105 protein-coding genes and 4 pseudogenes (1 of these 109 cut by a window edge) are annotated in these 113647 nt (G+C 66.2%); 61 read left to right on the top strand and 48 right to left on the bottom strand.

The window, feature by feature from the left end; all coding sequences use genetic code 11:
- The 4 genes in view from ACHQ4I_RS29150 to ACHQ4I_RS29135 are tightly spaced (at most 13 nt apart) and all read left to right on the top strand, a layout consistent with a single transcriptional unit that may run on beyond the window.
- A protein-coding gene (locus ACHQ4I_RS29150) for a respiratory chain complex I subunit 1 family protein (protein ID WP_420775195.1) crosses the window boundary here: on the top strand, positions 1-760 show its 3' portion. Its footprint begins 191 nt before the window's first position; only the last 760 of its 951 coding nucleotides appear in the window; its start codon lies beyond the left edge, outside the window; its stop codon occupies positions 758-760.
- A 13-nt stretch (positions 761-773) separates the two neighbouring features.
- Complete coding sequence (locus ACHQ4I_RS29145; protein WP_420775071.1) at positions 774-1436, top strand: hypothetical protein; 663 nt, start codon at positions 774-776, stop codon at positions 1434-1436.
- The gene (locus ACHQ4I_RS29140) at positions 1436-2902 is read left to right on the top strand and encodes a proton-conducting transporter transmembrane domain-containing protein (RefSeq protein WP_420775070.1); all 1467 of its coding nucleotides are present in this window, start codon (positions 1436-1438) and stop codon (positions 2900-2902) included. The genes ACHQ4I_RS29145 and ACHQ4I_RS29140 overlap by 1 nt, the downstream gene beginning before the upstream one ends.
- A complete protein-coding gene (locus tag ACHQ4I_RS29135; RefSeq protein WP_420775069.1) occupies positions 2899-4377 on the top strand; it encodes a hydrogenase large subunit in 1479 nt (492 codons plus the stop codon). Before ACHQ4I_RS29140 ends, ACHQ4I_RS29135 begins: the two co-directional genes overlap by 4 nt.
- A 60-nt stretch (positions 4378-4437) precedes the next feature.
- Here ACHQ4I_RS29135 and ACHQ4I_RS29130 read toward each other — a convergent pair whose 3' ends face one another.
- The 3 genes from ACHQ4I_RS29130 to ACHQ4I_RS29120 form a co-directional block, all read right to left on the bottom strand.
- A complete protein-coding gene (locus tag ACHQ4I_RS29130) occupies positions 4438-6048 on the bottom strand; it encodes an NTF2-like N-terminal transpeptidase domain-containing protein (RefSeq protein ID WP_420775068.1) in 1611 nt (536 codons plus the stop codon).
- 212 nt (positions 6049-6260) lie between these two features.
- Positions 6261-6641, bottom strand: a complete 381-nt coding sequence (locus ACHQ4I_RS29125) for a VOC family protein (protein WP_420775067.1) — start codon at positions 6639-6641, stop codon at positions 6261-6263.
- A gap of 92 nt (positions 6642-6733) precedes the next feature.
- A complete protein-coding gene (locus tag ACHQ4I_RS29120) occupies positions 6734-7438 on the bottom strand; it encodes a helix-turn-helix transcriptional regulator (protein ID WP_420775066.1) in 705 nt (234 codons plus the stop codon).
- 201 nt (positions 7439-7639) lie between these two features.
- Between ACHQ4I_RS29120 and ACHQ4I_RS29115 the strand changes: the two genes are divergently transcribed.
- The gene (locus ACHQ4I_RS29115; RefSeq protein WP_420775065.1) at positions 7640-8620 is read left to right on the top strand and encodes a CAP domain-containing protein; all 981 of its coding nucleotides are present in this window, start codon (positions 7640-7642) and stop codon (positions 8618-8620) included.
- Between the two features lie 93 nt (positions 8621-8713).
- Here ACHQ4I_RS29115 and ACHQ4I_RS29110 read toward each other — a convergent pair whose 3' ends face one another.
- Positions 8714-9322, bottom strand: a complete 609-nt coding sequence (locus ACHQ4I_RS29110) for a hypothetical protein (RefSeq protein WP_420775064.1) — start codon at positions 9320-9322, stop codon at positions 8714-8716.
- Between the two features lie 562 nt (positions 9323-9884).
- On the opposite strand from ACHQ4I_RS29110, the gene ACHQ4I_RS29105 reads away from it, so the two are divergent.
- Both ACHQ4I_RS29105 and ACHQ4I_RS29100 read left to right on the top strand, forming a co-directional pair.
- A complete protein-coding gene (locus ACHQ4I_RS29105; protein ID WP_420775063.1) occupies positions 9885-11129 on the top strand; it encodes a cytochrome P450 family protein in 1245 nt (414 codons plus the stop codon).
- A 156-nt stretch (positions 11130-11285) separates the two neighbouring features.
- Positions 11286-12350: an AraC family transcriptional regulator gene (locus ACHQ4I_RS29100; RefSeq protein WP_420775062.1), complete on the top strand. Its 1065-nt coding sequence runs from the start codon at positions 11286-11288 to the stop codon at positions 12348-12350.
- On the opposite strand, the gene ACHQ4I_RS29095 is transcribed toward ACHQ4I_RS29100, so the two are convergent.
- The gene (locus tag ACHQ4I_RS29095) at positions 12306-13781 is read right to left on the bottom strand and encodes a PucR family transcriptional regulator (RefSeq protein ID WP_420775061.1); all 1476 of its coding nucleotides are present in this window, start codon (positions 13779-13781) and stop codon (positions 12306-12308) included. The genes ACHQ4I_RS29100 and ACHQ4I_RS29095 overlap by 45 nt on opposite strands.
- A 193-nt stretch (positions 13782-13974) precedes the next feature.
- On the opposite strand from ACHQ4I_RS29095, the gene uraD reads away from it, so the two are divergent.
- The 17 genes and pseudogenes from uraD to ACHQ4I_RS29010 all read left to right on the top strand — a co-directional run bounded on the left by uraD (position 13975) and on the right by ACHQ4I_RS29010 (position 32057).
- Positions 13975-14487: a 2-oxo-4-hydroxy-4-carboxy-5-ureidoimidazoline decarboxylase gene (gene uraD / locus ACHQ4I_RS29090; RefSeq protein WP_420775060.1), complete on the top strand. Its 513-nt coding sequence runs from the start codon at positions 13975-13977 to the stop codon at positions 14485-14487.
- The gene (uraH, locus tag ACHQ4I_RS29085) at positions 14484-14783 is read left to right on the top strand and encodes a hydroxyisourate hydrolase (RefSeq protein ID WP_420775059.1); all 300 of its coding nucleotides are present in this window, start codon (positions 14484-14486) and stop codon (positions 14781-14783) included. The genes uraD and uraH overlap by 4 nt, the downstream gene beginning before the upstream one ends.
- A gap of 3 nt (positions 14784-14786) precedes the next feature.
- On the top strand, positions 14787-15662 hold the full coding sequence (pucL, locus tag ACHQ4I_RS29080; protein ID WP_420775058.1) for a factor-independent urate hydroxylase: 876 nt from the start codon (positions 14787-14789) through the stop codon (positions 15660-15662).
- A 2-nt stretch (positions 15663-15664) separates the two neighbouring features.
- Positions 15665-16540: an FAD binding domain-containing protein gene (locus tag ACHQ4I_RS29075; RefSeq protein ID WP_420775057.1), complete on the top strand. Its 876-nt coding sequence runs from the start codon at positions 15665-15667 to the stop codon at positions 16538-16540.
- Entirely contained in the window at positions 16540-17010 is a 471-nt protein-coding gene (locus ACHQ4I_RS29070) for a (2Fe-2S)-binding protein (protein ID WP_420775056.1), read from the top strand. The genes ACHQ4I_RS29075 and ACHQ4I_RS29070 overlap by 1 nt, the downstream gene beginning before the upstream one ends.
- Positions 17011-17105: 95 nt before the next feature.
- Positions 17106-18461, top strand: coding sequence for an 8-oxoguanine deaminase (locus tag ACHQ4I_RS29065; RefSeq protein WP_420775055.1), 1356 nt, complete (start codon positions 17106-17108; stop codon positions 18459-18461).
- Positions 18461-20794 carry a xanthine dehydrogenase family protein molybdopterin-binding subunit gene (locus ACHQ4I_RS29060; RefSeq protein WP_420775054.1) on the top strand — a complete coding sequence of 778 codons (2334 nt, stop codon included), beginning with the start codon at positions 18461-18463 and terminating at the stop codon, positions 20792-20794. Before ACHQ4I_RS29065 ends, ACHQ4I_RS29060 begins: the two co-directional genes overlap by 1 nt.
- 144 nt (positions 20795-20938) lie before the next feature.
- Complete coding sequence (locus tag ACHQ4I_RS29055) at positions 20939-22381, top strand: NCS2 family permease (RefSeq protein WP_420775053.1); 1443 nt, start codon at positions 20939-20941, stop codon at positions 22379-22381.
- Between the two features lie 4 nt (positions 22382-22385).
- Positions 22386-23453 carry an XdhC family protein gene (locus ACHQ4I_RS29050; protein WP_420775052.1) on the top strand — a complete coding sequence of 356 codons (1068 nt, stop codon included), beginning with the start codon at positions 22386-22388 and terminating at the stop codon, positions 23451-23453.
- A 126-nt stretch (positions 23454-23579) separates the two neighbouring features.
- The gene (locus ACHQ4I_RS29045) at positions 23580-23960 is read left to right on the top strand and encodes an allophanate hydrolase-related protein (protein WP_420775051.1); all 381 of its coding nucleotides are present in this window, start codon (positions 23580-23582) and stop codon (positions 23958-23960) included.
- On the top strand, positions 23957-24757 hold the full coding sequence (locus ACHQ4I_RS29040) for a hydroxypyruvate isomerase family protein (RefSeq protein WP_420775050.1): 801 nt from the start codon (positions 23957-23959) through the stop codon (positions 24755-24757). The genes ACHQ4I_RS29045 and ACHQ4I_RS29040 overlap by 4 nt, the downstream gene beginning before the upstream one ends.
- A complete protein-coding gene (locus ACHQ4I_RS29035) occupies positions 24754-25680 on the top strand; it encodes an NAD(P)-dependent oxidoreductase (RefSeq protein WP_420775049.1) in 927 nt (308 codons plus the stop codon). The genes ACHQ4I_RS29040 and ACHQ4I_RS29035 overlap by 4 nt, the downstream gene beginning before the upstream one ends.
- A 2-nt stretch (positions 25681-25682) precedes the next feature.
- Entirely contained in the window at positions 25683-27458 is a 1776-nt protein-coding gene (gcl, locus tag ACHQ4I_RS29030; RefSeq protein ID WP_420775048.1) for a glyoxylate carboligase, read from the top strand.
- Between the two features lie 7 nt (positions 27459-27465).
- On the top strand, positions 27466-28758 hold the full coding sequence (locus ACHQ4I_RS29025) for a glycerate kinase (RefSeq protein ID WP_420775047.1): 1293 nt from the start codon (positions 27466-27468) through the stop codon (positions 28756-28758).
- 16 nt (positions 28759-28774) lie between these two features.
- Positions 28775-30154: an allantoinase AllB gene (gene allB, locus ACHQ4I_RS29020; RefSeq protein ID WP_420775046.1), complete on the top strand. Its 1380-nt coding sequence runs from the start codon at positions 28775-28777 to the stop codon at positions 30152-30154.
- Positions 30151-31128 (top strand): annotated as a pseudogene (gene alc / locus ACHQ4I_RS29015) (allantoicase); the annotation flags it as partial. The gene allB and the pseudogene alc, both read left to right, overlap by 4 nt.
- 338 nt (positions 31129-31466) lie before the next feature.
- Positions 31467-32057 carry a TIGR03086 family metal-binding protein gene (locus tag ACHQ4I_RS29010; protein WP_420775045.1) on the top strand — a complete coding sequence of 197 codons (591 nt, stop codon included), beginning with the start codon at positions 31467-31469 and terminating at the stop codon, positions 32055-32057.
- A 219-nt stretch (positions 32058-32276) separates the two neighbouring features.
- Here the strand turns inward: ACHQ4I_RS29010 and ACHQ4I_RS29005 are convergent, their stop codons facing one another.
- Positions 32277-33449, bottom strand: a complete 1173-nt coding sequence (locus tag ACHQ4I_RS29005; protein WP_420775044.1) for a cytochrome P450 — start codon at positions 33447-33449, stop codon at positions 32277-32279.
- A 121-nt stretch (positions 33450-33570) separates the two neighbouring features.
- Here ACHQ4I_RS29005 and ACHQ4I_RS29000 point away from each other — a divergent pair, with 121 nt between their 5' ends.
- Positions 33571-35106 carry a DHA2 family efflux MFS transporter permease subunit gene (locus tag ACHQ4I_RS29000; protein WP_420775043.1) on the top strand — a complete coding sequence of 512 codons (1536 nt, stop codon included), beginning with the start codon at positions 33571-33573 and terminating at the stop codon, positions 35104-35106.
- 42 nt (positions 35107-35148) lie between these two features.
- Here the strand turns inward: ACHQ4I_RS29000 and ACHQ4I_RS28995 are convergent, their stop codons facing one another.
- Positions 35149-35934, bottom strand: a complete 786-nt coding sequence (locus ACHQ4I_RS28995) for an alpha/beta fold hydrolase (protein ID WP_420775042.1) — start codon at positions 35932-35934, stop codon at positions 35149-35151.
- Between the two features lie 14 nt (positions 35935-35948).
- Positions 35949-36380, bottom strand: a complete 432-nt coding sequence (locus ACHQ4I_RS28990; protein WP_420775041.1) for a type II toxin-antitoxin system Rv0910 family toxin — start codon at positions 36378-36380, stop codon at positions 35949-35951.
- A gap of 451 nt (positions 36381-36831) precedes the next feature.
- Here ACHQ4I_RS28990 and ACHQ4I_RS28985 point away from each other — a divergent pair, with 451 nt between their 5' ends.
- Genes ACHQ4I_RS28985 through ACHQ4I_RS28965 form a run of 5 tightly spaced genes read left to right on the top strand, consistent with a single transcriptional unit; the run spans position 36832 to position 40864 of the window.
- Positions 36832-38256, top strand: coding sequence for an ATP-binding protein (locus tag ACHQ4I_RS28985; protein WP_420775040.1), 1425 nt, complete (start codon positions 36832-36834; stop codon positions 38254-38256).
- A complete protein-coding gene (locus ACHQ4I_RS28980; protein ID WP_420775039.1) occupies positions 38256-38684 on the top strand; it encodes a roadblock/LC7 domain-containing protein in 429 nt (142 codons plus the stop codon). Before ACHQ4I_RS28985 ends, ACHQ4I_RS28980 begins: the two co-directional genes overlap by 1 nt.
- Positions 38681-39031, top strand: a complete 351-nt coding sequence (locus ACHQ4I_RS28975) for a DUF742 domain-containing protein (RefSeq protein WP_063037917.1) — start codon at positions 38681-38683, stop codon at positions 39029-39031. Before ACHQ4I_RS28980 ends, ACHQ4I_RS28975 begins: the two co-directional genes overlap by 4 nt.
- Entirely contained in the window at positions 39006-39611 is a 606-nt protein-coding gene (locus ACHQ4I_RS28970; protein ID WP_420775038.1) for a GTP-binding protein, read from the top strand. Before ACHQ4I_RS28975 ends, ACHQ4I_RS28970 begins: the two co-directional genes overlap by 26 nt.
- Positions 39608-40864, top strand: coding sequence for a cytochrome P450 family protein (locus ACHQ4I_RS28965; RefSeq protein ID WP_420775194.1), 1257 nt, complete (start codon positions 39608-39610; stop codon positions 40862-40864). Before ACHQ4I_RS28970 ends, ACHQ4I_RS28965 begins: the two co-directional genes overlap by 4 nt.
- Before the next feature lie 86 nt (positions 40865-40950).
- Here ACHQ4I_RS28965 and ACHQ4I_RS28960 read toward each other — a convergent pair whose 3' ends face one another.
- From ACHQ4I_RS28960 to ACHQ4I_RS28950, 3 genes are all read right to left on the bottom strand, one after another.
- The gene (locus ACHQ4I_RS28960) at positions 40951-41895 is read right to left on the bottom strand and encodes a pyridoxamine 5'-phosphate oxidase family protein (protein WP_420775037.1); all 945 of its coding nucleotides are present in this window, start codon (positions 41893-41895) and stop codon (positions 40951-40953) included.
- Positions 41896-41954: 59 nt separating this feature from the next.
- A complete protein-coding gene (locus tag ACHQ4I_RS28955) occupies positions 41955-42581 on the bottom strand; it encodes a LysE family translocator (RefSeq protein WP_420775036.1) in 627 nt (208 codons plus the stop codon).
- An 88-nt stretch (positions 42582-42669) separates the two neighbouring features.
- Entirely contained in the window at positions 42670-43416 is a 747-nt protein-coding gene (locus tag ACHQ4I_RS28950) for a TetR family transcriptional regulator (RefSeq protein ID WP_420775035.1), read from the bottom strand.
- 94 nt (positions 43417-43510) lie between these two features.
- Between ACHQ4I_RS28950 and ACHQ4I_RS28945 the strand changes: the two genes are divergently transcribed.
- Together ACHQ4I_RS28945 and ACHQ4I_RS28940 are read left to right on the top strand one after the other, a co-directional pair.
- Complete coding sequence (locus ACHQ4I_RS28945; RefSeq protein WP_420775034.1) at positions 43511-44737, top strand: FAD-dependent monooxygenase; 1227 nt, start codon at positions 43511-43513, stop codon at positions 44735-44737.
- A 24-nt stretch (positions 44738-44761) separates the two neighbouring features.
- Positions 44762-45178, top strand: coding sequence for a VOC family protein (locus tag ACHQ4I_RS28940; protein ID WP_420775033.1), 417 nt, complete (start codon positions 44762-44764; stop codon positions 45176-45178).
- Positions 45179-45180: 2 nt separating this feature from the next.
- Here the strand turns inward: ACHQ4I_RS28940 and ACHQ4I_RS28935 are convergent, their stop codons facing one another.
- A complete protein-coding gene (locus tag ACHQ4I_RS28935; protein WP_420775032.1) occupies positions 45181-46032 on the bottom strand; it encodes an alpha/beta fold hydrolase in 852 nt (283 codons plus the stop codon).
- A 287-nt stretch (positions 46033-46319) separates the two neighbouring features.
- On the opposite strand from ACHQ4I_RS28935, the gene ACHQ4I_RS28930 reads away from it, so the two are divergent.
- Complete coding sequence (locus tag ACHQ4I_RS28930) at positions 46320-46718, top strand: hypothetical protein (protein ID WP_420775031.1); 399 nt, start codon at positions 46320-46322, stop codon at positions 46716-46718.
- 128 nt (positions 46719-46846) lie between these two features.
- Here the strand turns inward: ACHQ4I_RS28930 and ACHQ4I_RS28925 are convergent, their stop codons facing one another.
- On the bottom strand, positions 46847-47038 hold the full coding sequence (locus ACHQ4I_RS28925; RefSeq protein WP_364472924.1) for a hypothetical protein: 192 nt from the start codon (positions 47036-47038) through the stop codon (positions 46847-46849).
- Positions 47039-47119: 81 nt separating this feature from the next.
- Positions 47120-47944, bottom strand: a complete 825-nt coding sequence (locus tag ACHQ4I_RS28920; RefSeq protein ID WP_420775030.1) for a class I SAM-dependent methyltransferase — start codon at positions 47942-47944, stop codon at positions 47120-47122.
- Between the two features lie 136 nt (positions 47945-48080).
- Here ACHQ4I_RS28920 and ACHQ4I_RS28915 point away from each other — a divergent pair, with 136 nt between their 5' ends.
- Both ACHQ4I_RS28915 and ACHQ4I_RS28910 read left to right on the top strand, forming a co-directional pair.
- On the top strand, positions 48081-48854 hold the full coding sequence (locus tag ACHQ4I_RS28915) for a PP2C family protein-serine/threonine phosphatase (RefSeq protein WP_420775029.1): 774 nt from the start codon (positions 48081-48083) through the stop codon (positions 48852-48854).
- Positions 48855-48907: 53 nt separating this feature from the next.
- The gene (locus tag ACHQ4I_RS28910; RefSeq protein WP_420775028.1) at positions 48908-49885 is read left to right on the top strand and encodes a quinone oxidoreductase family protein; all 978 of its coding nucleotides are present in this window, start codon (positions 48908-48910) and stop codon (positions 49883-49885) included.
- Here the strand turns inward: ACHQ4I_RS28910 and ACHQ4I_RS28905 are convergent.
- Positions 49875-50278: pseudogene (locus ACHQ4I_RS28905) on the bottom strand (carotenoid oxygenase family protein). The gene ACHQ4I_RS28910 and the pseudogene ACHQ4I_RS28905 overlap by 11 nt on opposite strands.
- Before the next feature lie 24 nt (positions 50279-50302).
- Positions 50303-50863 (bottom strand): DUF3159 domain-containing protein, encoded by a 561-nt coding sequence (locus tag ACHQ4I_RS28900; protein ID WP_420775027.1) that lies wholly within the window; start codon positions 50861-50863, stop codon positions 50303-50305.
- Between the two features lie 90 nt (positions 50864-50953).
- On the opposite strand from ACHQ4I_RS28900, the gene ACHQ4I_RS28895 reads away from it, so the two are divergent.
- Positions 50954-51472 carry a PadR family transcriptional regulator gene (locus ACHQ4I_RS28895; RefSeq protein ID WP_420775026.1) on the top strand — a complete coding sequence of 173 codons (519 nt, stop codon included), beginning with the start codon at positions 50954-50956 and terminating at the stop codon, positions 51470-51472.
- A 185-nt stretch (positions 51473-51657) separates the two neighbouring features.
- Positions 51658-52764, top strand: a complete 1107-nt coding sequence (gene ald / locus ACHQ4I_RS28890; protein WP_420775025.1) for an alanine dehydrogenase — start codon at positions 51658-51660, stop codon at positions 52762-52764.
- Here the strand turns inward: ald and ACHQ4I_RS28885 are convergent.
- A complete protein-coding gene (locus ACHQ4I_RS28885) occupies positions 52761-53306 on the bottom strand; it encodes an Lrp/AsnC family transcriptional regulator (RefSeq protein ID WP_420775024.1) in 546 nt (181 codons plus the stop codon). The genes ald and ACHQ4I_RS28885 overlap by 4 nt on opposite strands.
- Before the next feature lie 324 nt (positions 53307-53630).
- Here ACHQ4I_RS28885 and ACHQ4I_RS28880 point away from each other — a divergent pair, with 324 nt between their 5' ends.
- Positions 53631-54488 (top strand): EamA family transporter, encoded by an 858-nt coding sequence (locus ACHQ4I_RS28880; RefSeq protein ID WP_420775023.1) that lies wholly within the window; start codon positions 53631-53633, stop codon positions 54486-54488.
- Between the two features lie 20 nt (positions 54489-54508).
- Here ACHQ4I_RS28880 and ACHQ4I_RS28875 read toward each other — a convergent pair whose 3' ends face one another.
- The 8 genes from ACHQ4I_RS28875 to ACHQ4I_RS28840 all read right to left on the bottom strand — a co-directional run bounded on the left by ACHQ4I_RS28875 (position 54509) and on the right by ACHQ4I_RS28840 (position 61118).
- The gene (locus ACHQ4I_RS28875; RefSeq protein ID WP_420775022.1) at positions 54509-54685 is read right to left on the bottom strand and encodes a hypothetical protein; all 177 of its coding nucleotides are present in this window, start codon (positions 54683-54685) and stop codon (positions 54509-54511) included.
- A 60-nt stretch (positions 54686-54745) separates the two neighbouring features.
- A complete protein-coding gene (locus tag ACHQ4I_RS28870) occupies positions 54746-55309 on the bottom strand; it encodes a DJ-1/PfpI family protein (protein WP_420775021.1) in 564 nt (187 codons plus the stop codon).
- A gap of 61 nt (positions 55310-55370) precedes the next feature.
- Positions 55371-56765, bottom strand: a complete 1395-nt coding sequence (locus tag ACHQ4I_RS28865; protein WP_420775020.1) for an amidase — start codon at positions 56763-56765, stop codon at positions 55371-55373.
- 203 nt (positions 56766-56968) lie between these two features.
- Positions 56969-57358 (bottom strand): D-ribose pyranase, encoded by a 390-nt coding sequence (rbsD, locus tag ACHQ4I_RS28860; RefSeq protein ID WP_420775019.1) that lies wholly within the window; start codon positions 57356-57358, stop codon positions 56969-56971.
- 29 nt (positions 57359-57387) lie between these two features.
- Entirely contained in the window at positions 57388-58332 is a 945-nt protein-coding gene (locus ACHQ4I_RS28855; protein WP_420775018.1) for a ribokinase, read from the bottom strand.
- Positions 58329-59153, bottom strand: a complete 825-nt coding sequence (locus ACHQ4I_RS28850) for an ATP-binding cassette domain-containing protein (RefSeq protein ID WP_420775017.1) — start codon at positions 59151-59153, stop codon at positions 58329-58331. The genes ACHQ4I_RS28855 and ACHQ4I_RS28850 overlap by 4 nt, the downstream gene beginning before the upstream one ends.
- Positions 59154-59160: 7 nt before the next feature.
- Entirely contained in the window at positions 59161-60129 is a 969-nt protein-coding gene (locus ACHQ4I_RS28845) for an ABC transporter permease (protein ID WP_420775016.1), read from the bottom strand.
- Positions 60126-61118, bottom strand: coding sequence for a sugar ABC transporter substrate-binding protein (locus tag ACHQ4I_RS28840; RefSeq protein WP_420775015.1), 993 nt, complete (start codon positions 61116-61118; stop codon positions 60126-60128). The genes ACHQ4I_RS28845 and ACHQ4I_RS28840 overlap by 4 nt, the downstream gene beginning before the upstream one ends.
- Before the next feature lie 164 nt (positions 61119-61282).
- On the opposite strand from ACHQ4I_RS28840, the gene ACHQ4I_RS28835 reads away from it, so the two are divergent.
- Complete coding sequence (locus ACHQ4I_RS28835) at positions 61283-62287, top strand: LacI family DNA-binding transcriptional regulator (RefSeq protein WP_420775014.1); 1005 nt, start codon at positions 61283-61285, stop codon at positions 62285-62287.
- Positions 62288-62339: 52 nt separating this feature from the next.
- On the opposite strand, the gene ACHQ4I_RS28830 is transcribed toward ACHQ4I_RS28835, so the two are convergent.
- The 4 genes from ACHQ4I_RS28830 to ACHQ4I_RS28815 form a co-directional block, all read right to left on the bottom strand.
- Positions 62340-62615 carry a hypothetical protein gene (locus ACHQ4I_RS28830; protein ID WP_420775013.1) on the bottom strand — a complete coding sequence of 92 codons (276 nt, stop codon included), beginning with the start codon at positions 62613-62615 and terminating at the stop codon, positions 62340-62342.
- 256 nt (positions 62616-62871) lie between these two features.
- A complete protein-coding gene (locus ACHQ4I_RS28825; protein WP_420775012.1) occupies positions 62872-64467 on the bottom strand; it encodes a GMC oxidoreductase in 1596 nt (531 codons plus the stop codon).
- Positions 64468-64501: 34 nt separating this feature from the next.
- Positions 64502-65146 (bottom strand): DUF305 domain-containing protein, encoded by a 645-nt coding sequence (locus ACHQ4I_RS28820; protein ID WP_420775011.1) that lies wholly within the window; start codon positions 65144-65146, stop codon positions 64502-64504.
- Positions 65143-66708: an LVIVD repeat-containing protein gene (locus tag ACHQ4I_RS28815; protein ID WP_420775010.1), complete on the bottom strand. Its 1566-nt coding sequence runs from the start codon at positions 66706-66708 to the stop codon at positions 65143-65145. The genes ACHQ4I_RS28820 and ACHQ4I_RS28815 overlap by 4 nt, the downstream gene beginning before the upstream one ends.
- A 206-nt stretch (positions 66709-66914) precedes the next feature.
- On the opposite strand from ACHQ4I_RS28815, the gene ACHQ4I_RS28810 reads away from it, so the two are divergent.
- Both ACHQ4I_RS28810 and ACHQ4I_RS28805 read left to right on the top strand, forming a co-directional pair.
- Positions 66915-67472 (top strand): TetR family transcriptional regulator, encoded by a 558-nt coding sequence (locus ACHQ4I_RS28810; protein WP_420775009.1) that lies wholly within the window; start codon positions 66915-66917, stop codon positions 67470-67472.
- Between the two features lie 48 nt (positions 67473-67520).
- On the top strand, positions 67521-68189 hold the full coding sequence (locus tag ACHQ4I_RS28805) for a cyclase family protein (RefSeq protein ID WP_420775008.1): 669 nt from the start codon (positions 67521-67523) through the stop codon (positions 68187-68189).
- Positions 68190-68242: 53 nt separating this feature from the next.
- Here the strand turns inward: ACHQ4I_RS28805 and ACHQ4I_RS28800 are convergent, their stop codons facing one another.
- The 4 genes from ACHQ4I_RS28800 to pruA form a co-directional block, all read right to left on the bottom strand.
- Entirely contained in the window at positions 68243-69043 is an 801-nt protein-coding gene (locus ACHQ4I_RS28800; protein WP_420775007.1) for an NAD-dependent epimerase/dehydratase family protein, read from the bottom strand.
- Between the two features lie 98 nt (positions 69044-69141).
- On the bottom strand, positions 69142-70575 hold the full coding sequence (locus tag ACHQ4I_RS28795) for an amino acid permease (RefSeq protein WP_420775006.1): 1434 nt from the start codon (positions 70573-70575) through the stop codon (positions 69142-69144).
- Between the two features lie 165 nt (positions 70576-70740).
- Positions 70741-71697, bottom strand: coding sequence for a proline dehydrogenase family protein (locus ACHQ4I_RS28790; protein ID WP_420775005.1), 957 nt, complete (start codon positions 71695-71697; stop codon positions 70741-70743).
- A complete protein-coding gene (gene pruA, locus ACHQ4I_RS28785; protein ID WP_420775004.1) occupies positions 71697-73343 on the bottom strand; it encodes an L-glutamate gamma-semialdehyde dehydrogenase in 1647 nt (548 codons plus the stop codon). Before pruA ends, ACHQ4I_RS28790 begins: the two co-directional genes overlap by 1 nt.
- Before the next feature lie 140 nt (positions 73344-73483).
- Here pruA and ACHQ4I_RS28780 point away from each other — a divergent pair.
- Positions 73484-74698, top strand: a pseudogene (locus tag ACHQ4I_RS28780) (PucR family transcriptional regulator); the annotation flags it as partial.
- A gap of 53 nt (positions 74699-74751) precedes the next feature.
- Here the strand turns inward: ACHQ4I_RS28780 and ACHQ4I_RS28775 are convergent.
- Both ACHQ4I_RS28775 and ACHQ4I_RS28770 read right to left on the bottom strand, forming a co-directional pair.
- Positions 74752-75330: a hypothetical protein gene (locus ACHQ4I_RS28775; protein WP_420775003.1), complete on the bottom strand. Its 579-nt coding sequence runs from the start codon at positions 75328-75330 to the stop codon at positions 74752-74754.
- Positions 75331-75437: 107 nt separating this feature from the next.
- Entirely contained in the window at positions 75438-77486 is a 2049-nt protein-coding gene (locus ACHQ4I_RS28770; protein WP_420775002.1) for an alkyl/aryl-sulfatase, read from the bottom strand.
- Positions 77487-77612: 126 nt separating this feature from the next.
- On the opposite strand from ACHQ4I_RS28770, the gene ACHQ4I_RS28765 reads away from it, so the two are divergent.
- Positions 77613-78200, top strand: a complete 588-nt coding sequence (locus ACHQ4I_RS28765; RefSeq protein ID WP_420775001.1) for a TetR family transcriptional regulator — start codon at positions 77613-77615, stop codon at positions 78198-78200.
- Positions 78201-78296: 96 nt separating this feature from the next.
- Here the strand turns inward: ACHQ4I_RS28765 and ACHQ4I_RS28760 are convergent, their stop codons facing one another.
- Positions 78297-79862 carry an amino acid permease gene (locus ACHQ4I_RS28760; protein ID WP_420775000.1) on the bottom strand — a complete coding sequence of 522 codons (1566 nt, stop codon included), beginning with the start codon at positions 79860-79862 and terminating at the stop codon, positions 78297-78299.
- 171 nt (positions 79863-80033) lie between these two features.
- On the opposite strand from ACHQ4I_RS28760, the gene ACHQ4I_RS28755 reads away from it, so the two are divergent.
- Positions 80034-81563 (top strand): phytoene desaturase family protein, encoded by a 1530-nt coding sequence (locus ACHQ4I_RS28755; RefSeq protein WP_420775193.1) that lies wholly within the window; start codon positions 80034-80036, stop codon positions 81561-81563.
- Here ACHQ4I_RS28755 and ACHQ4I_RS28750 read toward each other — a convergent pair whose 3' ends face one another.
- A complete protein-coding gene (locus tag ACHQ4I_RS28750; RefSeq protein WP_420774999.1) occupies positions 81564-81815 on the bottom strand; it encodes a glutaredoxin family protein in 252 nt (83 codons plus the stop codon).
- Between the two features lie 121 nt (positions 81816-81936).
- Here ACHQ4I_RS28750 and ACHQ4I_RS28745 point away from each other — a divergent pair, with 121 nt between their 5' ends.
- Positions 81937-83160: a cytochrome P450 gene (locus ACHQ4I_RS28745; RefSeq protein ID WP_420774998.1), complete on the top strand. Its 1224-nt coding sequence runs from the start codon at positions 81937-81939 to the stop codon at positions 83158-83160.
- Positions 83161-83830: 670 nt separating this feature from the next.
- On the top strand, positions 83831-84535 hold the full coding sequence (locus ACHQ4I_RS28740) for a DUF8020 domain-containing protein (protein ID WP_420774997.1): 705 nt from the start codon (positions 83831-83833) through the stop codon (positions 84533-84535).
- 162 nt (positions 84536-84697) lie between these two features.
- Here the strand turns inward: ACHQ4I_RS28740 and ACHQ4I_RS28735 are convergent, their stop codons facing one another.
- A complete protein-coding gene (locus ACHQ4I_RS28735) occupies positions 84698-85516 on the bottom strand; it encodes an NAD(P)H-binding protein (RefSeq protein ID WP_420774996.1) in 819 nt (272 codons plus the stop codon).
- Positions 85517-85597: 81 nt separating this feature from the next.
- Between ACHQ4I_RS28735 and ACHQ4I_RS28730 the strand changes: the two genes are divergently transcribed.
- The 4 genes from ACHQ4I_RS28730 (at position 85598) to cynS (ending at position 87894) form a co-directional block, all read left to right on the top strand.
- On the top strand, positions 85598-85987 hold the full coding sequence (locus ACHQ4I_RS28730) for a winged helix-turn-helix transcriptional regulator (protein ID WP_420774995.1): 390 nt from the start codon (positions 85598-85600) through the stop codon (positions 85985-85987).
- A 157-nt stretch (positions 85988-86144) separates the two neighbouring features.
- Positions 86145-87050 carry a LysR family transcriptional regulator gene (locus tag ACHQ4I_RS28725; RefSeq protein WP_420774994.1) on the top strand — a complete coding sequence of 302 codons (906 nt, stop codon included), beginning with the start codon at positions 86145-86147 and terminating at the stop codon, positions 87048-87050.
- 148 nt (positions 87051-87198) lie between these two features.
- Positions 87199-87384, top strand: a complete 186-nt coding sequence (dmpI, locus tag ACHQ4I_RS28720) for a 4-oxalocrotonate tautomerase DmpI (RefSeq protein WP_420774993.1) — start codon at positions 87199-87201, stop codon at positions 87382-87384.
- A 63-nt stretch (positions 87385-87447) separates the two neighbouring features.
- Complete coding sequence (cynS, locus tag ACHQ4I_RS28715; protein ID WP_420774992.1) at positions 87448-87894, top strand: cyanase; 447 nt, start codon at positions 87448-87450, stop codon at positions 87892-87894.
- 1 nt (position 87895) lies between these two features.
- Here cynS and ACHQ4I_RS28710 read toward each other — a convergent pair whose 3' ends face one another.
- Both ACHQ4I_RS28710 and ACHQ4I_RS28705 read right to left on the bottom strand, forming a co-directional pair.
- Positions 87896-89221: a family 1 glycosylhydrolase gene (locus ACHQ4I_RS28710; protein WP_420774991.1), complete on the bottom strand. Its 1326-nt coding sequence runs from the start codon at positions 89219-89221 to the stop codon at positions 87896-87898.
- A gap of 195 nt (positions 89222-89416) precedes the next feature.
- Positions 89417-90199 carry an IclR family transcriptional regulator gene (locus ACHQ4I_RS28705; protein ID WP_420774990.1) on the bottom strand — a complete coding sequence of 261 codons (783 nt, stop codon included), beginning with the start codon at positions 90197-90199 and terminating at the stop codon, positions 89417-89419.
- Positions 90200-90285: 86 nt separating this feature from the next.
- Here ACHQ4I_RS28705 and hutH point away from each other — a divergent pair, with 86 nt between their 5' ends.
- The 5 genes from hutH (at position 90286) to hutI (ending at position 97286) form a co-directional block, all read left to right on the top strand.
- Positions 90286-91833 carry a histidine ammonia-lyase gene (gene hutH / locus ACHQ4I_RS28700; RefSeq protein ID WP_420774989.1) on the top strand — a complete coding sequence of 516 codons (1548 nt, stop codon included), beginning with the start codon at positions 90286-90288 and terminating at the stop codon, positions 91831-91833.
- A gap of 30 nt (positions 91834-91863) precedes the next feature.
- Entirely contained in the window at positions 91864-93516 is a 1653-nt protein-coding gene (hutU, locus tag ACHQ4I_RS28695) for a urocanate hydratase (protein ID WP_420774988.1), read from the top strand.
- The gene (locus ACHQ4I_RS28690; protein WP_420774987.1) at positions 93513-94727 is read left to right on the top strand and encodes an allantoate amidohydrolase; all 1215 of its coding nucleotides are present in this window, start codon (positions 93513-93515) and stop codon (positions 94725-94727) included. The genes hutU and ACHQ4I_RS28690 overlap by 4 nt, the downstream gene beginning before the upstream one ends.
- Positions 94724-96049 carry a formimidoylglutamate deiminase gene (locus ACHQ4I_RS28685; RefSeq protein WP_420774986.1) on the top strand — a complete coding sequence of 442 codons (1326 nt, stop codon included), beginning with the start codon at positions 94724-94726 and terminating at the stop codon, positions 96047-96049. Before ACHQ4I_RS28690 ends, ACHQ4I_RS28685 begins: the two co-directional genes overlap by 4 nt.
- Positions 96050-96110: 61 nt before the next feature.
- On the top strand, positions 96111-97286 hold the full coding sequence (hutI, locus tag ACHQ4I_RS28680; protein WP_420774985.1) for an imidazolonepropionase: 1176 nt from the start codon (positions 96111-96113) through the stop codon (positions 97284-97286).
- A 31-nt stretch (positions 97287-97317) separates the two neighbouring features.
- On the opposite strand, the gene ACHQ4I_RS28675 is transcribed toward hutI, so the two are convergent.
- Positions 97318-97986, bottom strand: coding sequence for a TetR/AcrR family transcriptional regulator (locus ACHQ4I_RS28675; protein ID WP_420774984.1), 669 nt, complete (start codon positions 97984-97986; stop codon positions 97318-97320).
- Between the two features lie 167 nt (positions 97987-98153).
- Here ACHQ4I_RS28675 and ACHQ4I_RS28670 point away from each other — a divergent pair, with 167 nt between their 5' ends.
- Positions 98154-98843: a hemerythrin domain-containing protein gene (locus tag ACHQ4I_RS28670; protein ID WP_420774983.1), complete on the top strand. Its 690-nt coding sequence runs from the start codon at positions 98154-98156 to the stop codon at positions 98841-98843.
- Positions 98844-98849: 6 nt separating this feature from the next.
- Here the strand turns inward: ACHQ4I_RS28670 and ACHQ4I_RS28665 are convergent.
- The 3 genes and pseudogenes from ACHQ4I_RS28665 to ACHQ4I_RS28655 form a co-directional block, all read right to left on the bottom strand.
- Positions 98850-99960, bottom strand: a pseudogene (locus ACHQ4I_RS28665) (PQQ-dependent sugar dehydrogenase).
- Between the two features lie 259 nt (positions 99961-100219).
- Entirely contained in the window at positions 100220-100414 is a 195-nt protein-coding gene (locus ACHQ4I_RS28660; RefSeq protein WP_420774982.1) for a DUF2510 domain-containing protein, read from the bottom strand.
- A 220-nt stretch (positions 100415-100634) separates the two neighbouring features.
- Positions 100635-101030: a hypothetical protein gene (locus ACHQ4I_RS28655; RefSeq protein ID WP_420774981.1), complete on the bottom strand. Its 396-nt coding sequence runs from the start codon at positions 101028-101030 to the stop codon at positions 100635-100637.
- Between the two features lie 239 nt (positions 101031-101269).
- On the opposite strand from ACHQ4I_RS28655, the gene ACHQ4I_RS28650 reads away from it, so the two are divergent.
- On the top strand, positions 101270-102025 hold the full coding sequence (locus ACHQ4I_RS28650) for a DJ-1/PfpI family protein (protein WP_420774980.1): 756 nt from the start codon (positions 101270-101272) through the stop codon (positions 102023-102025).
- On the opposite strand, the gene ACHQ4I_RS28645 is transcribed toward ACHQ4I_RS28650, so the two are convergent.
- The 3 genes from ACHQ4I_RS28645 to ACHQ4I_RS28635 all read right to left on the bottom strand — a co-directional run bounded on the left by ACHQ4I_RS28645 (position 102022) and on the right by ACHQ4I_RS28635 (position 105292).
- Positions 102022-102390 (bottom strand): DUF1304 domain-containing protein, encoded by a 369-nt coding sequence (locus tag ACHQ4I_RS28645; protein WP_420774979.1) that lies wholly within the window; start codon positions 102388-102390, stop codon positions 102022-102024. The genes ACHQ4I_RS28650 and ACHQ4I_RS28645 overlap by 4 nt on opposite strands.
- An 88-nt stretch (positions 102391-102478) precedes the next feature.
- A complete protein-coding gene (locus ACHQ4I_RS28640; RefSeq protein ID WP_420774978.1) occupies positions 102479-104272 on the bottom strand; it encodes a serine/threonine-protein kinase in 1794 nt (597 codons plus the stop codon).
- A 135-nt stretch (positions 104273-104407) separates the two neighbouring features.
- Positions 104408-105292 carry a bile acid:sodium symporter family protein gene (locus ACHQ4I_RS28635; RefSeq protein ID WP_420774977.1) on the bottom strand — a complete coding sequence of 295 codons (885 nt, stop codon included), beginning with the start codon at positions 105290-105292 and terminating at the stop codon, positions 104408-104410.
- A 167-nt stretch (positions 105293-105459) separates the two neighbouring features.
- Between ACHQ4I_RS28635 and ACHQ4I_RS28630 the strand changes: the two genes are divergently transcribed.
- The gene (locus tag ACHQ4I_RS28630) at positions 105460-106014 is read left to right on the top strand and encodes an LppP/LprE family lipoprotein (protein ID WP_420774976.1); all 555 of its coding nucleotides are present in this window, start codon (positions 105460-105462) and stop codon (positions 106012-106014) included.
- Between the two features lie 5 nt (positions 106015-106019).
- Here ACHQ4I_RS28630 and ACHQ4I_RS28625 read toward each other — a convergent pair whose 3' ends face one another.
- Complete coding sequence (locus tag ACHQ4I_RS28625) at positions 106020-107552, bottom strand: FAD-dependent monooxygenase (RefSeq protein ID WP_420774975.1); 1533 nt, start codon at positions 107550-107552, stop codon at positions 106020-106022.
- Between the two features lie 45 nt (positions 107553-107597).
- Between ACHQ4I_RS28625 and ACHQ4I_RS28620 the strand changes: the two genes are divergently transcribed.
- The 3 genes from ACHQ4I_RS28620 to rpoB all read left to right on the top strand — a co-directional run.
- Positions 107598-108326, top strand: coding sequence for a TetR/AcrR family transcriptional regulator (locus ACHQ4I_RS28620; protein ID WP_420774974.1), 729 nt, complete (start codon positions 107598-107600; stop codon positions 108324-108326).
- Positions 108327-108628: 302 nt separating this feature from the next.
- Positions 108629-110533, top strand: a complete 1905-nt coding sequence (locus ACHQ4I_RS28615) for a CocE/NonD family hydrolase (protein ID WP_420774973.1) — start codon at positions 108629-108631, stop codon at positions 110531-110533.
- Between the two features lie 367 nt (positions 110534-110900).
- On the top strand, positions 110901-113647 hold a 2747-nt coding region (rpoB, locus tag ACHQ4I_RS28610), incomplete at its 3' end, for a DNA-directed RNA polymerase subunit beta (RefSeq protein WP_420775192.1).

Genomic DNA, 113647 nt, shown 5'->3' with positions numbered 1-113647 from the left:
CGCCGCCGCGCCAGCGGTTCTCGCGGGCACGACACTGCTGATCGCCGCCATCGCACCGGTGGTCGCCACCGGCTCGCCGCTGGACGGTGCGGCCGATCTGTTCGCCGTCGTCGGTCTGCTGTTCCTCGGCACCGTGGCGCTGACATTGGCGGGTATCGATACCGGAACGTCGTTCGGCGGCATGGGCGCCAGCCGCGAGACCGTCATCGCGGCACTGGTCGAGCCGACCATCCTGCTGTCGGTGTTCGCGCTGTCGATTCCGGCGGGATCATCGAATCTCGGTGCGCTGGTGGCGAATACCCTCGATCATCCCGGACGGGTCGCCTCGCTGGGCGGGGTGCTCGCCGCGGCCGCGCTGGTGGTCGTGATCATCGCGGAGACCGGGCGCCTGCCGGTCGACAATCCGGCGACCCATCTGGAACTGACCATGGTGCACGAGGCGATGGTGCTCGAATACGCCGGTCCCCGGCTGGCATTGGTGGAATGGGCCGGCGGAATGCGGCTGACCGTGCTGTTGGCGCTGTTGGCGAATCTGTTCCTGCCGTGGGGGATTGCGGATGACCACCCGAGTGCGGCGGCGGTCGGCATCGGTGTCGTCGCGATCGCCGTGAAGGTCGCGGTGCTGGCCATCTTGCTCGCGAGCGCCGAGGTGTTCATCGCGAAACTGCGGTTGTTCCGGGTGCCCGAGCTGTTGGCGGGATCATTTCTCCTTGCCCTGCTCGCGGTGACCGCGGCGAACTTTTTCACCACGCGAACATGAGGAACGGAGTGCGATGACCGACGCGGGCTACGCGAGCGTGCTCGACTTCGCCGCGGGCGGTCTGGTGCTGGCCGCGGTCTTCGTGGTGTGGCGGCGCGACCTACGCGCGATCGTATGGCTGTTGGCCGGGCAGGGTCTGGCGCTGGCGGCCATTCCGATGGTGGCGGGCGTCCACCACCGGGACGCCGCACTGGTGCTGGTCGGTCTGGTGATCCTGGCATTGCGGGCCGGTGTGCTGCCCTGGTTGCTGGCCCGGGCCATCGGCGCGGAGCGGCGCGAATACCGGGAGGCCACACCGCTGGTCAATACGGCTTCCTCGCTGCTGGTCGCGGCCGGATTGACCGTGGTCGCGTTCGCGGTGACCCGGCCGCTGGTGAATCTGGAGTCGGGACCCGAGACCGCCGCGGTGCCCGCCGCCTTCGCGGTGGTGCTGATCGCGCTGTTCGTGATGGCCACGCGTCGACACGCGATTTCGCAGGCCGCCGGATTCCTGATGCTGGACAACGGCATCGCGGCCACCGCCTTCCTGCTCACCGCGGGCGTTCCGCTCATCGTCGAACTCGGCGTCTCGGTGGACGCGTTCTTCGCGGTGATGGTGATCGGCGTACTCACCGGGCGGCTGCGTCGCACCTTCGGCGGCGCCGACCTCGACCAACTGCGGGAGTTGCACGACTGATGACGATCTACGTCCTGCTCGCGATCCTCACCCCGGTCGGCGCGTCCATCGTCGGTGCGGTTGCCGGATGGCGGCGCAGCACCGCACTGGCCGCCGTGCTCAGCGCCATCATGGTGCTCGTCTGCGCGGCCGGGCTGGGTCTGCGACTGCACGGCGCAACGCATCTGCTGCTCGGCGGCTTCCTGCGGGCCGACGCGCTGTCGGTGACCATGCTGACCGTCATCGGTGTGGTCGGCACATTGGCGACGGTGGCCGGAATCGGTTATGTGAATGCCGAACTCGCGCACGACCACACCGACGATTTCGGTGCGCGCGCGTACGCGGCACTGGTGCCCGCATTCCTGGCCGCCATGGTTGTCGCGGTGTGCGCCAACAATATCGGAATCATCTGGGTGGCCGTGGAGGCCACCACCATCGCCACCGCGTTCCTGGTCGGGCATCGGCGCACCCGCGGCGCGTTGGAGGCCACCTGGAAGTATGTGGTGATCTGCTCGGTCGGGATCGTCATCGCCTTCCTGGGCACCGTGCTGTTGTACTTCGCCGCCCGGCATGCGGGCATCGCGGCCGCGCATGCGCTGAATCTCGATGTGCTGCTTGCCGATGCGGGCAACCTCGATCCGGCCGTCACGCGACTGGCGGGTGGGTTGCTGTTGATCGGCTACTGCGCCAAGGCCGGTCTGGTTCCGTTCCATACCTGGCTCGCCGACGCGCACAGTCAAGCGCCCGCACCGGTTTCGGCGCTGATGAGCGGTGTGCTGCTCTCGGTGGCATTCTCGGTGCTGTTGCGGGTCAAGTCGATTGTGGATGTCGCGATCGGAACCGGCTATCTGCGTATCGGTTTGCTGGTGATCGGATTGCTGACGCTGCTGGTCGCCGCGCTCATGCTCACCGTGACCCGGGATCTCAAACGGATGCTGGCGTATTCGTCGATGGAGAATATGGGCCTGATCGCGATCGCCGCGGCCGCGGGGACCCGGCTGGCCATCGCGGGCCTGCTGCTGCATGTGCTCGCGCACGGTGTCGGCAAGACGGTGCTGTTCCTGTCCACCGGGCCATTGCAGGCGGCCCACGAGTCCACGGCGCTGGCCGCGATCACCGGCGTTGCCGCCCGATCTCCGCTGATAGCAACCACTTTCGCGATCGGCATGGTGATATTGCTCGGACTGCCGCCGTTCGCCATGTTCGCCAGCGAACTCGCCATCGCCAGGTCATTGACCGACGCGCGGCTGGCTTGGGCGCTGGGTGTGGGTCTGCTCTTGATCGGGATCGCCTTCGCCGCGCTGGTGCGTAATTCGAGTCGCCTGCTGCTCGGGGCCGCGCCGGTCGATGCGCCGGTGATCGCGGTGCCGATGACCATGGCGGCCGCTTTGGTCGTCGGGGTGGTGGTCTCGGTCGCGCTGGGCATAACGGCCGGACCGTTCACCGATCTGTTCGGCACCGCCGCGAGCCAGGTGAGCGGACGATGACCGGATATGAACGGAGCTGCCGGATCGTCTCCGGTGACGAATTGGCGGATACCGCAGAGGAATTGCTCGATGCGGGCTTTCGGCTGGCGCTGACCGCCGCCCACGACGACGGACCGCTGCTGCGCGTTGTCTATCTGTTCCTCGCCGGTCGCCCGGATCGTCGCGTCGAATTGGAATGTCTACTGCCCGCCCGCGATCCGGCATTGCGGTCGCTGGCCTACCTGTCCTTCCCGGCCGGCCGCTTCGAGCGGGAGATGATGGACCTGTATGGGATTCGGCTGCTCGGGCATCCGCGGGCGCGGCGGTTGGTGCGGCATGCGCACTGGCCGGAGCAGTGGCATCCGATGCGCGCCGACGCGGGCGCGGTGCCCGAATTCGGCGGCTCCGGTGAGTTGCGGTTCCTGACCGTCGCGGGTGACGGGGTCTACGAGATCCCGGTCGGTCCGGTGCATGCCGGGCTGATCGAACCGGGACATTTCCGCTTCTCGGTGGTGGGGGAGACCGTCGTTCGGCTCAAGGCCCGCCTCTGGTACGTGCACCGGGGCATCGAACGTCAATTCCAGGGACGATCCGCGACCGATGCGGTGCAGTTCGCCGAGCGGATCAGCGGTGATACCTCGGCCGCCCACGCCCTGGCGCACAGCCTCGCCGTCGAAGAGGCCTGCGGCACCACCCTTCCCGATGCGGTGCACCGGCTGCGGGCGATGTTGGTCGAGCTGGAGCGGCTCTACAACCACGCCGCCGATCTCGGCGCGCTCGCCAACGACGTCGGGTTCGGTCTGGCCAACGCGCACGCCCAACGCATTCGCGAACAGCTGCTGCGCATGAACGAGGCCGTGACCGGAGCCAGGTTGCTGCGCGGCGCGATCCGTCCGGGAGGTGTTGTGCTGCGGGCACTTCCGGATATCACCGAGCTTGCCTCGATCGCCGCGGACCTCGCCGAAGTGGCCGAACTGACCTTGACCAACGCGGTGATCTACGACCGCTTCGCGGGCACCGGCCTGCTGGCCGCGGACGATGCTCGCGCGCTGGGATGTCTCGGCTATCCGGCCCGGGCCAGTGGTGTCGCGACCGATGCACGCATCGAGCACCCGGTCGTCGAATTGCCGGTGACCGAGATCGCCGCGGCCACCGGTGATGTGCTGGCCCGCTATACCGTTCGCCGCGACGAATTCGCGGCGTCGGTCGCCTTGATCACCGATCTGACCGAGAACCACAGCGGGCCGATCGAATTCACCGCCACAGTCGATACGGGCCGGGTCAGCAGCGGTGTCGGCATTGTGGAAGGCTGGCGCGGGACGATCGTGCACCGAGTCGAACTCGACGACGACGCCCGAATCACCCGCGCCAAAATCGTCGACCCCTCGTGGTTCAACTGGCCCGCACTGCCGGTCGCGATGAACGATACGATCGTCCCGGACTTCCCGCTGGTCAACAAGAGTTTCAATCTTTCCTACGCGGGCAACGACCTGTAGGGCGGCGACCGGGTAGGTGCGGGTCGCGATCGGTTCGGCCGCAGGAGCGTCGGCCGAGAGCTATTCATCTATGGGCGCGGGATGGAACATGCGTGCGGCTGTCCGGCTGAGCATATCGAGACCTTCCGGATTCTCGATATGGATCGCGAACACCAAATCACCCGCATTCGCGAGCAGCCAGCCCTGTCCTGACGCGGTGGTCATGAATCCGGGGCCACCGAGCATGGCGCGGAGTTGGTCGGCCGCCTCGGCGGGCAAGGGTGCCGAGGCGGCCGAAGCCGTTGCCGGTCGGCCTCTTTCGATCATCGGCGGGGTGATGTGCCCGCTGGCGATGGTGGCCGCGACGATCGCCATGCCGTAGGGGCTGGCCTGGATTTCGTTCGCTTGGCCGCGCCTGATCTGTTCGGCTCCGGCGGCCGGGATTCGCGAGCTCACCTTGTCCAGACCCGCCAGCTCGAAATCGACGCCGATGCCGAGCATGCGGGCGGCCCGGTCGATCTCATCGATGGATACGTCCTTCGGTGCTTTTCGCCCGATGGTCGCCGCCGCCGCGCGGAATAGTTCGGTAATGCCGCCGACCGGCGCGAGTCCGGCGAAGGCGACCGATCCGTTGGCGCTGGCCGAGTTGTTTTCCGCCGCGGCGACGATGGCACCGGTCGAGGGTTGGATCGCGACGATGGCCGCCGAATTCGCGACGTAGTTCACCGCGTCCTGAGCCGCGTGCTGCCAGCCCGGATCCAGCGTCGCGGCCACGTCAGGACCGGGTGTGCCCGGCTCTCCGGTGAGGTTGGCGACCGGGCGTCCGTCCTGGCCGGATACCTGAACCGCCCAACCGGCGCATCTGTCCCGATTCTGCTGCCACACCGTGCGCAGTGCGTCGAGCATCGGTGACTGCACCCGGCGGTCGGCGGCGATGAGCCGTGGCCGTGGCTGCGCCCGCACGCCGGGAATCGGTGTGATGTCCGGTTCCAGGATCGCGAAGTCGGCCTCTCGCAGATTGACCGCAACCACCGGCTTACCCCGCGCGGCATCGAGTTGTGCGCGCAGGGACGGTCCGGTGATCAGCGGGGCGACCGGCTCGATGGCCTTCGCCAGCGCATCGGTGGTGGCGACCGGATCGGTGATGCGGGCCGGATCGAGTTCGACCACATCGATGATCTGCTCGCTCATCAGTCTCTGCCCGAAGCTGTTGTTCACCACGGGCGGCGGCGGTGCGTAGGTGCGCACCAAGTGGACGGTGCGGGTGTTGTCCAGTTGTGGCACAACGATGGCGGGGTCCCACGATATGCGCCAGCCGGTCGCCAATTTCCGCACCGTGCCCTGGGAGTCAAAGGTCCAGTTCCGTCCGTTCCCGAACGTCCAGGCGCCCTGCAGGGTGAAGATTCCCTCCGCGCGATCCAACGCGATGAATTGCGCCAAGCGGTAGTCCGGTGCCCCGGTGCCGAGTCCCTCGAACACCTGCCGCAACGACGCGGTGGCGTTGCCGGGCTGGGAGCTGAGTTTGGCGGCGCTGTCCGCGTCCCGCTCGTTCAGCAATTCGGTGAACCGTTCGACCGCCGCCCGCGCATCGTCGAGGTTGTCGCCGAACGAACACGCACACCCCCCGATCCCCACCGCGAGTACCACCGCACCCACTGCTCCCGCCGCGCTTCGCCAGCGACGGCCCTTCACGGATCCTCCATCGCGAACCTCGATTCTCGAGATCAATCGTGCGATTGAATCGGCCAGATAATGGCCACCCGTATCCGATAACGCCGAGGGAGTCGACGATAACGGGGCGGTCGAGGACGTTTCACTCTTTCGATCCGATAGCTGCCAAATCGCTATTGAGCCGAGACAGAGGGGCGGACGAAAACGGTTCCGCCCCTGCGACTACCGCATGATCAGGACTGCGGCGGCGGGCTGAAGACGCCGAAGTCGTTGCCGGAGCTGTCGAGGATATGGGCGAAGATCAGGCCGTCCTTGCCGGTGATCGGTGGTACCGACACCTTTCCGCCCAGTCGTTCGGCCGCGGCGACCGTGGCCGCCACGTCTTGGACGAGCACGAAGAAGGTCGCGTGATTCGCCGAGGCGTCGGGGGTGTGCGAGATGCCGCCGCTCGGCTGCTCGCTCGCGGGGTAGCTGACCAGGTCGTAGCCGTCGGCGTTCGGGTCGGCGCCGAAGGTCCAGCCGAAGAGGTCGCCGTAGAACTTCTTGGCCTCTTCGGGCTTATCGCTGCCCACCTGGAACCAGGCGACCGTGTTGAAGGGGGGAGTGCTGCTCACTTCTCGTCTCCTCGGGATCGGTGTCGATGTCTTGCCCGACCACGATCACCCGGCCCAGCGACAACCCCCTGTCGGTGTTTCCCGCGTCTTTCTCACAAGGCGACGCTTCTGAGCCCGACATCGTGGGGGATGTTCGATTCGGTGGCGTCGAATTGGCGCTGCTGTACCGGTAGATCCGTCATCGTCACCGTGTGAATGCGGTCCAGCCGGAAGCAGCGGGACTCCTCGCGCAGCCGACACCAGGCGATGAGGTACCAGCCGCGCGAGCCGTTGAGAAATGCGGTTGGCTCGACCTCGCGTTCACTGTGTGCGCCGAGGCGGTCGGAATAGCTGATCCGCAGCACCCGTCCGGCTTCGATCGACTGTCCGATGACCGCCGGAATCGCCTGGGTGGGCGCAGCGTCCACCGGATCCATCAACCGGACCCGCGCGGCGAGGGCGCGAGCGGCGGCGGCATTGCGTTCCGGCATCACCGCGAGGATCTTGCGCAACGCGCTCTGCCCGGCCTGTTCGAACGGCATCGACTCGCTGCGCGCAAGGGCGACGGCCAGCGCGACGGCCTCCGTCGCGGTGAAGTTGAGCGGCGGCAGCGACATGCTCTTCTCCAGCGCGTAACCACCGCGCCTGCCGACATCCGCGTAGATCGGAATGCTCGCCTGCTGTAGTGCCGCGATATCGCGTTCGATCGTCCGAACGCTCACCTCATAACGTTGCGCCAACTCACGCGCGGTCCGCATCCGCGGTGCCACCGCCCGCAACTCCTCGACGATCGCGTAGAGCCGATCAGTACGGTTCACGCCGCCAAGATAGCGCCGACCACCGACATCGAATCGCCGCGCGCGAATCTTCCTGGCGGGACTTGTGGCGAGGCGTCGTATGGCTCGCCTTCAGCAGGTCGGCGGACCTTGTCGCGGTCCGTTGGTGCGTGGTTGGTCGCTTATTAGGCAGCGGCTCGACTCTTTGTGCAACCCCACCATCACTAGCACAAAGGGACTCCGATGAAATTCAAGACCACTGCCGCCGCCCTGGCCGTCCTCGCGGGCGCGGGCCTTTTCGCACTGCCCGTGGCCGCCGCCGCGCCGCTCACCAATTGCGACGTCGACACCGCCGCACTCGCTTTGCGCGGCGAGGAGAGCGTGGTCTTCGACCAGATCAACAAGATGCGGGCCGAGGCGGGCCTGAAGCCGGTCACGCACACCGACGTGATGGCTCGTCCGGCCGAATGGGCCAGCAACGACAGTGCCAAGCGTGGCTCATCGCCCGCCGACCACGTCGACACCCTGGGTCGCGATATCAAGACCCGCTTCGCACAGTGCGGCGTCCCCGCCAACGCGCCGAAGATCGCCGAAATCAATTTCTACGGCACCAATGTCGAACCGGCCGACGCCATGCGCTTCTGGTCGAATTCGCCCGGCCACCGTGCGATCATCCTCGACGGCCAACTGGACAACGTCGGTGTCGCGGTGATCTACCAGGGCGACCGTCGCCACTGGACCGTCACCTTCGCCAAGAGCGGCGGCACCGAGCAGCCCGCCACCGTCACCCGCGAAAACCTCACCGGCGCACAGCATCAGACCGAATTCGACAGCCTCGTCGCGCAGGGCTACCGCATCATCGATATTCGCGTCACCGGCGGCAACGACCCCCGCTACTCCAGCACGTGGGTCCGCAACGACGGTCGCGCCTGGCAGGCCCGCCACGGCCTCGATTCCGGCGCCTACCAGGCCGAATTCGATAAACTGCTCGGCCAGGGCTACCGCCTGACCCTGGTGCGCGGCTACGAGGTCAACGGCTCCTCTCGCTTCGTAGCGATCTGGGAGAAGAACGACGGACGCGCGTGGCAGGCCCGCCACGACATCTCGGTCGACACCTTCAACACCACCTCGACCCAGCTCTCCGCCCAGGGCTACAAGCTCGTCCATGAGCACCGGTACACGGTCAAGGGCCAGACGTACGTGGCCGCGATCTGGAACAAGTAAGCGTCACTGCCGATGCCGCGGTCTTCCTTGTGGGAGGCCGCGGCATCGGAGCGTTGCGTGTCACAGGTCGGGGTGCGTGCTGCTGAACATCGGCTACCGCTTGGGCGAGACCAGCATGGGTTCGTGCAGGTCGAAGTATTCGACGTCGCCCATGAGTCGGCTTTCCTCTTCGAACAGCTCGCGCAGATCGTCGGGGACCTCCAGCTTTTCGTGGGCGCGGGCTTCGGCTTCGGAGGTGAAGTACACAGCTTCGACGTACCCGTCCTTGCCGTAGGTCGCCAGGGTGCCGCCGATAATCTCCGGGCGCAATTCGTGGATGCGCTCGGTGCCCTGGGACAGCAGTTCGCGCATGCGGCCCTGATCCCGCGTATGGCCTTCCATGATCTGTACGAAACCGGCCTGGTCGGAGCCGCCGCCCAACCACTGCGTCACTTCGGGGCAGTCCATGAAGGTGACCGGACCGTCGAAGCATTGTTGGGTCTCGGCCCACCACGCGCCCTGTTCCGGTCGGTCGCTATTGCGCCGCGCCGCTTGCTCGGATTCGAACCTCGCCAAGGCGATGAACGTCCCGTCGTCGCACAACCCGCTGGTCATGCCGAGATAGCCGGTGGCTCCCGGCTGCAATTCCTCGGTCCACCGATCCATGCACCGACGGAGTCGGTCGGCGTCTGCGACCTTGCCTTGTATGACTTGGATGAACATCGAGTCCTCCTCCTGCGGAGGGATCACTCCGCTATGTCGCGGGGGCGACGCGTCGTGGTCCACCGAGGGCTCGAGACCGCACGGCCCGCGAACGCGGCCACCGCACAGCTAATAGTTCGCCGCCGCGAAGCTGTGCGCAAGACCGACAACTCGCCGAACTGTGGAACCGCAGCCCGGCGTGTCCCCACTCGCCGGGCTGCAGTGCGATGTCTCCGCGAACAGTCAGCGACTTCGCCGCACGCCCGCCCACTGGGTCTGCCAGCGACCCACACTCCCCCTCTCTGCGGAACCCCTCTATCTCCCACGACCGCGCCTTACAAAAAATGTCCGCAAACTTACAAGAAAACGGTAGAGACCGGCTAGTACCGGAACCTACTGTGCGAGAAAAGCTTTCGGCAGTCTGCGGACGAGAAGACGTCGACCTGGCCGGGCGTGGGGCGGCCGACGCGCCACCGGTGGACCCACGTTTGTGAGCGGCCCCGGGGCTGACGTGACGGCAACCCCGGCCCCCGGTTCACGATCCGGCAGTCGTCTTCAACCTCGATAACCCCATAGGAACATGATGATTCCCAACAGCGAAACCCGGCCGATAGCGTCGCTCAGCGACTTCGACGGTCCGCGAGCTCGTCTGTATTCCGAAGAATTCGCGGCCGATCCGCACGAGTTCTACCGGGAGATGCGGCGCCGTTTCGGCTCGCTGGCCCCGGTAGAGCTGGCGCCGGGTGTCCCGGCCACCCTGGTGATCGGATATCACGAAGCACTGCAAATCCTCCACGACCCGCAGCGTTTCCCCGCCGATCCGCGCATCTGGGAACGCGGCATTCCCGCCGACTGTCCGATCCGGCCCGTGATGGAGTGGCGGCCCAACCCCATTCGCAGCGCAGGCGGAGACCATACGCGGTACCGGTCGGCGGCAGCGGATGCGCTGGGCAAGATCGATCTGCACCGGCTGCACACGACCATCGAGCAGATCGCCATCTCGCAGATCAACTCGTTCTGCGAGAGCGGCTACTGCGATGTGGTAAGCCAGTACGCGCTGCCCGTCATCTTCGGGACACTCAATGCGCTGCTCGGCAGCCCTTCGGTGATAAGTCAACGCGCGGCGATCGGGATTGCGGCGATTTTCGACGCCGTCGATGCCGAGCGCGGCGATCAGATGCTGTCCGAGGCGTTGGTGGAACTGACTCGGTTCAAACGCATTTATCCAGGCGCGGATGTCACCAGCTGGCTGATCGAGCATCCGGTAGGGCTGGACGACGAGGAGATGCTGCACCAGCTGATGCTGTTGTACGCCGCCGGAATCGAACCGCCGCTGAACCTGATCGGGAACACCATGCTGCTGCTATTGACCGACGACCGGTTCGCGGGCCAAGCGGTCGACGGGAGTAGGCCGACGCGGGATGCGCTGGACGAGGTGTTGTTCAACGATCCGCCGATGTCGAATTACTGCATCACTTATCCGCGGGAGCCGGTTTTCATCAACAGCTCCTGGTTGCCGGCCCATCAGCCGGTACTGATCAGCATGGCCGCCTGCAACAACGACCCTGCCATCCGGATGGGCGATATCACTGACAACCGGTCGCATCTGGCGTTCAGTACGGGCCCGCATGCCTGCCCTGCACGCTCGGCCGCGGAGCTGATCGTGCAGGACGCGATCGACCAGCTGCTGGATGCCCTACCCGAGATGGAGTTGGCAGTGCCGAAAACCGAGTTGCGATGGCGACCGGCGCCGTTCCACCGGTCGTTGTCCTCGCTCCCGGTCAGATTCCCCAAGAGCCCGCCGATCCATCCGGGCGGCAATCCGTAGACCACCTCAGCGCGATTGGGAGTCACGGGCCTAGCACACCCCTAGTAATCGACCACATCACCGGATGCCCTGTCGCCGAGCCCGGTACCTCGACGATCTTCTTGTAAGTTTGTGGTCAGTTTGTAGCTTGCGGTGGTGCGCGAAAGGGGTTGCGGCATGGCCGATCCGGAATACCGGCAAGTCCCTTTCGAGATCCGCGATGCAGAGTCGCAGGCCGACCGGGCCGCGCGCTGGCACGACTGGCTCCATACCTGGCAGGGGACGGTCGGGCTCGCCTTCCACGACGACGACTTCAGCTCATCAGCGCTCGGCCAGAGCGTCGGTGAATTCCAGGTCGTCGGATTCGAGTCCGGCGCTCTCGACTACCAACGCTCGCAACGAGATGTGCGCGGCGACGGCGACTACGGCTACCGACTCCTCATCCCGCTGGAAGGGAGTTTCAAACTCGCACAAGGTGATTCCAAGGAAATATTCCACCCAGGAAGAATCGCCCTTTTCCACTGGGGCAGCCCTATGTACATGACGCACGACGAGACAATTCGTGCGTTGATCATGACTGTCCCCGAAAGATCGATCCGTATCGAACGCCCCGAAGACGCCCCGCTCGCACTGGATGAGACGCGGCCCGTCGTGCGCGCGTTGGATAAAGTGGTCCGTCAGCTCGCCGACGAGAAGGAACAGTGGAACACAGTAGATTTCACCTTCACATTTTCCAGTGCGCTGACGCTACTCGAGGGGGCACTCACTCCGAACCGAGCCGTCACGCTGAGCGGAACCAAGAAGGATATTGAACGCGCGAAGAACGCTCAACGCGCACGTATTCTCATAGCGCAGAAGGCGAGCGACCCCACGGTGACGCCGGAAGCCATCGCCGAAATGTGCGGGATGTCCCTGAAGACGCTGCACACCGTGTTGAAGTCGACCGACGACATCACACCGGGCGCGATGCTGCGCAAGATCCGCCTCGACCTCGCACGTCAGCGATTGTCTACTGCACAGCCCATCGACATAGATCGGATCGCCTCCGAGGTGGGCTTCACCACGACAAAGAGGTTCCGAGAGGCATTCCAACGGCAGTTCGGGCAAACCCCGGCCCAGCTGCGCGAAGAGCTGTTCGGTATCGGCACCAAGGCGGCAGTCGAGAGCACACTGACCGAGGCGGGGGCGCAGCGTCGTTCAGCGCAGGGCCAAGGCGAGGAAGAAGTCGACGCGGTCTTCTAGGCGGGATAAATCTCGGCCGGTTAGTTCTTCGATGCGTTGGATGCGGTAGCGCAGGGTGTTGACGTGGACGTGGAGTAGTTCGGCGCATTTGGTCCAGGAACCCGAGACCTGGAGGAAGGTTTCCAAGGTGTGGACCAGGTCGGCGCGGTTTTCTTGGTCATAGCTGCTCAATGGGTCGAGCAGGCGTAGGCGGAACATGCGGCGGACTTCGTCGGGGACGCTGGCCAGCAGGAGCATGTGGGTGGCCAGTTCGTCGTGGCCCACGACGCTGGTGGGGGTGGGGCGGTCGGCGGCTAGGCGGCGGGCGTAGCGGGCTTCTTCTACGGCGCCGCGCAGGCCTTCGCCGTCGACTATGCCGCTGACGCCGATCGATAGGTGGGCGCCCTGTAGGCCGGGCTCCAAAGCGGCTACGGCGCGGTGGATTTCGGCGAGGATGGCGCCGTTGGGGTCGGCGGGTATGAGGGCGATGGCTTCGCCGTCGACCACGCCTGCGGCCGGCCTTTTGCCGTAAAGGATTTCGCGGAGCAGGACGCGTAATTCGCCGGGGCGCAAGGCATCCGCGCCTGCGGCTACCGCGATATAGGTTTCGGCGGGGCCGAGGCCGGTCAGTTCGAGGCGGGAGATGATCTCGGCGGGTTTGGCATCGGAGACGATGAGTTCGATGAGTTCCTGGGCCAGGCGGCCTTCGGCGCTTTGGCGGTCATCGAGGCGCGCGCGTTCGAGGGAGACGACGGCGGCGAGTTCGCCGGTCAGCGCGCGGCGTTCTTCCGGCCAGTCCTTGCAGTCGCCCTCGAAGACCAGGAACCAGTCGGCCGCACGGGAGGTGCTGTGCTCGTCGACGGCGAACAGTGAGTAGCGCGCCTTGTCCTGAACCAGCACGTGGGGGAGGCGGCGGGCATTCAAGAAAGCGGCCGTGACCTCGACCGGCGGCAGCGAAACGGGTCCGGCGACCACTCGTCCGGTCGACGAGACGACCCAGCATCGCATATCCAGGTCGCGCTCGATCAACTCCAGCACAGACCCCAGACCGGTACCCGAAACGAGCTGCCGGTGGCGGTCGAGAATCGCGGTCAGGTCGGCAGCGCGCCCGGTCGACAAATTCCGGGTCAACGTCTCGGTGACCTGGGCGAACGCGACATCCTCAGGGACACGGAACAGCGGTATCCGGTGCCGCTGACAGGCCTCGACGACGTCGGGCGGCGCACCGCCGTAACGGGCGTCACCAGCGGCGAGTCCGGCGACTCCGGCCCGGGCCAGCGCGCGGACAAAGGTCTCGCTGTCCTCCGGGGAAATCCGCCATTGCAGCCCGGTCAGCACCAGCTCACCGCCGGAGAGATAGCGGCTCGGATCGAGCATGTCCGTGGTCACTACCCACCGCACGAACCGGTCGAGCTCGTCGTCGCCGGTGACGAGCTCGAGACCGAGGTTCATGGTGAGAAGTGATCTAAGTCGCACAGTTGCCGAGGCTAACAGCCAATCCTGAGGGCCCCGGAAACGCTTTGGATATTCACACAAATAGGCCCCTGTGAACTGGCCCACACTTCAGATTTCTGGTTCCTAGCAGCGCAGATGACCGGCAGGTGTACTTACTCCCGTCGCCGGAACAAGCTCGATGGGAGATCGGATGTCAGGTGAGATCGGATGGCTCAACTCGCTGCCACCGGACCAGGCCGAGGCGGAACTGTTGACCTGCTGTGCCTCATATGTCTGGGCGCAGAAGGTGGCGGCGCATCGGCCGTATGTGGACAGCGCGAGCCTGATGGCCGCCGCGGTCGCCGGGGTGCGGGAGCTGAGTTGGCCGGATATCGAGGAGGCGCTCTCGGCGCATCCGCGCATCGGCGACCGCGCGAAGGCGGGCACGCACGAGCGCGAGGCGAAGTGGTCCGCGGGTGAGCAGTCGGGGACCGCGAGCGCCGACCAGCAGGTCCTCGATGACATCGCCGCAGGCAACCTGGCCTACGAACAGCGGTTCGGACACGTCTTCCTGATCCGCGCCTCGGGCCGCAGCGCAGAGCAGATCCGCGCCGAACTGCGCAGGCGGCTGGCGAATACCGCCGAGGGTGAACGCATCACGACGCAACGCGAACTCGCCGATATCACCCGGTTGCGGATTCGAAAGCTGTTGGAGGACAGGTGAGTCTGTCCACCCACGTGCTCGACGCGGCCTCCGGTCGCCCGGCGTCAGGCCTGCCGGTGCGGCTGGAAAAAGCTGACGGCACCGTGCTCGCCGAGCGCCGCACCGACGAGGACGGGCGCGTCAAGGATCTGCCCGCACCCGAAATCGGTACGCACCGGCTGATTTTCGATACCGGTGACCTCAGCCCGTTCTACCCGTCGGTGACCATCGACTTCCGCGTCACCGACCCAGCCGAGCACTACCACGTGCCGCTGCTGCTCAGTCCCTATTCCTACTCGACCTACCGAGGTAGCTGAACAATGTCGATCAAGCTCGGGCCGAATAGATACGGCAAAGCGGAAAACCGGGTCGTCCGCGTGACGAAAACCGGTGGCGTCCACGAGATCCGAGATCTGAACGTCGGTGTGGCGTTATCCGGTGACATGGACGAGGTCCACCTGACCGGTGACAACGCGACGGTCCTGCCGACCGACACCCAGAAGAACACGGTGTTCGCCTTCGCCAAGGAGCACGGCATCACCTCCCCGGAGGCGTTCGGTCTGCTGCTGGCAAGGCATTTCGTCGATTCGCAGCCGCCCATCCACCACGCGCGGGTCTCCCTGGAGGAGTATGCCTGGGAGCGCATCGTGGTCGGACCCGGCGACGAGCAGCACTCGTTCGTGCGCTCGGGTCAGGAGACGCGCACCGCACGGGTGCACTACGACGGCGAAAACGCCTGGGTGGTATCGGGTTTGACGGGTCTGGTGGTGCTCAACTCCACCGGCTCGGAGTTCCACGGCTACATCAAGGACAAGTACACGACGCTGCAGGAGGCCTACGACCGCGTGCTGGCCACCGAGGTCAATGCGGAATGGCGCTTCGCGAGCGAACCGGGCGACTGGGACAAGGCCTACCGCGAGGTCCGCGGCGCGCTGCTCGAGGCATTCGCCGACACCTATAGCTATTCGCTGCAGCAGACCCTCTACGCCATGGGCGACCGGGTGATCAGTGCGGTCCCCGAGGTCTGCGAGGTCCGGCTGTCACTGCCGAATAAGCACCACTTCGTCGTCGATCTGTCCGGCTTCGGACTGGAGAACGACAACGAGGTGTTCTTCGCCGCCGACCGCCCCTACGGCCTCATCGAGGGCACCGTACTCACCGAGGACGCCCCCGTGCCCGGACCGGCTTGGGAGTGACGATGGATTTTCTACGACCCGATACCTGGGCGGAGGCGCTGGAGCTGAAGGCCGCCAACCCGGAGGCCAAACCCATCCAGGGCGGCACCGACGTCATGGTCGAGATGAACTTCGATCACGGCCGTCCGGCGGCATTGCTCGATCTGAACCGCTGTCGCGACCTGTTCGATTACTCGACAGAGCCCAACGGCCGCATCCGAATCGGCGCGGGCGTTCCCTACGTGCGCATCATCAACCGGCTCGGCCACCAGCTGCCCGGCCTGGCCCAGGCCTCGCGCACGGTCGGTTCGCCGCAGATCCGCAACCGCGGCACGGTCGGCGGCAATCTCGGCGGCGCGTCCCCAGCCGGTGACGCCCATCCGGCACTGCTGGCGAGCAATGCGGTGATCGAGGTGGAATCCGCCGCGCGCGGCACCCGCCTGATCCCGATCGACGACTTCTACGTGTGGGTGAAGAAGAACGCGCTCGCGCCCGACGAGCTGATCCGCGCCATCTGGATCGCGCCCGCGACGGGACCGCAGTACTTCTCGAAGGTCGGCACCCGCAATGCCATGGTGATCGCGGTCTGCGCGTTCTCGATCGCGCTGCACCCCGACTCCCGCACGGTCGGCACCGGCATCGGTTCCGCCGGCCCGACGCCGCTGCGCGCCGCGACGGCCGAGCAGTTCCTCGCCGAGACGCTGAACTGGGATGACCCGGCCCCCTTGCCTTTCGATGTCGTCCGCGAATTCGGCGAGCTGGCCTCGGCCGCCGCAAAGCCGATCGATGACGTCCGCGGCACCGCGGAATACCGCAAACATGCCCTGACGGTGCTGGCCCGCCGCACCCTGTCCTGGGCCTGGACGGACTACCTAGCAGAAAGAAGGAGGGCGGCCTGATGCGGGTGACCTTCGACGTCAACGGCTCGCAAGAGACCGTCGACGATGTGTGGGAGGGCGAGAGCCTCCTGTATATGCTCCGCGAGCGGATGGGCCTGCCCGGTTCCAAGAACGCCTGCGAGCAAGGCGAATGCGGTTCGTGCACAGTCTATTTGGATGGCACCCCGGTGTGCTCCTGTCTGGTGGCCGCTGGTCAGGTGCAGGATCGCTCGGTGCGCACGGTCGAGGGCCTGGCCAAGGGCGCGAAGCTCGATCCGATGCAGGAGGCGTTCGTCGAGGCCGGTGCGGTCCAGTGTGGTTTCTGCACACCGGGTCTCATCGTGCAGGCGCACGATCTCATCGAACGCAATCCCGATCCCTCCGATGTGGAGATCCGCGAGGCGCTCGCCGGAAACCTCTGCCGTTGTACGGGATACGAGAAGATCCTCGACGCGGTACGACTGGCCGCGGCACGTAAGGCGGGCAAATGAATACAGCATCGCGAAGCGATTCGGTGAGGGGCGGCGGTCGGGTGACGGGTAGGCATACAGCATCGCCAAGCGATTCGGTGAGGGGTGGCGGTCGGGTGACGGGTGGGCGCAAGACCGTTATCGAGAACGCGTACATCGCGCCGGTTGTCGGTGACGAGATCGCGTCCGGATACGTCGTCATCTCCGACGGCCGCATCGATGCCCTCGGCGCAGGACCGGCACCGATCGTGCCCGGTGCCGAAAAGATCGACGGCACCGGCTGTTTGGTGACCCCGGGCCTGGTCAACACCCACCACCATCTCTACCAGTGGGCCAGCCAGGGCCTGTTCCAGGATTCGACTCTGTTCGAATGGCTGACCGGCCTCTACCGCACCTGGGCGCGCATGGACGCCGATGTCGTCTACGGCGCCGCCTCCGCCGGCCTGGGCTGGCTGGCGCTGACCGGCTGCACCACCAGCAGCGACCACCACTACATCTTCCCGAAGGGGCGCGGCGACCTGTTCGCGGCCGAGGTGCGTGCGGCCAGCGAGATCGGCCTGCGCTTCCACCCGTGCCGCGGCTCGATGGACCGCGGGCAGAAGGACGGCGGTCTGCCGCCGGACGAGGTGGTGGAGAGCCGCGACGAAATCCTCGCCCACACAGCCGAAGTCATCGATACCTACCACGATCCGTCGTTCGATTCGATGCTGCGGGTCGCCGTCGCGCCCTGTTCGCCGTTCTCGGTGAGCGAGGGCCTGATGGTCGACTCCGCCACCCTGGCGCGTGCCAAAGGCGTCCGGCTGCATACCCATCTCGCCGAAACGCTCGACGAGGAAGAGCACTGCATCGAGCAGATGGGCTGCACCCCCGTCGAATATATGGAAAAGCTCGGCTGGCTCGGTGAGGATGTCTGGTTCGCCCACGCGGTGCATCTGCACGACGCCGATATCCGTCGCTTCGCCGAAACCGGCAGCGGCTCGGCGCATTGCCCGACCTCGAACGCCCGCCTTGGTGCGGGTATCGCCCGCGTCAGCGATCTGGTCGCCGCCGGTGCGCCGGTAGGCCTCGGCGTGGACGGTGCGGCATCGAGCGAACTGACGTCGATGGCCGGGGAAATGCGGCAGGCCATGCTGTTCCAGCGCGCGGTCAGCGGCCCGACCGCCTTCACCGCGCGCCAGGCGCTCGAGATCGGCACCCTCGGTGGTGCTCGTAATCTCGGCCGCCACAACGAGATCGGCAGTATCGAACCCGGCAAACTCGCCGACCTCGCCATCTGGCGGGTCGACGGATTTCGCTCGGCGATCGAGGATCCGGTCTGCTCCTTGGTCTTCGGACCGACACCGCCGCTGGCCCGGCTGCTCGTCGGCGGGCGCACCGTCGTGGAAAACGACGAATTGCGTACCGTCGCACAGGATGTCGTCGGTCAGGCCGGTCTCGTGGCCCGCAAACGGCTGATGCGACAGGAGGCATGATGACTGTCCCACGGACCACCCGCTTCCCCGAAGAGGTTGCCGCGCCGGGTAAGGGCGGCATCGGCGAGAGCCCGCTGCGCCCCGACGGCACCCTCAAGGTGAAGGGCGAATTCGCCTACGCGTCGGACCTGTGGATGGATGGCATGCTGTGGGGCGCGACCCTGCGCAGCCCGCATCCGCGCGCGATTATCCGCAGTATCGATATCGCGCCCGCACTGGCCATGACCGGTGTGCACGCCGTGCTGACCCATGAGGATGTGCCCGGCCGCAAGATGTACGGCCTCGACCACACCTGGGATCAGCCGGTCCTGGCCATCGGCGAGGTGCGCCACCACGGTGAGCCCATCGCCCTGGTCGCCGCCGACCACCCCGAGATCGCTCGGCGCGCCCTCGACGCCATCGAAATCGATTGGGAGGTATTGGAACCCATTACCGATCCGATGGCGGTGCTCTCGGCCCCGAAGCGGCTCGCGGTGCAGGAGCGCGGCGGTATCGCCCGGCATCAGCCGGTGCGCGTCGGCGATATCACCGTGGGCCGCGCGCTGGCCACCGTGGTGGTCACCGAGGAATACGAGGTCGGCATCCAAGACCAGGCATTCCTCGGCCCCGAATCCGGCCTGGTGATTCCGGCCGAGGACGGCGGGCTCGACTTCTACGTCGCCACCCAGTGGATGCACAATGATCTGTCCCAGATCGGGCCATGCCTCGGCCTGGCCGACGACCAGATCCGGATGACCATGGCCGGTGTCGGCGGAGCCTTCGGTGGTCGCGAGGACCTGTCCATGCAGATCCACGCGGGCATGCTGGCCATGCACACCGGCAAGCCCGTCAAGATGGTGTACAACCGCGAGGAGTCGTTCTTCGGACACGTGCACCGGCACCCCGCGAAGATGCTCTATGAATACGGTGCCAATGCTGCCGGAAAGCTCACCTACGCAAAGGTTCTCATTGTCCTCGACGGTGGCGCGTACACCTCGGCGACGCTGAATGTGACCGGTAACGCGTCCTCGCTCGCGGTGGGGCCGTACGAGATCCCGCATATCGAGATCGACGCCTACGGCGTCTACACCAATAACCCGCCGTGCGGTGCGATGCGCGGATTCGGCGCGGTACAGGCCTGTTTCGCGCACGAGTCGATGATGGACAAGGTCGCCGAGGCGCTGGATCTCGATCCGGTGCACGTGCGCCAGATCAATGCGGTGTCACAGGGTTCCAAGCTGGCGACCGGTCAGGTGCTGCACGCGCCGACGCCGATGGCCGAAATGCTCGGGCAGCTGCGCGATATGCCGATGCCTCCCGAGCTGGACGCCTCGGATATCCGGAATCTGCCCGGCGGCGCATCGCAGACCACTCACGGTGAGGGAGTGGTGCGTGGTGTCGGCTACGGCGTCGGCATCAAGAACATCTGCTTCTCCGAGGCCTTCGACGACTACTCCACCGCCCGAGTGCGGCTGGAAGTCATTGCGGGAGAACCGGTTGCGCTGGTGCACACCGCAGCCGCCGAGGTCGGCCAGGGGCTGGTGACGGTGGAGGCGCAGATCGCGCGGACCGAACTCGGAATCGAACGGGTCACCATTCACCCGGCCGATAACCAGGTCGGCGACGCCGGCTCCTCGTCCGCTTCCCGGCAGACCTATATGACCGGTGGCGCGGTGAAGGCGGCTTGTGAAGCCGTGCGCCAGCGCGTACTCGGCCTGGCCCAGGCCAAGTTCGGTGCCTCGTCTGGACTGAGACTGGTTGGCGGCAAGGTGGTTTCGCGCACGGGGGAGGTGCTCGCGGCGATCGTCGATGTCCTGGATGAGGGGGCTATCGAAGAGACTCGCGAGTACCACCACCGGCGGACCACCGGTATGGATCCCGTTACGGGACAAGGAAATAGCCACACTCAGCTGGCTCTCTGCGTACACCGCGCCGTGGTGGACGTGGACACAGACCTCGGCCTGGTCAAGGTCGTCTCCCTGGACGCGGTCCAGGACGTGGGCAAGATCATGAACCGCCTCTCGCTGGAGGGCCAGATCCACGGCGGCTCCGTCCAGGGGCTCGGCCTGGCGGTCATGGAGGAAATCCAGGTCAAAGACGGTAAGGTGCGCAACCCGTCCTTCACCGACTACCTGATCCCGACGATTCTCGATACGCCGTCACAGCGGCTGGAGATTCTCGAGAATGCCGATCCGCACGCCCCCTATGGGCTGCGCGGCGCCGGAGAGCCGCCCACGCTCTCCTCTACCCCCGCGATCGCCGCGGCGATCCGTGACGCCTGCCGATCGCGGGGTGGAAACGTGCACATCAACCGAGTGCCGGTGCGACCGGAAGACATCATCCGGAGCAGTTGATCAACAGGGGCAGCCAGTCCGAACCGAACAGTGGACTGGACAGACTCCACAACAGCAGTACCCGAACCGCGCGGTCCGGCCCCGAATCCATAACAGGACAGCCGCCGGACCGTAGGTCGGCTACGCCCCGAGGAGGGCACGCCAATGACCCAGATACAGACCAAGCCCAGCACACCAGAGCCGGTAGCAGGAAGGTCTGCGCTCGACCGGTTCTTCCGGCTGAGCGAACGCCGAACCACCGTTTCCCGCGAAATCCGTGGCGGTATCACCACTTTCGTCGCAATGGCCTACGTCATCCTATTGGTGCCGCTGATTCTCGGCGGCGTCGCGGATGTCAACGGTGACAAGCTGAGCATCGCTCAACTCACCACGGCCACCGCGTTTTCCGCGGGACTCAGCACCATCGTGATGGGTGTGGCCGGCAATGTGCCACTGGCACTCGCCGCTGGACTGGGTGTGGTTCCGGTGGTCGCCTTCCAGGCCGCACCACATATGACCTGGCCGCAGACCATGGGTTTGGTGGTCCTGATGGGCGTGATCATCGTGATCCTGGCCGCGACCGGCCTGCGAACCATGATCATCAACGCCATCCCGCTCGGTCTCAAGAACGCCATCGGCGTCGGGATCGGCATGTTCATCGCCATGATCGGCCTGGTCTCGGCCGGGGTGGTCGGACACGGCGCGCAGACCGGCCCGCCGGTCACCCTCGGGGCCGGTGGTCATCTATCCGGCTGGCCGGTAGTGGTTTTCGCGGTCGGCCTGCTGATAATGCTGGCGCTGTTCATCCGCAGGGTGCCCGGTGCGATTCTGATCAGCATCGCCATCTCCACGGTGCTCGCCATCATCGTCAACGCACTCGCCGAGATCGACCCGCAGACCTGGGGGCCGGTGGTGCCGGAGAAGCCGAAGGGCTTGTTCGCCGCCCCCGATTTCGGGCTGGCCCTGCACATCGACCTCTTCGGCGGATTCGCCGAGGCGGGCGGGCTGGTTGCCGGAGTTGTGCTGTTCACCCTGGTGCTGACCGGGTTCTTCGACGCCATGGGAACGGTTTTCGGCGTCTGCGACGAGGCCGGACTGCTCGATGAGAAGGGCACCATGCCGGGCATCGGCAAGGTCCTGACCATCGACGGTGTCGCCCAGATCATCGGCGGTGTCAGCGGCGGCGCGGGGAACACCGTGTACGTCGAGTCCGCGACGGGTGTCGGTGAGGGCGCCCGCACCGGCCTGACCAGCCTGGTGACCGGCGGGTTGTTCTGTCTCGCAGTGTTTTTCACCCCGCTCGCCGCCGTCGTGCCGATCCAGGCCGCTGCTCCGGCGCTGGTGATCGTCGGTGCGCTGATGATGACCCAGGCCCGCAAGATCGACTGGAACGACCTGGAAGTGGCGGTACCCGCCTTCCTGACGATCGTGCTGATGCCGTTCACCTACTCGATCACCAACGGTGTCGGCGCTGGCCTCATCGCGTACGTGGTGATCAAGCTGGCGCGCGGCAAGTTCCGTGAAATCCATTGGCTGATCGGGGTGGTGAGCCTCGTCTTCGCCGGCTACTTCGGCATCTCGGCCATCGAACTACTCCTGGGCGGATAGCACCATGCGCGACCTCACGGCAGAACTTCGCAAATGGCATGCGGCGGACAAGGATTACGCCGTTGCGACCGTTATCGGCGTCACCGGCAGTGCCCCGCGGCCGCCCGGTGCGGCGCTGGCGGTCGACGCCGACGGCATTGTCATCGGAAGCATCTCCGGTGGCTGTGTCGAAGGCGCGGTCTACGAGCTCTGCCGTGAGGTCCTGCGCACCGGCCAGCCGGTGCGCGAAACCTTCGGATACAGCGATGACGACGCCTTCGCGGTCGGGCTGACCTGCGGTGGCAAACTCGAGGTCTTCGTCCAGCCGATCACCGCGGTCGAGCGGATCGCCATCGAGGCGATCCTGCGCACCGACGAGGCGGTGGCGCTGGTGCGGGACCTGAAAACCGGTGCGGTCATGGCGATCGGCTCGTGGTGGACCGTCGGCGCCGCCTTCGACGAGGTGGTGGTGGCCGAGGCCAGGGCGATGCTCGATACCGGCGTCACCGGTGTGCGCGAGATCGGCTGTGGTGCAGGCGAAGTCACGGTCTTCGTGGAATCCTACGTACCGCCGCCCCGCATGATCGTGTTCGGCGCCATCGATTTCGCGGCCGCCGTCACCAGGATCGGCCGGTTCCTCGGATATCACGTCACGGTGTGTGATGCCCGCCCGGTATTCGCCACGCGTGCGCGTTTTCCGGATGCCGACGAGGTCGTCGTGCAATGGCCGGACCGCTATCTCGCACGCACACAGGTCGATTCGCGCACCGTGCTGTGTGTGCTGACCCATGACGCCAAGTTCGACATCCCACTGCTCGAGGTGGCGCTGCGACTGCCGGTGGCCTATGTGGGCGCGATGGGTTCCCGCCGCACCCACGAAGACCGCATGGCTGGACTGCGCGCCGCCGGAGTAACGGAATCGGAACTGGCCCAACTGCATTCGCCGATCGGTCTGGATCTCGGCGCGCGTACCGCGGAGGAGACGGCGGTATCCATCGCCGCGGAGATCGTCGCGATCCGCCGTGGCGGTTCGACGCGGCCGCTCACCACCAGCGAGGGGCCGATCCATCGGGATCTGGTCCCCACCTGGTAGCCGGGGGCTGGAGCATCCTACGAAATCGACTTCGGGATATCCGATCGGCTTCGTGCTGATCACCGCTATTCCGACAGTGCGGTCGGTCCACATAATTGACGAAATTGCGAACAAAGGAACCACTGAATGCCGTTGATTTTTCTGAACGGCTCCGCCATGCGTGGCGGGCCGCTCAATCATCTGCTGGACGGTGCGCCTTTCGCGGGGGAAGCGAAAACCGCACCGCGTTATCGTTTCTATTCGGTCGGCAACCGATTCCCGGGTCTGGATCCCGCCGCCGACGGCGGCGACTCGATCTCCGGCGAACTCTTCGACGTGCCCATGGAGGTGCTGCGCCAGCGGCTGCTGCCAGCCGAACCGCCCGAACTCGAACTCGGTGCGATCGAACTCGAGGACGGCCGCTCGGTCCTGTCGATGCTGTTGCGCCGTCCACCGACCTCATATCCGGAGCTGATCGACATCACCGCCATCGGCAGCTGGAAGAAATACCGTGAAGGAGCTGAATGAGTAATCAGGCCGGGGGTCTTGCCTTCCCGAAATTCGACGTCAATTGCTCGATCCTGTTCACCGAACTCCCGCTGCTCGAACGGCCCGCCGCGGCAAAGCAGGCCGGATTCGACGCGGTCGAATTCTGGTGGCCGTTCGGGGAGGATCCGACGCCGGGCGATAAGGAGATCGATGCGTTCGTCCGCGCGATCCACGATGCCGGTGTGGAGTTGGTCGGGCTGAACTTCATCGATCTGATTCCGGCGGGCCGCGGCCTGGTCTCCATTCCGAGCGAGGTTACCCGGTTCCGCGACAATATCGATGTGGCCGTCGGCATCGCCGAGGAGACCGGCTGCCGGGCGCTGAATGCCCTGTACGGCAACCGCATCGAGGGCGAGAGCCCGCAGAAGCAGGACGAACTCGCGCTGGAGAACCTGCGCCTGGCCGCACAGGCGGCGCGCGGCATCGGCGCCACCGTACTGCTAGAGGCGCTGAATTCCTTTGAATCGCCGGATTATCCGATCGTGAGCGCCGCGCACGCCGTGCAGATCATCGAGCAGATCGGTGCACCGAATGTGCGGTTCCTGTGCGACCTCTACCACCTGGCGCGGATGGGCGAGGGGTTGCACTCGGTAATCCGCACGCACGCGGCACATATCGGCCACGTGCAGATCGCCGACAACCCCGGCCGCGGTCGTCCCGGCACCGGCGAACTCGACTTCGCCGCGCTGTTCGAAACCCTTTCGGACAGCGGCTACGACGGCTGGATCGGCCTCGAATACAAAGACCCCGAGCTGAATTGGAAGTGGATGAAATGACTGCAGCATCGCGTAGCGATTCCGTGAGGGGTGGCGGCCGGGCGACGGGTGGGCTGAAGATCGGCTTTATCGGCCTGGGGATCATGGGCAGCCCGATGGCGGGCCACTTGGTCGCGGCCGGGCACGAGGTGACCGGCTATGACATCGGCCCCACCGGTCTCGAGAAGCTGAAGGCGGCGGGCGGCTCCACCGCCTCCGGTGTCGCGGAGGCGGTTCGAGACAAGGACATCGTCATCACCATGCTGCCCCAGGACGAGCACGTGGAGGCGGTCTTCGCCGATATCCTGGTGCATGCCGTCCCGGGCACGCTCTACATCGACTTCTCCACCATTACGCCGAAGACCGCGCGCTGGACCGCCGAGCAGGGCGCCGAGAAGGACCTGCGCGTGCTCGACGCCCCCGTCTCCGGCGGTGAACCGGGCGCGATCAATGCCGCGCTGTCGATCATGGTCGGCGGCGCCGAGGCCGACTTCGCGGCCGCCACCCCGATTTTCGAGGCGGTCGGCAAGACCTTCGCACTGGTCGGCCCGAACGGCGCAGGTCAGGTCGTCAAGGCAGCCAACCAGCTCGTTGTCGGCGGCACCTACGCGCTGGTGGCCGAGGCGATCCTGCTGATGGAGAACCTGGGCGCGGACGCAGGCAAGGGTCTCGACGTGCTGGCGGGCGGGCTCGCGGGCAGCAAGATCCTCGAGCTCAAGCGCGCGTCCATGCTGCAGCGGGACTTCAAGCCCGGCTTCCGAATCGACCTGCACCACAAGGATATGGGCATCATCCTGCAGGCCGCCCGCGACGCCGAGGTGTCGATCCCGATGGGCGCGTTGACCGCACAGTTGATCGCCGCCGCCCGCGCCATGGGCCACGGCTCGCTGGACCACTCGGGGCTGCTGAAGGTCACCGAGGCGCTGTCGGGCCGGGAGAACTGACCATGGCACGCATGCGCACCGTGGACGCCGCGGTTCTGATCCTCGAAAAGGAAGGCGCGACACAGGCATTCGGTTTGCCGGGTGCCGCTATCAACCCCTTCTACAGCGCGATGCGCGCGCACGGCGGCATCAAGCATGTGCTGGCCCGCCACGTCGAGGCCGCCTCGCATATGGCCGAGGGCTACACCCGTGCCACGCCCGGCAATATCGGCGTCTGCATCGGTACCTCGGGGCCTGCGGGCACCGATATGATCACCGGCCTGTATTCCGCCAGCGCGGACTCGATTCCGATCCTGTGCATCACCGGTCAGGCGCCGGTGGCGAAGCTGCACAAGGAGGATTTCCAGGCCGTCGATATCGCCTCGATCGCCGCGCCGGTCAGCAAGTGGGCGGTGACGGTGCTGGAGCCCGCGCAGGTGCCCGGCACCTTCCAGAAGGCCTTCCGGCTGATGCGTGAGGGCCGTCCTGGGCCGGTACTGATCGATCTGCCGATCGATGTGCAGCTAGCCGAAATCGAGTTCGACATCGAGACCTACGAGCCGCTGCAGGTGCACCGACCGGCCGCGACGCGGGCCCAGGCGGTCAAGGCCATCGAGATGTTGAACGCGGCGCAGCGCCCGCTGATCGTCGCTGGCGGAGGCATCGTGAATGCCGACGCCGCGGCGCTGCTGGTCGAATTCGCCGAATTGACCGGTGTTCCGGTGGTGCCGACCCTGATGGGCTGGGGCACGATTCCCGACGACCACGCACTGCACGCGGGCATGGTCGGGCTGCAGACCTCGCATCGGTACGGCAATGCCACCCTGCTCGAATCCGATTTCGTGCTCGGCATCGGAAACCGTTGGGCCAACCGGCATACCGGCGGTGTGGACACCTACACCAAGGACCGCACCTTCGTACACGTCGATATCGAGCCGACCCAGATCGGGCGCGTCTTCGCACCGGATTTCGGCATCACCTCCGACGCGGGCGCCGCGCTGCGGATCTTCGTGGAGGTCGCGCGAGAGCTCGCCGCGGCGGGGCGGCTGCCCGATCGCAGTGTGTGGGCCGAGCAGTGCCGCAACCGGAAACAGGTGGGGCTGCGCAAGACGCACTTCGACGATATGCCGATCAAACCGCAGCGCGTGTACGAGGAGATGAACAAGGCGTTCGGGCCCGACGTGCGCTACGTCAGCACCATCGGCCTATCCCAGATCCAGGCGGCGCAGCTGCTGCACGTCTACCGGCCGCGGCACTGGATCAATGCGGGTCAGGCCGGACCACTCGGCTGGACCGTGCCCGCGGCCATCGGTGTCGCCACCGCCGATCCCGAATCCACCGTGGTGGCGCTGTCGGGTGACTACGACTTCCAGTTCCTCATCGAGGAATTGGCCGTCGGCGCGCAGTTCAACATCCCGTACATCCATGTCGTGGTGAACAACTCGTACCTGGGCCTGATCCGTCAGGCGCAGCGGGCCTTCGATATGGACTACTACGTGCAGCTGGCCTTCGACAACATCAACAGCCCGGAGCTGGCCGGCTATGGCGTCGACCACGTCAAGGTCGCAGAAGGCTTGGGCTGCAAGGCGATTCGGGTATTCGATCCGGCATGGATCGGTCCGGCCCTCGATGAGGCGAAGAAGCTGGTGGCCGAATTCCGGGTGCCGGTGATCGTCGAGGTCATCCTCGAACGCGTGACGAATGTGTCGATGGGACTCGAGATCGACAATATCGTCGAATTCGAGGAGCTGGCGCAGTCGGCCGCCGACGTCCCGACCGCGACCGCGCAGCTGGACTGAGCGGCCCATGACACGAGTCCTGATCGCGTCCGACAAGTTCAAGGGGTCCTTGACCGCCGCGCAGGTCGGTGCCGCTGTCCGCGCTGGCATCCACCGCGCTCGGCCGGGTGCCGAGGTGTCGGTGGTGCCGATCGCGGACGGCGGGGACGGCACCGTCGCCGCCGCCTTGGCCGCCGGGTTCGAAGCGGTGCTGGTCACCGCGTCCGGACCCACCGGCGAACCGGCGTGCACGGCGTATGCCCGCCGCGACGATATCGCCGTGGTGGAGTTGGCGGACGTATCCGGGCTCGTGCGGCTGCCGGGCGGCGAGTTCGCTCCGATGACGGCCACCAGCCGGGGCACCGGGGAGGTCATCGCCGCGGCGATCGATGCCGGATGCCGCCGGGTGGTGCTCGGTATCGGGGGTAGTGCGGGCACCGACGGCGGCGCCGGACTGCTGCAGGCGCTCGGTGCGCGTCTGCTCGATGCCGACGGGTCCGAAATCGGCGATGGCGGTGCGGCATTGGCTCGAATCGACACGATCGACCTTGCCGCGGTGCGAGAACGGCTGGCCGGAGTGCAGATCACGGTCGCCTGCGATGTCGACAATCCGCTGACCGGCCCGCGCGGTGCGGCCGCCGTCTACGGCCCCCAAAAGGGCGCCGACGGTGACCAAGTGGCGGTGCTCGACGCGGCGCTCACCCACTGGGCCGACCGTGTCGCGGCGGCCACCGGTGTCGATCTGCGCGAAAGTGCCGGTGCCGGGGCCGCGGGTGGGGTCGGATTCGCCGCGGTCGCGGTGCTCGGCGCACGGCTGCGTCCCGGGATCGAATTGGTATTGGAGCTGGTCGATTTCGCCGAGCGGGTCGCTGGTGCGGATCTGGTGGTGACGGGTGAGGGCATGCTCGATGAGCAGACCCTCTACGGCAAGGCGCCCGCGGGTGTCGCCGCTGCCGCCGGGTTCTCGGGCGTGCCGGTGGTGGCCGTCTGCGGCCGGAATACGCTGCCCGCCAAACGATTGCGCGACGCGGGCTTCGTCGCCGCCTACGCCCTGGCCGAGATCGAATCCGATATCGCGCGCTGCTTCGCGGAGGGTGAACTGCTGCTCGAGCGGCTTGGTGCGCGGATTGCCGCCGAACACTTGCCGCCGGATCCCACGACGGATCGGCCATCTGCCGGGCACCAGTCGCCAGCTACGGATCAAGTGTCCGAGCTACCCGGGGTGGCCACTCCGGAGCGCACGGTCGCGGACCTGGCCGAGGCGATTGTCGCGGCCGTATCCCGCAACGGCACAACGACATTCGACGGGAAGTTCCAATGAACGACGGAGCGGCGTGATGCGGAAGAACTCTGAGATCCAGACGATTTCACCGGTTCCCGCGCACCTGGACCTGGTGATCCGTGCGCAGCGGTTCATCGGGACGGCGGGGGAGACCAGTGGCTCGATCGGCGTGCGCGACGGCCGGATCGTGTCGATCGAGCCGCTGGACTGCGCCTTGGCCGCCAAGTCGGTTGTCGAGCTCGCCGCGGATGAGGTGCTGCTACCTGGTGTCGTCGATGCGCATGTGCACGTCAACGATCCCGGCCGCACCGAATGGGAGGGCTTCCCGAGCGCGACCAAGGCGGCCGCCGCGGGCGGTGTCACCACCATTATCGATATGCCGCTCAACAGCATTCCGCCGACGTGCGATCTGACGGCACTCGAAGTCAAGCGCAAGACGGCCCAGGATCGGGTGTACGTCGATGTCGGATTCTGGGGCGGCGCGATTCCCGGGAATGTGGCGGACTTGCGTCCACTGCAGGACGCCGGTGTATTCGGCTTCAAATGCTTTCTGCTGCACTCCGGCGTCGACGAATTCCCGGCACTGGACGCCGTGGAGTTGGAGCTGGTCATGCGCGAGATCCGCTCGTTCGACGGACTGCTCATCGTGCACGCCGAGGACGCCCACGCGATCGAGCGCGCCCCGATTCCGCAGGGGGACAAGTACTCCGGATTTCTGCGTTCGCGTCCACGCGGCGCGGAGAACCTGGCCGTCGCCCAGGTGATCGAACTGGCCCGCTGGACCGGCGCTCGCGTGCACATCCTGCACGTGTCGAGTTCGGATGTGCTGCCGATGATCGCCTCGGCCCGCCGTGACGGCGTCCGGATCACCGCCGAGACCTGTCCGCACTACTTGTCGTTCGCGTCGGAGGAAATCCCGGACGGCGCAACGCAATTCAAATGTTGTCCGCCGATCCGCGAGAGCGGCAACCGCGAGCTGCTCTGGGAAGGGCTGCGCGAGGGCATCATCGACATGGTTGTCTCGGATCATTCGCCCTCGACCGCCGACCTCAAATGCTTCGACACGGGTGATTTCGCGCGTGCGTGGGGCGGGATTTCCTCACTGCAACTGGGCCTTTCGGCCGTCTGGACCGAGGCGCGACTGCGTGGGTTCACCCTGGTGGATATTGCCCGATGGATGAGCCGAGCACCCGCCGAACATGCCGGTCTGCGCCGCAAGGGCGCGATCGAGGTCGGCTACGACGCGGATTTCTGCGTCTTCGCACCCGATGACGCCTTTGTCGTCGACGCCCACCGCCTGCACCACAAGAACGCCGTCACACCGTACGCGGCCCGCCCACTGGCGGGTGCCGTCCGCGGTACCTGGTTGCGCGGCAACCGAATCGATATCGACAATGAGCCGCAGGGGCGGCTCCTGGCCCGAGGAGAAGTATGACCGATCGAACCGCCCCGGCCTTCACCCGACTGCCCGATCTCGCCTCCCGTGCGATCGCGGGCAGTGTGGTCTATGCCAACGATGAATTGTTCGCCGAGCGGGAGAACCTGATCCGGCCCGGCCGTGCGGTCTTCAGCACCGAGGACTTCGGGCACAAGGGCAAGACCTACGACGGCTGGGAGACCCGCCGCCGCCGCGAGACCGGCAACGACTATGCGCTGATCCGGCTCGGCGTGCCCGGCCGGGTGCGCGGTGTCGTCATCGATACCGCCTGGTTCATCGGCAATTACCCGCCCTTCGCCTCGGTCGAGGCGACGAGTGTGGAGGGGCAGCCGTCGCCGGCCGAACTGCGGCAGGCCGATTGGGTGACCCTGGTGGCGAAGTCGGATATCGAGGGCAATACCGACAATTTCTTCGAGGTGACCGACGAGCGCCGCTTCACCCACGTCCGGCTCTCGATCTACCCGGACGGCGGCGTCGCCCGCTTCCGTGTGCACGGCATTCCGCTGCCCGATCCCCGTTTCCTCAGTGGGACAATCGATCTCGCGGCGCTGGAGCACGGCGGCGATGTCGTCGACTGCTCGAATATGTTCTTCTCCGCGCCGACCAATATCCTGCTGCCCGGCCGGTCCCGGCAGATGGACGAGGGCTGGGAGGGTGCGCGCCGCCGCGACTGCGGCAACGATCACGTCACCGTGCGGCTCGGCGCGCGTGGTGCGATCCGACGCGTAGAGATCGACACCTCGAATTACGTCGGCAATGCGCCGGGTTGGGCCGTGCTGCGCGGTGTGGACGCCGCATCCGGTGCCGACCTCGACGATCCCTCGACGTGGACCGAACTGCTGCCCCGGACTCGGCTGCAGCCCGATGCCCGCCACTTCTTCCGTATCGGTGGCGGCGCGCCGGTCACCCATGTCCGCCTCGACGTATACCCAGACGGCGGTGTTGCGCGGCTGCGGGTACACGGCGAGATCGACCCGGAGACCCTGGTCGCCGACACCGTCGCCTGGCTCGGCGCCCTGCCCGAACCGCACGCGCTTCAGGTACTCACCACCGATGGCGGGCTATCCCGTGATGACGCACGGAAGCTGCTCGCGGAACGCCCCTTCGCGAGTCCCGATGCGGTGCCGTCGGCCGTGATCGACGCGCTGCTCGCGTTGTAGTCCAGCGATCCGGGGCGGCGCGCTGTGTCCGGCCGTAGGGCGGTCACCCGGTCCCCTGGATGCGGAAATGGCGCGGCCCGCGGCGGCGTAGTCGGCTGAGTTGCGCGTTCCGCGGTGGACGCGGCGGTCGCGGGGCAGAATCGAAAGGCATGGATACCGTTGACCTGGTCGACCGCGCATTGACGCAGATGGGCGAGGTTATCGCGGGGATTCGGCCGGAGCAGGCGCGGTGGCCGACGCCCTGTGCTGGCTGGGATGTTCATGCGCTCGTGCGGCACGTCATCGGGCAGAGTCTGCGGAACTTCCTGGCTTCGGCGCGCGGGGAGATGGCCGATTGGGCGGCTGCGCCCGAGGAGCTCGGTCCGGACTGGGCGGCGCAGTACCGAGCCGCGGCCGCGTCGGTGTTGCAGACGTGGCGATCGGCCGACCTGGACCGCAAAGTGCCCGGACCCGGTGGTGCAGAAGCCCCGCTGCGCAGTCGAGCCGACCAGCAGCTTGCCGAATTGGCAATGCACGCTTGGGATCTCGCGCGGGCGACCGGACAGGACCTGGAGTTGGATCCGGAGGTCGCCGAACACGGTCTCGCCTGGTCCCGCGGCATGCTGCGGCCCGAATTCCGCGGCCCGGACAAGGCATTCGCTCTCGAAGTCCCCGTCGCCGGGGACGCATCCGCCTACGAGCGCCTCGCCGGTTGGTTCGGCCGGGACCCCGCATGGAAGTCGCCCAGCGAGTCGAGCTGAACCCGGCGGTGCGACTTCCGTCCTCGCACGCCTTTCAACTCGACTCGCACGGTGATCAGCCGCCGGGCATGCTCCTTGTGCACCGCCCGCCGTGCGCCGCCAGGGCCTCAGCGACCTGCGGGCAACTCCACCCGCCCCGCATCGCCTGTTCGGCGCCGGCGTCCTGCACCTGACCGCTCGAGCGCCGCCACCGCCTCGACGGTGTGCTGCTCGACGCGCTCATGAAGACAGCACGACAGGCAGTTCCATCGGACCACGGTGACGGAATCCGGAGCGCCACTGGATATTTCGCGCATCACAGGTGAGCGTCGGAGTGCGGTCGCCGAGAAATAGCCCGTCGAGCACCGCCCCGGCGATGGTCCGAACCAAGGCAGTGCCGAGGCATGCGTGGCCGCCGTGACCGAGTCCGAGGTGCGGGTTGGTCGTCCGCGTCAGATCGAGGTCGGTCGGGTTGTCGAAGATCTCGGGATCGTGATTGGCCGAGGCCATGCACAACAGCACGGTTTGACCGGGACGGATGGTGTGGCCCGCGATATCGAGTTCGGTGGTCGCGAATCTGGGCCCCGACAGCACCTGTGGCGACTGGTAGCGCAGCAGCTCGTCCACCGCGGTCCGGGTATCGGACATGCTTCGCAGCAGGGCCAGCTGGTCCGGATGGGTGAGCAGGGCGAGCGCCGATCCGCCGACGAGGTCGGCAACCACTTCGTACCAGACGAAGAGCAGGTAGAAGATCACCCCGGCCAGCTCTTGCGCATTGGGCGAACCGTTGTCGTGACTCGCACTCACCAGCCGCCCGAGCACAGTGTCGTCCTGCGCCCGCTCCATGGTCGCAAGGACGATGGCGCGCATGGTGGTGAGCGTGTCGCGAGCGCGTGGGGGAGTGGAGCTCGGTACCAATGTCGAAGTCGCCCAGTGCAATAGCGCTTCGCGTTCCGGTGCGGCCAGCCCCAGCAGTTCGCCGAGTACGGCCGCGGGCAGGGATACGGCGAAACGTTCGATGAGGTCGATCTCCACGCCGGTTCCCACCTCCGACAGACAAGCCTCGACCAATCCCGGTGCCGTGCGCGCCCATTCGGCGAGCCGCCGCGGCGACAACTCCCCGGTGACGGCCCGTCGCAGCCGGGCGTGATCATCCGGTTCGCTTTCCAGGAACGCATGGTCCAACGGTGGCGGCACCACGAATCCGCGATAGTCCGTCTCCCCGGCATGGCGCGGTTGCGTGGAGAGTCGACTGTCGAGCAGCCCGGCGCGAACATCGGCGAACCGAGTAACCAGCCAGGCGGGCGGTCCGTCCGGTGTTCGCACCCGGTGCACCCCACCGTCGTCGCGCAATCGCCGCAGCGTCGGCCATGGATCCGCGGCGAACCGGGCATCGAAGATCTGCAGAGTCACGACGCCATCATCCGGGTTGTTCGCACGTGCTTGTACACCGCGAGACGCCGACAAACCCGAGGTGTGGCACAGGTCGCAGAATTTGCTGGTCATTTGGCCGACTAGGTGCGAGGCTTAAGCGGTGACACATCCTCCGGATACTGCGTCGGTGGCGGCGGATCCCGCGACCGACAAGCTCGACATCGCGGTCTTCAAGGTGGCGGGAGTGGTCGTGCTCGGCGCGATCATGTCGATCCTCGACATCACCGTGGTGACCGTCGCGATCCCCAAATTCCAGAACGAATTCCACACCACCACCGCGATCGCGGCCTGGTCGATGACCGGCTACACGCTGGCGCTGGCCAGCGTCATTCCGCTCACCGGATGGGCGGCGGACCGATTCGGCACCAAACGGCTGTACATGCTCGCGCTGACGTTGTTCGTGCTCGGCTCGGTGCTGTGCAGCCAGGCCTGGAGTATGGAAACGCTCATCGCCTTCCGCGTGGTCCAGGGCCTCGGCGGCGGCATGCTGATGCCGCTCGGCATGACGATCATGACCCATGCCGCCGGCCCACAGCGGATCGGCCGGGTGATGGCGGTACTCGGGGTGCCGATGTTGCTCGGCCCGATCTGCGGCCCGATCCTGGGTGGCTGGCTGATCGACAGCCACGGCTGGAAGTGGATCTTCCTGATCAACGTTCCGGTCGGCATCGTCGCACTGATTCTGGCGTTCGTCGTCTTCCCCGCGGATAAGCCGGAGCCGTCGGAATCCTTCGATTTCCTCGGCATGCTGCTGGCCTCGCCCGGTCTGGCGCTGTTCCTGTTCGGCGTCTCCTCGATTCCGGGTGAGGGCACCGTCATCGCGGCGAAGGTGCTCATACCCGCCGCCATCGGCCTCGTGCTCATGGTGCTGTTCGTGTTCCACGCGCTGCGCATCGAACATCCGCTGATCGATCTGCATCTGTTCCGCAACCGGTCGCTGACCTTCGCGGTGCTCACCATGGTGTTGTTCGCGACCGCGTTCTTCGGCGCCGGTTTGCTGCTGCCGACCTACCTACAGCAGGTGCGCGGTGAGACCGCCATGGCCGCCGGTTTGCTGATGGCGCCGCAGGGTCTCGGCGCGATGTTGACGATGCCGATCGCGGGCCGGCTGGTCGACAAGATCGGTCCCGGCAAGATCGTCATGACCGGCATTTCGCTGCTCTCGCTCGGCACGGTGTTCTTCGTGCAATTGAAGGCGGATACGCCGTATCCGTTCATGCTGAGCGCATTGTTCGTGATGGGGCTCGGCATGGGCTGCACCATGATGCCGATCATGACCGCGGCGATCCAGACGCTGACCCACCAGCAGGTCGCACGCGGCTCGACGCTGATGAACATCATCAACCAGTCCGCCGGATCGATCGGCACCGCGACGATGTCGGTGGTGCTCAGCAGCCTGCTGAACCGGCAGACATTCGCCAAGCCCGCGATCGCGTCGAATTACGATTCATCGATCGCGGCCCACCTCCCGCCGGGTGCGGTCGATACGGGATTGAGCCAGGCCGCGACGGCATTCAGCCACACCTACATCGTGGCGCTGGTGCTCATCGTGCTGACCTTGATTCCCGCGTCGTTCCTGCCGCGGACAAAGCCGAAGTCGGACGCGGTAGCGGACGCGCCGGCGCTCGTTCATTAGTCGCGGGTTCCGAGTTCGCCCGTGCACCAGGCGAACTCGGAGCTACCGATTCGCCGCGTCCAGGAACTCCAGGACGAGCGGGCTTGCGGTGGAGCGGAATTCGTCGAAATAGGCGTGCCGCGCGCCCGGTATCAACTCCAACCGGGCGCCGGGAATGCGCTCCACCAGCAACGGCGCGTTAGCCGCGGGATTGAACACGTCGTCGGTCCCGTGCACGACCAGCGTGGGAACCGCGATCTCCGGCAGCGCATCCCATGCGTCGTGCTTATTGCTCGCGTAGAGATGCCTGCGCTTGGCATGGGCGGGCATGTCCGGATCGCCGAGGGTGTTGAACGGGCCGGATGTGCTCGCCAGATAGGCGGGGGTGTACATCAGTTCCAGCAGCGACCGCCGCGCCGCCGCCGCATCGGGCTGGGCCAGCGACTTGCGGACCTGCGCGTCGCGTTCCACCGCGTGCCGACCACCCGGCGAGGTGCAGCCGAGCACCAGCGTGTGGACCCGATCCGGGAACCGCGCGGCCAGCCACTGCGCGACTCGCCCGCCCATGGAAGTGCCGTATACGGCGGCGGTTTCGATGCCGAGGTCATCGAGCACCGCGATGGCGTCCTCGGCGAATCCGATGGTGCTGTACGGGATATCCGGCTTATCGCTGTCACCGGTGCCGCGATAGTCCAGCGAGACAGTGCGATGCGCGGTCTCGAAGTCCGTGCGGATCCCGTCCCACCAGTGATGGTTGTTCGCCTGTCCGCCGAGCAATAGCAGCGGCGAGCCGGCGCCACCGGTCTGATACGCGATCCGCGCGCCATCCGCGGCCTTGGCATATGGCACTGTCCCGGCTCCCTTCAGCCGTAGAGTGCGACGAACTGGTCCAGCGAGCGCTCGATATCGCCCTTCAGCGCACGGGCGACGCCGGAACCGATCGGACCGAACAGCGGCGCGCCGCCCAGGTCGATATCGACGGTGACCTCCGAGCCCGCGCCCTTGGGGGCGACGAGCAATTCGAGCTTGAATTTGGTGCCGCCCTTGCCCGCGCCGCTCAATGCCAGTCGCCGCGGCGGTTCGGCGGCCTTGACCGTCCAGGTCACCCGATTGCGCAACCCCTTGACCGAGGCGACGCCGATGAGTTGGGTGCCGACGGTGAGTTCGGCGGGCACCTCGTTGCGCCACGCCTCGTGCATGATGAGCCACTTGTCGAGCTCATTCAAATTCGAGGTATGCGACCAGGCCTCCTCCGGGGCGATCGGCACATCGATGGAAACCTTCAGCTTTGCCATTCGCGCATAGTATCCGGTACCCGCGGTTCGCTATACGTGGGCACATGCGGGTATCGGCGATAGCTTCCGGCTACCGAAATGTCCGTGCCGGGCGGAATTCCGCAGGCCAGAGATCCGGGCGGGCGCTACGCGAAATACCCGGGGGCGCTGGCGGTTCGAGGAATCGGAATGTGTTTTCGGATCGAGAGAGACTTCGCTGCGATGCTGCTACTGTGGGCGGGTCGTCGGGTGCTGGGCAGTCGGCTCGGCTCGATCCGTTCGGTCGGTGATTCCTCGAATCGCTTGCCCTGCGGGCACTCTGGGGCGGCACTGGTGCGCGTGCGGTAGCTGCCGCAGTGCGCTTCGGTGCGCCGAACGTGGCCGCATTCGACGAGTGTTATTCCTGGTCGGCGTCGCGAGGAAGGCGAAACAACGCGCTGTGACACCGGCTGTCGCAACGACGAGAGAGCTGATGAATCAAGATATCGCCGTGGTGCTTTCATGGATCCTCGCCCCCGCTCTCATCATTGCCGTGGCGGCGGCGTTGTATATAGCGCAATACGCGAAACATCAACGGACGCGAGCCGAGGCCCTCAGTAGAGAGAGCAGAGCGCACGAGGAGATCCTCGAGCACTTCGCTGGACAGACACTTCCGGCGATGTCGGAGGCGGTGCGCCGCTTCGAGGCCCCGGTGTCGGCGATCGAGGTGCCGACGGGTCTGGAGAATTCCCGCTTCGCCCAGTGCCTGCAATGGATCTCCGAGCGCTTCGCCGACGATCTACGAGTGGTGCAGTCCGAGACGCACGAGCAGACCATCCGTGAGGCCGAGGACAAGGCGCAGCAGGTGGTACAGGCCACCCAGGAGGCGACCCGCGCCGAGGTGGAGTCCGCCTCGCGCGCGGCGACCAGTGCGGCGGTGCGCTCGTTCGGCACCTCCGTGGTCAGTCTGGGCGCCGATGTCAGTCAGGTGGTGAGCGTCGCGCTGCGCGAGCACCGCGATGACGAGGTCTACGCCACCCTGACCCGCATCGACCACACCGTGCAGCAGATGCTGCGGCAGGCGCAGTCCTATGTGATCGTCTGTGGTGGTCTGCCGGGTCGGCGCTGGCCCGCGCAGTCGCTCACCGATGTCGTCGGCGGTGCGATCGGGCGTGTCCGCGACTACCTGCGGGTGCGGCCGACGCAACTCGACCGCATCGTCATCAGCCGGGCGGTGGAGCCGCTGGTACACACCCTGGCCACCCTGCTCGACAACGCGCTGCGCTACTCCCCGCCGACGTCGTTCGTGGACGTGAGCTTCCAGGAGGGCCACCACGGCGTCACCGTCATCATCGATGACGCCGGTGTGCGGATGAACGCCGAGCAGATGGAGGAGGCCAGACAGGTGCTCGCCAACGAGCGCCCGATCGACATCCACCAGCTCGGCCCGTCGCCGCGCGTCGGCTTCCCCGGCATCGCTGCGCTGGCCCGACGCTACGGATTCACCGTCTACATCGACGGCCCGAACGTCTACGGCGGCATGCGGGCAATGGTCTACATCCCCGAGGCGCTGCTGGTCACCGCGGCCACGACCGCCGAACCGGCCACGCCCGCCGTCGCACCCGCACCCGCCCCGGCCCCGAGTGTCGATGAGAAGCCCTTCGAATTGTCTCCGGTTCCGGTCTTGGCCGGAGTAAGCGAACAACCCGCCGACAACGAGGAATTCGCTGTGCACGAGATCACGAGCGGCGGCCTACCAAAGCGTCGTCGCAGAGCGGTGGCATCGGTACCGACCAACACCGGCACCGAATCCGAAGCGGGACAGGCTCGTCCCGAGATCGCCTCCGCATGGCAGATGGGTTCCAAGAGCGGCCGTGAGGCTGCTGCCTCCGACAACACCGAAGGGATGTCATCCTGATGAGCACACCGGTGACCGACAGCAGCAATAGGCTGGGTTGGCTACTCGAGGATCTCAGCAATGTGCCCGGCGTACGGTTCGCGGTGCTGCTGTCCGACGACGGGCTGCGGATCGCGCACTCCGACGGTGTCAACAAGGACGACGCCGAGCGCTTCGCCGCGGCCGCTTCGGGTCTGCGCTCGCTGGGTAAGGCGCTCGGCGAATTCTGCGGCGGTGTCGATAACGGCGTGCGGCAGAACATGACCGAATACGACCAGGGCATGATTCTCATTACCGCCGCGGGTGATGGTGCGCTGCTCGGGGTTTCGACGACGCCCGAAACCGATATCGGCCTGGTCGCGCACCGCATGAACGAACTTGCCGGGCGGGTCGGGCATGAGTTAGGCGCCCAGCCGCGCGGAAGGGTTGAGGGCGGCTTGACGTCATGACGAGGTCCCGGCGAGACCCCGACCTGGTCCGGGCCTATGTGCGCACTGGAGGACGGATCCGTCCCAGTCGTGAGCTGGACCTGGTCACCCTCGTCGTCGCCGCCAAGGACCCGGCGCCTGGCGCGACGCCCGACGCGCGCCAGGTGCTGAACCTCTGCAGCCGTCGCAGCGCGCTGTCCATCGCCGAAATCGCCGCATATCTCGACCTGCCGCCGTCCGTCGTGAAGATCGTCGTCGCCGATCTGCTGGACAGCGAACATCTGGCCACTCCAACCCCGGCGGAAGTCATGCCGGAGATCACCCTGCTCGAGGAGGTACTCAATGGGCTCCGTGCTCTCCCGGCCTGAGCGCACTGTCGACTATGTGCCGGAGACCGTGACTCGGTCGGTAAAGCTCCTGGTGGCAGGCAATTTCGGCGTCGGCAAGACCACGTTCGTGAACAGCGTGTCCGAAATTCGACCGCTGCGCACGGAGGAGACGATCACCGAGGCCAGTGTCGGCGTCGACGATATGGCCGGACTGCCCGGCAAATCGCAGACCACCGTGGCCATGGATTTCGGGCGCATCACGCTGAATCCCACACTCGCGCTGTACCTGTTCGGCACGCCGGGACAGCGACGCTTCGTCCCGCTGTGGGAGGAACTGGCACGCGGCGCACTCGGCGCGCTGGTCCTGGTGGACACCCGACGCATCGAGAAGGCCGACGAGGTGCTCTCGGTGCTGGAGGAGCGCGGGGTGGCCTATTCGGTGGCGGTCAACCAGTTCGAAGGCGCCAAGCGCTATCCGCTCGAAGAGATCCGTGACGCACTGGATCTCGCGCCCGACACCCCGCTGACCTCCCTCGACGCCAGGGAGCGCAGCACCTGTCTGCGCTCGCTGATCACGCTCGTCGAATTCCTATTCCATCGGCAAGAATCTCGGAGATAGCCACCCCATTGCACACCGCTCGACCCCAATCCCGCCCGGCCGCCCCAGGGTCTCCGATCGACACCGACGGCCCGCGCGTAGCGCTCTACTCTGCGGAGTACGCCGCCGATCCGCACCGTTCGTACCGTGAAATGCGCCGCGAGTACGGATCCTTGGTACCGGTGGACCTATCGCCCGGTGTACCGGCCACTTTGGTGATCGGCTATCACACCGCCGTGCGAATCCTCAACGATCCGGACCACTTTCCGGCCGATCCGCGCACCTGGCAGCAGTACATTCCCGGTGAATGCCCGATCCTGCCGATGATGGAGTGGCGGCCTAACGCGTTGCGCAGTGCGGGATTGGAGCATCTGCGATACCGGCAGGCGAATGCCGCAAGCCTCGCCGAGGTCGACCTGCACGCACTGCATGCCATCGTCGAGCAGGTCGCCATCCCGCTGATCAATGCCTTCTGCGGTGACGGTGCGGCAGATCTGATCAGCCAATACGCATTTCCGCTCGCTTTCCAGGTGCTCAATGTGATGCTCGGCTGCCCGGCGGAGATCGGCCAGCAGGTCGCCAGCGGGATGGCAGCGATCTTCGAGGGCGTGAACGCCGATAAGGGCAATGCGATGCTCTCCGACGCGCTGTTCGATCTCGTCACGCTCAAGCGCAACAACCCGGGCGACGACGTCACCTCGCGCCTGCTCGCGCAACCCGCTGAGCTCACCGATGTGGAGATGATGCACCAGCTCGTCACCCTCTATGGCGCGGGCATAGAACCGGTGCAAAATCTGGTCGCCAATACGCTGCTGCTGATGATGACCGACGACCGGTTCGCGGGCGGCGTGCTCGGCGGCAGCATGTTGACCCGCGACGCGCTCGACGAGGTGCTGTTCACCGATCCGCCGATGGCGAACTACTGCATCTCCTACCCCAGGCAGCCGATTCTGATCGATGGCGTCTGGCTACCCGCGCATCAACCGGTCGTCATCAGCATGGCCGGATGCAATAACGATCCCGCCGTCGGGGTGAGCGAATTCGGGCCCAACCGTTCGCATCTGGCGTGGGGCGTCGGCCCGCATGCCTGCCCGGCGCGGCCGGTCGCCGCTCTCATCGTCCAGGACGCCATCGACCAACTGCTCGACGCACTGCCCGAAATGCGTTTGGCGACAACGCCCGAAGAACTCACCTGGCGACCCGGTCCGTTCCATCGGGCCCTGGTATCCCTGCCCGTCACCTTCCCCAAATCCCCGCCATTGGCCGTGCTCTGAGTGGCGGCGGGGGACTAGTCCACCTGAAATCCCGGGCCCCCTTCCGATTTCGATCGGGAGGGGGTTCGTGCATTTCCGGGATCGAGTTAGCTCAATGCGTCGAGACGGCCCTGTTTTCGGGCTTGCGCCAGTCCGCGGCGAGCCATCAAACCGTTGGCGAGCAACAGGAGTGTCTTGTTCGGGGGTGCGATGAAGCCGGATTGGGTGTGGGGCGCGTAGGTCGCGTCGGTGCTGTTGATTTCGATCCAGCCGGTGTGCTGACGGCATTGCAGTCCGATGAGTTGCGGCCGATAGGCGTGGGCGAGTAGACCGGCGCGGCGGCTGCCCTGGGCGACTCCCGCCGGCACCCTGAGGTTCACCCCCGCCGAGCTCGACTCGCCGACCTGCACGGGGACCACGGCCGGATAGCCGTCGGACTGCCGATAGGTGAGCAGACAGTGCGGCAGTTTCGCGGCACGCGCCGCGGCCTTGGCGCTGTCCACCCGGGGGCCGGTGCCCTTCGCGGGCGGCTTCTGCGAGTCCGCGGTGTCGGGCAATGGTTCGCCGTACACCTGCGGCTCGCCGGTCGCGTCCAGGTTCGGCCACGCGATGATCCGGGTTATCGCGACCGTCACCAGCACTCGATCGGTGTAATACGCGCTGAGCCAGCGATCCCAGAACCGTCCGCGCCGCGGTGCGCCGAGATATGGCGTCGCCCGCTCACCGATCCGATCGAGGGCGGCCTGATCGGGCTCGGCGTCGAAGCTCGCCAGACCCTGCACCACAACGAAGCGCTGATTGCCCTGATCACCCAACCCGTGCTCCCGCGCGTGGTACGCCAGTGCAACCTTCGGCTCCCGCTTGATCCGCTCCAGCTTGCGCCCGAACCCGAGCGAGGTGGTGAACCCAACCGTCCCCGACTCCCGATCCCGCAACCCGATCGGCGACACCGCGGTCACCACCGCCCCACCCGCCGGAGTGATGTACGCCAATCCGGCAGTCAGGTCACCACCCAACACATCATCGATTTCATCCGGCCAGGTAACTGCCATGGCCGCAGATTAGTCGCCCGATCCGGGGACCATGTGGCTTATGCGCAACTAGCAGCGGTTCAGTTGCTCTGCACGGCGATTCGGATGCCGAGGGCGACCATGAATGTGCCCATGGTGGCATCGATCGCGCGACGCACGGATTGGCGATTGAGCACATGGCGCAGAGCACCGACACCGACTGCGAGCACGGAGAACCAGGCCAGGCAGACGGTTGCGGTGACGACGCCCAGCTCGAGGGTGTCGAACACGCTGGGTTGCGTCGGCAGGAACTGCGGCAGCAAGGCCACGAAGAAGACCGCTACCTTGGGATTCAGCAGATTGCACAGCAGGCCCTGGCGGAATGCGTGAACGGTGCCGTGCGATTTCAGCTCCGGCACCTCGACCGGATAGTCACCCCGCCGCGCGGCCAACAGCGCCCGCAGCCCGAGTACGGCCAGATACCCGGCGCCGATGAGCTTTAGCACGGTGAACGTCACCGCCGATGCGGCGAGCAACCCCGCGACCCCGACCGCGGTCACCATCGACCACACGAACACCCCCAACGCGATCCCAACCGCACTGGCCACCCCCACCCGCCGCCCCGACACCGCGGCATTGCGCGTCACGATCACAAAATCCGGCCCCGGCGACATGGCCCCCACCAACATCACCCCACCGAGCGCAAGCACCTGCGCAGTCGACATCATCTCGCCAGTCTAAGTAAGCGCCGCCGGATCGGGGCCTCGCTCGACCTGGCCCACACCTCGAAGTTCCGTCTCGAAATTATTCTCATAATTAGGTGGTCTGCTTGCCCAGGTGTCGGTAGAGCGTGGCGCGGGAGACGTCGAATTCGGCGGCGATCTCGTCGATGGCGAGGCCGGAATCGCGCATGTGGCGGGCGGATTCGACCATCTCGGCGGTCATCGCGCCCGGCCGGCCGCGGCGGGTCGGGCGGGCGGTGGAGTCCGGGACGGGTTGCGGTCGGTGGACGAGGTCGCGTTGCGTGGCCGGCGTGCCGAGTAATCGCCGGGCGCCGTCGAGAACGGCCTCGCGGAGTTCGTCGGTGGGTCGGTCGGCGAAGATGACCACGGGATCGCTGAGCGCCGCATAGACCTGCGCGGCACGTACCCGGGTGGTGAAGTCGGCGCTGGGGCCGGCGATCAGGTCCTGTGCGGACAATGCGATGGTCCGCAGTCGCGCGAAGGTCGCCTTGTCGGCGGATAATGCCTGGTCCTGCATCTGCATCCGCAATAGCTGACCGTGTGCGAGCCAGACCTCCAGCAGTCCGTCCACCACCGCCCAGCGTCGCGCCTGCGCATCGCGTCCGCGGCTCGCCGCTTCGAGCACAGCTTCGCTATCGGCCAGCAACGGTTCGACCAGCGCGGCGACGATATCGCTCTTACTTGGGAAGTGATACAGCACAGCGGTTTTCGTCAGCCCGACTCGCTCGGCGATCTCGCGCACGGACACCGCGTGGTACCCGCGCTCGGCGAACAGGTCGAGCGCGATCTGCAGGATGCGGGCACGCGAATCGTCAGCCATGGCGACGAATCCTACCCCTTGACTGACCAATGGTCAGCGACCTACAGTTTCTGCTGACCAACGGTCAGTAGATTTCGAGACAAGGAGCAGGGCAGTGCGGAACGAGCGGATTCTGATCTCCGGTGCGAGCATCGCCGGGCAGGTACTGGCGTATTGGCTTGTGCGACATGGTTTCCGGCCGACAGTTGTCGAACGGGCAGCGAGCCTGCGGATCGGTGGGCAGGGCGTGGACGTGCGGGATCAAGCGATCGAGGTCACCGAGCGCATGGGCATCATGGCGCAGATCCGCTCGGCGGCCGCCGACGTCAGCGGCATGCAGTTCGTGAACGCCGCCGGCGATCCCCTTGCCCGAGTGGACATGCAGAAGATCAAGGACAAATACGGCAGCGCCGAGGTGGAGATCATGCGCGGCGATCTCGTCCGGATCCTGCACGACAGCAACCGCGACGTCGAATACCTTTTCGGCGAGTCGATTGCGGTCCTCGACCAGGACGACGACGGTGTCACCGTCACCTTCGAAAACGGCCGACAACGTCGGTTCGACCTGGTGATCGGCGCGGATGGCCTGCATTCGACCGTCCGGCGCCTGGCCTTCGGCCCGGAACCGGATTTCGTCCGCCACCTGGACCACTACTTCGCCTTCGGCAACGCCGATGCGGCCCTCGGACCCGACCGCTGGGTCACCGTCTACAACACCCCGGGTGCGATGGCCGGAATCTACCGTTCCGGCAATCACGCGCAGGCCAAGGCCTACTTCATGTTCCGCAGCCCACTACTGGACCTCGACCCGCGTGATACGGCGGCGGCCCGCGCGGTGCTGGCCGACCGGTTCGGCAACGAATCCGCCTGGAACGTGGCGCGCCTGCTGGACGGCGCACTGGCCGATCCGGAGTTGTATTTCGACTCACTCGGCCAGGTCCACATGCAGTCCTGGTCCACCGGTCGCATCGCCCTCGTCGGCGACGCCGCCTACTGCGCCTCACCCGCATCCGGCGCCGGCGCCGAACTGGCTCTCGTCGGCGCATACCGGCTCGCCGGTGCACTCGCCGTCGCGAAGGGGGATCACCGCCAAGGCTTTCGCGCCTACGAGCAGAGCCACCGCGACCTGGTCGACCGCAAACAGCAAGTCGGACCGAACCTTCGACTCATGGTGCCAAAAACCCGGCCGGGCATGGTGATCCGCAATGCCCTCACCCGGCTCCCCGTACTGGAATCCATGGCGGGCATGGAACGCATCATGGCGCCGAAGACGGGCGCATCGCTGCCGGATTATCCACCGGCGCAGACCTTTTCACGCAGCACCGCTGGCTGCTCGCGGTAAGGACTCGGCGTAGGGTGCCCAAGCATGGGGTTCTCAGTCGAGCGGTTCGACCACATCGTCATCAATTGCGTCGATGTCGAGGCGACCGCCGCATGGTACGAAACAGTCCTGGGTATGCGGGTGGAGAAGTTCGGACCGAAAGGCCGCACCGCGCTGTGCTTCGGCAATCAGAAGATCAACCTGCGGCCGATCGGTGCCCTCGCGGTCGACTCGGACTGGGTGACGGCGCGCGCCGAGGCCGCGGGTTCGGCGGACCTGTGCTTCATCACTGAGGCTTCGCCCGAGGAAGTGCGAGATCACCTGATGGCCTGTGGCGTCGAGATCACCAATGGTCCGGTCACCAAGTCGGGCGCGCTCGGCGACATGATCTCGCACTACTGCCGCGACCTGGATGGCAATCTGGTGGAGATCGCGGTCTATCCGGACCACCGCCCGGCCTGAGCTCAGCGGCGCAGGAATTCCAGGGTCGCGCGTTCGAAGGCCGCCTTCGCCTCGATCATGACCCAGTGCCCGCTATTCGGGAAGATGTGCAGTTCCGCATTGGGGATCAGTCGCATCGGGACGAGTGCCATATCCGGCGGGCTGACGCGGTCGTCGCGACCCCAGGTCAGCAGCGTCGGGCACTGCACCTTGTGCAGCATCGACCAATACGGCGGCGTATTCGAGTTCGCCAGGAATTTCTGCTGCATGTCCCAGGCCGCCGAGCCGTACATCATGGCGGCGGTCTGCTGCGTATCCGGATGCTGCGCGGCCTCCCAGCGCTCCTCGATGATTTCGTCGGTGATCACCGCGGGGTCGACGACCATGCTCCGCAACCAGCGCAGCAGTTTGTCCCGATCGGGTTTGTCGGCGAATTCCTGGAGCAGCCGGATGCCTTCGCTCGGGCTGGAGCTGAAGATATTCGGGCCGATGCCGCCGATGGTGACCAGCTTGCTGACCCGCTGCGGATGCTGGATCGCCAGGTTGGCCGCGACGACACCGCCCATCGAGTTGCCGACCATGGCGGCCGATTCGATGCCGAGCCCGTCCATGAACCGCAGCAGCGCCGCGCCCGCGGTGAGCACCGGATGTCCGTCCACCGCATCGCTCACCCCGAAGCCCGGAAATTCGAGGATGTAGCAGTGAAAATGCTCGGCGAAGGCCGCGAGATTCCCGCGATAGTTGCGCCACCCGTTCACGCCGATCCCGGACCCGTGCAACAACAACAGCGGCGGCCCGTCGCCCGCCTCGTGATAGCGCAGCACTCCCTGATCGGTGACGAGCTCGCGTTTCGTGCCTTCGTATGTCACGTCCATACGATCACGTTAGAACACGTTCTAACTCTCGCAAAGCGTTGGTGAATCGCGAGATCAATTATGCTGCGGGAGTGGATGATTCGCTACGGGGCGATGCCTGCCGATACTGCCGTCCGCGCTGGGACGTTTCCACTGTCGGACTGGGCTGATGCTCCCGGATAGAACCAACCGCCAAGTACGTAATTGCGAAACGCGGGGCGATTTACGCCTGTAGACGGCCCAGCGGGGCCACGATCGATGCTTCCGCTGGCAACTCGGACCCGGCACCACACGATGAGGACCGAATCATGAGCTACCGAAAGATCACGACCGCGACCGTGCTCGGCACCGCGATCACTGCACTGGCCTGCACCGCGCCGACGGCGAATGCCGCGGTGACCCGGGTGGGGGTGATGCCGGATTCGAACTACGGCATGGCGACCAACTACGGCACCGACTGCCCGGCCACCGCCGAGGCCTATGTCAACAATGCCGTCGAACCCGTGTCCTTCTACGACAACGGCGTCCTGTTCGGAGTGGTCCGCCCGCTGGGTGGCATCGCCCTGCTGACCTGGATCCCGAAGACCACCGGACCGCACACGCTCAGCGCCGTGCAGGCCCCGGACGTCACACCCATCGGAACGGTGGACGTCCGCGTCGGCACCGGCGTGCACGTCGGCTTCGCCTGCGTCGTCTTCGGCAGCTGAACGCACCGGGCCCTTCGGCGATGACGGTGTGCTCAGCGGTGCCGTCTCGCGCCGCTCGACATCGCGCACGATCGGCTCTTCGACCGGCGCGCACAGGGCGCGTCAAGTGTGGTTAGGCCTCGGGGCGACTACAGCACCCCGATGGCCTTGAGTAGTAGCAGGGTCAGGCCCGCGGTACCCGCGAAGGCCACGCCGCCGTCGCGGATCACGATGCCCGTGGGCGAGCCGCTGACCTTGGAGAGGATTCCGGATATCACCGCGACGATGATGCCGACGAGCACGGCGACGACAACGAACAAGACCTGAACGGTAGTGGACACTCGACGCTCCCTCGATTTGGATCGTCGCAGTGTAAATAGCGCGGTGGCTATCGTGGAGCAAATTGACGGGATGTGGTGTGCCTAGGCCGGTTTGGTGGCCGCCAATCCGTACAACAGCGGGAGAATTGGGTCCGTGGGCGGCAGCAGGAACCAGTCGCCGTCGGTGCGGATCATGCGCGACCAGCGCGGCCACGGCAACTTCTCGGTTTCGGTGAGATCGGTGATGCGCAGGCCGGCGCCGATCAAGGCGTTGATCACCTCGCCGAGGCCGTGACGCCATTCGTAGACCGTGGTGTCGGTGGTCAGCGCCGGGCCGTCGGTGTAGGTGTGGTCGCTGTCGCGGCGTTGGGCGCCGCGGCCCTCGAGGTAATCATCGTGCAGGACAAGCGAATCCGGATCGACTCCGGCGGGCGGGGTGGGTCCCAGAGAGTGCAACAGGGGGTGGAATTCGACGATGTAGACCAAGCCGCCCGGACGCAGCAGTTCGGCGAGTACGGTCGCCCACCGCGACAGGTCGGGCAGATAGCAGAGGGCGCCCTTGCCGGTGTAGACGATGTCGAATTGTCGGTGCCCCAACGCATTCGGCGCATCGTAGACATCGGCGCAGACGTACTCGACGGCGTCCGCGGCGAGTTCGCGGGCATGCCGGATGGAGGCGGGGGAGAAGTCGAGACCCACCGCGCTCGCACCGCGTTTGGCGAATTCGATTGTCTCGGTCCCGAGATGGCACTGCAGATGCAGGACGTCGCGGTCGCGCACGTCACCGAGGATGTCCCATTCGAAGGGGGCGAACCAATACGACGAATCGTGGTTGCGATAGAACTCGCTGGCCGCGTGGATCGGTGCGCGCGCGTCCCAGTTACCCCGGTTCGCCAGCAGCGGATCGAGGTCGTCGTCGATGTCCACCGCGCCATCGTATTGCGATTCACAGGATTCCCACACGAAATTTTGGGACGCTACATGGAATACCGCGGTTCACTGAATTAACAGAAGTTGTGCGGATCGGCAGCGTGGAGCGGGTCCAGCTCGAGGAGGTCAGACCTTGCAGACAACCGCTTCGATCGCCATCGTCCAGTCCGAGCAGCTGCGGCTCGCCGCCATCGTCCGGCCCGAGCAGCTGCGGCTCGGCTCCATCATCCCCGGCGCGGTGAGCAGAAGGGGGCGGCGTTCGCTCAACGCCGACGCCGTCGCCACCTACACGGACCCGATCGTCGGGCGCGCCGCCTTCGTCGTCGCCGACGGCATCGGCGACAACCTGCTCGCGGCCAGGGCGGCGCGCACGGCGGCCTCGGTCGCGGCGCGGGTGGGTGCGCGCGACGGCGCGCAGTCGGGGGTGCTCGCGGCCCAGCAGGAATTGCTGCGCCAGTTCCCGGAGCAGCAGGCCGACTGTGTGCTCGTGGTCGCGGTGCTGCCCGCCGCCGGACAGCCCGACGGGCCGAGCGATATCGCGTGGGTCGGCGATTGCCGCGCCTACCGCTGGAACGGCCGGGTGCTGCACCAGATGACCACCGATCACACCGTTGCCGAGTTCATGCGCGCCAAGGGGATTCGTCCGTCGGGACGGATGGACCACCTCGTGACCACTTCGACGCGCACCGTAACTCCGTCCGCCATCGGGCACGCCGCTACGGGGTCGAGCCGGGGCATTCTGCTCTTGAGCACCGACGGCGTGCACAAGCGACTCGACATGGTCGAGATCAAGTCGGCACTCACTGCTGGCGAGACCCCGGGTAGCACCGCGGAAACCTTGGTGGACAACGCATTACTGGCCGGGAGCACCGACAACACCACGGCACTCGTGGTGAACTGCCGGTAGCCGCCATACCTGCTACAACTGTCTCGACAAGGTGTCGAGCGGAGTATGGGGTTATGCGGGCGATTCAGATCAGTGAGCTGGGCGGACCTGAGGTGTTGCGTGAGGTGGAGCTCGATGCTCCGGAGCCGGGTCCCGGTGAGGTCGCGATCGATGTCGCGTACGTCGGGGTGAACTTCGCCGACCTGCAGGCGCGCTCGGTGGGGTATCGGGTGACCGAACTGCCGTTCGTGCCCGGCCTCGAACTCTCCGGTCGGGTGCGCGCGATCGGCGCCGGTGTGGACGGGTTCACGGTCGGGCAGTCGGTGGCGGCGATTACCGAGGGCGGCGCGTATGCCGAGGTCGCGGTGGTCGCCGCCGCGACGGTGTTCGCGGTGCCCGATCGCGTCGATTTGCGCACGGCCGCAACACTTCCCACCGTGTTGCCGACCGCGTACGCGCTGGTGAATACCGTCGCCAGACTGCAGCCGGGGGAGACCGTGCTGGTGCAGGCGGCGGCGGGCGGGGTGGGCACCGTGGTGGGGCAGGTGGCCAAGCTGGCGGGCGCGGGCGCGGTATACGGCGTGGTGTCCAGCGAGGCCAAGGCCGAGTACGCGCGCAAACTCGGCTACGACGACGCCTTCCTGGCCGAGACCTTCGAGGCCGATGTGCGGGAGGCGACCGGCGGCCGCGGCGTCGACGTCGTCCTCGATCCGGTCGGTGGGCAGACCCTGCGGCGCGGTCTGGCATCCCTGGCGCTGTTCGGCCGGTTGATCTCCTACGGCAATGCCAGCGGTGAGCCGGGCTGGCAGCTCGGCCAGCCCGAGCTCTACCCCAAGGGCCTGTCGGTCTCCGGCTTCTCGATCCTCGGACTCACCGCGGATGCGCCGGAGGTGTTGCGGGAGATCGCCGATCGGGCCTTCCGCTTGGTCACGACCGGTCAGGTCGAGCTGCCGGTCACCGCGGAATTCCCGCTGGCCGAGGTCGCCGAGGCGCATCGGCTGATGGCCGGGCGCACCTCGACCGGCAAGCTGGTGCTCGCGGTCAACGGCTGACCGGATCAGCCAGCCAGTTCCCGTGGAAACCGTAGGGCACCCGGCTGGGTAGGTGGATGGTCGCCACCGGCGGTGCGGCCAGATCGGTCGGGTGCACGATGACGAGATCGCTGCGGTCGGTTCGGCGTTGAAGACGTAGGTCAGCAGATATCTGTCGCCGCCGGGGCGTTCGTCGGCGGGTGCGAAGGCGGCCTCGGCCGGGATGCGGCCGGGGCCGAATTCGTGAGCCGTGCTCGCGCCGGTGTGCAGGTCGTAGCGGACCAATGCGCCACGGTTCCCGGATACGGTGGCGTGGCCGAAGCGGGAGTCCCGACCCGCGAGCCGATCATCGACGCGCGGGAATTCGGCGTCGCGGTCGTCGAGCTGCTCTTCGGCGACGGTGCCGGTGGTCAGATCGATGGTCCAGCGTCGTGGATTTCAGGATGCGGACTCGGTCCGTGAGTTCGCCTTCGCCTGGATGTGGGCGACGTAGCGGATGGTGAAGATCACCGGAAGCGCGAATGCGAGTACCTGCACGGTGGTACGCCCGCCCGACGAGGAGTGCGCCAGCGCGGTCAGCGCGACGCAGCCGACGACGAAACTCGCCGTCCATACCGAGGTGATGACATAGCTGGTGCGGATGAAGACAGGATGATCCCAAAGTTCCCGCGGCGTGGTCTGTTTGGCGATCGGCAGGGTGAACGGCACACGCACCAACAGTGAGGCGCCCGCGATCAGGGCCAGTACGCCCGAGGAGAGCGCGGGGGTGTAGGGGTGCAGTGCGCTGTCCGGATCGACGAAGGCGATAACGGCCAATGCCGCGAAGAAGACGACCGAACCGATATCGATGGCCATGGCTTCGATGCGCTGACCGGCCCGGACCTGCTGGGCGATCCCGAGAACCGAGACACCGAAGGCGGCCAGCGCGGCCCACTGCCAGTACTGCGACGGGATCACCGCGAAGACGATCCAGGGGGCGAAGGCGCGCAGGTACGACATGTCCGAGAACTCCTCGATATTCCAATTTTGACATGTCCAAATTAGAGCCTGCGCCCTCGACATGTCAATAGTGGAAGGTAAGGTGATGGCATGAGTCTTCGGTACGCCCTGCTCGGACTGCTGGCCGATCGCCCGGCCAGCGGCTATGACTTGCTGCAGCGCTTCAAGGTGTCGCTGGCCAATGCCTGGCCCGCCACCCAGAGTCAGATCTATACCGAGCTCACCAAGCTCGCCGACGCGCGCTCGATCGCGGTCACCGACGAGGGTCCGCGCGGTCGCAAGGAGTACACGATCACCGATGCGGGCCTGGCCGATCTGCGCGAGTGGCTAACCACGACCGAGCCGAAACGTACCGCGCGCAACGAGATGCTGCTGCGCGTTTTCTTCCTCGGCGTGGTTCCTCCGGCGCAGGCCCGCGACTATCTGTCCGGTATCGAAACCAGGACCGCCAAGGCCGGAGCCGAACTGGCCGCACTCGAGGCGTCGATCGACTGGGATGAAGACGATCTGTCCGTCTATGGCCGCATCGCGATGGAGTGGGGCAAACGCTTCTATGCGATGAACCGGGAGTGGGCCGAATGGGCGCTGACGCAGATACCCGAGCGCTAGCCGAATATGTTTCGGATCGGTGGGGCGGGAACTTCGGAAATCTGAATATCAGGATGGTTGCTCCGCTAGTTCGAAAACTATCTTCACAAATATGGATCTGATCTTGCAGGATCTTCATACTCGCACTGAGGTGATCGAACCGATCACATGTCGCCAATCCGCCGGATCGACGTACAGGAGTGTTGATGAAGATCGGAATTCCCCGCGAGGTCAAGAACCACGAGTACCGGGTCGCGTGTACGCCCGCGGGCGCGCACGAGCTGGTTGCGCGCGGACACGAGGTGTACATCGAGGCCGGGGCCGGGCAGGGGTCGGCGTTCGAGGATATGGCGTACGCGGCCCTCGGCGCGCGGGTGCTGGACAGCGCCGATGAGGTCTGGGGTACCGCGGATATGGTGCTCAAGGTGAAAGAGCCAGTGGCCGAGGAGTATTCGCGCATGCGCGAAGGGCAGCTGCTGTTCACCTACCTGCATCTGGCAGCGTCCAAGGAGTGCACCGATGCGCTGCTGAATTCCGGGATCACCTCGATCGCCTACGAGACCGTCACCGCCCGGGACGGGTCGCTGCCGTTGCTCGCGCCGATGAGCGAGGTGGCGGGACGGCTGGCACCGCAGGCCGGTGCGTACCACCTGATGCGCAGCGGCGGTGGCCGCGGCGTGCTGATGGGCGGTGTGCCGGGTGCGCGTCCGGCCAGGGTGGTCGTGCTCGGCGGTGGTGTCTCGGGCAGCAATGCGATCGCCGTCGCGGTCGGCATGCACGCGGATGTGACCGTGCTCGACCTGAATATCGCGCGCCTGCGTGCGCTGGACGAGCAGTACCGGGGCCAGGTGCGCACCATCATCTCCAACAGCTTCGAGGTGGAGAGCCTGGTCCGGGAGGCCGATCTGGTGATCGGCGCGGTGCTGGTGCCCGGTGCGAAGGCGCCCACCCTGGTCTCCAATGACCTTGTCGCACAGATGAAGCCGGGTTCGGTGCTGGTCGATATCGCCATCGATCAGGGGGGCTGCTTCGAGGATTCCCGGCCGACCACCCATGCCGAGCCGACCTACCGCGTGCACAATTCGGTCTTCTACTGCGTCGCCAATATGCCCGGCGCGGTGCCCTACACCTCCACGGTCGCGCTCACCAATGCCACACTGCCGTACGCGATTTCGCTGGCCGAGCGCGGGTGGCGCGACGCGGTCGCCGCGGATCCGGGGCTGGCCGCCGGCCTCAGCACGCACCGTGGCCGGCTGCTGTCCGAATCCGTCGCGGCCGCACACAATTACGCCGCCGAGACGCTGGCCGCCTAGGGCATCGGTCGGGTTCTGGGGCGCACATGCTCGAAGATGAGGATCGTCTCGGTCGAGGCGACGGCGCGATGTGCGCTCAGATGCTCCAGCACGAAGACCCGCAGACCTTCGGAGTCCGCCGTCGCGACGTGGATCAGATAGTCGTCGGCGCCGGCGATGAAGTACACGTTGAGCACCTCGTCGAGTTCGGCCAATTGCTCGCCGAACTCGGCGAGGTGCGGGCGCGCGTTGGCGTGCACCCGGACCGCGATCATGGCCTGCAGATTCCGGCCGAGCGCGGCCGGATCGATATCGGCGTGGAAGCCGCGGATCACGCCACGTTCCACCAGCGCCCGCACCCGCCCCAGGCACGTCGACGGTGCGATCCCCGCGACATCGGCGAGCGCGCTATTGGTCATCCGCCCGTCCCGGGCGAGCTGATCGAGCAGAATCCGGTCGATATCGTCGAGTGGAACGGCCGGTCGAGGTGGATTCCGGACGGCGGCGGCCGGCCCTATCGGTGAATCGATCTTCCTCACAGACCCAACCCTATCGAAGATCATTCGATCTGGGACCGTCCCGAAAACTTATCTTCAGCTCCCACTCGGCGGTGTGAATCCCGATCCGGGCGTCGCGATAGGATCGGCGCCGTGGACATCTACTGGCATGCCGTTACGCCGCCGCCGTGCGCCTGATCGGGCGCACCCGCTGAATTTCTGATTCGCCGGTCCCGGCTGACCCATCGGGCAGCCCTGGGGTGATGTCGTGCGCCCGTTTCGAATCCCTGTCGAATTCGATGACGGAAGTGCATGGCATTGTCTGATTCCAAATCTGTTGTTGTGGTTGGGCGTTCGGGTGTTCGGGCGCAATCACCGGTGACCGGGCCGGTGCCCATCTTGGTTGCGGCGGTGTTGTGGGGGACCACGGGCACCACCAGTTCGCTGGCTCCCGCGGGTGCGCCTGCGGCGGCGATCGGGTCTGCGGGGCTGGCGCTCGGTGGACTGTTGCTGTTCTTGTCCACCGGCGGAAGGCGTTTGGCGTGTACCCGCGACGAGTGGTGGCTGGTCGCGGCCGGTGCGCTGGCGGTGGCAGGGTATCCGGTGACCTTCTATCCGGCCGTGGCGCGCACGGGTGTGGCCGTTGCCACGGTGATCGCGCTCGGTAGTGCGCCGGTTTTCGCGGGCCTGCTGGCTTGGGCTACCGGACAGGGCAGGCCGAGCGGGCGGTGGGTCGGTGCCACCGCGGCGGCGGTGCTCGGTTGTGCGGTGCTCGTGCTCGGGCCCGAATTGACGGGTGGGACTGCGCCCGTGGACCTGCTCGGTATCGTGCTCGCCGCGTTCGGTGGACTCACCTACGCCGTCTATTCGCTCATCGGTGGCCGGCTCATCGCACATGGGCATTCGTCGAATGCGGTGATGGGCACGATGTTCGGCATCGCCGGGTTGCTGGTGCTGCCGGTTGTGTTGTGCACCAGTACATCCTGGTTGCACAACGGTCGCGGCATCGCGGTGGCATTGCATCTCGCGGTGTTCACCACGTTCGTCGCCTACCGCCTGTTCGGCTACGGGCTACGGCATACGACCGCGCAGGTGGCCACGACGCTGACGCTGGCCGAGCCCGCCGTGGCGGCGGTGCTGGGTGTGGTCGTCGTCGGTGAGCGCTTGCCGATAGTGTCGTGGTGCGGGCTGGCGGTGCTGGCGCTCGGGCTCGCGTTCTTGACACTCGGCGGGCGCGACCGGCGCTGATGGGTCCGCGACGCCGCCGACTACCGATTCGCTTGGGCCAGTGCGGATTCGGCGGCGTCGAGCACCTTGCCGAAGGAATGCAGGATCACCGGTTCGGCCAGCACGCGGGTGAACCAGGCGGCGGCGAAGGGCAAACGCGCCTCGGCGGATGTGGTCCACGTGACCCGCGTGCCGCCCTCGACTTCGGTGAAGGTCACCCGGCCGCCCTCGTGGCGGGACGGCGGGACACTGCCCGATGTGGGGCTCGGCGCCAGGCCTTACGGCAGTGGCGCTTTGGCGCGCAGCACCTCCAGGAAGGCTCGCATCCACTGCGGGTGGTCCGGCCAGGCCCGGCCCGTCACAATATTGCCGTCGACGTAGGCCGGGCTGTCTTCCCATTGCGCGCCAACGGCATTCAGGTCGGGCGCCAGTGCCGGGTAGGCACTCGACGAGCGGCCGGTGAGTGCGCCGATCGCGATGAGGATCAACGGGCCGTGGCACAGCGCCGCGATCGGTTTGTCCTCGGCGACGAAATGTTCGACGACCCTGCGGCATTCCACATCGCCGCGCAGATATTCTGGTGCGCGCCCGCCGGGCAGTACCAACGCCGCGTACCGACTCGGGTCGACATCGGCCAGCGCGATATCGGCGGGCCATGTGTGCCCGGGTTTCTCGGTGTAGGTATCGAATCCGTCGGCGAAATCGTGCACGACGAACTGCAGCTTCTTGGCGGTGGGGGCGGCCACGTGGACCTCGTACCCCTCCTCGAGCAGCCGCTGGTAGGGGTACATGACTTCCAGGTCTTCGGCCGCGTCTCCGGTGATCAGCAATACGCTTGTCACGGCACATCACCTCCGTGGGAGATTTTATCGGCAGTCGCCGTGAACCCAGGGCCTTTTGGAGCTAAGCCAGGCGTGGATGCGGCCGGGCCTGCTCGAGTTGTGCGGCGACGGACAGGATGGTGGTCTCGCCATTCGCCGGTGCGATCAGCTGGACCGCCAGCGGAAGCCCGTCGGTCGCGATGCCCGCGGGCAGTGAGGCGGCGGGATGTCCGGTCACATTCCACAGTCCGGTGTAGGCGACCATCGGGATCGAGGCGACTTGTGCGCGGACGCTGTTCGCATGGTCGAGGACACCGACTCGCGGCGGGCGGTGCGCGATAGTGGGGGTCAGCAGCAGGTCGCAGTGGTCGAAGATGCGATCGACCCTGTGCGCCAAGGCTTCACCGCGGCGCATGGCCCATTCGACGACCGGCCGACGCGCCCAGGAACCGAGCGCCAGGGTTTGGCGCGTACGGCGTTCGAGCCGCTCCGGATGATCGATGTAGGAGATCTCCGCGCGCACACCGCCGTAGAACTGCGGATAGAAGGCGAATGTGAAATCGGGATAGTCCGGATCGACCTCGATGAGCGTATGGCCGAGTTGGGCAAGGAGTTCAGCGGTGTCGTGCACCGCGCGCACATGCTCGGGAACCGCTTTCGCGAGAATCGTCTGTGATTTCGCGCTGTAGCCGATGCGCAGACCGGTCGGTGTGCGCCGCGCGGCCTCCTCGAACGACACCACCGGATCGGGGGCCTGGAAGCGATCGGCCGGTGTGGCGCCGCGGATGACGTCGTACACGATCGCCGAATCCAGCACGCTTCGGGTGAGCGGGCCGATGACGCCCAACGCCCACCACAGATGTGCGTTCGGTGCGGTCGGCACCCGTCCGCGCTGGGTTTTCAGGCCGAAGAGTCCGCAGCAGGCGGAGGGAATCCGAATCGAGCCGCCGCCGTCACCGCCGAGCGCGACCGGCACCAGGCCCGCCGCCACCGCGGCGGCGGAACCGCCGCTGGAACCGCCGGTTGAGCGGGTCAGATCCCATGGATTGCGGGTCAGCCCGTAGGTGCTGGATTCGGTGTAGGGCCACTGCCCGAATTCCGGCATGGTGGTCTTGCCGACGATGACCGCGCCCGCCGCCCGCAGCCGCCGCACCACCTCGGCATCGGCGACTACCGGGATGACGTTGGCTCGGGTGCCGAAGGTGGTCGGGACGCCCGCGACGTCGATCTCGTCCTTCACCGCGATCGGGATGCCGTGCAGCGGCCCGAGGTCCGCACCCGCGGCGCGCTGCTGGTCCCGTTCGATGGCCTCGGCGATGGCCTGTTCGTGCAAGACCTGGGTGAAGGCGTTCAGCTCCCCCGCCTGGCCGATCGCGTCGAGGGTCGCCTCGATCAGTTCACGGGCCGATAGCGCCTGTTGATCCAGCAGCTCGCGCTGCTCCCGCACACCCGCGGCAACGACCTCGCGAAGATCCATCTCTACCGCTCCTCCCGACCCGCACGCCGTGTTGTTTCGAGCGAGCTGCGAGCAGTCGCCTGGCAGGCGTGACCTGTGGAATCAGTCATTGATCCGAGCACCCGACAGTAGTTAGTCAATTGACCATTCTGCAATGGATACGCGGCCCGCGGCCGCCGGGTTCAAATATCGCCGGTATCAATTTTCCGGCATGGGCGCTTCTGCTACAACCACGGCACCCCGGCCCGGAGCAGCACATTGGCATAGGGCCGGGCCTCACCGGTTCGCACCACGAACCGGCAGGCTCCGATGCGCCGCTTGAAGTCGTCGTGTTCGATCAACTCCGCGTTCAGACGGCGGCTGAGCAGGGTCGAGACCTCCGGATTCTGCTCCGCGACCTCGCGGCTACCCCAGGCGGCTTCGACGGTGACTTCGTCCAGGATCAGGTCGAGGATGGGCTCGAACCGGGGGAATCCGTAGCTGATGCCCAGGTCGATGACCGGTACGCCGACGGGTGTCGGCAGGCCGGAGTCGCTGACGGCGAACAGGTCGGTGTGGCGCAGCGCCGTGAGCGCCGAGAGCAATTCGGCGTGAATGAGTCCGCTGGTGCGCAAAGTTCGGTTCCTTTTCGAAGCGGGGGGAATCAGACGAGCGGCCGAGCCGCGGGGACGGCCGCGAGTGCGGTGACGATCTGGTCCCCGGTTGGGTAGGAGGCGTGGGTTCCCGGTGCCTGCACGGCGAGGGCGCCGGCCGCGGTGGCGTATGCCACGGCGGCGCTGAGCTGCATATCATCGGCGAGTGCGACGGCCAGCGCACCGACGAAGGCGTCGCCCGCACCGGTGGAGTCCACCGAATTCACCTGTGGCGCAGCCTGATAGCCACCGGCGACCGGCGCTGGCACGTCACAGCGGTGCGCCCAGACCGAGCCTGCCGCGCCCAAAGTGGCGACGACGGACTCCACTCCGCGCAGGCACAGAGAACGGGCCAGGTGGAATGCTTGTTCGGGTGTTCGTGCGGTGCCACCGGTCAATGCCGACAGCTCGGATTCGTTGACGACCAGCGGGTGGCAGCGGCGCAGCAGCTCATCCGGCAGCGCCATCGCCGGTGCGGCGTTGAGGACGAACCGGCGAGCCCGCCGCGCGGCCCATTCGACCACGTTCGGCGGCACTTCCAACTGTGCGACAACGACTTGCGCCGACCGCAGCAATTCGGCCTCGGCCATGGTGTCGAGTTCGAGTTCGGGTTCCCAGCCGAAGTTGGCGCCGGGATCGACCACGATCTGGTTCTCGCCATCGGCGACGGTGATGTAGGCCGTGCCGGTGCGCGCGTGCTGGACCTCGCGCAGCGCGGTGAGCTCGACACCATACTCGCGCAACGATTTCCGCAGTCCGGGATCGGCATCGCGACCGACTCTGGCGATGAACTCGACCCGGCCGCCCGCTCGCGCCGCCGCGACGGCCTGATTGGAACCCTTGCCGCCCAGGTTGGTTCGCGAGCGCAGTGCCAGCACGGTTTCACCCGGGCGTGGCAGCTGTTCCACCTCGCACACGATGTCCTGGTTGACCGAGCCGAGGACGACGACGGTCACGACTGCTCCTCGCTGACGCTCGACTCTGTCGCTGCGTCGATGGTGCGCTCGCTCGCGTCGGCTCCGGCCGCGGCAACCTCCAGATTGCCGGGTGCGGCACCGGTGATCAGTGCGACCAGCCGGTCGCCGTCCACCTCGTCGATCCGATGTGCCGCAACGGATCTCCCGCGTCGCAGCACCACCACGTTGTCGCAGATCCGCATGACCTGCGCCAGATCGTGACTGATGATCAATACGGTGATCCCGCGGTCGCGCAGGCCGCGCACCAGCTTCTCGACCGCCGCGGTCTCCCGCACGCCGAGTGCCGCGGTCGGCTCGTCCATGATGACCATGGATTTGCCCCATGCCACCGCGCGGGCGATGGCGATGCTCTGGCGCTGACCGCCGCTCATCCGGCGCACGGTAGTGCGCACGGACGGGACGTCCACATCCAGATCGCGCAGGATCTCGCCGCTGCGGGCGATCATCGACCTGCGGTTGACGATGCCGAGCGGATACACCAGCTCCCGATTGAGAAACAGGTTCTGCCACACGGCCAGGTCGTCGATGAGGGCGAGATCCTGATACACCGTCTCGATGCCCATCTTGCGCGCGTCCTCCGGCGAACGCAGGCGCGTCGGCTCGCCCTTGAACAGGATCTGCCCGGTATCCGGTGTCTGCACGCCGGTGAGGCAGCGCACCAAGGTCGACTTGCCCGCACCGTTATCACCGACGAGCGCGGTGACCTCACCCTCGGGAATCGTCAGCGACACCCCGGCCAGCGCGCGCACCGAGTCGAACGACTTGGTGAGCTCACGCGCCTCCAACAATGGAATCGTCATGTCCGGCCTACTTTCGGAAGCGGGCGATTCCGGCGGCCAGCAGCAGCACCGCGCCCACGGCGACCGGCTGGTAGTACTGCGAGATGCCGAGAATGGTGAACCCGTTGATCAGCGAGGTGAACAGCACGGCACCGCAGACAGTGCCGAGCACCGACGCCTTGCCGCCAGATAGCGACGAACCGCCGAGCACCACCGCGGCGATCGAGCTCAGCAGGTAGGTGGTCTGCAGCGACGGATCCGCGCCGCCGTTGCGGGCGACCAGCATGACACCGGCTATGCCGCACAGCAATCCGGACATGGCATAGGCGAACAGCCGGATCCGGTTCACCGAGATGCCGGTGTCGCGCGCGGCCTCGAGTCGCCCGCCGGTGGCGAGCAGATGGGTGCCGATCCGGGTGCGGAAGATGATGCCCGCCACCACCAGCGCCGCCAGCAGTGCCAGCAGCCAGAACCAGCGCACCGGTCCGATGCCGTCGAGTGCGAGCCGTTGCAGGAAGCGGGAACTCACCGCCTCGGTATTGCCGTGCGTCAGCAGCAGTGTGATGCCATTGAGCACGCTCAGCATGCCGAGGGTGACCACGAAGTCGGTCATATGCAGTCGGCCGACCAGCACACCGTTGACGATGCCGACCGCCAGTCCGGCCAGGATGGCCGCCCCGATGGCGACCGCCATCGGGTAGCCGTGGCTGGCCAGATAGCCGAGAACAGCTGCCGCCCAAGGCAGGTTCGCGCCGACCGACAGATCGATGCCGCCGACGGTGATGGCGAACTGCTGGCCGAGTGCGAGCACGGTGAGGATCGTCGAGGCGACCAGCAGATCGCCGATATTGTCCGCCGTCAGGAAGTTCGGGGTGGCGATGAAGAACGCCACCCACAGCACGACCAGCGCGAGCGGTGCCGCGAATTCGGCGACCTTCGCGAGGATCTCCGTGCGCCCCTCACGCGCGCGGAGTTCGGCGGTTGCCACGGCGGTCACTTGTTCAACAGTCCTTCCACCGGGTTGTCGAAGGCGACGATCGGACGCGGGAACGCCGAGATCTGCTGATCGACATTGTCCTTGCCGATGAAGGCGATGGGGGAGACCACGCGCTCGGGCAGCTTCTTGTCCTGGTGCCGGGCCAGGCAGCTCTGCACCGCGAGTTGTCCTTCGGCGTACGGGTATTGGGTGACGGTGCCGGTCAGGGTGCCCGCCTTGACGGCGTCGAGGGCGGCCTGGATGCCGTCGACGGAGATCACCTTGATCTGGCCGGTGCGGCCCGCGTTCTTGATCGCCTGTGCCGCGCCGAGGCCCATGGTGTCATTGGCGGCGAAGATGCCGGTGATGTCGGGGTGCGCCTTCAGGATCGCCTCGGTGACCTGCAGGCCCTTGTCCTGTTCGTAGTCGGCGGGCGCCTTCTGCACGATCTCCAGCTTGCCGGCGACGGCGTCGGTGAAGCCCCGGTCGCGGTTGATGCCGTTCTGCTCGCCCGCGATGCCCTGCAGGATGGCGACCTTCCCGGTGCCGCCGAGGGTCTCGAGCATCTTCTGACCGGCGATCCGGCCCGCATCGAGATTGTCCGAGCCGATGAAGCTCGCGTAGGACACCCCGGCCTGTTCGGAGGCCTTCGCATCGATCTGGGTGTCGAGGTCGAGGATCGGAATGTTCTTGCGCGCCACCGGCGTCAGCGGAGTGATCACATTCGTGGCATTGACCGGCACCACCCCGAAGCAGTCGTAGCCCTGCGCGGCCAAGGTGGAGATCTGGGCGTTCTCGCCGTCGGCGTCGGTCTCGGACTGCCCGGCCTGCACCGTGACCTTCACGCCGAGCCTTTGCCCCTCCGCGAGTGCGCCGTCGCGCAATGCCGCCCAGTAGGGGTTGGTGAAATTCCGGGTGACGATCGCGATCTTGAAATCGCCGCCGCCGTCCTGACCACCGCGACCGCAGGCAGCGGCGGCGAGCGCGCCGATGAGGACAAGCGGCGCCATTGCACGCCTGAATCGAGCATTCATCGTTGTTCGACCTATCCGTCTCATGTATCAACTCGTGTTGATCAACGCGAGTTGATGAGTAGTGTGTGACCCGAGTCACCGGCTGTCAAGTGCGTGCGCGGAGTGCTTGGATGGACGGTCGGAGCAAGGAGAGAACTCGGATGGCAGTCACACGAGCCGACGTGGCGCGGCTGGCCGGAACATCACCGGCGCTGGTGAGCTATGTGCTCAATGGTGGGCCGCGGCAGGTCGCGCCCGCGACCAGGGCCCGCATCGAGGCCGCCATCGCCGAACTCGGCTACCGGCCCAATATGTCCGCGCGCAGCCTGCGCATGAACCGAGGGCACGCGCTCGGCATGGTGATTCCGGACGGCGCCAACCCGTTCTTCGCCGAACTGTCCGCGGTCATCGAGGCGGCCGCCTTCGCGAAGGGGTATCCGCTGTTCGTCGGCAATGCCGCCGGGGACCAGGAACGCGAACGCGCCTACGTGCGCACCTTCATCGACCGCAGAGTCGAAGGGCTGCTGGCGATTTCGTCATCGTGGGAGACCGGCGTCGCCGACGCGTGCGAGGAGGCGGGCATGGTGCTGGTGGCGCTGGACCGCGTCATCGATCCGGCGCGTTGCGCGCATGTGATGTGCGATTCGGTCGCGGGCGCGGAGCAGGCCGTCGCCCATCTCATCGGACACGGTCACCGCGAAATCGCCTGCCTGAGCGGCCCGCACGTATCCACCGCCGAGGACCGCGTGCAGGGCTACCGAAATGCGTTGGCCGCCGCCGGACTTGCCGAAGGACGCATCGTGCGAACGGATTTCGGCGGCGCGGCGGGCTACCGCGCACTGACCGATCTCATGTCCGACTCCCCCCGTCCCACCGCGGTTTTCGTGACCAGCGACCTGCAGGCGATGGGTATGCTGCGCGCGGCCTACGATGCCGGCCTGCGCGTGCCCGACGACCTCGCCGTGGTCGCCTTCGACGGAATCGAATACTCCCGCTACACCCGCCCGGGCCTGACCACCATGGTCCAGCCCACCCGGCTCATGGGCGAGACCGCGGTCGATCTGCTGCTACAACAGATCGAGGACCACACGCCACGGCCCGGAGTGGTGAATCTCGAAGCGGTACTGCACACCAGAGGTTCCTGCGGTTGTCCCGACGAGTTCTGAACGGCCGGTTCCCCACCGACGACCGTGCAGCCGTCGGTGGAGCGGGGCTCAGTTAGCCGCAGTGGACTCCGAATTCCTGCCAGAGGTCGTCCTTGATGCGGCCGCCCCAGTCGATGCACTTGCCTTCCGCCTCGACCTTCGCATACGCGTAGTCGGTGAAGACGCGGTCGTCGTTGATCACCACCTGGGAGTGGTCCTTCGACTGCCGCACAGCGGCCCCCATCGAGATCGCCTCGCCCGGCTTGTCCCGCACGGTGACCACGCAGTTGGTCCGACCGTCGTAGGTGAGAAAGACTGTGCCGCCCTTCAACTCGTGTGAGTCGATCACCTTGAATCCTTCACCGCACTGGCCGGCATATGTTGCCGCGGACGCAGTGGTCGGGAGGAATACCGCTAACCCGGCAGTGATCCCGATTGCGGCCGCACACACGGCGATCGGCTTTTTGGCGTTGATCAAGGTCGAACCCTTTCGTCTTTCATCTGACATCCAGCGTTCGGCTTTTTACCCCGCAGGCTCGGCACCCAAACTCCGGTACCCTTGCCGCTGGCACGCCGAACCTGCGGCGGCAGTTGATAACCGGGTATCAGATCGTGGTCCCCACGTCCTGGGCGACCAGGTTGTCGAGGGCTCGCTCCGCGACGGCGGCGATGGTCATCGATGGGTTGCATGCCGCGGCGTTGCCGGGCAGGAGTGCGCCGTCGAGGACGTAGAGGCCGCGCTGGCCGAGGACTCTGCCGTCGAGATCACATACCGCTCCCATGCTCGCGCCGCCGAGGGGATGCCAGGTGGATGGGAACAGGGCGTTGGTGTCGAGCAAAGTGCTTGCCGGACCGGCGATCCGCTGCACGGCCGGGCCGATGTGATTGTTCTGGATGTACGCGTCACCGTCCTGCGGCCAGTGCAGGATCGCGTCATCGGTCGCCGAGTCGTAGACGAACCGGCCACGGTCGTCGCTGACGCCGTATCCGACCATCATGGTGGACCCGGGGTCCATCGACATCGGCGGGATGGCGGCCTGGATGACGGTGTAGGCGGCGTGTGGATCGTCCCAGTTCTTACTTCCGTAGACCACGGGACCGCCCTGTGCCGCACCGAAATCGGCGGTGGGGTTGGTCCACACATAGATCCGGTCGGCATTGGTGCCCCACCCTTGACCCAGCGCGTCCGGCAGGTCGGGAATCTGCCCCTTCGCGGCGGCCCGCACCAGCAGCTTGGTGCTGTTCAGGCTACCGGCCGACAGCACAAGGGCATTCGCGGTGATGATCTTGTTTTCCAACACGTTGCCGGAGGTGTCGAGCCTTTCGACGGACACGACCCAGCGACCGTCGGCGGCGCGTTCGACATCGGTGACCTGGTGCAGCGTCTGCACGCTAACCCGTCCGGTCGCTTCGGCCGCGGCGATGTAGGTGACGTCGACCGAATGCTTACCGCCGTTGTTCACCCCCATCGCGCCGTCGCCATTGGTGTACGACGGTTTCATCGCGCCGCGTAGCTCGGCGAGCGCGAAGTTCCAGTCGATGGGCATCGGGATCTTCGACAGCGGCAGTCCGGCCTGTTGTACATGCTCGGCGAAAACGCGTGCGGCGGTGTAGTTCCGGCTTTCGATCAACTCGTCGGGCGCCACCGCGAGGCCCAGCATGCGGGCCACCCGCGGATAATGCACTCGATCCATGGTCGCCCAGTCGAGTTCCTCGGGAAAATGCGTATCGAATACAGCCTGCGTCGGCTGCAGTGACATGCCCTGGTAGACCAGCGAACCGCCGCCGAGGCCCGCGGCGCACAGTGCGGTCATGTTCTCTCCAGGCACCGCCTCGACCAGACCGGTGTAGGGTTCGAAAACCATTGGCCTGCCGAATAATTCCGGACTGGACCGATACCAGAGCACCCGCCTGTCGAGGGCTGAGGCGCGCGGAAAGGTCTCCGCATTCGGCCCGGTCGGCCAGCGCAATCCGCGTTCGAGCAGCAGCACCGGGACACCGGCCTGCGCCAGACGCAGCGCGGTCACCCCGCCGCCGAATCCGGAACCGACCACCACCACCCGGTGCTCCTCCCGGGTCAGCGGGACGCTGTTGACTCGCGCGGCAATTCCGTTCTGCGACTGGCTGGTTCGTGTGCCGATTAGGACGGCACCGGCAGCGGCGGCGCCGGTCAACAGTGACCGGCGGGTGATCGCGGACATGCATTTCCTTCGAACTGTAGGGATTTCGTGGTGGCTAAACGGCGCGCTGCGCCAGCAGCAGGCCCATCAGACCGGCCTCTCGGCCTTGGCCGGTGACCATGTCGCGTGCGGTCTGTTTGACAACGCCGCTGGTCAGCAGGCCGTCGGCCGCATGCGCCATCTGGATTCCGCCATAGTGGTGGCGTTGCATCAATCGCAGGAACTGGGTTTCTGCCTGCGTTCCCCGGGCGTCGGCCAGGGCGTCGAGTTCGTCCCGGCTCGCCATGCCGGGCATCCGACCGCTCGCGGCATCTTCCGTACTCGACGAATGGTGATGGCCCGATGCGTCGGGTGCGATGTTGTGCATCCATGCCATCGGGCGCGGGTTGGTGGTACCCGCGCGGGCGAGTCGCAGCCAGCCGAGCAGCATCCCGATTTCGGTGCGCTGGGTGTCGGCGATCTGCTGCGCCAACGCGCGCACCGTCGGATCGGCCCCGGGTTCGAGTCGCGCCACGATCAGCAGTGCTTGGTTATGGTGGGCGAGCATGTCCTGGACGAAGCCGATCTCGGTGTCGCTCAGAACTTCTCGCGACGCACCGGGATCGTCGGTGAACAGTGGTCGCAGCGCCGCACCCAGTGCGAGCAGTAGCACCGCCGCACAGCCGAATGCGGCGACCCGGATCCACGCGCGGCCGTTCATGAACCGATGGTCGAATGCTGGTCGGCGGGCGGGGTGTACACGGCGGGCGCTAGTCGCAGTGCCAGGAATCCGTTGTCGGCACAGGTGGTCCACAGTTGGGTGCCGCGCCATTCGGGCGCGGAGAAGCACCAGTCCGTGGACAGATCACCGAATGCGAGGTCGCCGGTTCTGGGGCTGGTGGCCTGCGACGGATCGAACTGTCCCTGCAGCATCGCCTGTGCCACCGCGGGCGTCGCGAGCAGCGGTGGGCCGATGATCGAGGCCAGGGCGTGCGGGGAGTTCCACAGTTCGGTGTTGTGCCCGGTGCGGGCGGGCGGGTTGAAGTAGCCGATCTCACGGATATCGAAGGGGTCGCGGATATCGAACACGCGGATGCCGGAGGAGGTCCAGCTGCACGCCAGTGCGGTCGGATTCGCCGGGCGGTCGGCGGCGCAGTAGTGCGCGTCGTAGCTGAACAGCGATCCGCCCGAGGCGGATGCCAGTGCGCTGTCCTGGTTTTCGGGCAGATCGATTTCGAGTTTGATGGTGTTGACGATCCGCGGATCGGTGCCGTCGGAGACGTCGATGACCTTCACACCACCGGATCCGGCCTCATTGGTGGCCAGCAGATAAGGCTTGCCGGCATAGGTGACCGGGATGTTGTGCTGGGTGGCCCACCCGTCGGTCCAGGTCATATCGGCCAGTTGCCGTACCCGCGGATCGGGGTCGCGGCGTTGTACCGCACTGACGTCCAGGATCTTCAGCCCACCGAGATTATTCGCCAGGTACATGCGGTTGCCGTCGGGACTGAATCCGAAGCCGTGCATGGACAATCCGGGCAGGTCCTGCCAGATGACGCGAGGATTCGCCGGGTCGCGCAGGTCGACCGCGCTGACGAGTCCCGGCGCGACACCCGAACTCCAATAGGTATTGCCGTCGGGCGAGAAACCGCCCTCATGGGCCGTAATCGGCAGTGGCATAGCCAGATCGGTTCCGGTGCCCGGGTTGAGCAAACGCGGGTGCGCGCAGTCGGAGATGTCGTAGACCGAGAGCAGACCCGCGCCGGTCAGGACGGGCGCGCCGGCGCCGACGAGCAGCTTTCGGGTCTCGTTGACTTTCAAGCTCTCCCAGGTGCCCGCCAGCATCGCTGGTTCGGTGAGGGTCGCGGTGTGGATCGGAGCGGTCGGATCGGAGACGTCGAGGACCTGCACTCCTTGCTCGGGGCCCAGCAGGTTTCCCGGAAAGAAGGTGCCGACGTAGATACAGTGTTCGAAGCTGACCGAGGAGATGCCGCCGCCGCGTCCGGCATAGTCGCCGATGCGTTGGATATTGCAGCTGTAGCCCGCTCGGCTGCGGCCGCTGTCACGGTCGGCGGCCGGAACATCGCCTTGTAGGCCGGATTCGGGCGCGGAACCCGGACCGCAGTCCGCGCGGGCCACCGCGGTGTGGGTGATCAGGTCGATCTCTTGTGCCTGGCCGACCGGGTCGGACTGGGCCGAAACGGCGCCGATGGGCAGGAATACGGCCGCGGCCATGGCGACGGTGAACGAACGTCGCGCCGCGAAGGTTATGCACGAAATCATGAAATGGTCTCGACCCTCGGTGACGAGGGCACCTTTCTTACGCACTGGTGAATCGGCTCGAACCAATCCGGACGGTCTTGTCCGGTTGTCGTCGACAGTGTGCTCGAGTTCACTGGCGGAGTCAATACAGCGCGCGATTGTCGGTGTTCAGAGGTCGGTGTCGGCGTGGCGGTCGCGCCCTGTCGCGCTGCGGTAGCGTTGTGCGAATGACAGCGTCGCGCCGTGCGAACCCGGGGCCGAAAGCCGCGGCCGACAATCGCGCGGCTCTGCTTCGGGCGGCCCGAACTGTCTTCGCGGAGAACGGTTTCGATGCGCCATTCAGTCTGATCGCGCGCGCGGCGGGTGTTGGACAGGGGGTGCTGTACCGGCATTTCCCGACCAAGGAGAGCATCGCTCTCGCGGTATTCGAAGAGAACATCGCCGAGATCGAAGTGCTGGCCGCCGACCAGGCGACCACGGTCGAAGACGTCCTTGCCGTCATCGTCGACCAGCTCACGACATCCGCGGCCTTCATCGCGATGATCTATCCGACCAATACCGAGGACGAGCAGCTACTCCAAGTGGCATGGCGGCTGCTCGGTCTCATCGCCCAGAAGCTCGACGACCCGCGCCAACGCGGCGGGATTCGCGCCGATATCACGGCCACCGACGTCGTGCTGGCGGTGGCCATGTTGGCGGCACTGCTGGCGAAGACGGAACCGCGATCCAGGCGGGCTACCTCCCGGCAAGCGTGGGCGCTCTTGGAGCGCGGGCTGCGCGCGTGATGTCGTAGCTCGCCGCGCGCCGTGGGATCGGCGGGTACGGTCTCTAGCATGAGCAAGCGGATAGTTGAGCTGTCCCATCCGATCTCGGACGGCATGCTCACCTACCCGGGCCTGCCCGGACCGCGAGTCACCACAGATGTTGCGCGTGACCAGTCGGCACTGATCGATATGACCTACGAGATCGCGCGCGTGGACACTGTCGGCAACACGGGGACATACATCGACGCGCCCTTCCACTTCCATGCCGATGGCGCAGATATCGCCGAGCTACCGCTGGAACGGCTGTTCAACGTGCCGATCGTGATGATCCGCGCGGCGCGAATGCGCGTCGTGGGACCGGATGTGCTCGGCGACCCGGCACGGCTATGGGGCAAGGCGGTGCTCGTGCACACCGGATGGTCGGCCCGGTGGGGATCGTCGGAGTATCGGGGCCCCGGGCATCCGTTCCTGGTCGGCGAGGTCGCGGATGCGCTGGTCGCCGCCAATGTGGCGTTGGTCGGCATCGACTCGCTCGACATCGACGATACGTCCCTGCCGACGCGGCCGTGCCACCACACGCTGCTCGGTGCGGGAATCCCGATCATCGAGCAGATGACAAACCTGGACGCGGTCCCCGACACCGGTGCCAGACTGGTCGCATTGCCAGCACCGGTGCGTGGGATGGGCTCGTTTCCGCTACGCGCCATTGCCTGGACCGATCACGGCGGCGTCGGCTGATCGGTGCCTCAGTATTCGGGTGAGTTCGGTGGCTGGTAGGTCGGGTCGACCATTCAGCGCGGATTCGGTTTTCCCAGTGGAGTTTCCACGAAAGGTCCGCCGATGAGCCAGGGGCCGGGATCGGCGGCCGCGGAGATATCGTCGGCGAACTGTTCGGCGTCGTCCTCGCTGCGATAACCGAGTTCCTCGGCCTCGCACAGGGATACGACCGCGCGGGTATTGGCGGACACGCCCCAGATCACCCGGAAACCGGGTCGTTCGGCGGCCAAGCAGGCCTCGAATAGTCGCGCACAGTCGTCGGGGGACAACCACATCGACAGCCCGCGGACATCATGCGGGCGCTCGAAACACGAACCGATCCGAACGCAGATCACGTCCATGCCGAAGCGAGATTGATAGAGACTGCCCAACGCCTCGACCGCCACCTTGCTGACCCCGTAATAGGTATCCGGCCGGGGCGAGGCGTCACCGGAAACGAGATCGGCGCCGACGGCGCGAAAACCCACGGCATGATTGCTCGACGCGAGCACGACCCGCGACACACCGGCCTGCCGCGCCGCCTCCAATACGGTGTGCGTGCCGTCGATATTCGCGGCAAGGACGTTGTCCCAGCTGTCTTCTCGACTGATCCCGCCCAGATGGATGATCGCGTCCACATCCCGGCACGCCGCGGCCATGGTGGCGGGATCGGTGAGCGATCCGGTGACGATCTCGACCCGTTCGCCGGATGTCGGCGCGGGAAGTTCGATCAGATCCAGTAGCCGCAGCACCCGATCCGGGCGGCCCAGACGCGGCCGCATCAGCGTGCCGATGCCCCCGCCCGCGCCGGTAATCAGAATTCGGTGATCGTTCATGCGGCATCGATCTCGCTCGCGCACCCGAAAATTCCTGCAGAACTGTTGTATAGGTTGGGCGGGTGGCCAATCGGCCACCCGCCCAACCCGATTCGCGCCTACTTCGCCAGCGTGACGTCCGCCCCGTCACGTTCCAGCTTGGAATGCATCCGCGAGTATCCGAAGTACACGGCGAGCCCGAGCACCAGCCACACCACGAACCGCACCCAGGTCTCCCACGGCAGCGACCAGATCAGGTAGATCGAGAAGCCGATGCCTACCAGCGGCACCACCGGCATGAGCGGCAGCTTGAACGAGCGCGGCTCGTCGGGGCGGGTACGGCGCAGCACCATGACCGCGACCGAGACCACGATGAAGGCCATCAGAATGCCGATATTGGTCAGCTCGGCGACCACGGTGATATCGAGCAGACCGGCCATCGTCGCGGATCCGATGCCGACGATCCAGGTCACCCGGGTCGGCACCTTGCGGACCGGATGGGTCTTGGCGAACCACTCCGGCAGCAGTCCGTCGCGGCTCATGGCGAACCAGACGCGGGTCACGCCGAGCATGAAGGTGAGCACCACGGTGACGATGCCGACGATGGCGCCGATCGCGATGATATTCGCGACGCCGGGCATGCCGACCGATTCGAAGGCGGTGGAGAACCCGCTCGTCGGGCTGATCTCGGTGTACTTCTGCATACCGGTCAGCACCAGGGTGGCCAGCACATACAACACCATCGCGATGGCCAGCGAGTAGATGATCGCCTTGGGCAGATGCTTCTTGCCGTCGGTCGATTCCTCGGCGGCGGTGCTCATCGCGTCATAGCCGAAGACGGCGAAGAAGACGGTGGCCGCACCGGTCCAGACCGCGCCAGCGCCGAAGGGGAAGTACGGGGTGTAGTTGGCGCTGTTGATATGGAAGACGCCGAGCACGATGATCAGCACGACCAATGCGACCTTGATGCCGACCGCGACGGTTTCGAAGCGTCCGACGCTCTTGATGCCGCGCGAGAGCAGCCAGGCGGTGCCCAAACAGAACAGCACCGCGAACACATCGATCACATGGCCCTGTCCGGTGCCGTGCGCGCCCATCATCCAATCGGGCAGCGTGATATCGATCTGTCCGAGCAGGAATTTGAAGTATCCGGAGACGCCGATGGCCACGACTGCCGCGACCGCGACATACTCCAGCAGCAGATCCCAGCCGATGAACCAGCCCGCGATCTCGCCGAGTGAGACGTATCCGTAGGTGTAGGCGGATCCGGCCTTCGGGACCATCCCGGCGAATTCGGCGTAGCACAGCGCCGCACACGCGCTGGCGACGCCGGCGATCAGGAACGAGATGAGCACCGACGGGCCCGTGACAGAGTGCGCGACCGAACCGGCGAGGGCGAAGATGCCCGCGCCGATGATGCCGCCGACGCCGATCGCCGTGAGCTGCCAGAGGCCGAGTGACCGTTTGAGCTGCTCGTCGGCGGGTGTCTCCTCCTCGATCTGCCCGAGGGGTTTGCGGCGCAACATCTGGCTGCGCAACTCCGCGAGGGACATGGATCTTCCTTTCGTCCTCTGCGATACGCGACGGTGCCGTAACGCAGATCACATTCTGAGCAGCACTCAGCTAATCGGACCACACAAGCGCTGTGATCGGCGAGTTGGATAAATAAAGTTCGGCGGCCTTGTCCGACTGAACAGACAAGGCCGCCGAGCGGAGTGTCAGCGCTGGCTGCCGGGACGCAGTGAGCGCAGGAAGAACGCCATATTGGCGGGACGTTCGGCGAGTCGGCGCATGAAGTAGCCGTACCACTGGTCGCCGTAGGGCACGTAGACACGGACATGGCGATCTTCGGAGACCAGGCGGCGCTGCTCGGCGTCGCGAATGCCGTAGAGCATCTGGAATTCGAAATCGTCGGACTTGCGCCGGGTGGCCGTGGCGAATACCCCTGCCGCCTCGATGAGCGCCGGATCGTGCGTGGCGACCATCGGATAACCGTCACCGTTCATCAGCACCCGCAGACAGTCCAGGTAGGACCGGTCGACCTCGGCCCGGCTCTGATACGCCACCGACGCCGGTTCGCGATATGCGCCCTTGCACAGGCGAATTCGCGATCCAGGGCCCGAGAAATCCCGGCAGTCCGCTTCGGTGCGCCGCAGATATGCCTGCAGTACGGTGCCGAGCGACGGGAAGTCGGCGCGCAACTCCCGCACGATCGACAGGGTCGAATCGGTGGTGGTGTGATCCTCGGCATCGATGGTCACCAGCACGCCCGCATCCGCCGCGGCCGCGCAGATCTGGTGGGCGTGCTCGCGGGCGATCGCGTGACCGTCCTTGGGCAGGGATTGGCCGAGTGCCGAGAGCTTGAGCGAAACCTCCAGCGGCCCAAGCGATCCGGCGTCCGAACCGCGCAGCAGCGATAGCAGCGCCATATAGTGCGACACCGTGGTGCGCGCCTGCTCGATATCGGTGGTGTCCTCGCCGAGATAGTCGACGGTGATGTAGCGGCCCGAGCCCAGCAGAGTTTCGACGGCCGCCACCGCATTCGGCTCGGATTCACCCGCGACGAAGCGGTCCACCAGCTTCTTGGTGGTCGACATCCGCGTGACGGTGCGCTCCATCCGCGGCGACCGCGAGGCCGCGAGCATGGCGGGGCGCAGCAGAGCGGAGATGGCCATCAGTTCTCCTCCGGTGCCTGGTGCGGGTAGGTGTGCTCGGTCGGCGGGACGAAGGTCTCCTTGATGGTGCGGGCGGAGGTCCAGCGCAGCAGATTCTGCGGCGAGCCCGCCTTGTCATTGGTGCCCGACGCGCGGGACCCGCCGAAGGGCTGCTGGCCGACGACCGCGCCGGTGGGCTTGTCGTTGATGTAGAAGTTGCCCGCGGTGAATCGCAGACTCGTGGTCGCCTTGGCGACGGCGGCGCGGTCATCGGCGATGATCGACCCGGTCAGGCCGTAGGCCGAACCACCGTCGACCAATTCGAGGGCCGACTCGAAGGATCCGGCGACCGAATCGTCGTAGACGTGGATCGCGAGAATCGGGCCGAAGTATTCGGTGCTGAAGGCCTCGTCGGTGGGATCGTCGCCGAGCAGAACGGTCGGGTCGACGAAGTATCCGACGGTGTCGTCGGTATGTCCGCCGGCCGCGATGGTGAGGCCCTGGGTGGCCTTGGCTCGGGCGATGGCATCGGCATTGCGGTCGAAGGCGCGCTGATCGATGACCGCGCCGCCGAAATGCGCGAAGTCGGTGACATCGCCGTAGCTCAGCGTGCCGACCTTATCGATGAGATCGCGGCCCATCTTGGCCCACACCGACTTCGGAATGAAGGCGCGCGAGGCGGCCGAACACTTCTGGCCCTGGTAGTCGAAGGCGCCGCGGATCAGCGCCGTGGTCAGCACATCCGGGTCCGCGGAGCTGTGCGCCAGCACGAAATCCTTGCCGCCGGTCTCACCGACCAAGCGCGGATAGGTGCGGTAGTCGCCGATATTCATCGCGACCGAACGCCACAGATGCTGGAAGGTCCCCGTGGAACCGGTGAAGTGGATGCCGGCCAGCCGCCGGTCGGTCAGCGCGACATCGGAGATCTTCGGTCCCGCGCCGTGCACCATATTGATGACACCGGGCGGCAGACCGGCGGCCTCCAGTAGTTTCATCGTCCAATACGCGGCCACCGCCTGGGTCGGCGATGGCTTCCAGAGCACGGTATTGCCCATCAGCGCTGGCGCGGTCGGCAGATTGCCCGCGATCGCGGTGAAATTGAACGGAGTGATCGCATAGATGAAGCCCTCGAGCGGGCGGTATTCGACCTTGTTCCACACACCAGCGGTCGAGATCGGCTGGTCGGCCAGGATCTGCCGGGCGAAATGCACATTGAAGCGCCAGAAGTCGACCAGTTCGCAGGGTGCGTCGATCTCGGCCTGGTACGCGGTCTTGGACTGCCCCAACATGGTTGCGGCGGCAATGGTTTCCCGCCACGGACCCGACAGCAGATCCGCGGCCCGCAGGAAGATGGCGGCGCGATCCTCGAACGACAGCGCCCGCCAGCCGGGCGCCGCGGCGGTGGCGGCGGCGATCGCGTCCTGGACATCGCGGGCCTCGGCCGTGGTGAGGGTGCCGAGTACGGCGCCGTGGTTGTGCGGCTGCACGATATCGATGCTCTTGCCCGAGGTGCGCCGATGTTCGCCGCCGATGACATGGTGGATCTCGGTCGGCGTTGCGGCGAGTTCGGACAGTTTCGCCCGCAGGCGGGCGCGTTCGGCGCTACCCGGGGCGAAGGTGCCGACCGGCTCGTTGACCGGCCGCGGGGTGGACACGATGGCGTCCATGAGTCCTCCTTGCTGGTATATGACGGTGAGCCGAAGTCAACACGGCAAAACTGCCCGCAGAATCGGACAAGCGGACAAAGATGGGATGACCGTATTGGCGAGTCGTATGAAAGTGGGCAGTGGTCGTGGCTAGGGAAGGTGAGTTGGTCGCCGCGGACCTGGACCTGTTCGGACTGGCGCAAATGGTCGCCCAGAACGCGGGCGGGATGGTCTCCATCGAGGACCCGCAATCGCATGTGCTGGCGTATTCGGCGTCGGATCAGGCGGCCGACCAACTGCGGGTGCTGTCCATCCTCGGTCGCGAGGGGCCGCGCGACTATCTGCGCGTACTGCGCAAATGGGGGGTCTTCGATCGGCTGCGCGGAACCGACGATGTCATCGATATCCCGGCGCATGAGGAGCTGAACATCAAGCGCCGCTTGGTGGTGAGCATCCGTGCGCACGACGAGGGGAGTGCGCCGCGGGTGCTCGGCGCGATCTGGCTGCAACAGGGCGATCGTCCGTTCAAACCGGATGCCGCGGAGATCCTGCGCGGTGCGTCGGCCATCGCCGCCCGGCTGATCTCGCGCAGCCTGGACGCGCCCTCCAGTGAGGCACTGCTGATCCAACGGCTGTTCGGGACCGGCGGCGGCAGCGCCGATGTGCCCGCGCTCGCGAGTGCGTTGCATCTGCCGCTGACCGGTCCGGCCGCGGTGGTCGGATTCGCGCTGACACCGGGTGAGCACGCGCCGTCGCCAGGAACGCTCGGCAATATGCTGCGCTTGCGCGCCAGTTCATTTCGCGGTGATTCGGTGACCACTATGCTCGGCGACCGGGTCTATGTGTTGCTGCCGCAGTACCGATCCGCGCAGGCGGTGTCCGCGTGGACCCGCCAGCTGGTCGACCAGCTCGAAGCCAAGCGCGCGCTCGAATTGCGCGCCGCCATCGCCTGTCCCATTCCCGATCTATCGCGGGTCGCCGGTGCGCGCGCCGAGGTGGACCGGGTGCTCGACAGCACCGCGGCGACCTACCCGAAAGGCCGGGTGACCACGCTCGACGAAGCGCGCACCGCGGTGCTGCTCGGCGAAATCCTCGACCTTGTCGGTGACCGGCCGGAACTGCACGATCCGCGGCTGCGCAAACTGCTCGACTACGACCGGAAACACTCCGCGAATCTGCGCGAGAGCGTCGAGACCTATCTGCGCGAACACGGCGATGTGCGCAATGCCGCGACGGCACTGCAGGTGCACCCGAACACGCTGCGCTACCGGATCCGCCGCGTCGAGGACATCATCGGGATGGACCTCACCGATCCGGCCGACCGCCTGCTGCTCGAACTCCAACTCGCACTGCACAGTCGTCGATCGCCCGATTAGTCGGCTCGCCGCGAGCGATGATTATGTGCCGATGGCAAGTCGGCGGACGCCGATCATTCGCGGATCCAGGGGAAGGTGAAGCCCAGCTGCTGATGTAGCGCTTCTGCCTGCTGGGGCGTGGTGAGGACCATGATGCTGTCGTAGCCGCGGTGTGGCTTGCGTTCGAAGTCGACGTATTGCCATGAGCGGGGGTCGTCGTCGTGGGCGGTCTCGGCGATGGCCTCACACGCCGCGCCCTGGTCATAGTAGTCCTCCGCGAAGTGCTCGGCCGTGATGGACACGAGCTTGCCATTTCGTTCGAACTCCAAACGATCGAGGCGGCCGTCCTCGAAATCGCCTTCGCCCTCGACGATCCGAACATTGGTGATGGTGACTTTGCCGCCGGCGACCTTGGCGGCCCTTGCCAGCAGGCTCTGGTAGCCGTAGTAGATGGAGTCGATGTCATCGGCATGGACCGAGACCGCCACGCCGAACCTTTCGAAGGCACGAGCCGCGCTGTAGTGGTCCATTACCTCGTTTGCGTAGCGTGCGACGTCCTCGAGGACACTGTGCATCTTCTCCGCGGACACCATGCCGATCTGGTGCAGGCTCCTGCCCATTCGCGTGTAGGTGATCGATGAAGACTTCGTCATGGGAGACGATCGTGTCAAAGGGCGGAGATACCTGTCGCCTCTGATGCTTTCTGGGCCAAGAGGATCAGTGACGATCGCGAGTGGGTTTGCCGACCATGTGCCACTCGTCAGGGAGTGACGATCGCGAAGTTCGGATCGGGGCGGTCGAAGAGGCCGTTGAGCTTCTGCAGGGCAGCGAGATTACCGTCGATCTTGATGTCGCCCTTGACGATTGCGTCCGGGACGCTGCCTCCGGCGAGCATGGTGCGGGCGAATGTGGCACGGGTCAGCGTGAGGGTGGCGTCGGGGGCGGGCAGACCGTCGTCGGGGGTGCGCGGGTAGTGGATCAGTGCGCCGTTGCGCAATTCGACGCGCTCGGTGTGGTTGTCGGCATCGGTGAAGCGCCAATCGGTGGTGGCCCTGACATCCCAGGCCTTGGGGCCGTTGACGAATAGTGAGATGGCGTCGAAGGCTTGGTCGACGGTCAAGGCCGCCAGCATGCCCTGTGCATTGGCCTTGGTGGGGGTGCCGAACGGTCCGTTGCGCAGTTCATGGGCGCCGCTGAGGTAGAAGTTGCGCCAGGTGGCGTTCTCCGCGCCGTAGGCGAGTTGTTCGAAGGCGCTGGCCTGCAAGTGCTTTGCCTTGGTGTTGTCCGGATCGGCGAAGATCACGTAATTCACCAGTTGCGCGACCCAGCGGTAATCGCCTGCGTCATAAGCCTTTTGCGCCTTCTTCAGCACCTCTTTCGCGCCGCCCATGGCATCGACGTGCCGCTTGGCCGATTCGACAGGCGGATGTTCCCACAGGTGTGCCGGATTGCCGTCGAACCAGCCCATGTAGCGCTGGTAGATGGCCTTGACGTTATGGCTGACCGAACCGTAGTAGCCGCGGGTGGACCACTCCTTCGTGATCGCGGGCGGCAGCTGCAGCATCTCGGCGATCTCGCTGCCGACATGGCCCTGGTTGAGCAGGCGCAGCGTCTGATCGTTGAGGTAGGCGTACAGATCTCGTTGTACCGCAAGGAATTCCACGATCCGTTCGGTGCCCCGGACGGGCCAGTGGTGGGAGGAGAAGACCAGGTCGGCGTTGCGGCCGTAGCGGTTGATCGACTCGGTGAGGTAGCGCGACCACACGTGCGGGTCGCGCACCAGCGCGCCGCGCAGCGTGAGGATGTTGTGCAGGGTGTGGGTGGCGTTCTCGGCCATACACAGAATGCGGCGGTCCGGAAAGTAGAAGTTCATCTCCGACGGCGCCTCGGTGCCCGGCGTCAGCTGGAACACAATGCGCACGCCGTCGACGATCTCCTCCTGGCCGGAGCGGGTGATATCGACGGTCGGTTCGATGAGGGTGGTGGTGCCGGTCGAGGTGGTCTGGCCGAGGCCCGCGCCGACCTGCCCCTTCGGCCCGCGCGGCAGGGCCGCGCCGTACATATAGGCGGCACGCCGCGCCATCGCGGTGCCCGCGTAGATGTTCTCGGCGATCGCGTGTTCGAGGAATCCGGACGGCGCGAGCACCGGGCAGCGGCCCGCCGCGACCTCCTCGACGGTGGTGACGCCGAGCGCGCCGCCGAAATGGTCGACGTGGGCATGGGAATAGATCAGGCCGGTGACCGGGCGATTGCCGCGATGGGCGCGGTAGAGCGCGAGTCCGGCGGCCGCGGTCTCGGTCGAGATCAGCGGGTCGATGACGACGACGCCGGTATTGCCTTCGACCAATGTCATATTCGACAGGTCGACACCGCGGATCTGATAGAAGCCCGGGGCGATTTCGTACAGGCCTTGCTTAACCGTCAGCTGGGACTGCCGCCACAGGCTCGGATGCACCGACAGCGGACAGGAATCGCGCAGGAAGCCGTAGGAGTCGGTGTCCCACACCACCTTTCCGCTGGCATCGGTGACCACGCCGGGCTCGAGCGAAGCGATCCAGCCGCGATCGGCGTCGGCGAAATCGGTGGTGTCGGCGAAGGGCAGCGTCGCGGCGGCCTGCCTATTGGCATCGGCGATGTGATCGCTGGGATCGGTGGGTTCGGTGGCGGGGTCGACCTCGTCCGAGTCGCCGCAGGCGGTGAGACCGACGCCGACGCCCGCCGCCGCGAGTGCCGCCGCTCCGACGCCGAATACCCCGCGGCGCGATACCCGCGGCGTCCGGTTGCCGTCGTTGTCCTGGTGCTCGACCATCGCCTCTCCTGTCCATCCTAGGCAGCGACACCGTAACCGCTATTGCAGTGAGACTGCAATAGCGCAGGTATCGTGGCTGGTGTGGCCGCAGATTTTCCCTTGGTGTCACTGTGATCGGATACAGGCATGAGTGAGAGCACTGCGGGGGCCCGACGCAGGCGCAATCCGGAACAGACCCGCGCCGCGATCATCGCCGCCCTGCTCGAGGCGATTCACGACGGCGAACTCGATCCGACCGGTAAGCGCATCGCGGCCAGGGCCGGGGTCTCCGAGCGCAGTGTCTTCGTGCACTTTCCGGGCCGCGACGACCTGCGGATCGCGGTCGTGCAGGTGCAATCGGAACGGGTCGAGGCGCTGATCGCGACGCCGGATCCGCAACTGCCGCTGGCCGATCGCATCGATGCGGTGGTGGGCCAGAGCGAGGCGATCTTCGAGCTGCAGCGCAATCCCCGGCTGCTCGGTCTGCTCGAATCGCATACCGTCGCGGGTGTGGATGCGCGAATGCGATTGACCGACAGGCGTATCCGCGACGCACTGGCCCGCGCGTTCGCACCGGAACTGACCGTCGACGGCGGCATCGACGAGGAACTGCTCGATCTCGTCGACGCCGCCGTCGGCTGGCCCACCCGGCATCACCTTGTCGATCGGCGCGGCCGATCGCAGGCCGAGGCATCCGCGGCGATCCGCCGGGCATTGTTCGCGCTACTGGGTTGATACTGCGACCGCACAAGGCCGACATCAGTCGAACAATGCGTCGAGGTCGGGTCGCGCAGGAATACTCCGCGTGACCGAATGTCCGTCAGTGCGGTATCAAGCGTTGGCCGGGGCCTCGGCCTCCGGTTCGGGCGGCGCGTCCTCGATTTCGACGGTGCGCTTGGGTCCGGTGAACCAGCGCTTGGCCGATACCGCCCACCAGATGCCGATCGCACCGACCACACCGACCAAGGTGATCGGCGCGTAATTGACGGTGTTCCAGGTGAATTCGCTGTTCCACGGATAGCCGCGGTCATCGGTCGGCAGAATGAACAGCACGCTGATCAATACGATCCAGACCAGGGCGATCACACCGATCGGGCGATACCAGGGACCGAGTTGCCAAGGGCCGGTGTGGAATCGGCTGCCGTGCAGCTGGCGCAGCAGAATCGGGATGCCATAGGCGATATAGAGGCCGATGGTGGCGACCGAGGTGGCCGCGGCGTAGGCGGTCGGCGCATTCGCCGCGGGCACCAGCATCGACGGAATCAACAGCACGAACGAGAAGAACGAGATGAACAACACGGCGTGCACCGGCACCTTGCGGGCCGAAAGTCTGGACCAGTAGGCCGATCCCGGCACCGCACCGTCGCGGGAGAATGCGAACAGCATGCGCGAGGCCGAGGTGACGGAGGCATAGCCGCAGAAAAGCTGGGCGATCGCGGCGATGATCAGCAGCAGACCCGACCAGAACGAATTCAGCGAATTCTCCAGGATATAGATGACCGGATAGCCGCTGTTCTTGTCCGGATCCAGCGCGTCGTCGAGATTCGGAATGGCGAACGTCACCGCCATGATGAGCAGATATCCGGCAACGGCCGAGACGACGATGGTATTGATGATGCCTTTCGCCGCGGTGCGCGCCGCGTCGTGCGTCTCCTCCGACATATGTGCCGACGCGTCGTATCCGGTGAAAGTGTATTGCGCGTGCAGCAATCCGAGCAGGAAGCTGAACGCCACTCCACCGAAGCCGACCGCGCTATTGTCGACGGTCTCGGTGAACACGAAGCCGACGCTCTGATGATGGCTCGCGCCGAAACCCAGCACGATGACGAAGATCGCCACACCGCCGACATGCCACCAGGCCGAGACATTGTTGATCACGGCGGACAGATGCGGCCCGATCGCATTGAGTACGGCATGCAGGATGAGGATCGCGGTGAAGACGAGAAAGATTGCGGTGCGGTCGGTTCCGATATCGATGCCGATGACGTTCAGCACCGCGGTGGTGAAGATCGCCGCGCCGTAGTCGATGGCGGCGGTCACCGCGATCTGGCCGATCAGGTTGAACCACCCGGTGAACCAGCCCCAGACCGGGCCGCCCAACTCGGACGCCCACCAGTACAGGCCGCCGGAAGTCGGGTAGGCCGACGCCAATTCGGCCATTGCCAAGCCGACGAACAACACCATCACCGAGACCAGCGGCCAGCCCCAGGCCATGGTGATGGGACCGCCGTTGGCCAGCCCGATACCGTAACTGGCCAAGCCGCCGGTCAGGATCGAGACGATGGTGAAACTGATGGCGAAGTTGGAGAATCCGGACCAGGATCTGGCCAGTTCCTGTTTGTAGCCGAGTTCGGCGAGGCGACGTTCGTCGTCGGATGGTGCATTGGCTTCGGTCATGATCGCTCCCGGGTGAAAACGCTGCCCTCATACGGCGTTTGCCAGAAGCTAAGTCTGAAGTGAGTCCTGGTCAATCGCAGGAGAATATGGAAACCCGGCCGTAATCCCCGCGCAATCGCATGCCGCCACCGCAATCTCCGGAATCCGTGATAGGTAGGACAGATGAAACCGATGCGCTCCTCCTATGACGTGGTAGTGGTCGGCGGTGGCCATAACGGGTTGGTGGCCGCCGCGTATCTGGCGCGGGCCGGGCGTTCGGTGCTGGTGCTGGAGCGGCAGGATCACACCGGTGGGGCCGCGGTCTCGGCACGGGTGTTTCCGGGTGTCGATGCGCGGGTGTCGCGGTATTCGTATCTGGTGAGTCTGCTGCCGCGGCAGATCGTCGAGGAGTTGGGGTTGCGGTTCGCGACGCGGCGTCGGCGGATTTCGTCGTATACGCCGGTCGGGGATGGCGGATTATTGGTCGACACCGGTTCCGAGGCTCGGACCAGGGAGAGTTTTGTGAGGCTCACCGGATCCGATCGTGATTTCCGGGCTTGGCAGCAGTTCTATGGCGCGACCGGTCGACTCGCGCAACGGGTGTTCCCCACACTGACCCAACCGCTGCCGTCGCGGTCCGCGCTCGAGCGGGTTGTCGATGATCCCGCCACCTGGGCGGCCCTGTTCGAGCGGCCGCTGGGGGAGACGGTCGAGTCGACCTTCACCGATGACACCGTGCGCGGCGTCGTACTCACCGACGCGCTCATCGGGACCTTCACCCACGCGCACGATCCGAGCCTGCGACAGAACCGCTGCTTCCTCTACCACGTGATCGGCGGCGGCACCGGCGACTGGGATGTGCCGATCGGCGGTATGGGCGCGCTCACCGACGCGCTCGCCGATGCCGCCCGCTCCGCGGGAGCGGAGCTGATCACCGGCTGTGCGGTGACCGAGGTCGAATCCGACGATGTCACGGCGGAGGTGCGCTATCGGGACGGTGTCGTCGGCGCGCGGCATGTGCTGGTGAATGCCGCACCGTACGAGCTCGCTCAGCTGCTCGGCATACCGGGGGAGCCGAAACCCGAAGGCGCCCAGGTGAAGGTGAATATGGTGCTACGGCGGCTACCGCGGCTGCGCGACCCGTCGACCGATCCGGGCGAGGCGTTCGCCGGGACATTCCATATCGCCGAATCGTATTCGCAACTGGAGCAGGCCTATCGTGAGGCCGCGGCGGGTCGGATACCGTCCGCGCCGCCCTCGGAGATCTACTGCCACACCCTGACCGATCCCTCGATCCTCGCGCCCGACTCCGGTCTGCACACCCTCACCTTGTTCGGATTACACACTCCGGCACGGCTTTTCGAGACCGATCCGGAAGCCGCGAAGACAACGGCGGTGAAAGCGGCACTCGCACAATTGGATGCGGTACTCGCCGAACCGCTCGCCGACTGCCTCGCTGTGGACGAGAACGGCGGGCCCTGCATCGAGGCGAAATCTCCGGTCGATCTGGAGCGCGAAGTCGGTCTCCCCGGCGGCCACATCTTCCATCGAGATCTGGCCTTTCCCTACAGCTCCGCTGACGTCGATACCGCCGCCGCCCGTTGGGGTGTGGCCACCGATGTCCCGAATGTCTTCCTCTGTGGTGCGGGTGCGGTGCGCGGTGGCGGAGTCAGCGGTATCCCGGGCCACAATGCCGCCATGGCGGTGCTCGAAACGCGGTAACTACGGCGTCGCGGTCAGCACCGCGCGGATTTCGTCGACGCTGGGATTGACCAGGGACTGGCCGCGGACGATGACCGTCGGGGTGATCTCGTCGCCACCGGTGATCGCGCGGACCGCTGCTGCCGCATCGGGATTCTTGATGGGAATCGTCCGGAACGGTATGCCCGCGCGGCGCAGGCCGATGCCCAGTCGAATGCAGTACGGGCAGAAGGTGCGCCAGTAGATGGTGATCGGTTCGGTGGTTTCTGACATTGGTTCCGTCCCTGCGGTGCCGGCCTTTCGGGCTCATCCGAGAATACCGTGCGTCGCCAAAGCAATCCGTTGCTCGGGTGCGGCGCGGTAGCGTCGAGCGGAAGGAGTTCTGGAGGGCCGGATGGACGGAATGGACCTGACGGACCTGGATCGGTTCGCACACGGGTTCCCGCACGAGGTGTTCGATGTGCTGCGCCGGGAGGCGCCCGTCCGGTGGCATCCGCCGACCGAGCACACGCCGGACGGCGAGGGGTTCTGGGTGGTCAGCGGGTATGCGGAGGTGCTGGCGGCGGCCGGGGACGCCGCGGCGTTCTCCTCGGAGACCGGCGGTGCGCGGGCGGGCGGCGGGACGCTGATCGAGGATCTGCCGGGGGAGTGGGCGGCCGGGGTGCTGCTCAACATGATGGACGAGCCACGGCATGCGCGGTTACGGCGTTTGCTCACACCGAGTGTCGCGCCGCGGACGTTGCGCATGATCGAACAGGACCTGCGTCGGCGCGCCGAGACGGTCGTCGACGCGGCGCTGGCGAAGGGCGACTGCGACTTTCTGGTCGACTTGGCGGCGGAATTGCCGCTGCAGGCAGTCGCCCAATTACTCGGGGTGCCGCAGGCCGATCGCCATCGGCTCTTCGGGTGGGCGAATACCACTCTCGACTACGACGACCGGGACCTCGGCGAGGTCACCGAACGCACGCAGCGCGCGAGCGCCGAAATGCATAGCTACGGTGCGGAATTGCTGGCCCGCAAACGCGCCGACCCCGCCGACGACCTGCTCTCCCGCGCCGCCACGGCCACCATCGACGACCAGCCGCTCACCGAGCTCGAGCAACAGATGCTCTTCAGCCTGCTGATCGCCGCGGGCAGTGAAACAACCCGCAACTCCATCGCACTCGGCATGCACGCCCTCATCGACCATCCCGAGGCATGGAAAGCCCTGTGCGAAAACCGTTCTCACCTCCCCGCCGCCATCGAGGAAATGCTGCGCTGGGCCTCCTCCACCCCCTACAACCGCCGCACTGCCACCCGGGACACAACCCTCGGGGGCCGGCAAATCCGCGCGGGCGAAAAGGTCACCCTCTGGTGGGCCTCCGCCAATCGCGACGCATCCATCTTCGCGAACCCCTACAAATTCACCATCACCCGCCGCCCCAACCCCCACCTGGCCTTCGGCCGAGGCACCCACTTCTGCCTGGGCGCTGCGCTCGCCCGCATGGAAATGCTGGTCGTCTTCGACGCGCTGTTGGACCGGGTGGCCAGCGTAGAGCTAACGGCCCCAATAGAATTCACCCGCAGCAACAAGCACACGGGAGTCCGTCACATGCCCGTTCGGCTGGTGCCCCGCTAGCGTTGGATACGGATCCGTTCGCTACTTCGCGCGTAGTCGGCCGAGGCCGTGTTGTTGTGTGGTCACGCGGCGAACTCCAGTGCCTGCTGCGCGAGCCCGATGATCTCCTCTCGGGTGGTTTCGTCCCGCGCAATACCGGATGCACGGCTCGCGGACCTCGAGAAGGCGGATTCGGTCGGTCTCGAGTCGTTGCGGGCTGGTGGCGCTGCGCTCGATCAGCTTTGCCGCTTCTTCCAGCGCCGTTCCCATCTGCTGCCGGATGTTGCGTAGGTGGCGGCCGAGCTGTCGGCGCGGGAGTGCGCTGCCTGTGTCCGATATGTGTGCGCCCCCACTAATGAGTCCAGTGATTTGGATTTCGCATGACCGTCTCGCGTGTGGCGTCTCCGCTCGGGTGTTCCGTGGCGATTTTCGCCGGAGGACTCGCGTTTGCCCAGGATTGATCCCGATTGTGGCGCTCGGGAATTCCCGCGTACGGCGTCCCTTGCCTGGCGGTGGCGTCGGCCGTGCGCAGGTGAGGGTGGCTTTGTGATGTGGATCATATTAGAGGGGTCTGTTGCATGAGTCACATAGCAATCGATGAGCAAACATTAACGATTGGGTAATCCTGCGTTTGCATGCTGCGGTTTTTATGGGGTTGCTTCCGCAGCCCACCCCGTTAGGAATCCAAAGCATGTTGATGAGGAAATTTGCCGCGACCTCCGCGCTGTTGATCGCGGCACTCGGTGCGACCGCTGGAACCGTGTACGCCGCACCCGAGTCCGATAACGGCGCCGTGAACTACACCGCCACCACCACCCCGACCTCGACCATCATCAAGACCGATTCCGGTTCGCTGGTCGACGAGAACGGCGTCTTCAAGATCAAGGCTGTCGACGGCACCACCCTCGCGGGCACCGAATTGTCCTTCCGGGTGGACGACTACGTCTTCCCGATCGCCGCGGATATCAACGATCACACCGCGACGCTGACCCCGCAGTTCGATATGGCGCACGCGGCCTACAAGCCGGTCGCGCTGCCCTTTGAAGACAAGGCCCCGTGGAAGTCCGAATACGACCGTGAGCAGGCCGCCTTCAACCGCATGAAGGACACCATCGCCATGGGCGCCACCATCGGCACCCTGGTCGGCGGTCTCGGCGGCGGCGCCATCGGCTGCGTCCTCGGCGGCGTCGCGGGCGCGACCGTCGCCGCGGCCACCATTGTCGGCCTGTTCGGTCCCTTCCTCCCCGCCGCCGCGGTCGGCTGCATCGCCGGCATCATCGCCGTCGGCGCGCTCGGCACCCTGGCTGGCCAGATCTTCATCACCGCACCGGTCGCCATCGCCGCCGCGGTCCAGTACTTCACCACGACCAACCAGCCCTTCGCGGCACCGAAGTAAGCTCGGCAGATAGAACTCGGCGGGCGCTCGAACGGAGCGCTCGCCGATTTCTTTTGTGCCCGATGGCTACCGGGCATTCCGTGTCGAGACCGGGCGCAGGGGGCCCGGTCTCGACCCAGAGTGCCCGGTACCGCATGGGAATGCGGATAAGTGGTGATCGGTTCATCTGAAGGCTGCGATGTGGCGTGCTGCCCAGTCGGCGAAGGGGTGAGGCGGGCGGGCGAGGAGACGTTCGACATCTGGACTGACGGACCGCTCGGCGGTGGTGGGTGTTCCCAGAGCGTCGAGAGTGGCCTCGACTACCGGCTCCGGCATGTATCCGAGCATCTGGGTCCGTGCCTGCTCACGGCTCTGTTCCTGGAATCGCACCGGCTCGCCCAGCGCGTCCCCGATCGCCGCGGCTTGTTGCCGGGGTGAGATCGGTTCCGGACCGGTCAGCGTATAGATCGCGCCTTCGTGACCCGGCTCGAGCAGCGCGACCGCAGCGACCTCGGCGATGTCGACGGGGTCGATGGCCGGCACCGCGACATCGCCGAACGGCGCCACAACCACTCGCTCTCTGCGAACCGAATCCGCCCACTGCAGCGCATTGGAGTCGAAGTTGCCCGGGCGCAGCATGGTCCATTCCATATCCGACTGCCGCACAGCATCTTCCAGGTGTGCGGAGTGACGCTTCGTACCGACTCCGTGGGACGACAGCAACACGATCCGTCGAATGCCGGACTCCCGCACGACCTTCACGACCTGACCGAGATCGCCGTTCGCCATGAAGTCAGGGGCGGTCAGCACGAATAGCGCTGCTGCGCCGCGGAGCGCGGGTTCGAGGCTTTCCGGCTCGGCCAAGTCGGCTCGGACGGACCGAACCCCGGCAGGTGCTTCGACCGCTCGGCGCGATACAGCGGTCACTGGTGCGCCCGCGTTCACCAGGGTCTGCACGAGTGGCCGTCCAACGTTCCCGGTAGCTCCGGTCACCACGATCATCTTCGTCTCCTGTCACTCGATGAGTTCCCGGGACGTTACTGTCGAAAAGACAGTAGATACCTACGGGAAAGTGACACTGAAGTGATCGAGATCACCGAAGATGTGCCTCCGGAGCTGGCGTGTCCGATCGCTCCGGTGGTCGATGTCGTCTTCAGCCGGTGGACCACACCAATTCTGTGGACGCTGAACACCTTTGGGCGGCAACGGTTCGTTGAGCTGGAACGCCGCATCACCACGATCACGTCCAAGGTGCTGACCCAGCGGCTGCGCCAACTCGAACGTGACGGGCTCATCGAACGCACCTATTACCCCGAGGTTCCACCGCGGGTGGAATACGAGATCACCGAATTGGGGCGCAGCCTCGCACCCCTGTTCGCCGCGCTCGCCGAATGGGCGGTCAACCTCGACAAAGTCGAACAGGCCCGAGACGAATACGACGCTCGCCCGCAGACACCCCGCCATAGAAGCTGACGGGTAAGACGTCGACACCGATCCGACCAACCCGCCAAATGACAGGGCCGTGAGAACCCCAGCGCCAGTGTGGCGAATCGCGGCCAGCGATGTGCGCGTTGGTCGCGGCGGCTGGTTTCATGGATCGACCGGACCGCTGAATCGAGGAGCTCGCACTGTGGAGCTGCGCCAATTGCGCTATTTCGTCACTGTGGCCGAGGAACTGCACTTCGGGCGGGCGGCGCAGCGACTGCATATCGCGCAACCGGCGGTGAGTCAGCAGGTGCAGCGGCTGGAGCGCGAGTTGAAGGTCCAGTTGCTGGACAGATCGCCGCGGCGGGTGCGGTTGACCGAGGCCGGGCATCGGTTTCTGCCAGCGGCCAGAAATGTGTTGATGGCGGCGGATCAGGCGCGGGCATCGGTGGCGGAGTTGGCCGGTGGGCGGGCGGAGGTGTTCCGGCTCGGCACGGTGACCGGGCTCGGCGCGCGGCTGGACAACATTCTGGATGCCTTTGCCGAGCGTCTGCCCCATGTCCAGGTGGAGCTGGTCACCTTGCCGGTGCGTGAGCGATTGGCGCAGGTGGCCGACGGTCGATTGGATGCCGCATTCGTGCGCGCGCCTGCCGTCGAGGACACTCCCGACTTGGAGTATCTGCGCGCATGGGATGACCCGCTCGTCGCGGCGCTGCCCGCGCGGCATCCGCTGGCCGCGCACGAGACCGTGCGATTGGCCGATCTGGCGTCGATTCCGCTGCGGTTGACCGGTCGGCGCAATCATCCGGCGCTGGTGGATCTGGTGTTGACGGCTTGTCAGCGCGCGGGTTTCGAGCCCGTTCCGGCACCGACCGCCACAACCCTGCAGGACAATTTGGCCTCGATCGGAACCGCGGCGGCGATGTGGACGGTGATCTACGCCGCCAATGCCGATCAAGTGCACAACTCCCGGGTGGTCTTCCGTCCGTTCGCTGATAGCGGCATGAGCCTGCCGGTCGCAGTGGCCCTGCGGGCGGGGACGGTTTCGCCGAGTTCGGAGTTGTTGCGGGTGCTCATCTCGGCCGAAATCCAACTCGACCTCTCACGATAAGGTCGCGTTATCACTGCGCGAATGAACTGCCCCTTGGTCGACGATCTTCGTTCGGGTGAACTGATCACAGGCCGCCGAACAACCCGGAACCCGTAGCGGAAAGCCAGGATGCGGTCTGTCCCAACCCTTTTCAGTGAGGAGATCAGTCATGCCCATCGTCACCGTGCAGCAGGGTCCGCGCACCGTCGAGCTCAAGCGGGACCTGGTTCGCCGGATCACCGAGGCCTTCGTCGACACCCTCCAAGTTCCGGCCGAGACCGTGCAGGTCTGGATCCAGGAGTACCCCGCCGACAGCTGGGGTGCGGCCGGTCAGCTGACCGCCGATAAGAAATAGCGGCCGCGAGTCCTCCGGTGCGCTCGCGTCGACAGCGCCGACGGCCTCCTCTACCGTGCACCTATGACGACGAAGAAGCAGGCGGGAGACGCGGTGTTGGCCGCGAAGGCGCGACTGGGCCTGACCTGGGCGCAGCTCGCGCAACTGCTCGACGCGCCGGAGGCGTGGACCGTCGCCGCGCTGCTCGGGCAGCACCCGCTCAGCGCCGCGCAAGCCGAGAAGGCCGCGGGAATACTGGAGCTCGGGCCCGAGGAGATCGCGGCCTTCATCGCGCAACCCACCCGCGGCGCACTGGACGCGGCGGTGCCGACCGATCCGACCATCTACCGCTTCTACGAGGTGCTACAGGTGTACGGCCCGGCGATCAAGGAATTGATCCACGAGAAATTCGGCGACGGCATCATGAGCGCCATCAATTTCAAAATCGACGTCGATCGCCGCGACGACCCCGGGGGCGAGCGGGTCGTCGTCACACTGGACGGAAAATACCTGAAATACCAGTGGGGCTGAGTCAGTCGGGGACGATAACCGACTCGTTGCAGCTGTCGGGCGGATCGACCAGTGCGCACTCGACCGGGGGCCGGGTCGGACGGTAACCGGCCGGAACGCCGCCCGACTGAATGATGCTCCGGTAGGCGTCGACCGCGTCGGTGGGTCGCCGGGTCAGCGTGGGGTCGGTGCGCACGTCAACGGTGTAGAGGCCGAAACGCGGTGTGTAGCTGCCCCATTCGTAGTTATCGGTGAGGCTCCAGTAGTTGTAGCCGACGACATTGATGCCGTCGGCCTTGGCGCGCTGGAGCCAGTAGACGGTGTCGCGGAGATGGTCGGAGCGGGTGTAGCCGTCGGCACGCGGTTTACCGTCCTCGGTCGGCATGCCGTTCTCCACGACATACAGTGGGCGATCGGGAAACAGCTCCGCGTAGTGGCGCAGTGCGTAGTAGATGCCCTCGGTGTGAATGGGCAGTTCCCAGATCGCCGGACCCTCGTTCGAACCGCCCTGCACCGCCTTGCTCGTCTCCGGCAACGGGGCGAAATAGTAGTCGACGCCGATGAAGTCGAGCTTATCCGCGATCCGGTCCACGATCGGCTGATTCACCTCGGTTTCGGCGCCCGCGACATAGCCGAGGTTGCTGGTGACCTGCGCATCGGGCATGTTGTGGTGGATGGTGTCGTAGATCGCGTTGTGCGCCTGGGCGATTCGGTCCAGCATCGCGGGCGCCTCGGCGGGAGTGATGGCCCCGATGCGCATCTCGGTACCGATGTAAGCGGCGGGTTCATTGAACGTGATCCACAGCGGATTGCGAGAGGCATAGCGGTTCACCACCTTTCGCATATTGACCAGCCAATCCTCGACCATGCCCGGATTGCGCCAGCCGCCTCGATCGGCGGCCCAGCCGGGATAGACCCAGTGATCCAGGGTGAGCATCGGCCGCATGCCGGCGGCGAGGATGCGCGCTATCACGTTGTCGTAGAAGCCGAATGCCGCCTCGTCCCAGGTATCGGGCTGCGGCTGCACCCGAGCCCATTCGATCCCGATCCGGTACACGCGGACCCCGAGGCGGGCGGCGAGGTTGATATCGGAGATGTAGCGCTTGTAGAAGTCGACGGAATTCTCGTAGTCGTCCCCGGCCATACCGGAATCGATGTAGCGGGTCCAATTGCTGTCCGGCGCATGGCCTTCGGACTGGAAGCCGGATGACGCTACGCCCCAGAGGAATTCATGGCCGAACGGCGCGATGGTGGCCTGCGCGCTTGGCATGGCGACACCGTGCAGCAGCAGCGCGGCCGCGATCATGGCGAGCCCGGCGAGGGCGCGCCGGCGCAGCGGTGTTCGCATCGAACTCCTGTCCCCATCCGGCACTGTTCGGTCGAGCGTCACCGGTGGAGCGCCGCCCCGGTCGGTGACTGTCAGCGTAACCGTCGGATAGCTGAATCCCGTGCTATGTGCCGGAGTGTCGTGAATGCTGTCGAAATTGACTGGTTAGACGTCAGACCACATCGATTGCCCTCTATTCGCGTACCGCTCTGCCCGTCAGCTGACCCGCCCACCGATGCGGCGGGTGAGATCGTCTGCGGTGGACCGCACCTGGGCGGCGAGATCGCTCCAATCGGCGTCACAGGGCGAATGCTCGCAGTGATGCCGCAGCGTCACGCTGATAGCCGCGATCGGCCGATGGTCGTGATCGAAGGCCGAGTAGGCGACCGAGGCGAATCCGGCGGTGACATGTCCGTCCTCGCTCGCCCAGCCACGACGGCGCTCAGCGGCGAGGATGCCACGCAGTGCGGCGAGGCTGGTCGGCCCACGGTCGGTGCGGCGCACGAATGCCGCCGCCGATGGGAACAGCGCTCGCACATGAGCGGCGGGCAGATGCGCCAGGATCGCCCGGCCCGATGCGGTGAGCTGCGCGGGCAATCGGACGCCGACATCGGTCACCAAGGTCTCGGGGCGCGGCGGGCGTTCCTTGATCAGGTACAGCAACTCGTTGCCGTGCAGTATCCCGAGGTGCGCATTGTGTCCGACCCGTCCGGCCAGCTCACGCAGCAACGGTCCGGCGACCCGCTCCAGCGGCTCGTGGCGCAGATAGGCCGAACCCAATTCGAAGGCGGCGATACCGAGGCCGTAGCGCCGCTCGGCGGGCAGCCTGGTGACGAAGCGGGCCTGCTCCAACTCCGCGAGCAGGTGATACGTGGTGGAGCGCGGGATATCCAACTCGCGCGCGATGGCGGAGGCGGACACCGGCCCCGCCCGGGTCGCCATCAGCTGCAGCACGGCGAGACCGCGCCGCAGCGCGGGAATATCGCTGCTCGTACCCATGCCTCTTCCTCGGACTGTCTCGGATACCAGACAGAACCTGGCCCAGCCTCATTCTGCACCCGTCCTCGTGGCGGTGGAATAGCCCTATGCCGGAAACCACGCAGTTACCGCCAGTGGAGGTCGACGGGCCGCTGACGGTCGAACGCATCGTCGCCGTCGCCCGTCGCGGCGCCGGGGTGCGCTTCAACGCGGCCGCCGAGAAGCGGCTGGCCCACGCGCGCCAGCACGTCGACGCGCTTGCCGCGGGGACGGTGCCGACCTACGGCGTCTCCACCGGCTTCGGCGCGCTGGCCACCCGGCACATTCCGCCGGAGAGCCGGGCCGCGCTGCAGCGGTCGCTGATCCGCTCGCATGCCGCGGGCGCGGGCGCGGCGGTCGAGACCGAGGTGGTGCGCGCCATGATGCTGTTGCGGCTGCGCACCCTGGCCACCGGGCATACCGGGGTGCGGCCGGAGACCGCGATCACGTTGGCGGCGTTGATCAATGCGGGCATTACCCCGGTGGTGCACGAATTCGGCTCGCTCGGCTGCTCCGGTGATCTCGCGCCATTGGCCGCGGTCGCGCTGGCGCTGATGGGGGAGGGCGAGGTCACCGACTCCTCCGGCAACCTCGTCACGGCCGCAGAAGCCTTGCGTGCCAAGGCGATCGAGCCGGTGATCCTTGCCGAGAAGGAAGGGCTCGCGCTCACCAACGGCACCGACGGCATGCTCGGCATGCTGGCGCTGGCCATCAACGACCTGCGCGACCTGCTGGATGTCGCCGATATCACCGCCGCCATGAGCGTGGAGGCATTGCTCGGCACCGACCGGGTCTTCGCCGAGGATCTGCAGGCGTTGCGCCCGCATCCGGGCCAGGCGGTCTCCGCGCGGCGCATGGCGGCCGCGCTCGCGGGTTCGGATATCGTCGCCAGCCACCGGGGGCCGGACTGCAACCGGGTGCAGGATGCGTATTCGTTGCGCTGCGCACCGCAGGTGCACGGGGCCGCCCGCGACACTCTCGCCCATGCCCAAATGGTCGCCGATCGGGAAATGGCCTCGGCGATCGACAATCCCGTGGTCCTCGCCGACGGCAGACTGGAATCCAACGGCAACTTCCACGGTGCTCCGGTGGCGTATGTGCTCGATTTCCTTGCCATTCCGGTCGCCGATGTCGCGAGCATGGCCGAGCGTCGCACCGACCGAATACTGGATGTCGCACGCTCACATGGTCTTCCGGCCTTCCTCGCCGCCGATCCCGGTGTCGACTCGGGTCATATGATCGCCCAGTACACACAGGCGGGCATCGTCAGCGAGCTCAAACGCCTCGCCATGCCAGCCTCGGTGGATTCGATCCCGAGCAGCGCGATGCAGGAAGACCATGTGTCGATGGGATGGTCGGCCGCGCGCAAATTGCGCAGAGCCGTCGAGGGACTGACCACCGTGCTCGCCGTCGAATACCTCACGGCCGCACGGGCTCTGGATTTGCGGGCACCGCTGCGTCCGGGACCGGCCACCGCGGCGGCCCTCGCCCTGCTCCGCACGGAGGTCGAAGGTCCGGGACCGGACCGGCACATGGCACCGGAGATCGCCGCCGCGAGAGAACTCATCCGCTCCGGCCAGTTGCTGGCCGCCGTCGCGCCACACCTCGGCTCCTGACGGGCCTTTCGTTGATATGGAGGCAATTTGATGACACGGACGATTCGGGCGGCGCGCGGGTCGCATTTGACGGCCAAGAATTGGCAGGCCGAGGCCGCGCTGCGGATGCTGCACAACAACCTCGATCCGGAAGTGGCCGAGCGCCCGCAGGATCTGGTGGTGTACGGCGGCACCGGTAAGGCCGCACGGAATTGGGCCAGCTTCGATGCGATCACCCGGACGCTCACCACGCTCGAGGCCGATGAGACCCTGTTGGTGCAGTCGGGTAAGCCGGTCGGCGTATTCCGTACTCACGAGTGGGCGCCGCGAGTGCTGATCGCCAATTCGAATCTCGTTGGGGACTGGGCGAATTGGCCGGAGTTCCGCAGGCTGGAATCGCTCGGGCTCACCATGTACGGGCAGATGACCGCCGGATCGTGGATCTACATCGGCACCCAGGGCATTCTGCAGGGTACCTACGAGACGTTCGCGGCGGTGGCGGATAAGCGATTCGGCGGCAGCCTCGCCGGAACACTCACCCTCACAGCGGGATTGGGCGGCATGGGCGGTGCGCAGCCGTTGGCCGTCACCATGAACGGCGGCGTCGCCCTTGTCGTCGAATGCGATCCGGCCCGTGCCGAACGACGCGTGCACGACCGCTACCTCGATGAGATCGCCACCGATTTCGACGATGCCGTGCGCCGGGTCACGAAGGCGCGTAGCGAGCGGAAAGCTTTGTCTGTCGGTCTGATCGGCAATGCGTCCGAGGTGCTGCCGCGACTGCTCGCGGCGGGTGTCGAGGTCGATATCGTCACCGACCAGACCTCGGCGCACGATCCCCTCGCCTATCTGCCGCGCGGTGTCGCGCTCGAGGACTGGGCGGACTACGCGGCAAAGAAGCCCGATGAATTCACCGATCGCGCCCGTGAATCCATGGCCGATCATGTCGATGCCATGCTCGGCTTCCTCGATCGCGGCGCCGAGGTCTTCGACTACGGCAACTCGCTGCGCGGTGAGGCGAAACTCGGTGGCTGCGAGCGGGCCTTCGACTTTCCCGGATTCGTGCCCGCCTACATCCGGCCGCTGTTCTGCGAGGGTAAGGGGCCGTTCCGCTGGGCGGCGCTGTCCGGGGATCCGGAGGATATCGCCGCAACCGACCGGGCCATGCTGGAGTTGTTCCCGGAGAACGAATCGCTGCGCCGCTGGATCACCATGGCCGGGGAACGCGTTGCCTTCCAAGGGCTTCCGGCCCGCATCTGCTGGCTCGGCTACGGCGAGCGGCACTTGGCCGGTCTGCGCTTCAACGAGATGGTCGCCAGCGGTGAGCTGAAGGCCCCGGTGGTCATCGGCCGCGACCACCTCGACTCCGGCAGCGTCGCCTCGCCGTATCGCGAAACCGAGGCAATGGCCGATGGATCCGACGCCATCGCGGACTGGCCGCTGCTCAACGCGATGGTCAATACCGCCTCCGGCGCCAGCTGGGTCTCGATCCATCATGGCGGCGGCGTCGGCATGGGCCGCTCCATCCACGCCGGACAGGTCTGCGTCGCCGACGGAACGGCTTTGGCCGGGCAGAAGATCGAGCGTGTGCTCACCAATGACCCTGGTATGGGCGTGATTCGGCATGTGGATGCCGGATATGACCGGGCCAGCGAGGTCGCCAACGAGCGTGGCGTGCGAATCCCGATGTGGGAGAACCAGTGACGGCGCCAGGCGGCGACGCGAACGGACTGCTCGCCGAAATCGCCGATGTGGGTCGGGATTCGCGACGTGGCGGATACTCCCGGCATGCGTACGACCGTGCCGAACTGGAGTTGCGGGAGTGGTTCACCGAGCAGGCGGCTCGGCGCGGCCTGGACGTGACGACCGACCGCAACGGGAACATCTGGGCGTGGTGGGGGCGTCCAGGTTCGGGTGCGGTGGTCACCGGGAGTCATCTGGACTCGGTGCCCGGCGGCGGTGCCTTCGACGGCCCACTCGGGGTTGCGAGCGCGCTGGCCGCCGTGGATATCCTGCGCGCCAGGGGGTTTGTACCCGCGAAGCCGCTCGCGCTACTGGTATTCGCGGAGGAGGAGGGCGGGCGCTTCGGGGTGCCGTGCCTGGGGTCCAGGCTGCTCACCGGCGCCATCGACGCCGATCGCGCCCGTGGACTACGAGACACCGCCGGAATCACCTTCGCCGAGGCCGCGGCAAAGGCGGGGCAGGATCCGGAGCGGTTCGGCGCGGATCCCGATGCGCTGGCCGATATCGGCTGCTTCGTCGAATTGCATGTCGAACAGGGGCGTGGGCTGATCGATCTGGACAGCCCGGTCGCCACCGGAAGCAGCATCATCGCGCACGGGCGCTACCGGTTCTCCTTCACCGGGCAGGGCAATCACGCCGGGGCGACGCGAATGCCCGATCGGCACGACCCGATGCTGCCCGCGGCAGAGGTGATAGCGGCCGCCCGTCGCATTGCCGCCGCCACCGACGATGCCAGGGCCACCGTCGGCAAGCTGATTCCCACACCGGGTGGCACGAATGTCATTGCCTCCACAGTGGATCTGTGGCTGGACGCGCGCATTGCCGGAGCAGGTCGCACCGCCGCGCTTGTCGAGGACATCGCCGGATTCGCGCGGGCGGCCGCGGCCGCCGAGGGCTGCGAGGTCACCGTGACCGAGGAATCCTATTCGGACGACGTGGTATTCGATGCGGCGCTGCGCGACCGAATGGACGGCGTACTCGGCGGGGTTCCCGCCCTACCCACCGGTGCCGGGCACGATGCTGGCGTTCTCGCCGCCCACGTGCCCTCGGGAATGCTCTACGTGCGCAACCCGACCGGCATCAGCCATGCGCCGCAGGAGTACTCCGAACCCGCGGATGTGGACTTCGGTGCCGCGAGCCTGGCTCGCGTGCTGGAGGACTTGGCGAAATGAGCGCGAGGTCTGGTTCGGTGAGCGTCTATTGGGCCGAATTCGCCTGGCTGCCCGATGGTTTGGCGGAACGGGTGCGGATCGACGTGGCCGGGTCGACGATCCGCTCGGTGACGCGGGCGACCGAGCCGAGCGGGACAGTGTTGCGCGGGTTGACCATTCCCGGTTTCGCGAATGCGCATTCCCATGCCTTCCATCGCGCGCTGCGTGGGCGTACCCACCATGGCCGGGGTTCCTTCTGGACGTGGCGAGAACGGATGTACGCCGTCGCCGACCGGCTCGATCCCGACTCCTACTACCGGCTCGCGCGCGCGGTGTACGCGGAGATGGTGCTCGCCGGATACACCACCGTCGGTGAGTTCCACTATCTGCATCACGCGCCCGGCGGGGTGCCGTACGACGATCCGAATGCCATGAGTGCGGCGCTGGCCGCGGCAGCGCAGGACGCCGGGATTCGGCTCACCCTGCTCGACACCTGTTATCTCACCGGCGGATTCGGCCGGAAGCCGGACGAACACCAGCGCCGCTTCAGTGACGGCGATGCGGCGGCCTGGGCCGAGCGCGCCGCCGCGTTCAAACCGGAATCGGAGCTGGTGCGGACCGGTGTGGCCGCGCATTCGGTGCGGGCGGTGCCGCCGGAGGCGCTGGCGGTGGTCGCCGAACAGGCCGACGGGCGGCCGGTGCACGTCCACCTCTCCGAACAGCCCGCCGAGAACAGCGATTGCCTTGCCGCACATGGGCGGACGCCGACCGCGCTGTTGGCCGAGGCCGGATTGCTCGGGCCGGATACCGTGGCCGTGCACGCCACGCACGTCGACGCCGCCGATATCGGTCTACTCGCCGGAGCCCGGGCACGGGCGTGCTTCTGCCCGACCACCGAGCGCGATCTCGGCGACGGCATCGGGCCCGCCCGCGAACTCCTCGATGCCGGAGTTCGCCTGTGCTTGGGCGGCGACAGTCACGCCGTGATCGACGGCTTCGAGGAATGGCGCGCGCTGGAGTTGAACGAACGCCTCGCCTCGCGCACACGCGGACGCTTCGATGTGGCGCAGTTGTTCACTGCGGCAACCGATCACGCGTCGATCGGCTGGCCGGAGGTCGGACGCATCGAGGCGGGTGCCGCGGCCGATCTGGTCACTGTCGACCTCGACTCGATCCGGACCGTGGGCGCCGAACCCGCCGCCGCGCTCTTCGTGGCCACGGCCAGCGATATCCGCGAGGTGCTGATCGCCGGGCGACAGGTGGTTTCCGATGGTCGCCATCTCCTGGTAGCGGAACCCGAACTCGTTCTGCGAGAGGAGATCAGGTCCTTGTCCCCGCCGTGATCTTCACTCGGTACGGAATCCACTCGAGACAGGCCAGAATTCACCCGACAGAAAGGCGACCGTGTCGACCCTCATCACCGGAATCGGTGAGCTGACCACCAATGCACCAGAAGGGCCGGTGCACAATGCCGCCGTGGTGATCGAAGGCGATCACTTCGCCTGGATCGGCCCGGCCACCACCGCGCCCGCCGCCGACCGCAAGGTCGATATCGGCGGCCGCGCGGCCCTGCCCGGCTGGGTCGACAGCCACACCCATCTGGTCTTCGCCGGTGACCGCACCGCCGAATTCGAGGCCAGAATGGCCGGTCAGCCCTATCGGGCCGGTGGCATAGCCACCACCGTCGCAGCCACCAGAAGCGCCTCGGACGAACAGCTTTCGGCCAATCTGCGCCGCCACGTCACCGAGGCCTACCGGCAGGGCACGACATGCCTGGAGACCAAGACCGGCTACGGCCTCAGCGTGTTCGACGAGGAGCGCTCGGCCCGCATAGCCGCCGCGACCGCCGATGAGGTGACCTATCTCGGCGCTCACCTGGTACCACCCGGCGCCGACGCCGAATCCTACGTCGACCTGGTCTGCGGCGATATGCTCGACGCGGTCGCACCCCATGTGCGCTGGGCCGATGTCTTCTGCGAGACAGGCGCTTTCGACGAGGACCAGTCCGATCGAGTGCTGCGCGCCGCCGCCGCGCGCGGTCTCGGCCTGCGCGTACACGGCAACCAATTGGGCACCGGTCCGGGCGTCCAACTGGCAGTCCGCCATGGTGCGGCCAGTGTCGACCACTGCACCCACCTCACCGACGCCGATATCGAGGCACTCGCCGCCTCGGACACCGTCGCCACCGTGCTGCCCGCCTGTGACCTGTCCACCCGCCAGCCGCTCGCCCCCGCTCGCGCGCTGCTCGACGCGGGCGCGACCGTCGCTCTGGCTACCAACGCGAATCCGGGCAGCTCCTATACCACCTCGATGGCCTACTGCGTGTCCACCGCCGTCCTGCAAATGGGTCTCTCGGTGGCCGAGGCGGTATACGCGGCGACCGCGGCGGGCGCGAAGGCCTTGCGCCGCAACGATGTCGGGGTCGTCGAAGTCGGTGCGCGTGCCGATCTCCAAGTGCTCGATGCCCCGTCGGTCACCCACCTGGCATACCGGCCCGGCGTCCCGCTCACACTCGCCGTATGGCGACTGGGCGCGCGCATCCAAGCTCCGGTCATCGAATTGTCGGATGCTGCAAAGTGATTCGCGGCGAGCCGAACGAGACGGCGTGCGACTATCGGGTCTCGAGTGAGCCCAGCGCCGAATCCACGAGAGTGCTCGCGGTGCGAGCACATACATCCACGGCCGCATCGGGCTCGAGCCCGCGTACATCGATCAGCACGATGAACGCCTCCCAGCCGACCACTAGTGCGATGCTCGAAACGAGATCGTCGAACTGTCGCTGGGAGATTCGGGTACGCAGGGGTTCGAGCGCCCACTCGATCCAGCGCACCCGGCGGTACTCGCGTCGCGGTGCGTACTCCGCGGGCGGGTCGACGGTCAGCTTCACCAGCCGCCGACCCATCGGCAGTAGGTCGGAGATCTCGGCTCCCATCGCCCGCACCAGTTCGGCGACGCGCACGCGCGGGTCCTCGGAGTGGATATGCGCCAGCGCCTCATCGGTATTCGCGCTGAGCAGCCCGATGGTGGCATCGAGCATCAGCTGGTCGAGGGTGGGGAAGTGCAGGTAGACGGTGCGCCGCGAGACATCGGCAGCGGCCGCGATGTCATTGACCGAGGGTTCGATGCCGCGGTTCAACAGGGTCATGGAGGCGTCGACGATGGCCTTGCGGGTGCGTCGGCGCTGGGCGACGCGGCCCGAGGTGAGCTGGGCGGTTTCGTCGATCCGAGTGGTATCGCTGACACGGGCTCGGTGCTCGGTCATTCGCTGCTTGTCCTCCATTTGTCACCTTGACAGGGCGCGCTCGGCCAAAACTATACTAGGTTGCACTTATTACACAGGAGTGCATTTAGGTTCGGGAGGAACTAAATGACTATCGGGGATCTCGGTTTCGCGCTGTCCGCGTTCGATCTGGGTACGGGGTCGCTACCGGCGCCGGAGCGGATGTTATGAGCCGTCGGGCGGCGCAGGCGCCGGGCTGCGATACCCACGACATGGTGCTGGTACATCGGGTCTTCAGTCGCGAATTCCGTTTGCTGGCAGACATTGTCGAGGTCACTTCGCCCGGCGATGCCGAGCAGGTGGCGCGGGTGAGCGAACACGGTCGCGAAATGCTCAACGCCCTGCACCATCATCACGGTTGCGAGGATGAGCTGGTGTGGCCGAGACTGCGTTCGGCGCAGGTGGATTCGGCGCTGGTCGAACGCATGCGGATCCAGCACGAAGAGATCGACGCGGTAATGCGGCGCGTGGATCACGAACTGGCCGAATGGGAACACCAGGGCGGAACGGAAACGGTGGATCTGCTGGTCGACGACCTGCGTCGACTACACGAGATACTGACCGAACATCTTCGCCTGGAAGAGGATTCGGTCCTGCCGATCGTGGCCGAGACATTGACCGAGTCGCAATGGGCCGAACTCGGCAAGCGCGGCATGGCATTCCTGCCGATGAGCCGAGCCCTGGTATTTCTCGGTCATATCGCCGAGGAAGCCGACGCCCGCGAATGGTCGCAATTCCTGAGCCACATTCCGGCCCCGATCCGACTGCTGTACCGCTTGGCCGGCCGCCGCGGCCATGCCCGCGAAATCGCACTGCTGCGCCGCGATCTGGCCTCCGCCGGAAAGGTGGTCAAATGACGCGGCTCAACGCGCGGGGAAGCGGATGATGCGATCATCACCGGCACGGACGTCACCGCGGCCGTCCGTGTTGGAGGTGGTCAGCCAGAGGGCGCCATCCGGGGCGACCGCTACGGTGCGCAGGCGGCCGAGGTCGCGTACGTGGGCCTGCGGTGTGCCGAGTGTGCCATCGTGCAAGGGGACCGTCCATAGTCGTTCGCCGCGTAGCGCCGCGACGTAGAGCGTGTCGCCGGAGATGGCGATGCCCGATGGCGATGCGTCGGCGGGTTTCCAAATGACTTGGGGGTCAGTGAATCCGCGATCTGTGCCGCCCATACCTTCGACGGCGGGCCAGCCGTAGTTGCGGCCCGGTTCGATCAGATTGATCTCGTCGAATTTGTCCTGGCCGAATTCGGCGGCGAAGAGTCGGCCCGCGCGATCCCAGGCCAAACCCTGCACATTGCGGTGGCCGAGGCTGTAGACCGGTGAGCCGGGCGTCGGATTGCCCGGTGCGGGAGCGCCATCGGGTGTCAGGCGCAGAATCTTGCCATTGGGGCTCGCCGGGTCCTGAGCTCTATTGCCCTGCGCCGCATCACCGGTGCCGACATAGAGCATGCCGTCGGGCCCGAATGCGATCCGGCCGCCATCGTGGATACCGGCCTTCGCGATACCGTCGAAGATGACCTCCGGTCGTCCGTCGAGCCGGAACCGCACGATTCGATTGTCGTCGGCGGCGGTGAAATAGGCATAGACATAACGTGTTTCGGCATAATCGGCGGCAACCGCGAGACCGAGCAGACCACCCTCGCCACGCGCGAGGACGCCGGGCGCCTCGTACACCTGCTCGGGCGCGACCCGAGCGCACCCGCAGAATCCGGCCGGTATCCCGCTCCGCGATCAGCGCGTCACCATCGGGCAGGAAGGCCAGGCCCCACGGCACGTCGAGATCGCGGACGATCTCCTGTTCCGCATCCAGATCCGGCACCCCCGACGGCGTACTCGGTGCGATGCTGGTGACCACCGCCGTCGCCCGATCGGGCGACGGTTGCGAACCGCTGTCACAGCCCGCGACCGCACCCAGCACGAGCACCGCGGCGACAGCGATCCATCGACGCGCAACCGAACCTGTGTTCGCCATGCGTGTTCCTCCGATCTGCGCCTGCGCTCGGTCGGGTGTATTGTGACTGATCACGATATTTGTCACTTGATCACGATATCTGTCACCGACGGTCGATTCTGCTGTCGTCAACTGTTGTCGATTCGGTTGTCGTCGAGGAGACTTAGCAGCTCCCACGGTTCGTCATCCCCGTCGTCGGGATGGTCGAACCACAGCAACCAGCCCTCCATGAGACCCACGAGCATCGCGGACATCACTTGTCGACACGTGCCTGTTTCTGTCAGCGCCGAAGCCTGGTTGCATCTGTCCATGAACCCCCGTCGAAACGGAGCATGGACGAGTCTGCCTGGTCTGGATACCATCCCACAGGGGTGGTGCGAGAACCGCTTGCCGAATTTGGAAACGTTCCGAATCGGCACGGCCACGTTCCCGGCCGGTGAAGCACACGCGCTGTTACCAGCGGCGGCAGTTTCATCCAGTCCTGCAGGCACAGTAGAGGTGCCCTCGACCATAGGGATCGCGACCGTGACCGGCCCGCGACATGCGGGTTCTCGAGTTTCCGCAGCGAGCTTCGCGATCTCGCGTCGGCCATGCCGAATCAGCCAGTCCCGCAACGCATGTCGCAGATCAAGGCGGGTTCGTGCTTCTGGATGACAGCAGTGACTCGCACGTGCGGTCCTGTCCGGTGGTGCGCGTCAGCTGATCCTGACGCAGGGCAGGCCGACGCTGATGTACTCCGTGTTCAGACCGTCAGGCCAGTGCCGCCAAATCTGGCCGCAGATCGTCTCGCCCGTGCGGTAGGGCCGATTTAGCTTGAAATAGCCGCGGTATGTCCTGTTGTCCAGAGTCTCAGTCTGGGTGTTCGTCGTGAAATCCTGGCCCCAGATGGCACCATGGATCGTAATCGGACCGAATCCGGTGGGCCAGTTGACCTGGACGACACCGTCGTCTTCAGCCACGAGACATACGTCGTTGTTGCATCCTTCCGCAGCCGAAGCGCTCGCCGAACCAGGCGACCCGATAGCGAATAGACCCGTAGCTGCGCAGGCCGTGGCGGTGCTGATAGCAGCACGAATGTGCTTGTTACGCATGACTTACCCCTTTTCGACTGCCGCACGCCTCCCCGCGTCGGCTAAGGAAAGGCTAGTAATCGGTCAAAGCACGTGCGAGACCCCGCTTTCTGGGGTCCTCGATGTGAACTTGACGAGCGACGCACGTCGCGGCGGGTGTATCTCGATCTTGCCCGGTCCAGAATGACTCATGTCGTGATCGGTCCGATGTGGAGCGCTACGCTCGACAGCGGGCCAGCCGCCACGGGAGGGAATGATCAATGCAGATCGCCATCGTCGTCTATCCGGGAATGACCGCACTCGACGTGATCGGGCCGTACGAGGTGCTTCGATTACTGCCCGGCGCAAGGCTGCGGTTCGTCTGGCACGAGCCGGGCCCGATCACCACCGACAGCGGTGTCCTGCTGCTCGGCGCGACGCACTCCTTCGACGAGACGCCATCTCCCGATATCGTTCTCATCGGCGGTTCGGGCCCCGCGACCGCGACCACGGCCGCCGACGAAAGGCTGCTCGCCTGGCTGCGGCAGGTGCACGAGACCTCGACCTGGACCACATCGGTGTGCACCGGATCGGTGGTCCTCGCCGCCGCCGGGATCCTGAAAGGTAAGCCAGCGACCTCGCACTGGGCCGGATTATCGGCGTTGAAGGCGCTCGGCGCCGAGCCGCGCGGCGAGGAACGCATCGTGCGCGACGGCAAGATCGTGACCGCCGCGGGCGTCTCGGCCGGCATCGACCTCGGGCTGTGGCTGGCGGGGGAGATCGCGGGCAAGGAGGCGGCCGAGGCGATCCAGCTGATGATCGAATACGATCCGCGACCGCCCTTCGACAGCGGGCATATGAGCAAGGCGAGCCCGGCCGTGCGGCGCAAGGTCACCGCGATGGTCGGGCGCGAGGGCGCCGATCTGCTGCTCGCCGATCCGCGCACCGTCGTGCGGGAGGCGAGTGCCATCGCAAAGCTGTCGTGGACGACCGCGATCGACCGTGCCCGCGCCCGTCGCCGATTCGGCAAGCGTTAGTTACTGCCCGCCACCAGCACCGCCACCAGTGCGATCGCGCCGGGAAGGGCCTGTACGAACAGGATTCGACGATTCGCGGTCACCGCCCCATAGATCCCCGCGACGACCACGCATGCGGTGAAGAAGATCATCGCGGCGAATCCGACCGGATCCGAGGCGATCACGCCCCAGATCAGCCCGGCCGCCAGGAAACCGTTGTATAGCCCCTGGTTCGCGGCCAATACCTTGGTCTGCTCGGCGAATTCGACAGTACTGCCGAAGGCCGCGCGCACCCGCGGCGTCGTCCACAGGAACATCTCCATCACCAGGATGTAGATGTGGAGCAACGCCACCAGGCCGACGAGCACCTCGGCTACTACGCGCATGAGCTGATCCCTTCACGGATGATTTGCCGTCCACAGGATGATCGATCGGCAGGCTGTGCAATGGAAGGCGCGCCAGGAGAATCCGGTACTAACTCTTGTGCAGGGTTCCGGTGATATTTCCGAGGAGTCCGCTGAAACCGCCGCTGAAGCTATAGGTCACCGAACCGTCCGATTGCAGGAGCACCTTCGAGACCGACCCTTCGTCCATGCAGCCGCCCGCACCGCCGGAGAGCCGTGCCACGAAAGTGATCTCGGTGTCGGTGACGTTCGTCAGACGTTCGGCGCGTTCACACCGGGTACCCGAGGCTTGCCCGGTATTCGACGAGGCGGCGATCTCTTCGCCGACCTTCCCGTCATGGACGGTCAGCTCGATGTCGAAGGTGGCCAGCGCATCCCTGGCCGTCCCGGTCCATTTGCCGACGAACGCCTTCGGCACCGGGGCGCCCGATGTCGAGGTGGTCGAGACCTGCGTCGTTGACGGGCTCGCACTGGTGGTCACAACGGACGTGGTGCCGGCCGCCGCCGAACTCTTCGCGCTGACAGCGGAATTGGATGATTTGTCTTTGAGCTGCGTCCCGATGACGAACGCGCCGACCGCGACCAGGACACCGACCACCACGGCCGCGATAATCAACGCGGTGCGGTGGGAGCGGCCTTTCGGCAGCGGAGCGGATCGGGTCTGGCCTTGGCCGTAGTGGCCGGGCGGCTGATGCGCGGGTTGGCCGGGCGGCTGTTGCCCGACGAAGTAGGCAGGCCCGGACCGGTCGTGCGCCGGTGGATACGGCGCGTACACACCCGACCCACCGGACGGACCGGCTTGCCAAGCCACCGTATTGGCAGCAGTGCCCTGACCCGCCTGCACAGGCCCCGATATCGTCATGGGCAGCGGCGTGAGCGGCCCCGAATTCGATTGCGGCACAGGCCGAGAAATCGTCGGCGCCGACCGTGACGGATTCGGCTCCGTTGGCGCGAACCCGACCGGCGGCAACTCCATCGGCCCGGATTCCAGATCGAGCAGCGCCACCGCGCGCCTGCTTACCTCCTCGAGCACCGGCGCGGGCAGCCAGCCGCCGCGTTCCGGGACGCCCAGTTCGGCCAGCTGATCCAAGAGCTGCTGCGGTGTCGGGCGCGCCGCGACATCCTTGTTCAGGCAGGCCGCGATCAGCGGACGCAACCGCTCCGGCACCGCCGCCAGGCGCGGCTCCTCGTACACCACCCGATACAGCATCTGCACCGTTTCACCGGAGCCGAACGGCCCCTGCCCGGTGGCCGCGTAGACGAGAACGCCGCCGAGCGCGAACACATCGCCCTCGGGGCCCATTGCCGGGCCGACCACCTGTTCGGGACACATGAATCCCGGTGAGCCGATGACATTTCCAGTGGTGGTGAGCGCACTGTCCTCGGCGGCCCTGGCGATGCCGAAGTCGATCACCTTGGGCCCGTCCACGGCCAGCAGCACATTCGACGGTTTGAGGTCGCGATGCACGATCCCGGCAGCGTGCACGGCGATCAACGCCTCGGCCAGTCCGTGCGCGAGCACCAGCAGCGTGTTCTCGCTGAAGGTGCCGAACTGTTCGACCGCGTCGGTCAACGAGAATCCGGCGACATATCCGGTCGCCAGCCATGGCGGCGTCGAGTCCACATCCGCGTCGAGCACCTGCGCGGTGAACTTCCCGCCGACCCGCCGCGCCGCGGTGACCTCGCGCCGGAATCGCTCCCGGTACTCGTTGCCGATCAGATCCGGGCGGATCACCTTCACCGCGACCGTGCGACCGCCCGCGCTGCGCCCGAGGTACACCCGACCCATCCCGCCCGCGCCGAGCAGGCCGAGCAGGCGGTAGTCCCCGATCCGCGTTGGATCGTCTGTGCCGAGCGGTCGCATCGCGAAGTGGGGTCCTCTCACGTGACGTCGAACAGGCAAAGGCTACCCATCGCCGTGCTCGGTGTCCGATTACACCGAGCCTCGACCCGGCTATCGATCGGCGCCAGCCCCTATGTTTCGCGGCTGGCGACCTCGCTACCCGGCGGGAACCGGTGTCGGAGCGTCTTTGCGTACCCGGCGCGCCAGCAGGTATGCGGCGATCACGGCCGGAACGTTCATCAGCACCCCGTACACCGCGGGCGGCACCGCCATCTGCGAATTGTGCAGCACGCTGGAGGCGACCGCGATGGCCAAGGCGCCGTTGTGGATACCGATCTCCATCGCCGAGGCGATCGCCTGATCGGTCCGCACCTGGAAGACGCGCGGCACGGTGTAGCCGATGACGAAGCTCAGCGTCGAGAGCAGCAGGCTGAGGGTGGCGAGCTTGCCGATGTTTTCGGTCAGCGTGTCGAACTCGCGCCCCACCGCCGCCACCACGACCAGCAGTAGCACCACCGCCGAGACGATCTTGACGTTCTTGCGCATCCGCTCCGCCCACGCGGTGAATCGGCGGTGCACCCACATCCCGAGCGCGACCGGGACCAGCACGATCGCGAAGACCTGGATGAACTTGTCCGGCCGCAGCCCGATGGTGGCGTCGTCGTCCATGAACAAGGTGAAGGCCAGCGTGACCACCAGCGGCAGGGTGAAGACCGCGAGGATCGAATTGATCGCGGTCAGTGTGATATTCAGCGCCACATTGCCACCGGCGATATGGCTGAACAGATTCGCCGACGGACCGCCAGGGGATGCGACGAGCAACATCACGCCAACGGCCAGCGCACCCTCGAGCCGGAACAGGTAGACCAGACCGAGACAGATCGCGGGCAGCACCACCATCTGACACACCAGCGCGACGACCGCCGCCTTGGGATATCGCAGCACCCTCGCGAAGTCGTCGACGGTCAAGGTCAACCCGAGTCCGAACATCACCAGCGCCAGCGCCAGCGGTAGGAACACGGCGAAAATCGTTGAACCCATTCAGATCTCCTCATCAGGACTCGGTCAGGTGTCGACGTTATCGACTCACCGGCGACGCGGCGACCCCAGCCTTGGGAGCCCGGCCTCGGCGGTCGCCGGATTCGACGATGCGATGATGGGTGCGCTGTGCGATCGAGATACTCGTCGGACTTGAAGGGCTTTTCTGGATGCAGACCTATCGGCTCGTATTGCTCACCCTCGGTGCCGGACTCGCCTGCGTGACCGCCTGCGGACCGGGCGAGGACGGCTCGACGCCCCGCCCCTCCGCGACCACCCCGGTCGCGACCACGTCAGTCGCGACCACGTCGAGTGCCGCGCCGAAATGCGGGGTCGACCTGGCCGCACCGGTGATCCGCTCCGCGATCGCGACACTGCCCACGGAGCCGATCACCAAGGCGCCCTGGTCCACCGATCCGGCGAGTTTCCAGGGCACCTTCGATCCGTGCGTCACGCTGTCGGCCGTGATCATCACGGTGCAGGGCGCGACGGGCAGCTCACCGGAGCATGTGCTGCTGTTCCACAAGGGTGAGTTCGTCGGCACGGCGACGCGGGACAGTCACGGGTTCACCGCGTTGGACCCCGGCCGCACGACCGATGACACCGTCGGTGTGACCTACAAGACGCCCGGCAGTTGCAACGCCTGTCCGGACGGCACCATCACGCCGGTCCAATTCCATTGGGATGGAAAGCAAGTCCAGACGATCGGGACACCGCCGAAATAGCGGCTTCAGGCTCCCGGTGCCGCGCGGCGGAAGATGCGGTCCAAGGCCGTGCTCAGCTCGGCGACCGGATCGTCGGGCAGAGTCGGCATGCGCCATCCGATGATCTGATCGGGGCGCACGAGTAACGCACCGGTGGGGGACAGGCCGACGGTATCGGTCCAATCCTGGTCCAGCTCATGGACTTCGAGCGGCAGGTGCGCGGCGGCGGCTTTCCAGGTGGTTCCGTCGGGTCCGATGAGCAGCACGCAGGCGGTGTCGACGAGGTCGAGGGCGGATCGGCCGTCGGGCAGCCAGCGATGGGGCAGGCGGGTGCCGGGTTGGCCGGTGAGATCGAGGTGCGCCATGGTGTTCGGGCTGCCGTCGTCGACGAGCGCGCCCGAGTGATAGCGGTTGCCGAGGATCATGGCGATCGGGTCGGCGAGCGGTGTGGCGTCCGTGGATTCGCGATTCATGGTGCGCAGGTCGGCGGTTCGGATGCTCGACTGGTCGGCGATGTACCAGCCGACCGGGCGGCGTTCCTCATGGTAGGTGTCCAGCAATGCCGGGTCTGCGCCGCGCAATACGGCCGCCAGCTTCCAGGCGAGGTTGTGCACGTCCTCGATCCCGGTATTCGCGCCCGCGGCGGCGAAGGGCGGCATGACATGGGCGGCATCCCCGGCCAGCAAGATCCGGCCCACACGGTAGCGCTCGGCGACGAACATCCCTGGCTCCCACGGCAATACGCTGAGCACGTCGATGGCGATATCGGGAATGCCGATGGCCGTGCGCAATACACTCGGCCACTCGTCGACGGGGTGGTCGATGCCCTCCGTGGTGGTGAATATCCACCGGTGTGACCCGTCGATCGAAGCGAAAGCGCCTGGTGCGTCGGCATTCTCGATCTGACAGAGGTTGAATTCGCGTCCGCGCACCAACTCCGACAGATCGGCGCGGAAGTAGACATTGACCGCCCGGCCCAGCGTGCCGCGACCATCGCGCGCAATGCCGAGCCGTTCGCGGATCGGGCTCGACGCACCGTCGGCGGCGATCAGATAGTCCGCGCGCAGCCGCTCGACCGTGCCATCGACGGCGCGGATCGTGGCCGCGACGCCGTCGGGTTCGTTTGCGAAGTCGGTCAGTTCGACGCCGAACCGCACATCACAACCGCGGGCCACGGCGATGCGGCGCAGCACCGGCTCCAGCAGATCTTGGGCGCACAGGCAGGCGGTGGCCGGGGTGATGGTCGACCAGTCCGGGACGCCGCCGGGCAGCGTGAAGGGGATCCGGGCGGCCTGCGCGAGCGTCGGCCCGGCCGCGAAGTGCTGGTACTCCGCGAGGTCGCGGGCCGCGTCCAGGACGTCGTCGGCGATGCCGAGCTGGCGGAACAACTCCATGGTGCGGATATTGATGCGCCGAGCCTTGGGCTGCGGTGAGGTGGTCGGCCTGCGTTCGACCAGCACCGTTGCCACGCCCTGCTGCCGCAGGAACAGCGCGGCCGAGAGCCCGACGAGCCCGCCGCCGACGATCAGAAGCCGAGGTGCGTGTACGTTGTACATCATGTGTACTTTGTACACGAATGGTTGAATGCCGGGCAAGGAGGTGGCATGAACGAGGAGTCGCCGCCCGGACCGTTGATCTGGTCGCTGCCGGAACCGCCGGGGCGGCCGACCACGACGCTGAGCCGGGCGAGCATCCTGCGGGCGGCGCTGACGGTGGCCGACGCCGAGGGCGCTCGGGCATTGACGATGCGCCGGATCGCCACCGCGGTCGGTGCGTCGACGCCGATGTCGCTGTACCGCTATGTCGGCAGCAAGGATGGTCTGGTCGATCTGATGATCGACACCGTCTACGGCGAGATTCCGCTGCCCGCAACGCCGTCGGGTCACTGGCGCACGGCACTGGAAGAGCTCGCCCTGGCCACCTGGTCGGTGATCCAGCGTCACCTCTGGTTCGGCGAACTCGTGCACACTCGACCGCCGCTCGGTCCGAATGCGCTGCGCTACTTCGACTTCCGCTTCGCTCTACTCGAGCCTCTCGACATCGCCGCCGACGACATGACCCTGATCACCGCCGCCGTCGACGGCCATCTCATCGGCGCCGCACTGCAGCTCGCCGAGGAGAACCGCATGCGGACCCGATCCGGCCTGCACACCGACGATGAACTGGCCGCCGCCGCCCAACCGATCCTGACACCGATCCTGGCCGACGGCCGCTACCCCGCCTTCGCTCGCTGGTTCGCGGCCCGCACCGGCGCCGGCGGCACCGACCCCGTCCAATGGACCCTGACCTGCCTGCTCGACGGCATCGCGGACCGCATGGGCCTGCCGAAATAGTCGACCGGTCACGGTTCGATAACCCTGTGGCATCCGACGAACCGAACGGACCGCACCTAACAAGGTATTCGCCGATGCGTTGCTATGGTCTGGGCGCGTCGTCGAAGCGACCTTGTCCGCATGCTGCGTACCAGTCGAGAAAGGGTGAATCGTTGTCCGGGCATGGAGTGGCACCAGCGCTTATTCGTTCGGCTCGGTTAGCAGCCGTCGTTGCCGCGGTACTGGCGCTCGTATCGAGCGGTGGTGGCTCCGCGACTGCTGAGCAAACCGGCGACCCGACGCTCGCCCAGCGGTGGACCGCGATGCACGACGGTCCGCAGCAGTACTCCGATGTCCATATCGACTGGGATGTCCCGATTCGCATGAGCGACGGTGTCGTGCTCAAGGCCAATGTTTATCGGCCCGTCGACTCGGCGAAGGCGGTGGTGGACCAGCCGCTGCCGACGATCGTGAACCTCACGCCGTATACGAAGCTCATGACCAATCTGTTCGATTCGGCGCTGGCCGTGCCCGGCCTGCAGCCACTCGCCATGGACCTGGTCCGGCGCATCAACCTCTCCGGCACCCCGATCAGCGGATTCGGCGACTTGATGCACGCACTCGACGGCGGCACCATCCAGACCATCCTCGGCATCGACCGGAATCTGATCCGCAGTGGATACACGCTGGTGGTCGCCGATGTGCGCGGCACCGGCTTCTCGCAGGGCCAGTGGAATACCCTGGGCGCGCGTGAGCAATTGGATACCCGCGAGGTGATCGAATGGGCCGCGGCGCAGCCGTGGTCCAACGGTAACGTCGCGATGAGCGGCGGCTCCTATGCGGGCATCAACCAGCTGCGCGCGGCCGAAAACGCGCCTCCCGCATTGAAAGCCATCTTTCCCGTGGAGGGGGGCAGCGATCTGATGCGCGATGTCGTCGCGCCGGGCGGCGGCGTCGGCCTGACCTTCCTGCCGATGTGGCTCACCAATGTGAACCAGACGAAGATAATCCCCGACATACAGTCGATGCTCAACGGCACCTTCGACTGGAAGTGGCTCCAGTCCAGGGTGGCGGATCCGGCAACGAATACCGATCTGTTGTTCCAGTCGCTGCTCACCCCGTCCCTGGACCGGATGCCCGCGGCACTGTCGGCCGCACTCGATTCCGACAGTGATTTCCGGCAGGGAATTCTCGGGCATCCGGAGCGAATTACGGTGCCCACCTTCGTCTATGGCGGCTGGCACGACATCTTCGCCAATAGCGCGGCCAAACTGTACAACGCGATTCCACTGCCCCAGGCGAAGAAGCAGTTGGTGATCGGTGATACCTACCATGCGAATCCGGGCGCGGGCACGGGTGCGCCCGGCGCGCCGCCGCGGCTGGATGTGCTGCAGCGGGTGTGGTTCGACAAGTGGCTCAAGGGCATCGACGACGGCATCGGCGACTACGGGCCGATCACGCTGTGGGAGCAGGGTTCGGGCTGGAAGGTCTTGCGACAGTTCCCGGATGTCGGTGTCACGCATCGTCGTATCTACCTGTCCGCGGCATCCAGCGATACCGCCGACCATGCGGCGCACGACGGATCATTGACCGCGGCGACACCGCGCGAGCGCCTTGCGCTGCAGGTGTCGCCCGGTGTGAGCACCATATGCTCGCGCGATGCGGCCCAGGGGTCCGCCGGAATCGCCTCGCCGCTGGATATCTGCGCCAAGGACTCCCGAATCGCCGAAGGCAATGCGCTGACGTTCACCAGTCCGGAGATGACCCAGCCGACGGTGATCTCGGGTCCGATCAATGTGCATCTCAATACGGTTCACGATGCGGCGGACGGATATTGGAATGTCACGGTGAACGACGTTGCGCCCGATGGCATGTCGACCGTGCTGAGCACCGGACAGCTCACCGCGTCAATGCGCGCGGTGGACGAGGCCAAGAGTGCGCGCTCGGCGAACGGCGATTACACCGCGCCGTACAACCCGATCACCTTGGACAGCCTGCTGCCCGTCGAGCCGGGAAAGCCGGTGGCGCTGGACGTCGCGGTCATTCCGACCCAGGCCGTACTGCCGCCCGGCCACCGGCTGCGCGTGGACGTCTTCGCCGCGAACCCGCCGAAGGCCATGGCATTGCGGCCCCTGCTCAACAACACCGAATTCAAAACGCAGTACCTGCGACTCGATCCGGATGAGCCGAGCTTCATCAACCTGCCCACGGACCACGCCATCGGCTGACTCGGCACGGCGCCCGAAACCCGGATCGGCAGTTCGGCTTTCGAATTGATCGAAATGTGGCCGAAGCTTGACTCGCGCGGGATGGCGGAGTTATTCTATAAATGGGAAGTAATTCGGCGGGGTTCTGACATGGGCTGACAATTGTGATTGTCGCTCTCGACATCCAGTGGGTATGCGTGTAATTTTGGACGTTGCGCTGGTTGCCTCCCGTCCACCTCATGAACCAATCGTTGTAAACATCACCCGATGCGGTGGTGTTTTCCACGTGTGGTGCGCGAGTTTCGTTCGGGTGCGCATCCGGGGCGGAATTCGCGAGTGGACAAGCGACGATCGCGCATTGCCGCGATTCGCGTAAGGGGAAGGACGCATCTTGTCAGTTTCGAACCGGACGGTCGCCGACAAAGACCAGGTAGTCGCCGGTGTGCCCGGAGCGCCGAAGCGGATTTCCTTCGCCAAGATCCGGGAACCACTGGAAGTGCCGGGCTTGCTGGATCTGCAAACCGAGTCGTTCGCGTGGTTGGTCGGTTCCCCGGAATGGAAGGCCCGACTCGCCGCTCGCGGCGAGCGCAACCCGACCGGTGGTCTGGAGGAAATTCTCGAGGAGATCTCGCCGATCGAGGACTTCTCCGCATCGATGTCCCTGTCTTTCTCGGATCCTCGTTTCGAGGAGGTCAAGGCCTCCATCGACGAGTGCAAAGACAAGGACATGACCTACGCGGCGCCGTTGTTCGTGACCGCTGAGTTCATCAACAACAACACCGGTGAGATCAAGAGTCAGACGGTCTTCATGGGTGATTTCCCGATGATGACCGATAAGGGCACGTTCATCATCAACGGCACCGAGCGCGTCGTGGTTTCGCAGCTGGTGCGTTCGCCGGGTGTGTACTTCGATCACACCGTCGACAAGGGCACCGAGAAGGATCTGCACAGTGTGCGGGTGATTCCGTCGCGTGGTGCGTGGCTGGAGTTCGATGTCGACAAGCGCGACACCGTGGGTGTGCGTATCGACCGTAAGCGTCGTCAGCCGGTCACGGTGTTGTTGAAGGCGTTGGGTTGGACGACCGAGGAGATCGTCGAGCGTTTCGGCTTCTCCGAGATCATGATGTCGACGCTGGAGAAGGACAACACCGCCGGTCAGGATGAGGCGCTGTTGGATATCTACCGCAAGCTGCGTCCGGGCGAGCCGCCGACCAAGGAGTCCGCGCAGACTCTGCTGGAGAACTTGTTCTTCAAGGAGAAGCGTTACGACTTGGCGCGCGTCGGTCGCTACAAGATCAACAAGAAGCTGGGCATCCACCTCGGCGAGCCGATCACCGCGTCGGTGCTCACCAAGGAAGACATCGTCGCCACGATCGAGTACCTGGTGCGTCTGCACGCCGGTGATCGTGCGATGACCGCGCCCGGCGGCGAAGAGGTGCCGGTCGAGGTCGACGACATCGACCACTTCGGTAACCGTCGCCTGCGCACCGTCGGCGAGCTGATCCAGAACCAGATCCGGGTCGGCCTCTCCCGCATGGAGCGCGTGGTCCGCGAGCGGATGACCACCCAGGACGTCGAGGCGATCACGCCGCAGACCCTGATCAACATCCGTCCCGTCGTGGCCGCGATCAAGGAGTTCTTCGGAACCTCCCAGCTGTCGCAGTTCATGGACCAGAACAACCCGCTCTCGGGTCTGACCCACAAGCGTCGTCTCTCGGCGCTGGGCCCGGGTGGTCTGTCCCGTGAGCGTGCCGGTCTGGAAGTCCGCGACGTGCATACCTCGCACTACGGCCGCATGTGCCCGATCGAGACCCCGGAAGGCCCGAACATCGGCCTGATCGGTTCGCTGTCGGTGTACGCGCGGGTCAACCCGTTCGGCTTCATCGAGACGCCGTACCGCAAGGTGGTCGACGGCGTGGTCACCGATGAGGTCAAGTACCTCACCGCCGACGAGGAGGACCGCCACGTACGTGCGCAGGCCAACTCGCCGGTCGACGCCGATGGCCGCTTCCTCGAGGAGCGCGTGCTCTGCCGCCGGGGCAATGACGAGAACGAACTCGTCCCCGCCTCCGAGGTCGACTACATGGACGTCTCGCCGCGCCAGATGGTTTCGGTCGCGACCGCGATGATCCCGTTCCTCGAGCACGACGACGCCAACCGTGCCCTCATGGGTGCGAACATGCAGCGCCAGGCCGTGCCGCTGATCCGTTCCGAGGCTCCGATCGTGGGCACCGGTATGGAGCTGCGCGCCGCGGTCGACGCCGGTGACGTCGTGGTGAACGAGAAGTCCGGCGTGGTGGAAGAGGTTTCGGCCGATTACGTCACCGTGATGGCCGACGACGGCACCCGCAAGAGCTACCGGATGCGCAAGTTCGCACGCTCGAACCAGGGCACTTGCGCCAACCAGCGGCCGATCGTGGACGAGGGTCAGCGGGTCGAGACCGGTCAGGTGCTGGCCGACGGTCCGTGCACCGAGAACGGTGAGATGGCTCTCGGCAAGAACCTGCTCGTGGCGATCATGCCGTGGGAAGGCCACAACTACGAGGACGCGATCATCCTGTCGCAGCGCCTCGTGGAAGAGGATGTGCTCACCTCGATCCACATCGAAGAGCACGAGATCGACGCCCGCGACACCAAGCTCGGCGCCGAGGAGATCACCCGGGACATCCCGAACGTCTCCGATGAGGTCCTGGCGGACCTGGACGAGCGCGGCATCGTGCGCATCGGCGCCGAGGTCCGCGACGGCGACATCCTGGTCGGCAAGGTCACCCCGAAGGGTGAGACCGAGCTGACCCCGGAGGAGCGGCTGCTGCGCGCGATCTTCGGTGAGAAGGCGCGCGAGGTCCGTGACACCTCGCTGAAGGTGCCGCACGGTGAGTCCGGCAAGGTCATCGGTATCCGCGTGTTCTCGCGCGAGGACGACGACGATCTGCCTCCGGGCGTCAACGAGCTGGTCCGGGTGTACGTGGCGCAGAAGCGCAAGATCCAGGACGGCGACAAGCTCGCCGGTCGCCACGGCAACAAGGGTGTTATCGGCAAGATCCTCCCGACCGAGGACATGCCGTTCATGCCCGACGGCACCCCGGTGGACATCATCCTGAACACCCACGGTGTGCCGCGTCGTATGAACATCGG

The organism is Nocardia nepalensis (genome assembly GCF_048910785.1).
In the GTDB taxonomy this organism is placed as follows: domain Bacteria; phylum Actinomycetota; class Actinomycetes; order Mycobacteriales; family Mycobacteriaceae; genus Nocardia; species Nocardia nepalensis.
This window is presented reverse-complemented; position numbering and strand designations above follow the sequence as displayed.

Excerpts from the sequence above, each read along its gene's own strand:
- ACHQ4I_RS29145 (WP_420775071.1), top strand. The coding sequence starts at position 774 with ATGACCGACGCGGGCTACGCGAGCGTGCTCGACTTCGCCGCGGGCGGT.
- ACHQ4I_RS29140 (WP_420775070.1), top strand. The coding sequence starts at position 1,436 with ATGACGATCTACGTCCTGCTCGCGATCCTCACCCCGGTCGGCGCGTCC.
- ACHQ4I_RS29135 (WP_420775069.1), top strand. The coding sequence starts at position 2,899 with ATGACCGGATATGAACGGAGCTGCCGGATCGTCTCCGGTGACGAATTG.
- ACHQ4I_RS29115 (WP_420775065.1), top strand. The coding sequence starts at position 7,640 with ATGAAATTCAAGACCACTGCCGCCGCCCTGGCCGTCCTCGCGGGCGCG.
- ACHQ4I_RS29110 (WP_420775064.1), bottom strand. The coding sequence starts at position 9,322 with ATGTTCATCCAAGTCATACAAGGCAAGGTCGCAGACGCCGACCGACTC.
- ACHQ4I_RS29105 (WP_420775063.1), top strand. The coding sequence starts at position 9,885 with ATGATTCCCAACAGCGAAACCCGGCCGATAGCGTCGCTCAGCGACTTC.
- ACHQ4I_RS29100 (WP_420775062.1), top strand. The coding sequence starts at position 11,286 with ATGGCCGATCCGGAATACCGGCAAGTCCCTTTCGAGATCCGCGATGCA.
- ACHQ4I_RS29095 (WP_420775061.1), bottom strand. The coding sequence starts at position 13,781 with ATGAACCTCGGTCTCGAGCTCGTCACCGGCGACGACGAGCTCGACCGG.
- uraD (WP_420775060.1), top strand. The coding sequence starts at position 13,975 with ATGTCAGGTGAGATCGGATGGCTCAACTCGCTGCCACCGGACCAGGCC.
- pucL (WP_420775058.1), top strand. The coding sequence starts at position 14,787 with ATGTCGATCAAGCTCGGGCCGAATAGATACGGCAAAGCGGAAAACCGG.
- ACHQ4I_RS29075 (WP_420775057.1), top strand. The coding sequence starts at position 15,665 with ATGGATTTTCTACGACCCGATACCTGGGCGGAGGCGCTGGAGCTGAAG.
- ACHQ4I_RS29070 (WP_420775056.1), top strand. The coding sequence starts at position 16,540 with ATGCGGGTGACCTTCGACGTCAACGGCTCGCAAGAGACCGTCGACGAT.
- ACHQ4I_RS29060 (WP_420775054.1), top strand. The coding sequence starts at position 18,461 with ATGACTGTCCCACGGACCACCCGCTTCCCCGAAGAGGTTGCCGCGCCG.
- ACHQ4I_RS29055 (WP_420775053.1), top strand. The coding sequence starts at position 20,939 with ATGACCCAGATACAGACCAAGCCCAGCACACCAGAGCCGGTAGCAGGA.
- ACHQ4I_RS29050 (WP_420775052.1), top strand. The coding sequence starts at position 22,386 with ATGCGCGACCTCACGGCAGAACTTCGCAAATGGCATGCGGCGGACAAG.
- ACHQ4I_RS29045 (WP_420775051.1), top strand. The coding sequence starts at position 23,580 with ATGCCGTTGATTTTTCTGAACGGCTCCGCCATGCGTGGCGGGCCGCTC.
- ACHQ4I_RS29040 (WP_420775050.1), top strand. The coding sequence starts at position 23,957 with ATGAGTAATCAGGCCGGGGGTCTTGCCTTCCCGAAATTCGACGTCAAT.
- ACHQ4I_RS29035 (WP_420775049.1), top strand. The coding sequence starts at position 24,754 with ATGACTGCAGCATCGCGTAGCGATTCCGTGAGGGGTGGCGGCCGGGCG.
- gcl (WP_420775048.1), top strand. The coding sequence starts at position 25,683 with ATGGCACGCATGCGCACCGTGGACGCCGCGGTTCTGATCCTCGAAAAG.
- ACHQ4I_RS29025 (WP_420775047.1), top strand. The coding sequence starts at position 27,466 with ATGACACGAGTCCTGATCGCGTCCGACAAGTTCAAGGGGTCCTTGACC.
- allB (WP_420775046.1), top strand. The coding sequence starts at position 28,775 with ATGCGGAAGAACTCTGAGATCCAGACGATTTCACCGGTTCCCGCGCAC.
- ACHQ4I_RS29010 (WP_420775045.1), top strand. The coding sequence starts at position 31,467 with ATGGATACCGTTGACCTGGTCGACCGCGCATTGACGCAGATGGGCGAG.
- ACHQ4I_RS28990 (WP_420775041.1), bottom strand. The coding sequence starts at position 36,380 with ATGGCAAAGCTGAAGGTTTCCATCGATGTGCCGATCGCCCCGGAGGAG.
- ACHQ4I_RS28985 (WP_420775040.1), top strand. The coding sequence starts at position 36,832 with ATGAATCAAGATATCGCCGTGGTGCTTTCATGGATCCTCGCCCCCGCT.
- ACHQ4I_RS28980 (WP_420775039.1), top strand. The coding sequence starts at position 38,256 with ATGAGCACACCGGTGACCGACAGCAGCAATAGGCTGGGTTGGCTACTC.
- ACHQ4I_RS28975 (WP_063037917.1), top strand. The coding sequence starts at position 38,681 with ATGACGAGGTCCCGGCGAGACCCCGACCTGGTCCGGGCCTATGTGCGC.
- ACHQ4I_RS28970 (WP_420775038.1), top strand. The coding sequence starts at position 39,006 with ATGGGCTCCGTGCTCTCCCGGCCTGAGCGCACTGTCGACTATGTGCCG.
- ACHQ4I_RS28960 (WP_420775037.1), bottom strand. The coding sequence starts at position 41,895 with ATGGCAGTTACCTGGCCGGATGAAATCGATGATGTGTTGGGTGGTGAC.
- ACHQ4I_RS28955 (WP_420775036.1), bottom strand. The coding sequence starts at position 42,581 with ATGATGTCGACTGCGCAGGTGCTTGCGCTCGGTGGGGTGATGTTGGTG.
- ACHQ4I_RS28950 (WP_420775035.1), bottom strand. The coding sequence starts at position 43,416 with ATGGCTGACGATTCGCGTGCCCGCATCCTGCAGATCGCGCTCGACCTG.
- ACHQ4I_RS28940 (WP_420775033.1), top strand. The coding sequence starts at position 44,762 with ATGGGGTTCTCAGTCGAGCGGTTCGACCACATCGTCATCAATTGCGTC.
- ACHQ4I_RS28935 (WP_420775032.1), bottom strand. The coding sequence starts at position 46,032 with ATGGACGTGACATACGAAGGCACGAAACGCGAGCTCGTCACCGATCAG.
- ACHQ4I_RS28930 (WP_420775031.1), top strand. The coding sequence starts at position 46,320 with ATGAGCTACCGAAAGATCACGACCGCGACCGTGCTCGGCACCGCGATC.
- ACHQ4I_RS28910 (WP_420775028.1), top strand. The coding sequence starts at position 48,908 with ATGCGGGCGATTCAGATCAGTGAGCTGGGCGGACCTGAGGTGTTGCGT.
- ACHQ4I_RS28900 (WP_420775027.1), bottom strand. The coding sequence starts at position 50,863 with ATGTCGTACCTGCGCGCCTTCGCCCCCTGGATCGTCTTCGCGGTGATC.
- ACHQ4I_RS28895 (WP_420775026.1), top strand. The coding sequence starts at position 50,954 with ATGAGTCTTCGGTACGCCCTGCTCGGACTGCTGGCCGATCGCCCGGCC.
- ald (WP_420775025.1), top strand. The coding sequence starts at position 51,658 with ATGAAGATCGGAATTCCCCGCGAGGTCAAGAACCACGAGTACCGGGTC.
- ACHQ4I_RS28885 (WP_420775024.1), bottom strand. The coding sequence starts at position 53,306 with ATGATCTTCGATAGGGTTGGGTCTGTGAGGAAGATCGATTCACCGATA.
- ACHQ4I_RS28865 (WP_420775020.1), bottom strand. The coding sequence starts at position 56,765 with ATGGATCTTCGCGAGGTCGTTGCCGCGGGTGTGCGGGAGCAGCGCGAG.
- ACHQ4I_RS28850 (WP_420775017.1), bottom strand. The coding sequence starts at position 59,153 with ATGACGATTCCATTGTTGGAGGCGCGTGAGCTCACCAAGTCGTTCGAC.
- ACHQ4I_RS28840 (WP_420775015.1), bottom strand. The coding sequence starts at position 61,118 with ATGGCGCCGCTTGTCCTCATCGGCGCGCTCGCCGCCGCTGCCTGCGGT.
- ACHQ4I_RS28835 (WP_420775014.1), top strand. The coding sequence starts at position 61,283 with ATGGCAGTCACACGAGCCGACGTGGCGCGGCTGGCCGGAACATCACCG.
- ACHQ4I_RS28825 (WP_420775012.1), bottom strand. The coding sequence starts at position 64,467 with ATGTCCGCGATCACCCGCCGGTCACTGTTGACCGGCGCCGCCGCTGCC.
- ACHQ4I_RS28820 (WP_420775011.1), bottom strand. The coding sequence starts at position 65,146 with ATGAACGGCCGCGCGTGGATCCGGGTCGCCGCATTCGGCTGTGCGGCG.
- ACHQ4I_RS28815 (WP_420775010.1), bottom strand. The coding sequence starts at position 66,708 with ATGATTTCGTGCATAACCTTCGCGGCGCGACGTTCGTTCACCGTCGCC.
- ACHQ4I_RS28810 (WP_420775009.1), top strand. The coding sequence starts at position 66,915 with ATGACAGCGTCGCGCCGTGCGAACCCGGGGCCGAAAGCCGCGGCCGAC.
- ACHQ4I_RS28805 (WP_420775008.1), top strand. The coding sequence starts at position 67,521 with ATGAGCAAGCGGATAGTTGAGCTGTCCCATCCGATCTCGGACGGCATG.
- ACHQ4I_RS28800 (WP_420775007.1), bottom strand. The coding sequence starts at position 69,043 with ATGAACGATCACCGAATTCTGATTACCGGCGCGGGCGGGGGCATCGGC.
- ACHQ4I_RS28795 (WP_420775006.1), bottom strand. The coding sequence starts at position 70,575 with ATGTCCCTCGCGGAGTTGCGCAGCCAGATGTTGCGCCGCAAACCCCTC.
- ACHQ4I_RS28790 (WP_420775005.1), bottom strand. The coding sequence starts at position 71,697 with ATGGCCATCTCCGCTCTGCTGCGCCCCGCCATGCTCGCGGCCTCGCGG.
- pruA (WP_420775004.1), bottom strand. The coding sequence starts at position 73,343 with ATGGACGCCATCGTGTCCACCCCGCGGCCGGTCAACGAGCCGGTCGGC.
- ACHQ4I_RS28775 (WP_420775003.1), bottom strand. The coding sequence starts at position 75,330 with ATGACGAAGTCTTCATCGATCACCTACACGCGAATGGGCAGGAGCCTG.
- ACHQ4I_RS28770 (WP_420775002.1), bottom strand. The coding sequence starts at position 77,486 with ATGGTCGAGCACCAGGACAACGACGGCAACCGGACGCCGCGGGTATCG.
- ACHQ4I_RS28765 (WP_420775001.1), top strand. The coding sequence starts at position 77,613 with ATGAGTGAGAGCACTGCGGGGGCCCGACGCAGGCGCAATCCGGAACAG.
- ACHQ4I_RS28760 (WP_420775000.1), bottom strand. The coding sequence starts at position 79,862 with ATGACCGAAGCCAATGCACCATCCGACGACGAACGTCGCCTCGCCGAA.
- ACHQ4I_RS28755 (WP_420775193.1), top strand. The coding sequence starts at position 80,034 with ATGCGCTCCTCCTATGACGTGGTAGTGGTCGGCGGTGGCCATAACGGG.
- ACHQ4I_RS28750 (WP_420774999.1), bottom strand. The coding sequence starts at position 81,815 with ATGTCAGAAACCACCGAACCGATCACCATCTACTGGCGCACCTTCTGC.
- ACHQ4I_RS28745 (WP_420774998.1), top strand. The coding sequence starts at position 81,937 with ATGGACGGAATGGACCTGACGGACCTGGATCGGTTCGCACACGGGTTC.
- ACHQ4I_RS28740 (WP_420774997.1), top strand. The coding sequence starts at position 83,831 with ATGTTGATGAGGAAATTTGCCGCGACCTCCGCGCTGTTGATCGCGGCA.
- ACHQ4I_RS28735 (WP_420774996.1), bottom strand. The coding sequence starts at position 85,516 with ATGATCGTGGTGACCGGAGCTACCGGGAACGTTGGACGGCCACTCGTG.
- dmpI (WP_420774993.1), top strand. The coding sequence starts at position 87,199 with ATGCCCATCGTCACCGTGCAGCAGGGTCCGCGCACCGTCGAGCTCAAG.
- cynS (WP_420774992.1), top strand. The coding sequence starts at position 87,448 with ATGACGACGAAGAAGCAGGCGGGAGACGCGGTGTTGGCCGCGAAGGCG.
- ACHQ4I_RS28710 (WP_420774991.1), bottom strand. The coding sequence starts at position 89,221 with ATGCGAACACCGCTGCGCCGGCGCGCCCTCGCCGGGCTCGCCATGATC.
- ACHQ4I_RS28705 (WP_420774990.1), bottom strand. The coding sequence starts at position 90,199 with ATGGGTACGAGCAGCGATATTCCCGCGCTGCGGCGCGGTCTCGCCGTG.
- hutH (WP_420774989.1), top strand. The coding sequence starts at position 90,286 with ATGCCGGAAACCACGCAGTTACCGCCAGTGGAGGTCGACGGGCCGCTG.
- hutU (WP_420774988.1), top strand. The coding sequence starts at position 91,864 with ATGACACGGACGATTCGGGCGGCGCGCGGGTCGCATTTGACGGCCAAG.
- ACHQ4I_RS28685 (WP_420774986.1), top strand. The coding sequence starts at position 94,724 with ATGAGCGCGAGGTCTGGTTCGGTGAGCGTCTATTGGGCCGAATTCGCC.
- ACHQ4I_RS28675 (WP_420774984.1), bottom strand. The coding sequence starts at position 97,986 with ATGGAGGACAAGCAGCGAATGACCGAGCACCGAGCCCGTGTCAGCGAT.
- ACHQ4I_RS28670 (WP_420774983.1), top strand. The coding sequence starts at position 98,154 with ATGAGCCGTCGGGCGGCGCAGGCGCCGGGCTGCGATACCCACGACATG.
- ACHQ4I_RS28660 (WP_420774982.1), bottom strand. The coding sequence starts at position 100,414 with ATGAAACTGCCGCCGCTGGTAACAGCGCGTGTGCTTCACCGGCCGGGA.
- ACHQ4I_RS28655 (WP_420774981.1), bottom strand. The coding sequence starts at position 101,030 with ATGCGTAACAAGCACATTCGTGCTGCTATCAGCACCGCCACGGCCTGC.
- ACHQ4I_RS28650 (WP_420774980.1), top strand. The coding sequence starts at position 101,270 with ATGCAGATCGCCATCGTCGTCTATCCGGGAATGACCGCACTCGACGTG.
- ACHQ4I_RS28645 (WP_420774979.1), bottom strand. The coding sequence starts at position 102,390 with ATGCGCGTAGTAGCCGAGGTGCTCGTCGGCCTGGTGGCGTTGCTCCAC.
- ACHQ4I_RS28640 (WP_420774978.1), bottom strand. The coding sequence starts at position 104,272 with ATGCGACCGCTCGGCACAGACGATCCAACGCGGATCGGGGACTACCGC.
- ACHQ4I_RS28635 (WP_420774977.1), bottom strand. The coding sequence starts at position 105,292 with ATGGGTTCAACGATTTTCGCCGTGTTCCTACCGCTGGCGCTGGCGCTG.
- ACHQ4I_RS28630 (WP_420774976.1), top strand. The coding sequence starts at position 105,460 with ATGCAGACCTATCGGCTCGTATTGCTCACCCTCGGTGCCGGACTCGCC.
- ACHQ4I_RS28625 (WP_420774975.1), bottom strand. The coding sequence starts at position 107,552 with ATGATGTACAACGTACACGCACCTCGGCTTCTGATCGTCGGCGGCGGG.
- ACHQ4I_RS28620 (WP_420774974.1), top strand. The coding sequence starts at position 107,598 with ATGAACGAGGAGTCGCCGCCCGGACCGTTGATCTGGTCGCTGCCGGAA.
- ACHQ4I_RS28615 (WP_420774973.1), top strand. The coding sequence starts at position 108,629 with ATGCACGACGGTCCGCAGCAGTACTCCGATGTCCATATCGACTGGGAT.